Genomic DNA, 111,736 nt, shown 5'->3' with positions numbered 1-111,736 from the left:
AAGCGCCAGCAGGCGGTCGCGGTAATCATGAAAACCCTCGCAGAGACGGCCGGAGAAGAGGTGCGTACCCAACAGGAACGCCTGCGCCTGCGGATTGCTGAACGTCTGGCAACCGGCGACTACGCCGACGATGATGACCGAAAACAGCTTTTGGAATTGCTGAGTGCGATGAAGAGTTAGACGCCCAACTCGGCTCGAACCTTCTTGGTCAGCTTTGCCAAAACCATCTCATAAGACGTCACGATATGCTCGCGTAGTGAGGCATCGCTCATCCCGCGTTCGTCGTAGACCTGCAGCCATTTCATCCCGCGGGACGCCAGATAGGGCGCTGGGCGAATACCGGGCTCATCACTCAGCACCTCGAAAGCCAGATCGGTGGTCTTGAAGGTGAAGGCATCCTTGCCATCGTTCCAGCCACAGAGCGCAAAAACCTTACCGCCCACTTTCCACACATCCGCATTGCCCCATTGAACCACATGGCTGGTGGCTTTGAGATGGGCGCAAAAACTGTTGAATTCATCGCGTGTCATCGCCTGAATTTTGGCGATTGGCCGGGATTTGGCAAGCGCTGGGTGGGGTCCTACCCTTTGTCCCAGTGAACCACCACGTCGTACCCTGCTGGCGATGGCGGGCCTTCCAGAAACTCGGCAAAATGCCCCCAAAGCTTGGCCACTTTGGACGCGTTTGCGTTTGATGTTTCCTCGCTTTGGACAACTGCGACAACGAATCCGGTGCCGTCTTCGTTCATGACATTTGTAAAGCTGTGCATGCCTTCCATGCCCATAATCTGGTCTTTCAATTCATTCATCTTGGCCTCGGCCGCATCCCGCATGCCGGGCTTCATTTTGAATTGAGTAATACGTGCAAACATAACTTTCCTCCCTTTCAGGGCGAAATCCCCCAATGACGGCCAAAGCGACGCGTCACGCGCAGTATAGCACAGTCAGGGAGATTCTCTGATCAGGGCCGGACGAACTTGGCGGTACCCACCTGGCGTTGCTGCGGGGCTTCAACCGATTGAGGCGCCGCAGTTGATTGAGGCGCGGTATACTTAGGAACCGCCGCCCCACAGGCCACACCATCGCCATTCGCATCGTTGCGCGCATGATATCCCGGCTCACCATCACGGTACGGTCCCGGCACCAAAGCTTCGGCCCTTTCACAACCCGCCAACGCCACCAGGTGCAATAGGGCATCAGGACCTTCGAATTCGGATGTTCGCAAAAAGACACCAACCGCGATGGCCGCAGTGGTGGCTGGCAACATGAGGACCATAAGAATGATGCGAAAAGGCGAAAGCGCGCGTCTGCGCGTCGCATCTGCGCGCCGATGTCGCGCTGCTGCTCTTGGGCTTTTCTTGTTCGAGCTCTGCTCGGATTCATTGAGCGTCATACCCGAGACCTAAACCGAATTTGTGGCAAAACCGAGACCTGAAAGCCGCGCTCGCGCGCAGGTCGAGATGCGGATATTGTTGTGCCGTTATTCACTCTCAAGGCCGAAAATACCGATGACCAACGCCAACCCGTACCGCCCGGTTGATGAAAACGCCTGTCAAATGGCCCGTGACCTGATCGAACACGCAAATTTCGGCGCGCTGGCCGTGTTGCGCCCCGATACGGCGCTGCCTTCGGTTTCGCGCGTGGCCCTTGCAACGGATGATCTGGGGCGACCGGTCACGTTGATCTCAACCCTGGCCGACCACACACGGGCGCTGGTTGCCAATTCCGCTTGCGCCCTATTGGTCGGAGAACCCGGGGATTTGGGCGATCCGCTGACGCATCCAAGATTGACGCTGCATGCCGCGGCGAATTTCATCGCCAGAGGGACAGAAGAACACGACGCGTTGCGCGCACGGTATCTGGGCCTACGACCCAAGGCCAAGCTGTATGTGGACTTTACCGATTTCGGGTTCGTAACGTTCACCGTTTCTGACGCCGTTCTAAACGGCGGATTTGGCAAAGCATGGCGCGTTGCCCCAACTGACATCTGGCCCGATCAGCGCACTACGTGAACGGCACAGGCCGCATGGCGTACCACATGATTGGCCGTAGAACCCAGCAATAGATCCTGCATCCCCGGGCGATGAGACGCCATGATAATGAGGTCCGGTTTATGCTCATCCGCCCAGTCAAGGATCGTCCGGCCGGAATGCCCCTCGACCAGAACGCCTTTGGCGTTGGGCAGTTTCTCTGCGAGTGTGTCCAGTTCCATCTGCAACGCCTTACGTGCCTCGGTCAGATACTCAGGCGGCATGTAGGATATGGCATAGTTCGGAATATGCTCAACCACGTGCAGCAGCGTGACCTGCGCATCCGGCGTCGCCAGTATTTCGGCCAGTTTCAATGGCCCTGAGATATCCCGTTCGGCATCAAAGGAAATGGGGACAAGAATGTTGTGATACATGACGCGCACCTCCGTTTTCACGCTTGAATCCTGCACCATCTCAGGCAGTTAGGCATTGATTCAGATCACGCTCCACCAAATGTCTCGGCCACGTCGTACATCACGGGCTCAAAACTTTTGCACAGCTCGTTAATCTGCCGATTGCGGTTTCGCATTTCTGTTGTGCGCAGCATTGCCAGAAAATCCTCGCGGCGTTCCCATTGTGAATAGTTGGCGATCCGCGTCTGTGCGTCATTCACATGCAATCCCGCGGCAACAAATCCGGGCTGCTTCGAGATAAATTCCGAGTAGGCTTCCGTCAAAGCTTCCAGCAGGTCCTGGCAAGTGCCGGGGGTCATTTCAAAGGTCGTGATAACTGTCTGGACGCTGGTGTCTTTGGCAATCTTCGGCATCTGGATTCTCCTTTGTCTTTTTCAAACTTAGCATAGTTTTGAAAAGGTCTTGTGTTTCCTTTGCTTTTCAGCGGCATAGAGTTCCTGCGAAAATCAGACGAAATCCTAACGATCCGTTAACCATGCTGGCGGATGCTACGCCGATGCGGCGGGTTTCAATCTTTTTCATCTTGTTGTTGGCAGCCTCACCAGCCTGGTCGGGTGCTTGGTTGCGGGACAAGGGTACGGCTTTTGTTTCTACCGCTGTAACGGCGTTTAAGGAACCGGATTACGGATACGATTACAAAGGGTCGTTTTACGCCGAGTACGGATTGCGCGAAAAGCTAACGCTTGGTCTGGACGTCGAAGAACACCGTGATTTATTTGGACACGCTCTGGTATTTGCGCGTCTGCCCGTCGCCAATTTCGACAACGCAGGGCGTCTTGCAGCTGAAATTGCAATCGGCGCCCACCATCGCCAGATGCGCACTTGGGCGGTGTACAAAGCCACATTGTCGTATGGGCAAGGATTTCAAACAGGCTGGGGCAATGGCTGGTTTGCCATTGATGCCGCATTGGAATTTCGAACGCATGATGCGGTCTATCGCAAGCTGGACCTGACTGCAGGCATGTCGTCCCCACGTTTAGTGAGCCCCCTACTACAGATCGAAACCGCGTATCAAAGCGACCGCCCCCTACACTGGCGGATCAGGCCTTCGGTCATGATACGTACACCGAACAGCCCCACCACATGGGTTCTGGGCCTGGAGCGTAACGATGCCCGCAAAAATACGGGCATCAGGCTGGCTATCTGGAATACATTCTAAAACGCCCGTGATGGGTGCCGATTAGTATTCCACACGCATGATGGCCGACACCGATCCGCTTACGGGCAATGGCCAGCGCAACTGGATAGTGTCCTGATTTGCGCCCTGTTCCAACTCGACATAAGGCGTGGCGTGAACGATCTGCCCGCCCGCATTTCTGAGCGGCCCCAACACCGTGACCGCATCGCACCCACGCGCTTTGCCACCAAAGGGCAACCGGCTGTCCGAAGGAATAGTCCAAACCGACGACGCCGATTGCTCAGAGCTTCGGACACGTAGCGGGTTTTCCACCTTAGCATTGATGCCGTTGAACGTGTTGTCTTCGAAAATCACGTTCAGGTGCGCGGAATGGTTAAGATCGGCAAAACTGGTGTCGACACGGTCGGACCGGTCAATGCGGCCGCTGCTTGAACGGAACTTGTTTCCGGTCACGACCACTCCGTTCAGGTAATGCCCGGCCCCATGCGGGCGGATGACGATCTGACTGAACCATGGCGCAACTTCGCTTGCATAAAAGATGTTGTCCGAGATGGTCATCGAACTGAAAGAGTACCCGCTGGTGTAAACAGGGTTCGAATCCCTCTCATTGGTCCACTCGACAAAGCAGTTGTCGACGTAGTTCTCGGAAATGGTCGAACTGTTATAAGTTCCGATCATGATCAGCCCGGCACTGCGAATACCTTGTGGGATACTGTCGCCCTGGAAAAAATGGTTGCCCAGAACCAAGTTGTTGGTTCCAGCCAACACCGCAAAATGCAGGAACCGCACAGCGCGATTGTGGCGCAGCTTGATATCGTTTGCGTTAGCATTCAACGCGATGGATTTGCGGTCGGACACGTTGAAGGATTCTTCGGTCGACAGGAACTGGCAATTGTCGATCAGCATCCCCTGACACCCGGTCCCGTGCGAAGTGATGCCGCGGTCTTTAGGCCGGCTTATAAAGCAATTCGTAACCGCGAAGGTACTGCCGGACGGCGCAAGTCGGATCGCACTGCTGCGACCGTTGCACTGGAATTCGATCTCTTCCATGCCAAATTTTCGCAACGTACTGAAGCCACTGAAATCAAGAAGGTATTTGAACGATTGGAACGTGAATACCTGCGTGCCCGCTGCATCATAGATTGGGTCGTTCAGTGTAATCTCTCCGGCACCGACATCCTTTGAGCGCACATAGATTTCCCGGCCGACGCCACTGCCCTGTACCAATGCGCCAACCGGAATGTTGGCGATGTTTTCAACATTGGTCAGTTTGGTCGAATCCGCCGGGTTGTACGTTGCAACCGACGTGAATGTCTCGGTATCCCAGGCCGAACTGCTCTTGACGTCGAACTGCCCATTGCGGATGACGCGACGGGTCGAAAAACCGCCCTGACGGTTCGGAACCGCGGCCGCCATGTTGATCGGCGCCGTCACCGAAATTTTACGCCCGCCCATATCAAGCGACTCATGGTCAGAATTGTTCAGTAGCGCCTGAAACGCCTTTTTGAACGCCAGCTCTTCGTCCCCGAATGCTGCGATATAAGCCGGAAGGTCGAAATTCTTGGTCAGCAGCAACATCTTGTCGTCAGGCATGATAATGGTGCCTTCAAAATCCATCTCGGACGACATCGAAGTATTCTGCGCCAGCAAATACGTCCCTTTCGGAACATAAATTCGGCGGCCACCAGCGGCCTGATCCGCTGCTTCGAACGCCACGGAATCGTCAGTGACACCGTCGCCGATTGCACCATAGTCGCGCACATCGACAGTGCTGATCATCTCGCGCAGAAAAATACTGGTGACATCGGTGATCTCGATATCATCAACCCGAATGACCGAACCGTTTGCTCCGTCAATGTTCAAACCAAAGTGCCCATAAAGTGCCGCGACGCCCCAAGGCATATCAACACCAGAGCGTTTGCCATTGCCAACGATGGCCGAAATTTCATGCACGGTGCCATAACCGGAAAGCTGCGTAACCGGCCCCTGATCAACCACACCGGTTACCTGCTGGTCTCCGGCCCCGCCCGCCCAAGCCGCAATTCGAACCTGCGGCAAGGGGCCACTGATCGCTTTGACCCGCGCCTTGATTTGCAAATAGCATCCCGGGATCAGGGGCGTCTGTCCCATATAGCGAAGCTGTTGCGTTGCCTGCACTTTCAGGATTTCCAAACAGCCGCCGAAATCCGGGTCTGCCGGAACGAATGCCCCATTAGGTGCCCCGTTATAGGTTGGCGAACCCGGTGTCCCGTCGCCTCTGGACCAGACGCTCAGACCATTCGCGAAAGCAGGCGGCATGAAGACGATACCGTCGGTGATTGCCTTATTCATAGAAATCCCTTTCCCAATCGCCCGCAGCAGGTCGCCGCGCGCACAAACCCAGTGTCCGGGGCTGCCCGAACGCAAAAGTCTGAGTACCGAATAGGGATTAACCGCCGCTCATATCACCGTGACGGTGGTATTGCATCAAGCGGCCGGATCTGAGTTTCCCAGAAGTTGCACGCCGTTGATCTTCCAGCCGTTTTCCTGCTGGACCATCTGATAATCCAAAACGTGCACTTGTCCATTGCCATCCGTGATCATGACCTTCTGCCACAATGCGCCAGCAACCTCTCGCAACTCGAGAAACCGGACCTCCGCAGGTCTCCAAACCATGGGATAACCATTGCGAACCATGGCTCCGAAGTTCTCGGGCGTTCCGAAAAAGTTCTGGATATTGGGACTTGCAAAGGTAAAGGCCGTGACAAAGTCATCTGCCTTGAAGGCCTGTATCTGCGCCGCAATATTTGCTTCAATCTCGGCGTTTTGGGCAAACGCGCCCGAGGCCAGTCCGGCGCTGAGCGAAACAGCAAGTAATAAGCGACGCATGGGGCCACCTCCTGATGAAAGAGTAGCCCCACGCGGTATCAGGTCAAATCAGACCAGCTCTCCGGCCAGTGCTTTTTCGATCAGCGCGATGGTTTCGGGCACGCCGTAAAGCGCGATGAACCCCCCAAAACGTGGACCTTGCGAGGCACCCAGCAGCACCTCATAAAGTGCTGTAAACCACCCGCGCATCGGGTCGAACCGTTCGCGTCCGATGGAATAAACCACGGATTGCAGCGCCTCGTCCTCGACCGGACCATCATAAGCCTCAAGCGCGGCTTTCAGCGCCTCCAGGGCTTCGCGTTCCTGATCGGTCGGCGCACGATGTTTGCGGGTCGGTTTGACGAAATCGTTGAAGTAACGCACAGCAAAACCAGCCGCCTGATCCAGATCGGGATGGCTTTCCGCAGTCGCCTCAGGCGCATAACGGCGGATAAAACCCCACAGGGCTTCTTTGTCCTCGGCTCCGGAAACCGAGGCGAGGTTCAGCAGCATCGCAAAGGGCACCATCAGAGTGGACGCGGGAACGTTGCCGCCGTGGATGTGCCAAACCGGGTTGTTCAACTGAGCCTTCAGGTCCTGCCCCGGATAGGCGCGCAGCTGCTGGTGATACTCATCGTAGGCCTTGGGGATCACATCGAAATGCATCCGCTTGGCCGTCTTGGGCTTTTGATACATGAAGTATGCCAGCGACTCGGTCGGCGCATAGGTCAGCCATTCGTCGATCGACACACCATTGCCCGACGATTTGGAAATCTTCTGACCGTTTTCGTCCAGGAACAGCTCATACGAGAAATGTTCGGGCGCACGCCCGCCCAACGCACGGCAAATCGCGTCATAGATCTTTTCGTTCGTGGCATGTTCCTTGCCGTACATCTCAAAATCGACACCCAAGGCAGCCCAGCGCGCGCCGAAATCCGGCTTCCACTGCAGCTTGACGTGGCCGCCTGTGACCGGAACGGTCCATTCCTTGCCAGTCTCATCGTCAAAGGTCACGGTGTAGGTTTCTGCACAGACCTTTTTCATCGGAACATACATCACCCGCCCACTTTCAGGATGCAGTGGCAGGAATATAGAATAGGTCTGCTTACGCTCATCGCGCAGGCTTTTGAGCATGATCGCCATGATCTCGTCGTAACGCTCAACCGCGCGTTTCAGTATCTCGTCAAACTGACCGGATTCGTAGAATTCCTTGGCCGAATAGAACTCATACTCGAATCCAAAGGTATCAAGGAACCTCCGCAGCATCGCGTTATTATGTTCACCAAAGCTGTCATGCGTACCAAACGGATCCGGCACAGAAGTCAACGGACGCTGCAAGTGCTGTTCCAGAATCTCGGGGTTTGGCACATTGGTTGGCACCTTGCGCATGCCGTCCAAATCATCCGAGAAACAGATCAGTTTCGTCGGGATGTCCGACAGCGCCTCGAATGCACGTTTGACCATCGTGGTCCGCGCAACCTCGCCAAACGTACCGATATGCGGCAGACCCGAAGGGCCATAACCCGTTTCAAACAGCACGTATCCCTTTTCCGGAGCACCTTTCTGATAGCGTTTGAGCAACCGGCGCGCCTCTTCGAAAGGCCAGGCCTTGGACGACATTGCGGTTTCACGCAGTTCAGACATCAGATTTGCTCCATCGGGAAAAACAGTGCCGGTCGCCCCATGCAACCGACCGACCCCTCCTATTGTGCCGGTGCAGCATGAGTCAATAAAGCGCGCTGTTTTTCCTGATGGAAAGGCCGATTTAAGCGGTCAACTGATCCAGTTTCGCAGCCCAGATAAAATCGTTCTCACTCAGACCATCTATTTCGTGGGTCGTTAGTTTGACTTCCACGTAACCCCACCCGAAGCTGACGTCAGGATGATGTCCTTGCTGATCAGCCAGCCACGCGCAGAGATTTGCTAGATAGGTTGCTTTGGCAAAACCCTTGAACTTGAAATGCCTGCTCAGCATCTTTGCACCTGCATCCAACTGCCAATTATCGGAAAGCTCGGCCATGTGGTTGTTAGCCTCATCGCGCGTTAAAGCCGGGATGCCGCCGGAACAAGGAACACAGGTACGGTCCGAAAGGCTGCAGGTTTCTCCTGTTAATGACATGATCCGTTCACTCCGCTGCGGTTACTTTTTCCGGAAACTTGTTCGGCAGCAACCCTAGGGTCTGTGCCCTGCGCACATCCGCCAACAGGTCACGTTCGGCGGCTGCGAACAACTCCTCGGGCGAGTCTAGCACAAAATAGCCCATCTGGTGCATGTCGATCCGATAGGGGGTACGCAGAATCGTCATGACATCGAACCGGTCCCGGTCGGGGATGTCACTCTCGACAGCATAGACAAGCTCGGTCGGCGAAGACGCAAGTCCGGATCCAAGCGCCTTGATGCTGCCATCCTGAAGGCGCAACCCGAACTCGATCGAGAACCAATATAGTCGGATGAGCCAAGAGTAATCTTTCTCACCAGCCTGAACCCCGGCTTTTCCTATGGCGTGGCTAAAGGCTGCAAAGCGGGGATCGCTCAGCAGAGGTGTATGGCCGAAAATCTCATGAAAAATGTCAGGTTCTTCGATATAGTCGAAATCCTCGCGCGACCGGATAAAGGATGCCGCGGGAAAAACCCGGTCCGCCAACATGCCAAAAAAAGTCTTAAACCCGATCAGCGCTGGAACCGGCTGAACGCGCCACCCTGTCATATCCAAAAGCCGTTCAGAGATATCGGCACAGGACGGCACAGTGGTTTTTGGTAAGTCCAGTCTTTTTAACCCGTCGAGATAGTCCCGCGCCATATATCGCTTAACATTTTCCTCTTGGGCTGCATAAAGGTCGGCCCAAACCGCATCCTCTTCTGGCGTGTACGCGATATGGCCGCGCGCATCGGCGATCTTGGCGACATATTTGGTCGATTTGGGCATCACTCTTCCTCCATGTGAAAAGTTTACCCCCGTGAGTTGAGGAATTTGGTTTAAAATAGCAGGTAAATGTGAAAAATTTGGCAAATACGCATCATAGAGTGACAATTCATGAAACAAACGCTTCAACCCGCCGACATCGCCATTTTGCAAGAGCTTCAAATGGACGGCCGCCAGTCCATGCAGGACCTTGCGGATCGCACAGGGCTATCCGCGTCGCAATGTTGGCGGCGTGTGCGTGACCTTGAGGCCACTGATATAATCTCTGGCTACACAGCGCAGGTGCGCGCCAAATCCGTTGGGCTGAACGCCATCGCCTACGTCCACGTGGCTCTGCGCGAACATCAAGAGGACAGCATAAACGCGTTCCTGCGCCTGATCGAAACCGAACCTCAGATTGTTGAGTGTGCGTCGATCACCGGAGATCATGATTTCATTCTGAAAGTCTACGCCAAAACCCCAGAGGAACTTGAGCACTTTATTATGCAGCGGCTTTTGAAATCTGGGCTTGTGCGTGACACGCGCAGCAACTTCGTGCTGCGACAGAACAAAACCCGCGGTCCTTTGCCCATTCTCTAGCTTAGGCGATACGAAACCCGTTGAACCTGCACGGTTGCCCACCTATCGTGCTGATGCAGAAAGCCTAATCAGGACGACACCATGACTGAACAAGTACCCCACCCGATGTCCCCTCAGGATTGCCTTGTTGCGATCATGGTTGCGATCTCTGCGTCTGATGAAACCATCCGTACAGCTGAGCTGGTCAAGATCGAAGGCGCGGTCAACATGCTGCCGGTTTTTGCGGAGTATGATATCGACCGCACCCGCCGTGTTTCGCAAACCGTGTTTGACCTGTTTGAACAAGAAGACGGGCTGGATGCGCTGTTCGGCCTGATCCGCGACAACCTGCCCGAACGGCTAAACGAAACCGCCTATGCACTGGCCTGTGACGTGGCCGCTGCTGACGGGTCTTTGGCGGAATCCGAACTTCGGCTGCTTGAAGAAATCCGCTATGAGTTGAACATTGATCGCCTGCATGCCGCCGCGATCGAACGCGGCGCGCGGGCTCGTCACACCACCTGATCTCAACTTCCGGCCAGTGAGCCCCAGCGCTCGATCAACGCACGTTGCAATTTGCGCGAGCGATTGTTCCAGCTACGCGCGCCTTGCGGTCGTTCACGTTGCGCGCGCGGAATCGTGGCGCGATGGTCGACATCTGCAGTGAAAATGGCAAAGGCCAGCTCGGACCCGCCCGGCGTTGTGATGAAACCGCCAAGGCCGGAAACAAAGTTCAACGTACCGGTTTTGGCATCAACCTTGATCGGGTGGTCTTTGACGGGCCGTCCCTGACTGTCCGCGAGAGTGAATTTTTTCAGCAAAGGTTGCAATGCGCCCGCCTGTTTCGCAGCAACCAGAGCTTTCACCAAATCTCCCGGTGCCATTCGGGACGCATCGCCCAGGCCCGAGTGATCCACCATGGCGATCCCAGTCACACCGTATGTCTCGGTCGCCCAACGGTTCATTTCGGCCGCCGAATCCGCAAGTGTTTGCAATTTTGCTCCGCGCGCTTGCGAGGCCGCCATACCGACCATCTCAGCCGTCAGGTTGGTAGAATACTTCAACATGCCGCGCAGAATACTATCCAGCGGGTCGCTTTGATGCACTACAAGTAGCGTTCCCTTTGGCACCTCTCGCGTGATCTGTACGCGCCCCAACTGGATACCATTCGCGCGTGCCAACGTCTTAAACACATCCCCCGCATAAAGTGCGGGCTTGCGCACAGGCAGCCAACGTGCCCCACCTGCGCCAAGCGCACCTTTTGCCACGGTCCATCGGTCCTGCCTTGCACTGGATTCGTAGGTGTAAATCGGTACTTTTCGGCTTTCAATCCTCATAGAAGCCATATCGACCGAAGGGTTGTATCGCGCACTTCGCGCATCCATAGACACGTCATAACGCGCGCCGTCGCGCTTCCATTCAAAATGGACCCGGTTGAAGTTCAGCGATATGCCGCTGATGGATGGACTATACCCCAGATGATCCGGCTGCCCCGGGTCGATGCTGAACACATAGGGCAACGCACCCTCATAAACCTTGAATGCGCCCCGAACCTCGGAAATTCCAGCCTCACGCAGGTTAGCCGCCATAGTGGCCAGTGCATCCGTATCCAGCAACGGATCGCCGCCGCCCACCAGGATCAGGTCACCTTTCAGGATACCGTTTTCAATCGGCCCGTCCGCCATCAGGGCGGTCTCGAACCGATAGTCCGATCCCAGAACATCTAACGCATAAAGAGCCGTCAACGCCTTGGCTACACTTGCTGGCGGCAACCCCTGATCACCACTGAACTCCTCCAGCTGGGTACCAGTTGTTGCGTCCGCCACCGCGAACACCACCTCTCCACGCAGGCCCGCAGCCTGGACAAGCCTCTCGACTCCAGTCGGCACGTCGCCGCGCAATTGCGGCCGCAACGAGGCCACAGGCGCTTCGGCCAACACCGCAGAGGGGATCAAAGCCGCTCCCAGCCCTGCCAAAAATCCTCTTCGAGAAAATCGATCAGTCATAAGTCGAATAAAATCTCACAGATTAAATACGCACAACCACTGATATGGATTATGCGTGCATGTGGCTATTCCGGCAACACCTCAGCGCCCCAGCCACCCCGCTCCCGGATTTGGCTCGAGCTGACTTCGACCATCGGAACGTTCACGAAACACCATGCAGGCGCTTCAACGCGCCCTAACAGGCGCCGCGCCTGCCCATCTATTCGGTATCTGGCATAGAGACGTGCCGCAGGGGACATCCGCGCGGAAATCCGGTCGCCCGGCCGCGCGATCACGCCCACCGGCACGCTGTCCATGATCCGCCGCCAGTCTTTCCACTTATGGAACTGCGCCAGATTGTCCGCGCCCATGATCCAGACAAACTTTACTTTGGGATACAAGCGCCGCAGTTCGGCCAGCGTATCCGCTGTCGCCCGCGTTCCGGTCAGCGCCTCGATATCCGTCACCTCGACCCGCGGGTGCTGCATCAACGCCCGCGAAGCAGCCATCCGCCGCGTCAGAGGCGCAGGCCCCTGTACCTTCAAAGGGTTGCCCGGAGACACCAGCCACCACACCCGATCCAGCCCAAAAGCCTTCATCGCCTCAAGCGTCACATGCACGTGACCCTGATGCGGAGGATCAAAGGACCCTCCGAAAAGCCCAATGACCTGTCCGGGCCGTGCATAAGGTATCTGGCTGCGCAACATTCTTAGCTGATGTTCAGAACTGAAGCAGCTTGTCAATCAATCGGTTGCACCGTATCGCCCACCCGAACGCGTCCAGGGCGCACCACTTCCGCACACCAGCCGCCATGCCCACGCACGGCAGAATAGCCCCCTTTGCCAAGCGCTTCCTCCATCCGACTGCAGGGCGCACAGATCACCGCAACGCGCAGGACCGCCTCACCTACCTGCACCTCACGACTCTTTAGTGCGGCCAGATTGATCCCAGAGACCACCAGATTGCGCCTAAGCACGTCCGGTGCGATCGGCCCTTGCCCAAGGTACGAACCAATCGCTGCCAAATGCTCCTGCTGGATCAGCGTCACCGCCCTCTTGCCCGCTCGACTGCGATCTCCGCCCAATCCATCGGCTGAAATCATAGCGTCGCCCAAAGTGACGATCTCCGTCCGCCGGGCTGGACGCACTCCGATCCAATCGACCCGACCGGGCTTTGCCCACCCAGCAATCAATTCCGCAAGTTCTGACATCTCATCCGCCTCTCAAACCGAAGCCACTCTAGCCCGCACGTGGTCTAAGCAAAATCACGAAACCACCAGCTTGCCCCGCCCGCCCCGCTTGGATATCAAGCGTTTCAACCCAATTTCCCCGACCCAGAGGACGCGACATGGCCGCCTATCAATATGTCTACCACATGCAGGGTGTCTCCAAGACCTACCCCGGTGGCAAGAAGTGCTTTGAAAACATCCACCTGAGCTTTCTCCCCGGCGTAAAAATCGGTGTTGTCGGCGTCAACGGCGCGGGTAAGTCGACGCTGATGAAAATCATGGCGGGCCTGGATACAGATTTCTCGGGTGAGGCTTGGGCCGCCGAAGGCGCCAAGGTCGGCTACCTGCCGCAGGAACCGCAGCTGGATGAAACGCTCACCGTCCGCGAGAACGTCATGCTGGGCGTCGCCGCGAAAAAGGCCAAGGTCGACCGGTTCAACGAGATTGCCATGGAGATCGCCGAGAACTACTCGGACGAACTGATGGAGGAAATGACCACCCTGCAGGACGCGATCGACGCCGAGAACCTCTGGGACCTCGACAGCCAGATCGACGTCTCGATGGAGGCGCTGCGCTGCCCGCCGGATGATGCCAACATCGCCAACCTCTCGGGTGGTGAGAAACGCCGCGTGGCGCTGTGCAAGCTGCTGCTGGAAGCGCCCGATATGCTGCTGCTCGACGAACCGACCAACCATCTGGACGCCGAGACCATCGCCTGGCTGCAACAACACCTGATCGACTACAAGGGCACCATCCTGATAGTCACCCACGACCGGTATTTCCTGGACGACATTACCGGCTGGATCCTCGAACTTGACCGCGGCCGCGGCATTCCTTACGAGGGCAACTACTCCGCATGGCTGGAACAAAAAGCCAAACGGCTGGAGCAGGAAGCCCGCGAGGACAAGTCCAAGCAGAAGACCCTGCAGCGTGAATTGGAATGGATGCGTCAGGGCCAGAAGGCCCGTCAGGCCAAATCCAAGGCCCGGATCAACGCCTATAACGAGCTGGCCGAACAGTCCGAGCGCGAAAAGCTGACCCGCGCCCAGATCGTCATCCCCAACGGCCAGCGCCTTGGCGGCAAGGTGATCGAGGTCGAGGGTCTGTCCAAGCACATGGGCGACAAGCAACTGATCGAAGGGCTAGATTTCGCCCTGCCCCCCGGCGGCATTGTCGGTGTCATCGGCCCCAACGGCGCGGGTAAATCGACCCTGTTCAAGATGCTCACCGGTCAGGAACAGCCCGACGCTGGCACCATTACACTGGGCGACACGGTTGAACTGTCCTATGTCGACCAGTCCCGCGACGACCTGAAAGACAACGACACCGTGTGGGAGGCGATCACCGGCGGCGCCGAGATCATCCAACTGGGCGACGCGCAGGTCAATTCCCGCGCCTATTGCTCGTCCTTCAACTTCAAGGGCGGAGATCAGCAGAAAAAGGTGTCGCTGCTATCCGGCGGTGAGCGCAACCGCGTCCACATGGCCCGTCTGCTAAAAGAGGGTGGCAACGTGCTGCTGCTCGACGAACCGACCAACGACCTCGACGTCGAGACCCTGCGCGCGCTGGAAGACGCCCTCGTCGATTTCGCCGGCTGCGCCGTCGTAATCTCGCACGACCGCTTCTTCCTTGACCGGATTTGCACGCATATTCTGGCGTTTGAGGGAGATGCGCACGTGGAATGGTTTGAGGGCAACTTCGAGGATTACGAAGAGGACAAAAAGCGCCGCCTGGGCCCAGATGCACTGGAGCCCAAACGATTGAAGCACAAGAAGTTTGCGCGGTAGAAACTCTGCTTCAGGCCCGCAACCAATGGATATGGTTGCGGGCCTGAAATAGACTGTTTGGAGCGAATGGTTTCGGTGATATTGGGAATACGCTTTGATCGGTATGAGCAGCTACCTTTCTTTGTTTATACAGACCGTTTTTGAGCTTCAAAAACCCGATCAAAATTTAGCGTCGCACAAACCAAAGCACCTTGTCTGTGCATAACCGAGCTGTACTTACAATAGCTTGCGGATATCAGTTACTTTTGCGACAGACCGTCCGTCCTTTGGTTTTCTCCACTCTGAGCATGTTCCTCACTTAGAACGTCCCCAAAAAGCACAGTCAGTTCTTCTTTGTTTACTGATCGAGAAAATGCTGTTTGCGTTTTCTCAGCGTGCTCGTTTGGCACCGAATTTGCCAACTCGCCTGATTTGAAAATACTGTTAAAGATCGACTTAAAAAGCATGTCTTTCACCTTGCGTATCGGATTTCTCTTTTTGTTAGAAACTGAGTATTCGTTTTAATGTTCCGCTGCGGGCCGATCCGAGCGTGCGGTGGAGGTCGGCTCAAGGACCGTATTTCCGTGAGTGGCCACCCGCAGCGGTGCGGCGTACATATGAAGGAAAGATCGCGCGCCAACGGGGAAGAAAACCGCGTTTCGCGTCATTTTTGAAAAGCCCGTCAAAAAGTCATTTCGTGATGCAGCCTTGCGATCTAAAGCTCACGCTGCTGCCTCGAATATGACGTTACGACACTTCTTTGCTGCTGATCGGTTTGGGGCTTCTTTTGGGCATTGCCCAGATCCAGGGCCGAGACTTTTGGCAAGCGGCGATACCATCAGTTTTCTAAGCAGTTAGTAGCCACTGTCGTAATCCACCCTTGCCACAGGCCCTCCCCAATGCCATATCAATGGCGCTTACGTTTTTCTATTTCGACCCACTGTCTCCGATTCCGGCGCTCAGTCTATCGATACAGACGACGACGCCGGGCTGCCGCAACTCCGTGGGCAGCACCAATTAGGAGACAACGGATATGCCCGCAGGCACCGTGAAATGGTTCAACACCACCAAAGGCTACGGCTTTATCGCACCTGAAGATGGCGGCAAAGACATCTTCGTACACATCTCGGCTGTCGAGCGTTCCGGCCTGACCGGTCTGGCCGACAACCAGAAAGTCACGTACGAGCTGCGCTCGGGTCGTGACGGCCGCGAAAGCGCCGACGACATCGCACTGGCCTAAGGCCGCAGAAGGGCAGAGGTTAACTCTGCCCTTTTCGCATCACGCGGGGCAAAACTGCAACATAAGTGTGTCCCTGCGATTACATCACAATACGGTTACTCTTGGCAGATGATTGACCAGATCGGTTATCATTCCGACACTGGTTTACAATTTTTCCTGTTGTCCTGAAGAGAACCAATATGTTCACACGTCGCACTTTCCTTGCAGCATCTGCAGCCGCTGGCCTGACGCCCGGCCTTGCTTCGGCCAAGAAAAAAGCCGTTGAATACGATCCCACGCCGCAGTTCGTTCGGGTCAAGAAGCAGTTTCTTCCGGGGCAGCTTCTGGTCGCTCCGCGATCGTTTTACCTGTACCTGATCACCGAACCGCGCAAGGCGATCCGCTATGGGTGCGGCGTCGGCAAAGCGGGACTGGAATTCACCGGTACGGCCACCATCGATGTCAAGAAAGAATGGCCGACATGGCGCCCCACCGACGAAATGATCGAACGCGAACCGACCACCTATGCTAGATTCAAGGACAATGATTATGTCCAGCCGGGTGGTGGGGATAATCCGCTGGGCGCGCGCGCGCTCTATCTGTTTCAAAATGGTGTCGATACGTATTTCCGCATCCACGGAACGACCCAGCCGCAAACTATCGGGCGTGCGGCCTCGAACGGGTGTATCCGCATGCTAAACTCGCATGTCATCGATTTATATGAGCGTGTACCGGTTGGAACTGTGGTTACCGTGGTCTGAGAATGTTACGGCGCGGACCAATCGACGTCCGTCGCTTCTTCAATCCGCAATAACCCGTCCGGCCAAGGTCGCGCCAAAGCCTTAGCGTCACTTTCTGAGCCATTAAGCCATGTCTGAATATCGGCAGGATCCAGCAGGACACCCATTCGGTGGTGTACCGGCTCCAGATCAGCATTGGGTACGCAAGTCACTGCCGCAAACTGATCAACACGCAGGCCACCTGGGGCCTGCCAACTGTCGGTAATAGCCGCAAAGAACAAAGTTGCGCCATCTGCCGAAGCAATACGCCACGCAGTTTTGTGACGTTTTTTGCCGGTCCACTCGTACCACCCGTCCACCGGCACAACGGCCCGGCCAACGCCTTCGTATGCGGCCTTGTCAAAGACGGTTTCAGATCTTGCGTTGACTATGGTTTCCATCACGGGTCGACCGCGAGCGTTGACACGCCCGACCGGGATCATCCCCCAACGCATGGGCGTCAGGCCGTCCGCACTCAGGACTATCACCTCCTGTCCCGGTTGAATGTTCCTTCGGGGTGGTTGTAGGTCCTCATCATAAGGGACGTTCAATGCCTGGGCTATTTCGGACATCGACCGTGTCAGGAAAAATCGCCCGGGCATCTTCTCAGTCCTGATTGGTCGAGGCTTCGACCAGCTCCAACACATAAGGTCCAAGTGCCGCGACGATCCGTGCCACACCCTCTTTGTTGGGGTGAATTCCGTCCGACTGCATGAATTGCCTTACTGCGTTCGGGTCACCGTTTGGCTGCAATCCTTCAAAAAAGCTCTCTGCAAATACAAGTTGGTATGCCTTGGCCAAATCCGGGTACATCGCATCAAAAGCTTGCTTGTATTCGGCTCCGTAGTTCCCGGGCGCCTGCATTCCGATCAACAACACCTCGACCTCGGCCGCCTGAGCGGACGCCACGATTGTCTCAAGGTTCTCGCGCGACACAGCCGGGTCGATCCCCCGCAAAAGATCATTGCCGCCCAGCGCCACAATCATCGCGTCTACGTCGGGCGTCAGGGTCCAATCAACACGCGCCGCACCGCCTGCGGTCGTATCACCGGACACTCCGGCATTAATCAAGCGCGCCTCAGTGCCCTGGTCCTTTAGCCATTGGTCCAACTGTGGTACGAACCCGTCCTGTTCCGGCAATCCGTATCCTTGCGTCAGCGAGTCCCCCAGCGCGGCGATGACCACCGGCTCCGCTGTGGCGGTAAAGCCGCAACATGCAAACAGTACGGGCATCAAGGCCTTGCGCATTTTTTGAACCGCTCCATATCCCAATTTGACTGCCCCCGTGTGGAAGTATCTATGACGACACCTGTTCTTTCGCTTCAAAATGCCGCTTTGTCGCTGGATGGCAATGCCGGTCGCGTCGATATCCTGCATGAGATTAACCTGACTGTCGAAAAAGGCGAAACGCTGGGGCTTGTAGGGCCGTCCGGGTCTGGCAAATCCTCGCTGCTGATGTTGATGGGCGGGCTGGAGCAGGCAACTGCAGGCAAAATCACGGCCCTGGGTCAGGACCTGACTGGCATGGATGAGGACTCGCTGGCCCGTTTCCGGCGCAATGCGATGGGAGTGGTCTTTCAGAACTTCCACCTGATCCCTACCATGACCGCCTTGGAAAACGTCGCCACCCCACTGGAATTGGCCGGCCATAAGGATGCGTTTCAACGCGCAAAGGCGGAGCTGGACGCAGTTGGGCTGGCGCATCGCCTTTATCACTATCCGGCACAATTGTCAGGTGGCGAACAACAACGCGTCGCACTAGCCCGTGCCGCGGCTCCACGTCCGCAAATTTTGTTGGCGGATGAGCCGACTGGAAATCTGGATGAAACCAACGGCGCGGCCATCGTTGATTTACTGTTTAGCCTGCGCGACAAACACGGGGCCACTCTCGTGCTTGTAACGCATAGCCATAGTCTTGCGCGCAAGTGCGATCGCGTTGTCCGGCTTCGTGATGGGCGGATTTCGGAAGATAGCCAGCAAGAGGCCGCAGAATGAGCCTTAAGCTGGCCGGTCGGCTGGCACGCCGTGAGCTGCGGGGCGGTCTGCATGGGTTTCGTGTTTTTTTGGCGTGTTTGGCACTGGGTGTTGCGGCAATCGCAGCAGTTGGGTCGGTGCGCCATGCGATACAGGCAGGTTTGACCGAGGAAGGCGCCTCACTTTTGGGTGGGGATGCACAACTGGAATTCACCTATCGGTTCGCAACAGATGAAGAACGCGCCTGGATGGACCAGACCGGGACAGACGTGTCAGCAGTGGTCGATTTTCGGTCGATGGCTGTTGCTGATCAGGGTTTAGAAACGCAGCGCGCCCTGACGCAGGTTAAATCGGTCGATGACACTTACCCTTTGTTGGGGGCTCCGGTTCTGGAACCTGCGATGCCCTTGTCCAAGGCTTTGGGCACGCATCAAGGTCTTCCCGGCGCGGTGATGGCCCCATCCCTTATTGATCGGCTGGGCCTTTCCGTCGGAGATCGGTTTGCACTGGGAACTCAAGAGTTCTTTCTGGCCGCTGCGTTGATCCACGAACCTGACGGGGCCGCGGATGGCTTTGGCCTGGGTCCCCGAACGCTTGTACGAACCCAAGACTTGCAAGAATCCGGCCTGTTGGAACCGGGAACCCTGTTTTCAACCAAGTACCGCCTGACCCTGCCACAAGGAACCGATCTGCAAGACTTGTCGGTAGAAGCACGCCAGAATTTTGAGGGCACTGGCATGCGATGGACCGACGCGCGCAACGGCGCGCCGGGAATTGCGGAATTCGTCGGACGACTCAGCGCATTTCTGGTGCTGGTCGGGTTGTCGGGCCTTGCGGTCGGCGGCATCGGGGTATCAGCGGCTGTGCGCGCCTATCTGTCCCAAAAGACCGAGACCATCGCGACACTTCGCACACTGGGCGCTGATAAGGCGACGATATTCCAAACCTATATGATCCAGATCGGAGTTCTGTCGGGGATCGGCATCTTGCTGGGCGTCGCGCTGGGTGGCTTACTGCCCCTGTTGCTGGCCCCCTTGATCGAAGCCCGCCTGCCGGTGCCTGCGGTGTTTTCGTTCTACCCGGCCCCGCTTGCCGAAGCAGCTTTGTACGGCATACTGACAGCATTTCTGTTTACGCTCTGGCCCCTTGCCCGTACCGAAGACGTCCGCGCAGCAACTCTGTTTCGGGATGCCCTGACCTCGGCTCGTGCGATTCCACGGGGTGCATACCTTATTGCAACTGGCGCGGGCCTCACGTTGCTGATCGGATGCGCAGCCTGGTTCAGCGGCTCTGCGCGCCTGACAATTTGGACCGCCGGAGGATTGGCGGGCGCTTTACTGCTGCTTTCCCTGGCTGCCTATGCGGTGCGAAGACTTGCCCGTCTCAGCACTTCTTCAGCGCGCGGACGCCCCGCCCTAAGGTGGGCCTTATCTGCCATCTCAGACCCGCGCGAGGGTGCCGCATCCGTGGTTCTGTCTCTGGGTCTTGGGCTTTCGGTTCTGGCGGCAGTTGGGCAGATCGACGGCACCTTGCGCAATGCAATTTCCGGGAACCTGCCGGATGTCGCCCCCTCGTATTTCTTCGTCGACATTCAGAAAGAGCAGATGCCCGGCTTTACCGAGCGCCTGACCTCGGACCCCGCCGTCAGCCGGATAGAAAGTGCGCCGATGTTGCGCGGGATCATCACGCAGATCAACGGCACGCCCGCCCGCGAGGTGGCAGGTGATCATTGGGTTCTGGATGGCGACCGGGGCGTAACCTACTCGGTCCAGCCCCCCGAAAACGCGCGTATCACTTCGGGTGAGTGGTGGGCTGAAGACTATGCTGGTACACCGCAAGTCAGTTTCGCCGCCGAAGAAGCTGAAGAAATGGGCCTGAAACTGGGCGACCAGCTGACCGTGAATATTCTGGGCCGTGACGTTACCGCTGAACTCACTTCAATGCGCGAAGTTGATTTCTCGAACGCCGGTATGGGATTTATCATGTCGATGAATCCATCGGCCCTGGCCGGTGCCCCGCACAGCTTCATTGCCACGGTCTATGCCGAAGAACAGGCAGAAACGGCAATTCTGCGCGATCTCGCCGGGAAATTCCCCAACATAACGGCGATCCGCGTTCGCGATGCGATTGACCGGGTCTCGGGCTTGCTGGCAGGCATCGCCGCAGCGACGTCTTATGGCGCAGGAATTTCCCTTCTGACCGGTTTTTTGGTGCTCATCGGTGCTGCCGCAGCCGGAGAACCTGCCCGCCGATACGAGGCCGCGATCCTCAAGACACTCGGTGCGGGCCGACGGCGCATCTTGGTCAGTTTTGCTTTACGCGCAGCACTGTTGGGCACAGCCGCAGGTGGCGTTGCCCTGCTAACTGGCATTCTGGGGGGCTGGGCCGTTGCCACCTATATCTTCGACACGAATTTCTCGGTTATCTGGCCATCCGCCATCGGCATTGTTCTGGCGGGTATCTTCGTGACGCTCGGCGCAGGGCTGATCTTTGCCTTGCGCCCCCTGGCCGTCCGCCCTGCCCGCATCCTGCGCGCCAGCGATTAACCGACGCGTGCGCAGGCAACCGGTTGCAGCATCTGCAGCAAAGGATCGTTGTCGCAAACAAGCGCGTCCAGAGTAATCTCGTCCAGTGAGGCGTAGAAGACCTCAGCCGCGTCTTGCAGCGCCAAACGCAGGCGGCAGGCATCGGTCAACGGGCATGTGTTGTCTGCATCCGCAAAACACTCTGCCAGCGGCAGGTTGCCTTCGACATCACGAAACACCGATCCGATCCGAATTTGTTCGGCCGAACGCGCCAGAACCATACCGCCGTTGCGACCGCGTTGGGTGCTAAGATAGTCCAACTGGCTAAGCTGGTTGATTACCTGCGCCAGATGGTTCTCCGAGATATTGCACACTTCGGCAATCTCGGACTTGGTGACCAGCCTGTCCTGATGCGCTGCACAATACATCAGCAGCCGCACCGCAATGTTCGTCCGTTTGGTTATCCGCATCGTGACCTCCCAGATTTCAAGATGCAGACTTATTGCATGTCTGATCAAAAAGCGGTTTGACATACATCAATCGTCAAGAAAGGACATGTGGGCACATGGCAGATCCCTATTTCTTTGGCTACGGCAGCCTCGTGAACCTGTCGACCCACGACTTTCCCGATCCGCGCCCTGCGCGTCTCAAAGGCTGGCGGCGTGCATGGAAGCACACTGACCTACGACCTGTCGCGTTCCTGACGGCGGTTCCAGACCCCGAGTCCGAAATCGAAGGTATGATTGCGCATGTGCCAAAAAACGATTGGGTTGCACTGGACGACCGTGAATGGGCCTATGACCGGATATCCGCCACCCAAGCCGTTACCCACCCCCTGAAGCATGAGGTCGAGATTGCCGTCTACGCTGTGCCTCATGACCGGCACAACGCGCCAAGCAACCACCATCCCTTGCTTCTGAGTTACATTGACGTGGTCGTACAAGGATACCTGCGCGCATTTGGTGAAGACGGCGCAGATCGTTTCTTTGCCACCACCGATGGATGGGATGCGCCGATCCTGAACGACCGGTCCACGCCACGGTACCCGCGCCATCAGCAATTGAAATCGGTTGAGACAAAATTCGTGGATGACCGTCTCAGCCGTCTTTCAGCCCGAATTGTGCAGAACGCATAGAAAAAGGCGGGATCGAATGATCCCGCCTCTCTTCATTCTATTACAAAACGCTCAGGCTTTTGCGCGAATAACCTGCAGTAGCGGCAGCAGCGTGGCCATCTCAGGCCCACGCTCCATGCCGGTCAGCGCTTTTCGCAACGGCATGAACAGGCCTTTGCCCTTACGCCCGGTCGCCTCTTTTACTGTGCTGGTCCATTTGCTCCAGGTTTCGCCATCGAATGGGCCTTCGGGCAGCAAGGTCATAGCTTCAGCGATGAAGTCACGATCCTCATCCGCGATCAATGGCTCTGCCCCATCGCGGCACAATTCCCACCAGCCCTTGAGGTCAGCCAAGGTTGTGATGTTCTCGCGTGCCATCGCCCAAAACGGTTCGGCCAGTTCGGCGGGAACGCCAGCTTCTGCAACGGCATCGGCCACATCGGACAAAGGCAGGGATTGCAGGTGCTTTGCGGTCAGAGGGAACAGATCCTGCACATCGAACTTTGTCGGGGCCGCGCCAAAGCGGTTGATATCGAACCCTTCGACCAATTCGGCCATATCGGACCGAAGCTCAACCGGATCAGACGAACCCAAACGCGCCATCAGGCTCAGCAAAGCCAACGGCTTAACACCCTGCTCACGCAAATCGCGCAAAGCCAATGTTCCCAGACGTTTCGACAGCGCCTCACCCTGAGGACCGGTCAGCAGCGAATGGTGGGCAAAGCGCGGGCAAGTGCCACCCAGCGCCTCGATGATCTGAATCTGCGTTGCAGTGTTGGTGACATGGTCCGAGCCACGCACCACATCGGTTACGCCCATCTCGGTGTCGTCCACAACAGACGCAATCGTATAGAGCACCTGACCATCGCCGCGGATAAGAACCGGATCAGACACCGATGCTGCATCAATCGAGATGTCGCCCAAAATACCGTCATTCCACTCGATCCGCTCGTGATCCAGTTTAAAGCGCCAGACGCCATTGCCGCGTTCAGCCCGAAGAGCTTCTTTCTCAGCATCACTTAGGTTCAGCGCCGCGCGGTCATAGACCGGCGGCTTGCCCATGTTCAGTTGTTTTTTACGCTTGAGGTCCAGCTCGGTAGGCGTCTCGAATGCCTCATAGAAGCGGCCCATTTCGCGCAACTTGTCAGCAGCCTCTGCGTAACGGTCCAAACGCTCAGACTGTCGCTCGACCTTGTCCCAATGCAGGCCCAACCACTCCAGATCTTGCTTAATGGCGTCGACATATTCTTCTTTCGACCGTTCTGGATCGGTGTCATCAATCCGCAAGATGAACGTGCCGCCAGCTTTACGGGCGATCAGGTAGTTCATCAGGGCGGTGCGCAGGTTGCCCACGTGGATGTAACCGGTGGGCGACGGGGCAAAACGGGTGGTTGTCATAGGTGTCTCCTGTTGGCGCGGCTCATGTCACAGGATTGACCAATTGTCCAGCAAAGGCGTTCAGGTTGGCTTAACGGGCCAGTGCCCATTCAGGTCCTTTAACCCCGCGCGGATCAGTTCAGACAGCACGTCCATATCGATATCCGCCAGCTTGTTCATATAGAGGCAGGATTTGCCCAGCTTGTGCTTGCCCAACCGCGACAGGATATCCTCAAAATCCGCGTAACCGGGCATGATGTAGATCGACAGTGCAGTCTTGCGTGGCGAAAATCCGGTTGCCAGAAATTCGCCCTCACGCCCTGACTTGTAGCGATAGTGATAACGTCCATAACCCACGATAGATGGCCCCCACATGACGGGTTCGAAACCGGTTGTTTGCCGAAAAAGAGTATTCAGCGCACGCGCATCATCCGCCTTCTTCGCCGGTTGAACGGTCAATAAAAAGCTCTCGACGCTTTGCCCTGTGGGAACGGTTTTGTTTTCGGATCGCGCCATAAACAAAAATTAACACGTAATGTTCATCAACGCAGCCCATTTGAAAAGGGTATACACTGGCAAGAGACTCGCGCCGACCTAAACTCACTGAATGCTGTTCTGACAGGGAGAACCAAAATGACCATCAAATTCACACGCCGCGCAGCGCTGGGAACCGCGGCAGCATTACCCTTTGCCGCGGCTGCGGCACCGGTTCTGGCGGCTGGGGCCAAGACCAAGGCAAATTCTACCATCGCCAAGTCCTTTGCGTTGGGCGATTTCACAGTAACGACACTGCTGGATGGCAGCCTGCCGCGCGACGGCGCCCAGGAAATCTTTGGCGGCGGCGCGTCGGATGAAGACTTTGCAAAAGTTTCGGCAGACAATTTCATCTCGCCCGATGTCGCACAATTCTTCTTTACCCCGACGCTCGTGAACACCGGGTCGGAACTGGTTCTGTTCGACACAGGTTTGGGACAGGGCGGCATACAGGCCGCGTTGGCAGACGCTGGAGTGACGCCGGATCAGATCGACGTCGTTGTGATCACCCATATGCACCCCGACCATATCGGCGGCATGACAACAAATGACGCGCCCACCTTTCCAAATGCGCGCTATGTGACATCATCCCCGGAGTACGACTTTTGGGCAGCGCAGGACGCGGGCAACCGAGTTGGTGATCTGGTTGCCGCCAAGGTAACGCCGTTGGCCGAAAAGATGACCTTCTTGCAAGATGGTGGCGAGGTTGCATCGGGTATCACAGCAGTGGCTGCCTATGGGCATACCCCCGGTCACACCGTGTATCACCTGGAAAGCAATGGGCAGCGTCTCGTTCTGACCGCCGATCTGGCCAATCACTATGTCTGGTCCTTTGCGCACCCCGAATGGGAGGTCCGTTTTGATATGGACAAGGCTGCAGCAACAGCCTCACGTCGCAATGTGCTGGGGATGCTGGCCGCGGACAAAGTTCCGATGATTGGTTATCACATGCCATTCCCGGCGGCCGGTTTCGTGGAAAGCCGGGGGGAAGGCTTCCGCTTTGTTCCGGTCAGCTATCAGATGATGGGCTGACGCATCAGTAACCGGCATCCGGCCGTACTTTCGAACCATCCGAAAAACGGGACAGGCGAAAGGCGGCCGGATCAACACATGGCGTGGTTTCACAAACCAAATCGGCCATCAAACGACCCGCTCCGGGGCCAATCCCAAAGCCGTGGCCCGAGAACCCTGTGGCGATAAACATTCCCGGCAGCGTATCAACCGCAGAGATCACCGGAATGGCGTCGGGCGTGACATCGATCAACCCGGCCCAACTTTGAACGATCTCTGCCTGTTCCAATACCGGGAACCCTTTGCGCGCTCGCGCCCATGTCCTCTTCAGGACTTTGCCAGAGGGCTCGGGGTCCAGCACGCGGCAAAGTTCAAATGGCGTGACGTCGGTTGGCAACCATGATCGGTCCTCTCCGGCCTCTGCAGCCCAGCGTTTGGACAGCCTGAACCGCAAGGATCGCCATTCTTGCCGGAACGCCGGTACAAACTGCATCGCAAGCCGAAAACTGTCCGGTACGATATCCACAGTATTTTCGTGCCCGGACGCAATAGTGTAGCCGCCATCAGCCCTTTTTCGCATCGCGAAATCATCTGACCACATTGCGGTTTCTGGCCCATTCACCGGTGACGTGCGCAATACCGTATTGAGAACCTTAAGCTGCGGCAGTTCAATCCCTGCGTTTCCAGCAAACAGACGCGACCACGCGCCTCCGGCAAGAACCACCCGTGCACAAGCCACCCGGCCACGTTCGGTAAACACACCTGAGATATGGCCGTTCTCAACGTCAACGCTGCGAACCGCGCAGTTGGTCATCAGACACGCGCCCTTGTCGCGCGCGGCCTCCGCAATCGCAGGGGCGGCCCATTGCGGTTCAGCTCGCCCGTCTCGCGGCATGTGCAAGGCAACTTTCAACCCCGATTGATTGTTGGGCAACAGAGCATCCAGTTCAGCCCCTGAAACCATCTGTGCGCCGGTCTGTAAACCTTCAACATTGCACATCCAACGTTCAAGGTTTGCGTGATCTCGCTTTCCTGAGGCACCAAAAAGGATGCCAGACCGCGAAAAACCAGTTTGGCGTCCGGTACGTTGATCAAGATGCTGCCAGATATGCTGCGCTTCCAACATAAGCGGGATTTCACGCGGGTCCCGCAGACCCAAACGTACCCACCCCCAGTTTCGCGAACTTTGCTCGCCCGCGATCTGGCCCTTTTCGCACAGCAAAACCGAGGCGCCCCGTTCTGACAGCTCCAAAGCCGTCGAAGCGCCGATGATTCCCCCACCTATGACCACAACGTCAACGGACTTGGGAAGATGCAAATCGGGTTCTACAGGATTTGGTTTAGGACCGGGCATTCGCCGCTCTTACTTCATTGCTTGGACCGCAATGAATGCGCGGTATCAGTTATTAGGCAACATGCCGCCTAACGCGCGGATCACAATTTTTGCAAGCTGTGGTTATAGTGCCAGTTTGATCCCTGGCACTATTTCTTTTATCAGGCCCTGGCCCTTAAGCAGCGCCGCAGAGTTCAGCCCACTTCTGACGCAATGTGGCTGTCAGGCCAGCATCATTGCCGGAAGTTTCTTCGGCCAGACTTTCCTGTGACGGCAGTTCGGGAAGAATCAAAGAAGCAGCTGGTTCTACCTGCACAGCACCGTTTTCTGGCGGCGTCTCAGCCCCCAAAAGGTCGGCAATGGCAGAATCTATCTGCTCTTCATCTAGATCATGGCCCTTAGATTCCATCGAACGCCACGGAAGTGGCGAGTGGAGTGGCCTATCATATTGCTCACGCATTTTCACACCAAATCGTTAACACAGACACCCAATTAATGATGCGCAACAAACCAAACCCGATCTAAAACACCGAGCCATTCAAGAATGCGCCGCATCTGCCCCACTTGAGGCGGCAATTAAGCTAAAATGTGTCAGAAAAATGTCCTGATTTCAAGCGTGTTAAACGGATGAAGCAGAATCTAGGTTCACACTGTTCCCAAGGCGGAGACAATATGCAAAATATCACCAAAAGGCGCTACAATTCGGAAACCACCGAAATCTAAGAATCCGCGCGGTTTCGATTTAAGACCGATCCCGCCAACGGTTTACGATCGGGTATCTCCGGTCCAGCCAGAAGGCCCTGTTAGTCAGTCGCGTGCCCGGAGCGGACTGAAAACGCTTGTACTCACTGATATAAATCAGGTGCTCGACACGGCGGGCGACATCGGCATCGAAGCCTGCCGTTTCGCAGTCGGCGATCGAACCATCGCGGTCGACTAGGATTTCCAGAATGGCGTCCAGTTCCGGGTAGTCCGGCAGGCTGTCGCTGTCTTTCTGGTCTTCACGCAACTCGGCGCTGGGGGGTTTGTCGATCACCGACGGGCGGATCACCTCGCCATCAGGTCCCATCATCCAGTCACGATGGTTGCCATTTCGCCAGCGGCATGTTTCGAACACACGCGTTTTATACAGATCCTTGATCGGGTTATAGCCACCATTCATGTCGCCATAAATGGTCGCATAACCCACGGCTACCTCGGACTTGTTGCCTGTGGTCAGCAGCATTTCGCCAAACTTGTTTGAGATCGCCATCAACAGCAATCCGCGCAAGCGTGACTGAATGTTTTCCTCGGTCAAATCCGCCTCGAGCCCGGCAAACAAAGGTGCCAGAGTGTCTGTCACCGCCGCCCGGCTGTCCGAGATAGGAACATAATCGAAATGCACGCCAAGCGCCTTGGCGACGGCTTCGGCGTCATCCAGCGAAGCCTGGCTGGTGTATTCCGACGGCAGCATCACGCAACGGACGTTTTCCGCCCCGATTGCATCAACTGCTATCGCCGCAACCAACGACGAGTCCACGCCGCCCGAAAGGCCCAACAGCGCCTTCTTGAAACCGGTCTTACCCATGTAATCACGAAGAGATTGGACCATGGCACGATAGTCCTGCTCCCACTCATCCGGTTGCGGCACGATCTCGCGTGGCACAATACGCCACCCTTCATCGCCGCGCTCCAAATCAACATGCGTTACAGCCTCGTCAAAGACCGGCATCCGAAACGCAATCTCTCCGCCCGGGTTAAGGCCGAAGGTTGCGCCATCAAAGACCTGATCGTCCTGTCCGCCCACCATGTTCAGGTAGATCAGCGGCAGGCCGGTTTCGACCACACGAGCAACCATGTGGTTCAGGCGCACATCATACTTGTTGCGGAAATAAGGCGAGCCATTGGGGATCAGCAAAAACTCGGCGCCGGTTTCTTCCAGAGTTTCCGAGACGTCCGGATGCCAGCTGTCTTCGCAGATCGGGCTACCGATCCGCGAGTTCCCAACCGAGTACGGGCCGCCCAACGGGCCAGCGTCGTACAAGCGCACCTCGTCGAACACTGTTTCATTCGGCAGGTGGTGCTTCAACACCTTGCTACCAATACGACCGGCCTTGAGGATCAGGTAAGCATTGAAAAGCTTGCCGTCTTCGGTCCACGGACCACCGATTGCAATGGCCGGCCCATCGGCACATTGGGCCGCCAACTCCTGAACCGCAGCCATTGCAGCCTGGTGAAAGACCGGCTTCATCACCAGATCCTGCGTGTTGTAACCTGTGATGAACATTTCAGGGAAAGCCACAAGGTCGGCACCTTCCTCGCGCCCCTGTTCCCACGCCGCAAGCGCCTTGTCCAAGTTGCCTTGGATGTCCCCAACAACAGGGTTGAGTTGTGCCAGAGTAATGCGGAAACGGTTGGCCATGCTGCCCTCTTGCCCTCGTCAGTCCTAATGCCATTTAGCAGATCGCACCGCGAGTGAAAGTCAAATGCGGCAAAACACGTTGCTCTGTCCGCACGGGTATCTTAGTTTTGCAATAACAAGTGACAATCGGGCAAGGCAGGAAAAACCATGAACGCTATCCGCACTTCTTTTGCCGCCACGGCGATGGCTTTGCTGGCCGCATCCGCCTCTGCGCAGGACGGGCAGGTTATCGTTGCGGATGATGACGTCGGCGGCGTGTATGAGGGTACATTCCTAAACGGCCTGCGCCACGGCGAAGGCACCTATCGCCTGCCAAACGGGTTCGAATATGTCGGCGAATGGGTCGAAGGCGAAATCCAGGGCAAAGGCATTGCACGCTATGTCAACGGCTCAGTCTATGAGGGGATGTTCTCAAAGGGACAACCCGAAGGACAAGGCAAGATCATCTATCCCGACGGCGGCAGCTATGAAGGGGAATGGGCTGAAGGGTCGATAAATGGAACCGGAGTCGCAAAATACACGAATGGCGTCCGGTACGAGGGCAGCTTCAAGGACGCCCGCTATCACGGCAAAGGCGTCCTGACTGACCCCAGCGGTTACGTTTACGATGGCAACTGGGCCGATGGTGTAAAGCATGGCGAGGGCAAAATCACCTCGACGCAAGGCAGCATCTATGAAGGGGAAATCAAGAACGGTCTGCGCGATGGCCAGGGCACACTGACCATCCCGGATGGCATGACATATACTGGCGAATGGTCTCAGGACCGCATGACCGGCAAGGGCCGCCTGTTGCAGGCCAATGGTGACCTCTACGAAGGCGATCTTGTGGACGGCCGCCGCGAGGGCAATGGCAAAGCGACCTATGCCAACGGCGCGACCTATGAAGGCGAATATGCCGATGACCGCCGCCATGGCAAAGGACGCTTTCTTGGGACCGACGGCTTTGACTACACCGGCGAATGGGTGGACGGTCAGATCGAAGGGCTGGGTGAGGTCACTTACCCCGACGGCGCTACCTATACAGGTGATTTCAGCGCAGATCTGCCACACGGCAAAGGGGTTCAAACCTATCCGGATGGCACCGTCTATGACGGCGAATGGACAGCCGGCATTTTCGAAGGCAATGGCAAGGCCACTTACCCCAACGGTGTTGTCTATCAGGGCCAGTTCAAGAACGGCCTCAGCCATGGCACCGGCGTTTTGACATTCGCCAACGGGTATCGATACGAAGGCGAATGGGTGGACGGCGCGCGCCAGGGCAAAGGCAAAGCGACATTTCCTGACGGAACCGCTTATGAAGGCGATTTCAAGGACGGTCAGCGTCACGGTGACGGGACCATAAAAACCCCGCGCGGGTTTAGCTATACCGGCGGTTGGGCCGAAGGCAAAATCAGCGGTCAGGGTGTCGCGACCTATGCGACCGGTGACGTGTACGAAGGCACATTCCTCGACAACAAGCGGCACGGCAATGGCACCATGCGCTATGCCAATGGTCAGGAAGAAACAGGCGTTTGGGAAAACGGTGTTCTGCCCCCGGAGAACGTAAGCGCGCCAGATGCGACGGATACCGAAACCGAGCCTGACAACTCTTCTTCTGACGGGTGATCAAACTACCAGGGCACCGGCTTCCCCGCCCAGTCAAAGAACCCACCTGTATCAGCTGAGTTCAAGGCGGCTGCTACGGATAGCAGGTTTTGGGCGGCCTCATCAGGTTCAACCGCGGGGTGCTTTCCGACATATTTCCGGGTGAAGGCCGTATTGACCGTACCAGGATGCAGGGCGACACAGATTGCGTGTTTGTGGGTCCGGGCCAATTCGATCGCAGATGTGCGGACAATCTGGTTCACCGCCGCCTTGGACGCTCGATAACTGATCCATCCGCCCAGCCGGTTGTCACCAATAGACCCCACCCGCGCAGACAAAACCGCAAAGACGGCGCGCTGGTCGCGCGGCAGCAAGCGCGCAGCATGAGCAAGAACCAACGCAGGTCCCACCGCATTCAGCGCAAATTGATCCATCATCGCCTGCGCCGATAGCATCCTGATGGTTTTTTCGGGGGTCGCACCGTTTATCTCAAGCGCGCCAGCCGCGACCAAGATCAGGTCAAACGGTCCAGTAACACCTGCCATTGTCCGATCCACGATCTCGGGGTCAGTCAGATCAAACCCGTCCTGCGACCTAGACAAGGTTGTGACGTTGACCGATTGCTGCCTAAGCCTGTTGGCGATTGCGCCTCCGATCCCGCCTGAGGCACCAATAATGAGTGCTGTGTCCATGCAGGACGAACTAGCCGTAGGTAATTCCAGATCAACACGCGCGGAAAAAAAGAAATCTAACCATGTGATCGAGGAAAATTCGTTCTTTTCATTCCCGCCGCGCGATGTATAACCTCAACCCCATGATCAACCGCGCAGATATCCTGATTGCCGACACCGCCCTTCGCGGTGCGTCTCTGCGTGGCCTACTGATCCTAATCCGCCTCTGAGCGTGCCATCCGGCGCGCCCGCTCAGAGGAGGACGCCCGCGCGCCAAATGGCTTTAGGACAGACAAGAAAGAGATTCCCATGACCAATGTGACCGACCAAGACCGCGTCTTGATCTTTGACACAACCCTGCGCGACGGCGAGCAAAGCCCCGGCGCGACCATGACCCATTCCGAAAAGCTTGAGATTGCTGAGCTGCTGGACGAAATGGGCGTCGACATCATCGAAGCCGGGTTCCCAATCGCTTCCGAGGGCGACTTCAAGGCCGTCTCTGAAATTGCCGAACGATCCAAAAACAGCCGCATCTGTGGTTTGGCCCGTGCCAATTTCGCGGATATCGACCGCTGTTGGGAAGCTGTGAAACACGCAGGCAAGAGCCGAATTCACACCTTCATCGGCACCTCACCGCTGCACCGTGCGATCCCGAACCTGACGCAGGACGAGATGGCCGACAAAATCCACGAAACCGTGAGCCATGCGCGCAATCTGTGTGAGAACGTGCAGTGGTCACCGATGGATGCCACGCGGACCGAATGGGATTACCTCTGCCGCGTGATCGAGATCGCCATCAAAGCTGGTGCAACGACAATCAACATCCCCGACACGGTCGGCTACACCGCACCGATGGAATCCGCCGACCTGATCAAACGCCTGATCGAAACGGTTCCCGGCGCGGATGAGGTGGTCTTCGCTACCCACTGCCACAACGACCTTGGCCTGGCGACCGCGAACTCCCTCGCTGCGGTTGCGGGTGGTGCACGTCAGATCGAATGCACCATCAACGGTCTGGGCGAACGCGCAGGAAATACCGCGTTGGAAGAGGTGGTAATGGCGCTGCGCACCCGCAATGACATCATGCCTTGGTCCACCGGTATCGACACGACCAAGATCATGCATATCTCGCGCCGCGTCGCGACCGTGTCCGGCTTCAACGTGCAGTTCAACAAGGCCATTGTCGGTAAGAACGCGTTCGCGCATGAAAGCGGCATCCACCAGGACGGCATGCTTAAGAACCGCGAAAACTTTGAGATCATGCGCCCCGAGGATATTGGACTGTCGGGTACGTCTTTGCCGCTGGGCAAACACTCGGGCCGCGCGGCGCTTCGCGACAAGCTTAACACGCTGGGCTATGAGGTGGGTGACAACCAGCTCAAGGATATCTTCTTTCGGTTCAAAGAGTTGGCCGACCGCAAAAAAGAAGTGTTCGACGACGACTTGATCGCGCTGATGACATTGGATGACGACGACGGCAGCGATCACCTGCAGCTGGTTTCAATGAAAGTCACCTGCGGAACTGTCGGCAAGGCCGAAGCCACAATCGAAATGGAAGTGGGCGGCAAGGAAATCATCGCCACCGAACAAGGCGACGGCCCAGTCGACGCTGCATTTCGTGCCATTCGCGTTGTGCATCCGAATACGGCGCATCTGCAGCTTTACCAAGTGCATGCCGTGACCGAAGGCACAGATGCGCAGGCCACGGTATCGGTGCGTCTGGAAGAGGACGGCATGATCGCGACGGGTCAATCCGCCAATACCGATACAGTCGTGGCCTCGGCCAAGGCGTATATTCACGCGCTGAACCGCCTGATCGTGCGGCGTCAAAAGGCCGGTCCGGGCGCTGACACCCGCGAGATCTCGTACAAAGATCTTACGTAAACAAGAAAGGGGCGGTCGATTGTCGACCGCCCTCTCTCATTCATCTCCAGCCAGATTACGGCCAATAGAACAAGGTCAGATCGACTGGCTTTTCCGTCCCGATCAGCGAATATTCATACACCGGCGTATCGTAGAGGTCGTTCAGCCCGGACACTGCATATCCCTCGGTCGGCAAATAATTCGCATCGTAGTTCAGATCGTAATCGCCATTCTCGTCGTGAAAGGCGATAACAGCGAAGTACCCGCTTTCCAGATCGGGGAAATCGAACCGGGCCGGTTCATCAGAGGCAAGCGCTTCAAGATACCCGGCTGCTTTGGTGTAATCCATGTTGTCGAACGCTGCCGCCTGATCAAACGCCATGACGATAACGTTGCCCTTGTTGCTGCGCGCACCGTGCAGATTGACCGTCAGGCCCGTGTTTTGCGCAGCCTCCGCGGTCGAAGCCGCTGCTTGGTCAATATCCGTGGTGAACCCCGAGGCGACCCAAGCACCACCGACAAACAAACCTGCTGTTACAATGGCCGCCACGATGCGTTGAGTGTTGCTTGGCATATTTTACACTCCCTCGAGTTACTTGGCGGGTTTGTTCAGTTTCCGACCGTTCTTTGGCTGCCAGCCCGGCGGTCCGAAGAAAACACCCAGCTTGTTGCTGAACCCCGGCATATTCCAGACATCCTTGAACAGACGGGCAAAACCGTGAAGGAAAGCGACGAAAGGGTTGATCGAGTCGATCGGTTTGACAAGGCCATAAACCACCTCTTCCTTTTCCTCCTCGAACGTACCGAACATGCGATCCCAGATGATCAGAATCCCGGCATAGTTCTTGTCCAGGTATTTCGGGTTGGACCCGTGGTGAACGCGGTGGTGCGACGGCGTGTTGAAGATATACTCGATCGGCCGCCACAGCTTTTTGATAACTTCGGTATGCAGGATCGTCTGATACAGCTGCACCAGCAGTTCTGCGATCAACACCATGAACGGGTTAAAGCCCAAAAGAACCAGCGGAATGTGAAAGAACAGCGGCCAGAAGCCATCCAGCGGGCCATGGCGATAGGCGACCGAGATATTGAAGAAGGGCGAGCTGTGGTGAACCGAATGTGTAGCCCAAAGGAAGTTGATCCGGTGCAGGATTCGATGCTCCCAGTAGTAAGCAAGGTCTGCAAGTATCAGCACAATGATGAACGAGGCCCATGTCGTCGGAATGTCGAACACGGCAAATTGCGAAGCCCAGACATATGCACCGATGTAAAACCCGGCCAATGATACAAAGCTGATTCCGATGAAGAAAACCAGCGTGATAAAGTTGGTGACGGTATCCCCCATCATCTGCCAGTTCAGTTTTTTGACGACTGCATAGCGGACCAATTCGAAGGCCAGGAAGCCCATTGCGAAGACAAAGAACCAGTCGTTGATCAAAGTTTCCCAGTAACTCAGGTGAAAGTCACTGATATGGCGGGTTAGAAAGTCCATCGAAGTAATCCGATTCCGTTCGCTGTCATATGTGACAACTTATTTACGGAGCCAATATTAAAAATCAAGATCCTGGCATCAGAAAAGCGGGACCTTCCAGCAAAGACATTGCTGTGGCATCAGAATTTGCTCCTGAGAAGTTCACTCTCAGGCAAAATCCCGTGTAATTACCGGTTTTTCTTCAACGAAGTTTGCCGAACAAGCCGTCCAGCGTTTTAGCGGACTCCTTCAGACCATAAGGCGCGTTCACGACAAACATGCTCGAACCAACCATACCGTGCCCTTCACGTGCGGCCGGAAAGCGCACCTCGTGATGCAAAACTTTGGGGAAATCCCGTTTCTCCAAAGCGTCGCGCATGCCCTGATGCCGCCCATTGGCCAGTATCGGATACCACAACGCAATGACACCGACGTTCCATTTCCGGTTCAACGAGGCGATTATACCGGGCATTCGGTCATAATCAGATTTGATCTCATAGCTTGGATCAATCAGCAATACGCCACGGCGCGGTGTCGGGGGCAGCAAAGATTGGGCCAGCTCAAAGCCGTCCTGCCGATAGGTTCGGGCGTCAGACGTGATCAATGCGTCGGACAGTGCTCGGTATTCTTGCGGATGCAATTCGGCAAAGTGCATCTTGTCGTATGGGCGCAAAAGGTTCGCCGCAATCAAAGGCGACCCTGGATATGCGGATGTGCCGTATCGGTCATGTACAGCGGCAATGGCTCGGCTCAGGGGATGATCGGCGTCAAACCAGCCTTCGGTCAACGCACGTTCGATTCCTGCTGCCGCTTCACCCGTCTGAACGGCCTGATCCGAGTCCAGCTTGTACAGCCCCCGCCCCGAATGGGTTTCGATGTAGCTTAGCGGTTTGTCCTTTTGAGTAAGATAGGCCAGCGTTTCTGCCAAAATTGCGTGCTTATGGACGTCCGCAAGGTTACCGGCGTGGTAAATATGTTGATATGAGAGCATGATGCCTTCTAAAGTCCCTGCAATTAAGGCGGAAAGGTGCTGATTGCCGCGGAATCAGCCCTTTTACCGGGCGAGTTGGCACCCTATAAGTCATCCGTCCCGGAACCGTCGAGTCGCGGGCAGTAGAAAAACCGACATACAGGATCAGGGGAAACATGGGGATCTTTGGCAATCTGGGCGGCCTGTTCACAGCGGACATGGCTATCGACCTTGGAACGGCAAATACGCTGGTTTATGTCAAGGGGCGCGGTGTTATCCTGTCTGAACCCTCTGTCGTTGCTTATCACGTCAAAGACGGCGTTAAAAAGGTTCTGGCCGTTGGTGAAGACGCCAAACTGATGCTGGGCCGAACCCCCGGCTCGATCGAGGCGATCCGCCCGATGCGCGAAGGCGTCATTGCCGACTTTGATACTGCTGAAGAAATGATCAAGCATTTCATCCGCAAAGTGCACAAACGCTCGACGTTTTCGAAACCGAAAATTATCGTTTGCGTACCTCATGGCGCGACACCTGTTGAAAAGCGCGCGATCCGTCAGTCGGTTCTGTCCGCTGGCGCGCGCCGCGCCGGTCTTATTGCCGAACCTATTGCAGCCGCGATTGGTGCAGGAATGCCCATCACCGACCCGACCGGCAACATGGTCGTCGATATCGGTGGTGGTACAACCGAGGTGGCCGTTTTATCGCTGGGTGACATCGTTTACGCGCGCTCGGTCCGCGTTGGCGGCGACCGGATGGACGAGGCCATCATCTCATACCTGCGCCGTCAGCAGAACCTGCTGGTCGGCGAATCCACCGCCGAACGTATCAAGACTACTATCGGCACTGCGCGCATGCCCGACGACGGCCGCGGCCAGTCGATGCACATCCGGGGTCGCGACCTGCTGAACGGCGTCCCGAAGGAAATTGAGATCAGCCAGGCTCAGGTGGCCGAGGCGCTGTCTGAGCCTGTCCAGCAGATTTGCGAGGCGGTGATGACCGCGCTGGAAACCACTCCGCCCGATCTGGCGGCGGATATCGTGGACCGGGGCGTGATGCTGACCGGCGGCGGTGCGCTGTTGGGTGATCTGGACCTTGCCCTGCGCGAACAGACCGGCCTGGCCGTGTCAATTGCCGACGAAAGCCTGAATTGTGTGGCTTTGGGCACCGGCAAGGCGCTGGAATACGAAAAACAACTGCGCCACGCGATTGACTACGAAAGCTAAGGCGCGCACCCTTAACCACATAGGGTAAATTCGGCACGAGCAGCACGGGAAGGAGTCCTGTGGCAAAAGACCGATCACAGCGCGATGAATACACAACCCCCTTGCGCCGCCTGCTGCTGGGGATTGTTGTGTTGTTCCTGTTGGGAATCTTCCTGATCTGGCGGATCGACAGCCCCCGCGTAGAACGGTTTCGCGCACAGGTCGTAGACAGGGTCGTGCCGTCTATGGAATGGGCTATGGTTCCAGTCACCGCCACCGTAAACCTGGTCCGCGACTTCCAAAGCTATCAACGGCTGAGCGACCAGAACCAGGAATTGCGCAGCGAGTTGCGCATCATGCGCGCCTGGAAAGAGGCCGCGTTGCAGCTGGAGCAGGAAAATGCCCGGCTTCTGGACCTGAACAATGTCCGGCTGGATCCTCGCCTGACCTATATCACCGGTGTGGTCATGGCCGACAGCGGCTCACCTTTCCGTCAGTCGGTTCTGCTAAATGTCGGCGAGAGAGATGGGATCAGGGACGGCTGGGCAACAATGGATGGGATCGGCGTGGTCGGCCGCATCTCGGGCGTTGGCCTGGACACAGCGCGCGTTATCCTGATGACGGATGCATCCAGCGCTATACCGGCCACGATCCAACCGTCTGGCCAAACCGCCCTGATCACCGGCGACAACACCCAATCCCCTTCGGTGGAGTTCCTCGAGAACCGCGAACTGGTACGTCCGGGCGATCGCGTTGTGACCTCCGGCGATGGGGGTGTGTTCCCAGGCGGGCTGCTGATCGGACAAATCACCGAAGACCCCGGCGGACGTTTGCGGGTGCGTTTGTCGGCAGATTTCGAACGGCTTGAGTTCCTTCGGGTTTTGAGATTCCATTCGGCCCCTGTGATCTCGGATCCCGGCGGTATCGTGGGTCCACGGCAACCAGAGGCTGCCTTGACCCCGCCGGAGGTCGGCGATGGATAAGCAAACCACGCATCTTTGGATCAAACGCAGTTTGTTTGTATTCTTGGCGGTAGTAATCATGTTTTTGCATCTTCTGCCGTTGAACACGCAGCCGGATCGCTGGCCGTTTCCGGATCTGTTGATCGCGCTTACGTTCGCTTGGGTTCTCCGCAGACCGGAGTACGTTCCCATATTTCTGGTTGCGGCGGTAATGTTGATGGCGGATTTGCTTCTGCAGCGGCCACCGGGCCTTTTGGCCGCGCTTGTGGTCCTGGGAGCCGCTTATCTGCGCTCGGCTGCGTTCGTACTGCGTGATTCCGGGTTTATGGCTGAATGGACAACAGCTGCCGTAGTGATCACTGGAGTTTTTGTTTTGAACCGTGTCATTCTTGCTATTGTATCTGTACAGCAAGCGGCATTGGGTCCTGTGGTGATACAAGTTGTTCTGACAATTGCGGTCTATCCTTTAATCGTTTTTCTCAGCCAAAACATGCTGGGTGTACGGCGGGTATCTGTGTCTGATCCCGGCACAAGAGGGGCCCGGGCATGAAGCAACGCAACCCCAAAGCTCAAGGCTTGGCCTACAAACGCCTACCCCGCCGCGCGTTGATCGTTGGCGGGTTGCAAGCTGCGTTTATCGGCGGGCTGGCCGCTCGAATGCGCTTTATGCAAGTCGATCAGGCCGACGAATACCGCCTGCTGGCCGAAGAAAACCGTATCAACATCCGTTTGATCCCCCCAACGCGCGGACGCATCTATGATCGGAACGGTCAAATCATCGGCCAGAACACGCAGTCCTATCGTATCGTGATGGTCCGCGAGGATGCCGGCGATGTCGACAAAGTTATCGCCAAGCTTTCAGACCTTATCCCGCTAACTCAGGAAGAGATTGATCGCGCCAAGACTGAAATGCGCCGGTCTGCTCCGTTCCTGCCTGTCACCCTGGCCGATCAGGTCACGTGGGAAGACATATCCAAAGTCGCAGTCAACGCGCCCGCCCTTCCCGGCGTTACGCCCGAAGTCGGAATGGCTCGTCAGTATCCCCGATACGAGGATTTCGCCCATGTTGTCGGCTATGTAGGGCCGGTCAGTGACTATGACCTCAGCCAGATCACAGACCCCGAGCCAGTATTGCGAATTCCGCGTTTCCAGATCGGCAAGGTCGGACTGGAATCCAAGCAGGAAATCACATTGCGCGGCAAAGCGGGCGCAAAGCGTGTCGAGGTCAACGCCACAGGTCGTGTCATGCGCGAACTTGACCGGCAAGAAGGCGAGGCCGGGGCTGATCTGCAGCTGTCCGTAGATGCGGACCTGCAGCAATACGCCCAAGCGCGCCTAGCCGGTGAAAGCGCCGCCGCGGTCGTCATCGACTGTGAAACCGGCGATATCCGGGCCATAAGTTCTGCACCCAGTTTCGATCCGAACCTTTTTGTGCGCGGGATTTCGGTTGGGGATTACCGGACACTCACTGAAGACAAATACCGCCCGCTGGCAAACAAAACGGTTCAGGGCACTTATCCGCCCGGTTCAACCTTCAAGATGATCACCGCGCTAGCCGCGCTTGAAGCTGGAGTTGTTGGCCCCGGCAACACCGTCTATTGCCCTGGCCACCTGAAGGTCGGAAGCCGCCGTTTCCACTGCTGGAAACGTGGCGGACATGGGACAGTGGATCTTAATTTGTCACTGAAACGCAGCTGCGATGTCTATTACTACGATGTCGCGGTGCGCACCGGCATCGACAAAATCTCGGACATGGCGCGCAAGTTCGGGCTGGGCGTAAAACACGACATCCCGATGTCAGCAGTTGCAGCTGGTTTAGCCCCCAATCAGGCATGGAAAGAGCGGGTCCACGGTGAGGGTTGGCTGGTGGGCGACACCGCGAATGCCTCGATCGGGCAAGGGTTCATGCTGGCCTCCCCCCTGCAGCTTGCAGTTATGACGGCAAGGATCGCCACTGGCCGGGCCGTGAAGCCGCGTTTGGTGCGATCCGTCAACGGCATCGAAGAACCATCTGGCGCGGGTGAGCCGCTAGACGTAAATCCGTTCAATCTGGAACAGGTGCGCAAAGCGATGTTCTCGGTGTCAAACGACAGGGGTGGCACCGCCTATCGCAGCCGGATAATCGAAGACGAATTCCGCATGGCCGGCAAAACCGGAACCAGTCAGGTACGCAACATTACCAAGGCGGAACGCGCAGCTGGCGTGATCCGCAACGAAGACCTGCCATGGGAACGGCGCGACCACGCGTTGTTCGTCAGCTTTGCGCCCTATGACAACCCGAAATACGCGGTTGCAGTGGTGGTGGAACATGGCGGCGGCGGATCCAAAGCAGCGGCTCCTGTCGCACGGGACATCATGTTGCAGGCGTTGTACAACGGTACCCCGCCGCTGGAAGCGTACCCGGTAGCAGATCGTGAGCGCATCAAGGAACAACAAAAACGGCTGGAGGGCGACCGCCGCCCCAAAGCGCGACCCGATGAAAAGGACCGCGCATGAGCTATCTCGAGTACGCCGTCAAATCCACACCAACGGGGTTTCGCAAGTTCCTCTACATGAACTGGCCGCTGACGCTGTTGCTGATCAGTGTAGCCAGCGCCGGGTTTCTGATGCTGTACTCGGTTGCGGGCGGATCCTGGATGCCTTGGGCCGAGCCGCAGATTGAACGGTTCGGACTGGGACTGACAGTTATGTTCATCATCGCGCTGGTACCAATCTGGTTCTGGCGCAACATGTCGGTTGTGGCCTATCTTGGCGCGATCGTTCTTCTGGTATTCGTGGAACTTTTTGGCACCATCGGCATGGGTGCGCAACGTTGGATCGACCTTGGATTCATGCGGCTGCAACCTTCCGAAGTCATGAAAGTGGCGCTGGTTATGGTGCTGGCGGCATATTACGACTGGCTACCCTCTCACAAAACATCGCGCCCGCTCTGGGTTTTGATTCCGGTCGTCCTGATCCTGATCCCCACGGCAATGGTCCTGAAGCAACCCGATCTGGGCACTTCGATCCTTTTGCTGGCAGCGGGCGGTGGCCTGATGTTTCTGGCAGGTGTTCACTGGGCCTATTTCGCCGCCGTTATCGCAGCGGTAGTCGGCCTGATTGCCACCGTGTTCAACAGCAGGGGCACCGAATGGCAGCTTCTCAAGGACTACCAGTTCCGTCGAATAGACACCTTTCTTGATCCGTCAACCGATCCACTTGGGGCTGGTTATCACATCACGCAGTCCAAAATCGCGCTGGGGTCGGGTGGCTGGAACGGCCGCGGATTCATGCAAGGAACGCAATCGCGCCTGAACTTTCTGCCCGAAAAACACACCGACTTCATCTTTACCACGCTGGCCGAGGAATTCGGCTTTGTCGGCGGCATTACTCTGCTGACCCTTTATGCCCTGATCATCATTTTTTGCATGGTCACTGCTTTGGCGACCAAAGACCGGTTCTCATCGCTGGTCACCTTGGGCGTCGCTCTGAACTTTTTCCTGTTCTTCGCGGTCAACATGTCAATGGTCATGGGCCTTGCCCCGGTTGTGGGTGTGCCACTACCGATGGTCAGCTACGGAGGGTCCGCCATGCTGGTTCTAATGGCCGCCTTCGGCATTGTTCAAAGCGCGCATATTCACCGCCCCCGCTAAATTGAAAGGCCCCTCATGCCCGTAAACGTCCTGTTTTCCGCGCGCCCAGAACAATGGCCGGTGTATGAACCTCTACTTACAAAAGGGCTGTCGCAGGCCGATCTGGACTTCCGTCTGACAACTGAGTTTGAGCCTGATCAGGTCGACTACGTCGTTTATGCACCAACAAGCGGGCTGCTGGATTTTTCACCCTACACACGATTGAAGGCGGTTCTGAGCCTTTGGGCAGGAGTTGAGAAAATTGCGGGCAATGAAACGCTGACCGTTCCGCTGGCGCGAATGGTTGACCACGGGCTAAAGCACGGCATGACGGAATGGGTCGTCGGTCAGGTGCTGCGCTATCATCTGGGCATGGACCGCTATATCACGGTGCAGGACGGTGTCTGGACACCTGACGCCCCGCCGCTCGCCAGCGAGCGGAATGTGTGTGTGCTGGGCCTTGGTGCATTAGGAGAAGCCGCCGCAACGGCGCTGGCCGCGCTGAATTTCAAAGTCACGGGTTGGAGCAGAACCGCAAAGGACATCCCCGGCGTGACCTGCCTGCACGGCACTGACGGCTTGCGTACCGCCTTATCTAGTGCCGAGATCGTGGTTCTATTGTTGCCCGATACCCCGGCGACGGTGAATGCATTGAATGCGGACACTCTGGCCTTGCTGCCCATGGGCGCGCGGATCATCAACCCCGGGCGCGGACCATTGATCGACGACGATGCGCTGCTGGCCGCGTTGGATTCGGGGCACATTAGCCACGCCACGCTAGACGTGTTTCGCGTGGAACCCCTGCCGTCAGAACACCCCTACTGGGCGCATCCCAACGTGACGGTCACGCCGCATATCGCGTCGGAAACCCGCCCGGCGACCGCAGCTCAGGTGATCTGTGAGAACATTATCCGAGGCGAGGAAGGAAAGCCCTTCCTGCATCTCGTTGACCGCCACCTGGGCTACTGATCCGGTCAGGCCGCGACTAGCCCGCGGCCTTTCAACAGCGCTTCAACCCCTGGTAAACGTCCGCGGAACGCAAGATACAGGTCTTCGGCTTCGCGGGACCCGCCTGTGGATAAAATATTGTCCTCTAGGGCTTTTGCCCGTTCCGCATCAAAGGCTCCGCCGGCTTCTTCGAATGCAGCAAATGCGTCTGCATCCATGACCTCGGACCACATGTAGCTGTAGTAGCCAGAACTATAGCCGTCGCCCGCGAAGACATGCGCAAAATGCGGTGTCGCATGGCGCATACCAATGGCTTTTGGCATTCCGATACCGGCCAGTACCTCGGCCTGTTTTGCCATCGGGTCAGATGGTGCTGCGCCCTCATGGAACGCGAGATCAACCAGTGCCGAGGCCACGTATTCCACGGTCTGGAACCCTTGATCGAAATTCGCCGCCTTTAATACCTTGTCCAGCATGTCTTGAGGCATCGGCTCACCGGTTTCAGCATGGGTCGCAAATTCCGCCAGGACCTCGGGTACCTCCAGCCAGTGTTCATAGAGCTGACTGGGAAGTTCTACGAAATCACGTGCAACGCTGGTACCTGAGATGCTTTCGTAGGTCACGTTGGACAACATCTGATGTAAGGCATGGCCAAACTCGTGGAATAGCGTGCGCGCATCGTCATACGACAGCAGCGCGGGGTCACCTTTGGCGAAATTGCAGACGTTGATCACGATTGGGGCCTGTTCCTTGGGGAACTTTGCCTGACCCCGCATGGCGCTGCACCATGCGCCCGATCGCTTGGACCCACGCGCAAAGTAATCGCCAATGAAAACCGCAATATGCTGCCCGTCGCGCGTCACGTCCCAAGCCCTGCAATCAAGGTGATAAAGCGGCACGTCCAGCGTGGTGAACTCTAACCCGAATAGCCTGTTAGCACAGGCAAAGGCAGCCTCGATCATGCGATCAAGTTGCAGGTAAGGTTTAAGCGCTGCCTCATCCAAATCATGTTCGGCCTTGCGGCGTTTTTCGGCGTAGTAGCGCCAGTCCCAAGCCTCGAGCGGACCATTCACGCCATCCTCCTGCATCATGGTGGTCAGGATTTCTGCATCCGCGTCCGCCCGCTTTTTTGCCGGTTCCCAAACCTGCATCAACAGATCGCGAACACGGTCTGGCGTTCGGGCCATTTCGGTTTCCAGCTTGTAGTCCGCGAAACTGGAATAGCCCAAAAGCTTGGCCCGCTCTTCGCGTAAGCTCAGGATCTCGGCCGCAATCTCGCGGTTGTCCGTGTCGCCGCCTTTGGCCCCTCGTGCTGTCCAAGCGCGGTACGCTTTCTCTCGCAGATCGCGGCGGGGTGAGAATTGCAGAAACGGAACGATCAGCGACCGGGACAGAGTGACGACAGGTCCATCAGCCCCCTTCTCATTCCCGGCAGCCCGTGCCGTATCCACAACGAATTCCGGCAACCCTTCCAAATCATCTTCGGACAAGTCCATTGACCATTCCCGTTCGTCCGCCAGAAGGTTTTGTGTGAACGAAGTCCCCAGCGAGGCAAGGCGCGACTTGATCTCTTGCATGCGGGTGTCATCGTCGCCATCCAATGCGGCACCTGCACGCACGAAACCACGATGCGTCAACATCAGAACGCGGGCTTGTTCATCGGTCAGCTTCAACTGATCCTTGCGCGCCCACAGGTCCGCAACCCGCTGAAACAGTGCTTTGTTCGAAGAAATCCCTGAAAAATGCGCCGACAGTTTGGGCGAAAATGCACGCTGCAGCTCTTCCCGCGCCGGGTTGCTGTCAGCCCCTGCAACCGTGAAAAAGACAGACAATACCTTGTCCATCTGCTCTCCGGCCGCTTCAAGTGCCTCGATTGTATTGGCAAAACTGGCTGGTTCGGGGTTGTTTGCAATCGCGTCGATCTGCGCGTTATGGGCTGCCATCGCCGGTTCCAAAGCAGGCGCGAAATCGTCATCCGAAATCCGGGCGAATGGCGCGATTTCAAATGGGGTGGTCCAGTCGGACAGGATCGGATTGGTCATGCGGATCTCCTTTGCTGGTCAAGCTAGGGAGGCGGGGTGGAATGGTCCAGAGGCGGTGCCTGCAATACATCGAAATTCTACTGCAATACTGGCGCGACGATTGCCCTACGCGTCTTCTTCTCCGCAAATGGGGCAATCCGAACGTGGCATCAGGGTAATCTTGCGGCTTTCGCCATAAAGTGCGTCATAAATCAGCATTTCTGCGCGCAGCGCCTGCCCGGCGCCCGTGATTACCTTGATCGCCTCAACCGCCATCATCGAGCCCAAAACGCCGGGCAGCGGGCCAATGACACCAGCCTCGGCACAAGATGGGGCCAAGCCAGGGGCCGGGGCCTCGGGGAAGATACACTGATAACACGGGGCACCGTTGGCCGGGTCAAAGACGCTTAGCTGACCTTCCCATTGTGACAGAGCACCCGAAATCAGCGGCTTACCCAGCGCCACCGCAGTACGATTGGCCAAATAGCGCGTTTCGAAATTGTCGGTCCCGTCGAGGATCAGGTCAAAATCGTCGAACAGGTCCGCTGCGATTTCATCGGTCAGGCGGCGATGGTAAGGCAGTACAACGACGTTTGGGTTCTGAGCCTGCATGGCCTGCTGGGCAGAGAAAACTTTAGGCATCCCGATATCAGCGTCGCGATGGATCACCTGCCGCTGCAGATTGGCGTTTTCAACAATATCGTCGTCGATCACACCGATCGTACCCACACCGGCCGCGGCAAGGTATTGCAAAGCAGGTGCGCCAAGCCCACCCGCACCGACAACCAGAATGCGGGCCTGTTTCATCTTTTTTTGCCCCGGCCCACCAAGTTCACGCAGGACGATATGGCGTGCATAGCGTTCCAGTTCGGTCTCAGAGAACTTGTCTGATGGCATCGCGGTTTCCTCGGCTGACTGTGGCGCAGCGCGATTGCGCAGCGCATTAAGCACCCTGCCGTAAATCAGAACCAGAACCACCGTACCAGCCAGGATCAACCACAAGGCCGCGGACCCGCCGGTTGCCTCACGCAGCGGGTGCCCGTCCGGTAAGGTCAACTGAATGACCAGTACCCCTATCAACAAAACACCGACCGATACGGATCGGGCAGTTCGGGACACGCCGGCCATATACCCAATGCCCCACAGACCGGCAGCAAGGATAAGAACCAGAAACATCAGCCGCGTCCGGTCGAGCCGAAACCGCCGGCACCGCGATCTGTATCGCTGAGCGCTTCAACAGCTTCAAACGTCGCCTGCATGACAGGAGCAACAACCAATTGCGCGATGCGTTCGCCATGCGCAATCTCAAAGCTTTCCTGGCCCGCATTTAGCAATATTACACCTAACGGACCACGATAGTCGCTGTCGATCGTGCCGGGCGTGTTGGGCAAGGTGATCCCGTGTTTCAATGCAAGGCCGGATCGGGGTCGAACCTGCACTTCGTACCCGTTCGGAATTTCGATCCGCAACCCGGTGGGAACCAAGGCACGCTGCCCCGGCTTCAGCGTGATCGGCGCACCATCGGGCAGGTTCGCCCGGACGTCCGCCCCCGCCGCTCCGGTCGTTTCATAAGAGGGCAAAGCGATGGCCGGATCAGCCCCGTCTTCGCGGATCACACGAATTGCTACCATCACTGCACCTCTTGTTTAGCTTGTCAAAGCGTCGGCGATCTTTTGCGCCAAACGTTGCGCCACGGCATCCTTGTCCATACGCGGCCATTCTTCTGCCCCATCGTCCGAGATCAGGGTAACCGCGTTTTCCGAGCCCCCCATGATGCCGGTCGCCGGGCTGACATCATTGGCGACGATCCAATCACAGCCTTTTCGCTCACGTTTTGCGGTGGCGTGTTCCAGCACGTTGTCGGTTTCTGCGGCAAAACCAACCACCAGAGACGGCCGACCTGCATCCAGCCGCGACACGCGTTTGAGGATATCCGGGTTCTCGGCAAACTCCAGCACCGGCAGACCATCGCGGCTTTTCTTCAATTTCTTGTCCGAGGCCGTCGCCATGCGCCAGTCCGCAACTGCAGCTGCAAAGACACCCGCGTCCACTGGCATTGCAGCATCCACTGCATCAGACATCTGCTGAGCGGTTTCCACGCGGATCACTTGCACACCATCGGGCGGCGGAACATCGGCAGGGCCGCTGACAAAAACCACGTCTGCGCCCAGCGCAGATAACGCCCGTGCCACCGCAGTACCTTGCGCGCCGGACGATCGATTTGCGATGTAGCGCACCGGGTCAATTGGTTCATGGGTCGGGCCCGAAGTGACCAGAACACGCTTGCCCTTAAGAGGGCCGTCACCAAGCTGTGCCTCGACTGCGGACACAATTTCCAGCGGTTCAGACATGCGGCCTGGACCGTATTCGCCACAGGCCATGTCACCCTCATTGGGGCCGACAAAGCGTATGCCATCTGCCTGCAATTGCTTGAGGTTGCGTTGTGTCGAGGGATGGTCCCACATCCGGACATTCATCGCCGGCGCACACAAAACCGGAGTATCCGTCGCCATCAGCAAGGTCGAAGCCAGATCGTTGGCCAAACCTGCAGCCATCTTTCCCATCATATCCGCCGTGGCCGGTGCGACTACGATCAGATCAGCGGACCGCGACAGTTGGATATGGCCCATCTCGGCCTCATCGGTCAGGTCAAACAGGTCGCGGTATACCTTCTCTCCGGCGAGTGCCGAGACCGACAGCGGGGTTACAAACTCTTCTGCCGCGCCAGTCAGAACCGGTGTCACTGAGGCACCGCGCTCTTTCAGTCGCCGGATCAGATCCAGCGACTTGTAGGCCGCGATCCCTGCGCCGATGATCAAAAGAATGCGTTTCGATGCCAGCATGTTGTGCCCTTCCCGTACCGGTCGGCCCGACATTAGGGAAGGCCAACGGACAGTTCCAGCGGTTAATTCTGTGTCTGAAAAGCCAGACAGGGGTCTTCACGCTCAATGCCGGGGCTGTCGATAACTGCGTCAAACACACCGTCAACAACACCATCCTCGGACTGGCCCAACACGAAAACCTTCAAGCCGGGGCGCAGACGTGACAAAAAAGTTGGGATGCCCCTGTCCTTGCGAGCGTGACCATTGCCAGTGATCACGGCAACGGGACCGCCGGTATCATCCACCGCTTGCAGTATGGCTCTGGTCAGAACCGCGTCCCGCAGCCTCTGAATTGCAACCAATTGCGGCAAAGCGTTCTCGGGTATCGCATTGCAATGAGCCACCAATTGATCGGCTTCGCGCGCCGCCTGTTCATCCCTTGGCAGTGGGACAGTCAGACCGTAGCGCGCGGCATCTGCGCCCAACGCTGTGGCCGCGCCGCGTTCCATGGCTGCTCGCGCCGCCGCGCGGGGAACCATCGCACCATACACCGGCGCGTCCGACGCCTGAAATACCGGATAATACATGCTAAGGGGCGGCCAGCCGGATTCGAGCCACTTCAAAATCCTGGCAAGCTCCTCTGGATCAGAGACGGCCTTATCCGCCAATCTCTGAGCACCTTCTTCAGTCACCATTTCCCAGACAACCGCCGAGGGATTGATTGCCTTCAACGCCTCGGCCTGAACAATGTGGTGCTGCGGGTTGTCGTGAATTTCACCCAATATGACGACGTCCGCTGAAGTCATCGCGGACACAACGTCGTCAGGTATCAGGTCATCGGCATGGCCAGGGTTGGCCATAACCACCAGTGCACAAAGCAGAATCGCAAGATGTTTCATGCGATGAAGTGTTGCACCTCACGCGATTGAGCTTCAAGGTTCTTGCGCATTTTCACAAAAGCGGCAGCCTCAAGCTGACGCACGCGCTCCTTTGACAAACTCAGTTCCTGCCCAAGGCTTTCCAGCGTGCGGGCAGGTTCGCGCAGCTTGCGTTCGCGGACAATGAACCTTTCGCGATCGTTCAATGCCTGCATTGCCGTCACCAGCCATTCACGCAATTGCTCAGTATCGTGACTGTTTTCGACCGCCTCTGCAGCTTGTTCGCGCTCATCTTCCAGCGCATCTATCCATTCCCGGCCGTCTTCATCAGCCGATTGAACGGCATTCAACGAAAAATCGGAACCGGACAAACGGCCTTCCATCATTTCCACGTCTCGCAACGGAACGCCTATCTCTGCGGCAATCATCTGATGCAATTGATGACGGTCCAGATCCATACCCTCGGTCGCGGCCTCCCGCTCCAGCCGGGCTTGCACACGTCGCATGTTGAAGAACAGTGATTTTTGCGAAGATGTGGATCCGGTGCGAACCATGGACCAATTGCGCATCACGTAGTCCTGAATGCTCGCCTTGATCCACCAGACCGCGTAGGTCGAAAACCGCACGCCCCGATCGGGATCAAACTTGTCGGCGGCCTTCATCAAGCCCAGACCCGCCTCTTGGATGAGGTCATTCATCGGCGCGCCATAGCGTTTGAACTTGGCCGCCATTGAAATAGCCAGACGCATATAGGCTGTGATCAACCGGTGAAGGGCCTGTTCATCACGGTTATCCCGCCACGCATATGCCAACTTCAGTTCTGTTTCCGCATCCAGAAGTTCAGCTTTCATTGCCCTCCGGGACATCGAGAAGTCGTTCGCATTGTCCAGTGCCATTGAAATCTCCCCTTTTCACAGGCGCGGGCCGGGGTTGCTTTGCCGACCTATGAACGATACGCAAAACAAAACCGGGTGGATCACATGGAAGGTAATTATCGTGAGTCCGGATTTAACCTTTGTGTTGGGCGGCGCGGCCTCGGGCAAGTCGGCTTTTGCCGAACATCTTGTTGTTTCATCAGGAAAAAAGAGAGTTTACCTTGCGACATCACAAGTGTTTGATGATGAGATGCGAGGTAAGGTTCAGCGCCATATTTCTCAACGGGGCGAAGGCTGGAAGACGATCGAGGCACCGTTTGACCTTGGCCCGACATTGGCGGATTTGTCCCCAAACTCTGTTTGTCTGATCGACTGCGCCACCATGTGGCTGACTAATCACTTGCTTGCGGAAAACGATCTGGAACAGGCGCAAAGCGCGCTCTTGCAGTCCCTACGGTTATGTTCCTCACAGGTCGTAATCGTCTCGAACGAGGTTGGACACGGGATCGTCCCGGACAATGCGCTATCCCGCCGATTCCGCGAGGCGCAGGGGCGGTTGAACATCGCGTTGGCCGCCGAGGCCGACCTGGTGGTGCAGGTCACGGCCGGCTTGCCAATGGTTTTGAAGGGACAACTGGATTGACACGTCTGCATCTCGTGCGTCACGGCCCAACTCATGCCAAAACGATGGTCGGTTGGTCCGACCTTCCCGCCGATCTAAGCGATCGGGCAGCCGTTGCCCGCTTGCATGACCACCTACCCGCCACGGCACTTGTTGTTTCTTCTGATCTGAGCCGGGCCGCAGATACCGCCTCAGCCATACAGGGCAACCGCCAGCGCCTACCGCATCGACCCGCGCTGCGCGAAATCAATTTCGGCACGTGGGAGCTGCGTGCTTTCAAAGAGATCGAGGCCGAAGACCCCGAGCTTGCATTCGCATATTGGGACAACCCCGGCGACGTACGTCCCCCAAACGGGGAAAGCTGGAACGAGGTTCGCGGACGCGTCAACGCAGCCGTTGACGAACTGATCGCGCGCCACAGCGGGTGCGATATCGTGGTCGTGGCGCATTTTGGCGTGATCCTGACACAGGTCCAAAGGGCGCTGGACGTCGACGCGCAAGAAGCCTTTAGCCATCGCATCGACAACCTTTCGGTTACCGACATCACGCACAACGGAAAACACTGGTCCGTTGGGCGGATCAATCATCTTCCGTGATGCAACCGCGCACAAATCACTGATTTACTGAACGGGTCTGCCACGCCATCCTTGCCGCATGACTTATGATTTGTTTATCGGAGACCGCTTGTTTTCCAGCTGGTCTATGCGTGGTTGGCTGATGCTGGAAAAGTTCGGTCTGCCCTATCGTTCCCATATGATCGGCCTTTATTCGGACACCATGGCCGAGGATATGAAACCTCTCGCCCCTGCCCGCCTTGTCCCTGCCCTGCGATTGCCTGACGGCACCGTGGTTGGGGAAAGTCTGGCGATGGCGGAAACGCTGGCCGAGTTGCATCCGGAAGCCGGGTTGTGGCCCGAAGATCCTGCCGCGCGCGCCACCGCGCGATGGCTTTGCGCGGAAATGGTAGCTGGATTTGGCGCATTGCGCGGGCAGTGTCCGATGCAACTCAAACAGTGTTGGCAAGGGTTCGTTCCCTCGTCTGAGACGCGCACCGATCTGGCAAGGATCGAGACCTTGTGGGCTCATGCCCGTGATGTGTCAGGCGCGGATGCCGGTCCTTTGTTCGGTCGCTATTCGCTGGCTGATGTGTTCTACACACCAGTCGCGGCGCGGATCATCGGCTACGGCTTGCCCGTGTCTGATGCCAGTCGCGAATACTGTCTTGAGTTGCTGTCAGATGGACCTGTCCGCCAATGGCGTGCGATGGGACTGACGGTCGAATACGACCCATTTCCCTACCCAATGGATTTGCAATCAGAACCTTGGCCAATCGGCGGCACGTCGCAGGCAAAGGCGGTGGATGGCACGACGTCAATCAATGAAACCTGCCCCTATTCCGGCAAAGCCATTACTGCAGTTCTTGAACTCGACGGCCAACGCTGGGGGTTCTGTAATTCGTTCTGCCGGGACAAAACTGTCGCTGATCCCGGAGCCTGGCCAAAATTCACCGAAATGACCCGCACCGTTAACGATTCTTAAACCGCCACTGTGGCAGCAACGACCTGTTAACCAAAAAGGTCATTCATGGTTGCCCGCGCCTATACCGTTGCTTTTCAAGGGGTTGATGCCCGCCCGGTCGAGGTGCAATGCGCCGTCTCGCCGGGATTGCCCGCCTTTTCCATCGTAGGATTGCCCGACAAAGCTGTGTCCGAAGCGCGGGACCGCGTCCGCAGCGCGTTAAGTTCCATGGCCATCGCATTGCCGTCGAAACGGATCACGATCAACCTGTCACCCGCCGACCTGCCCAAGGAAGGCAGCCATTTCGACCTGCCCATCGCGGTCGCGCTGCTATCCGCGTTAGAGATCATTCCTCGGGACGCCGCCGAAGGATCGGTGTCGCTGGGCGAATTGTCTCTGGACGGCTCTCTGGTACCTGTTGTCGGCGCCCTGCCTGCCGCTATGACCGCAGCAGCAGAGGATCGCGCATTGCTTTGCCCGCGCGCGTCCAGCGCCGAGGCCGCGTGGGTCGACGCAACTCAGGTGATCGGGGCGGGATCGCTGGGTGATGTCGTTCGACATTTTTCCGGCCAGTCGCCTTTGCCCGCCGCCCAGCCCGGCGAAGTCAAGCTTGAACCCAGCGTGCGGGATTTGCGTGACGTAAAAGGGCAAGAACGCGCAAAGCGTGCCTTAGAGATTGCCGCAGCGGGCCGGCACCACCTGATCATGACCGGCACACCGGGCTCAGGCAAATCCATGCTGGCCGCGCGGTTGCCCGGAATATTGCCCCCGCTCACACCGGCCGAAACGTTGGAGACGTCGATGATTCAATCGCTTTGCGGGCTTTTGGACGAAGGTGGGATCAGCCGCAGCCGCCCGTTCCGCGAACCGCATCACACGGCGTCGATGGCCGCAATCGTTGGTGGCGGCAGAGGAGCCAAACCCGGCGAGATATCACTGGCCCATAACGGGGTTCTGTTCATGGACGAGTTCCCCGAGTTTCCTCGCACTGTTCTTGAGACCTTGCGCCAGCCGATCGAAACCGGAGAAGTCATGGTCGCACGGGCAAACGCGCACGTGAAATACCCCTGCCGTTTCATGCTCGTGGCCGCGGCCAACCCCTGTAAATGCGGATACCTGACCGACCCCGGTCGCGCCTGTTCGCGAGCGCCGGTTTGCGGTGAGGATTATCTGAGCCGAATCTCCGGACCACTGATGGATCGGTTCGATTTAAGAATCGAAGTGCCTCCGGTTGGGTTCACCGATCTAGATTTGCCGCCCTCGGGCGACGGTTCGGCCACCGTAGCTGCGCGGGTTGAACAGGCCCGCTCTATTCAGGCAGAGCGGTTTCGCGATATGCCGTCCACCCGTCAGAACGCAGACGTCGAGGGCAAGTTGCTGGACGAAATAGCGGCGCCGGATGCCGAAGGGAAAGAACTGCTGCTAAAGGCCGCCGAACGGCTTGGCCTTTCCGCCCGCGCCTTTCACCGCATCCTGCGCGTGGCACGCACCATCGCTGATCTGGACGGCGCACCGGATGTCCGACGCCCCCATATTGCCGAAGCGCTGAGCTTCCGCATCAGCGCCAAGGCCACGCTTTAGAGTTTGGCCTCGATCGCCTGCCAAATTTTCTCGGCGATGTTCACGCCGTTGAATCGTTCCAGTTCCTGAATGCCGGTTGGCGAGGTCACGTTGATTTCCGTCAGGTAGTCGCCGATCACGTCGATCCCGACGAATATTTGACCCTTTTCTTTCAGCAACGGACCAATCGCGGCGCAGATTTCCAGATCGCGCTCAGACAGGCCGATTTTTTCAGGCCGTCCGCCCACATGCATGTTCGAACGTGTTTCGCCTGCAGCGGGTACCCGGTTGATCGCGCCTACGGCTTCACCGTCGACCAGAATAACGCGTTTGTCGCCATTGCTGACATCGGGCAGGAACTTCTGCACGATTAGTGGCTCGCGCGAAAATCCGGTAAACAGCTCGTGCAATGATGTCAGGTTGCGGTCATTTGCGTCCAGCCGGAACACACCGGCACCACCATTGCCGTAGAGCGGTTTCAGGATGACGTCGCCGTGCTTTTCTTTGAACGCCTTGATGGTCGTTAGGTCACGCGCAATCGTTGTTGGTGGCGTCAGGTCAGGGAAATCCAGAACCAGCAGCTTTTCAGGATAGTTCCGCACCCAGAACGGATCATTCACAACCAACACCTGGCCCTTAAGACGGTCCAGCAAGTGGGTCGATGTGATGTAATGCATGTCAAACGGCGGGTCCTGACGCAGCCAGATCACGTCAAACTCGGCCAGGTCCACTTCACGTTCCGGGCCGAGTTCCGCCGGATTATCTTCCACGCGCTGAACTTTCATGTCCTGACCGCGCGCGGTGATCCGCCCCTCTTGATAGGCCAGCTGATCCGGGCTGTAGAAAAACAGAGTATGTCCGCGCGCCTGCGCTTCTTCCGCCAGACGGAATGAGCTGTCGGCATTGATGTCCACGGCCCCGATCGGGTCCATCTGAAAGGCGATTTTCATGGCGTGTCCCTCAGTTTCACGCCAGATACATGGCCCAGCCACGCCGGGGGTTCAATGGTGATCACGCCAAACCAAAAGCGTTTTCGATAATTTGAACGGCGCCCGACGCATCAACCAAAGCCGCGTCAAACCGAACATTCGTCAGTTGTCCGCTGGGCTCAGTTTCCAGATATTGGGCCGCAGATGCGCAGATACGATCCATCTGACGCCGATTGATCCGGGCTGCAGCCGCATCGAAACTGGTGCTTTTCTTAACCTCGACAAAAACAATCCCGTCCGAGTTGCGCGCAATCAGATCAATTTCCCCGCCGGCGCCACGCCAGCGGCGGTGGGCAACAGAAAATCCATGCCGTTCGTATTCTGCTGCAACCTGCTGTTCCGCCGCTTGCCCGGCATGATATGACACAGAACTTCGAACGGATCGTGCAGCCATTTCATCCCTTTCCCAGCTTCAGAGCCTTCTGATAGATCGGGCGCCGCGGCAGTTTGTACATTTCTGATACCAAATCAGCCGCGTCCCGAACCGAGTGGATTTCCAAGGCTCGTTTCAATGCCTCTTCTATGTCGGATTCGTTAACAGTTTCCGAATGGCCGCGATCCACGAGCAGCACGATTTCACCTTTGACCGTCTGACCTTGCAGGTCTGTCGCCAGTTCTTCCAGCGACCCGCGACGAACTTCTTCGAATTTCTTAGTGAGTTCCCGGCACATAGCAGCCTGACGATTTCCGCCCAGAACATCAGCAAGGTCAGACAGACACGCCGCCACGCGCTTTGGCGACTCGTAAAAAACCAAAGTACCCGGTACGTCCCGCAACGCCTCGATCCGTGAGCGGCGCGCGCCTTTTGCATTGGGCAGGAACCCCGCAAAGAAAAACGCGTCCGTCGGCAATCCCGCAAGGGTCAATGCCATTAGCGCAGCAGACGGTCCGGGCGCGCAGGTCACCGTGTGGCCGGCTTCTGCTGCTTGTCGCCCCAGGTCGTAACCGGGATCAGCGATCAGTGGCATACCAGCTTCGGACGCATAAGCCACAGACTTCCCGTCTTGCAGAGAATCAAGGATTTTCCCCCGCGCACCTGCGCCGCTGTGATCGTGATAGGCTAGGATCCGACGTCCTTCCAGCGGGACTCCGTGAATTTCCATTAACCGGCGCAAGCTGCGCGTGTCTTCGGCGGCGATGACATCCGCCGAAGCGAGCACATCCAGCGCTCTAAGCGTGATATCGCGCGCCGCCCCGATCGGAGTGGCAACAAAATACAGGCCAGCGCCCAATCTTACTTTTTGGAAATTCAAAGCTGGACCCTCACAGCGTGACGTTTATTATCGCGGCATAACAGATTGGTGGTACCCCAAGCCGCCGGGACAGGGAGTTTTCATTTAGATGTTTACCGTTTGCAAGCCCGTTCGCAAGCTGGCGAAATCCGCCGCGATCCTGGCAACCGCCGCATTCCTCGCCGCGTGTGAGCCCGGAGGTCTTGGCGGAGGCCCGTCGATCAATACATCCAAACCCGTACCGGTCGCGCTGTTGGTTCCGGCAGGATCGGGGAATTCCGGTGACGCGCAACTGGCGCGAAGCCTTGAAAACGCTGCGCGCCTTGCAATGGCAGACTTGCAAAACGTGCAGATTGATCTGCGTGTTTACGACACGCGGGGCAGCTCGAACACGGCAGCGACGGTGGCGCAACAGGCCGTCGCAGACGGGGCAAAGATAATCATTGGCCCGGTTTACGCACAGGCAGCAAACTCGGCCGGATTGGCGGTGCTGAACAATCAGGTCAACGTCCTGTCCTTCTCAAACAATACCAGTATCGCGGGTGGCAATGTCTTTGTTCTAGGTCCGACCTTTCAGAACACGGCAAACCGTTTGGTTAACTTCGCCGGATCCCAAGGCAAGAACAGCATGGTCATTGTCCACAGCAACGACTCAGCCGGGCAGCTGGGACAGTCGGCTATCGCAACGGCGCTTGCCAGCAGCCGCGTAGCGAACGCAGGTACGGTTGGTTATGACCGGTCTCAGCAAGGCGTCATCAATTCAGTTCCCACAATCAAGGCGACGGTAGATGCAGCAGGTGCAGATTCCGTGTTTCTGACAGCGACGACGGCTGGCGCATTGCCGCTGTATTCCCAATTGCTGCCCGAAGCAGGTGTATCGCCATCCACCACCCAGTTCATTGGCTTGACGCGCTGGGATATTCCGGCTCAGACGCTGGAACTGCCCGGCGTACAAGGCGGTTGGTTCGCTCTGCCCGATCCGGCAAAGGCGCAGGCCTATCGCCAGCGGTATAACAACACCTATGGCGAGGCCCCCCATCCGATCAGCGGCTTGGCCTATGATGGGATCGCGGCAATTGCAGCACTGGTTAGTCAGGGTAAATCAGATGCGCTGACCGCCTCGGCCCTGACTCAGAACGCAGGGTTCCAAGGTGTTGGCGGCATCTTCCGCTTGCGGCCCAACGGTACGAACGAACGCGGTCTGGCCGTTGCCACGATCCAGAACAAACAGGTAGTAGTGATTGACTCCGCCCCTCAAAGCTTCTCAGGCGCCGGTTTCTGATCAGCCAGAGCTGACGCTCACCCCTCAAGGTGAGCTGATTTGCCCGGCCGATGAAATTTTCGACAGTACCGCCGTCATGGCCCAACTGTCCGAAGCCTTTAATAGTATTCAGGACAATGCCGCACGGCGCAATGAAACCGTGCGCATCCTGCGTGATGCCCAAAAGGCTGGGCGCAAGACCATTGCAGAGGCCTTCGCCGAACGCCCCTTCGACGCCAGACCTTTGACCCGGTCCTATACCTATCTGACCGACGGCCTTGTCTGTACCGCCATGCAGGTGGCCAGCGTGCACTTGCATCCTTTGGCAACGCCAACGCAGGGCGAAAGGATCGCGGTTCTGGCCGTAGGCGGATACGGGCGGGGTGAAATGGCTCCGGCCTCAGACGTCGATCTGCTGTTCCTGACCCCGTACAAGATCACCGCCTGGGCCGAGAGTGTCATCGAGTCCATGCTCTACATGCTTTGGGATCTACGCCTGAAGGTTGGCCATTCATCCCGAACGATCAAGGATTGCCTGCGTCTGGGCACAGAAGATTTCACAATCCGCACCGCCATGCTGGAGCAGCGTTACCTGGCTGGCGACGCGGCCCTTGCCCAAGAGCTTGATAATCGTCTGAAAACCGAACTCTTCAAAGGCAGCGAACGTCAGTTCATCGAGGCCAAGCTGCAGGAACGGGATGAGCGTCACCACAAACAGGGTGAACGCTATATGGTCGAGCCCAATGTCAAAGAAGGCAAGGGCGGGCTGCGCGACCTGCAGTCTCTCTACTGGATCGCCAAGTACATCTATGGCGTTCAGGACGTGGCCGAACTGGTTCCCCTGGGTCTTTTTACACCCGAAGAGTTCAACACCTTTGTTGAGGCTGAACAGTTTCTTTGGGCCGTCCGATCGCATCTGCATCTGGTGACAGGGCGCGCCACAGAGCAACTGACCTTCGACCTGCAGGTCGAGGTGGCCGACCGCATGGGCTATGAGGATCGTGCAGGGCGTCGGGCGGTTGAAGTTTTCATGCAGCGTTACTTCCGAGAGGCAACGCGTGTCGGTGAGTTGACCCGGATTTTCCTGACCAAGCTCGAAGCCTCGCACGTGAAAGGCGCGGCCTTACTGGAGCGCATCTTTCGGCGCAGGCCGCGTGTAAAATCGGGATACAAGGTGGTTCACGGACGCCTGGATGTGGCGGACTCCAAGAAATTTCTTGCAGACAAACTAAACCTGCTGCGTTTGTTCGACGAAGGTTTGCGTACGGGTATGCTAATCCACCCGGATGCAATGCGGCTTGTGACTGCCAATCTGCAACTTATCGATGACGACATGCGCCAAAACAAAGAGGCGCAACGCATTTTTCTGGACCTGATGCTGAAGCACGGCAACCCGGAACGCGCCCTGCGCCGCATGAACGAATTGGGCGTATTGTCGGCCTTTCTGCCAGAGTTTGAGCACATCGTGGCGATGATGCAGTTCAACATGTATCACAGCTATACCGTGGACGAACATACGATCCAGACCATCGTCAATCTGGCCCAGATTGAACGCGGTGAATTGGTCGAGTCTCTGCCGTTGGCCTCGTCGATTCTGAAACGCGGAGTTAATCGCAAGGTTCTATTCGTCGCGTTGCTGCTGCATGACATCGCCAAGGGGCGGCCCGAAGATCACTCGATCCTTGGCGCTCAGATCGCGCGCAAGGTGGCGCCGCGTTTAGGCCTGAGCAAATCCGACTCGGAGACCGTAGAATGGCTGGTACGGTATCACTTGCTGATGTCGGATATGGCACAGAAACGCGACATCTCGGATCCACGTACAGTCCGTGACTTTGCCAAAGCGGTGAAGACGGTCAAACGGTTGGATCTACTCACGGTTCTTACCGTTTGTGACATTCGCGGCGTTGGGCCCAACACCTGGAACAACTGGAAGGCAACTCTGCTGCGCGCTTTGCACACAGAAACCAAACGGGCGCTGGAAACCGGCATGGAGGACCTGAACCGGGCCAACCGCGGGGCCGAGGCCAAAAAGGCGTTGCGCGCGGCACTCAGCGACTGGTCCAAGGCCGACCTGAAGGGGGAAACCGGACGGCACTATGCGCCGTATTGGCAGGGTTTGAACCTGTCCACGCATGTTGAGTTTGCGAAAATGCTGCGCGCGCTGGAACACAGTGGCGACCCCGGTGCGATGGAAATTCACCTGCACCCGGATGACGACCGCGACGCCACTCGCGCCTGTTTTGCAATGGCAGACCACCCGGGGATTTTCGCCCGCATCGCCGGTGCGCTTGCTTTGGTAGGGGCTAACGTGGTCGACGCCCGGAGCTATACGACAAAGGACGGATTCGTCACCGATGCCTTCTGGATACAGGATGCCGAAGGTCATCCTTTTGAAGCAAGCCGCCTGCCGCGATTGACGCAAATGATCCACAAGACGCTCAAGGGTGAAGTGATCGCGCGGGACGCATTGAAATCGCGCGACAAGATCAAGAAACGCGAACGCGCCTTCAACGTGCCGACCCATATAATCTTCGACAACGACGGGTCCGAGATCTACACGATCATCGAGGTTGATACCCGTGACCGTCCTGGCCTGCTGTATGACCTGACAAGGACGCTGGCCGCCGCCAACGTTTATATCGCCAATGCGGTCATTGCGACCTACGGCGAACAGGTTGTCGATACCTTCTATGTCAAGGACATGTTCGGCCTGAAATACCACTCGGAAAGCAAACAACGCGGCCTTGAAACCAAGCTGCGCACAGCCATCACCGAAGGTGCGGAGCGCGCAATTTCATGAAACAAATCCGATTGTTTTCAGGACTGTTCACAGTCGGATTCTGGACACTCGCCAGCCGGATCTTGGGATTTCTACGAGAGATTCTGCTAACAGCTTTCATTGGGCCGGGTCCAGTGATGGACGCCTTTGTTGCCGCCTTTCGCCTGCCCAACATGTTCCGACGGTTTTTTGCCGAAGGTGCCTTCAACGCCGCCTTTGTACCGATGTTTTCGAAACGCCTGGAGGGCGAGGAAAACGCCCAAAGCTTTGCGCAGGATGCCTTCAACCTGTTGGCCGTAGCCGTACTGGCGCTGGTTGGGCTGGCGATGGTTTTCATGCCCGGGCTTGTCTGGCTCACTGCTGAAGGGTTCTACGGCGACGAACGGTTCGATCTGGCCGTTGACTATGGCTATGTCGTTTTTCCCTACATCCTGTTTATGTCTCTGGCGGCGCTGTTTTCCGGCGTTTTGAATGCCACCGGGCGGTTCGCTGCCGCTGCCGCAGCTCCGGTGTTGCTAAACATTTTTGCCTGTACCGCCCTGATCGCAGGCGCCCTGTCCGGGGGTGAGGTGATCCGATGGCTGATCGCAGTGATCCCGCTGGCCGGGGTCGCGCAACTCGCGCTCGTCTGGGTTGCGACGGAACGCGCAGGCATTCGAATTCGCCCCGGTAAACCCAAACTCAGCCCGGAAATGCGGCACATGGTGCGCATTGCCGTTCCCGCCGCTTTGGCGATGGGTGTTACGCAGGTCAATCTGGTGGTTGGTCAGCTTGTTGCCTCTAAAACTGAAAAGGCCGTCAGCTGGCTGTTCGCAGCCGACCGGTTGTATCAGCTGCCTTTGGGAGTGGTCGGCATCGCGGTTGGGATCGTGCTGCTGCCGGACTTGTCCCGTCGCCTGCGTGCAGGCGACAAGGACGGTGCCCGCAATGCATATTCCCGCGCCGGCGAGTTCACGTTGCTGCTGACCCTGCCGTCGACGGTGGCCTTTATGATCATCCCCATTCCTCTGGTGTCGGTCCTTTTCGAACGCGGTCAGTTCGGCCCTGAAGACACCGCGGCAACGGCACTGGCCGTGGCGATTTACGGGATCGGCCTGCCCGCCTTCATGCTACAGAAGCTTTTGCAACCACTGTTCTTCGCCCGCGAGGACACGAAATCCCCTTTCCGGTATGCGGTGGTTGCGATGGTTGTTAATGCCGGGCTGGCTTTCGGCCTGTTTCCATTTCTTGGGTGGATCGCACCAGCTATCGCAGCATCGGCGGCGGGCTGGGCAATGGTTGCGCTGCTGGCCATCGGCGCGCGCCGTTTCGGTGATGAGGCGCGGTTTGACGATCGGTTCAAACGGCGCGCCTGGCGCATCGTCGCGGCATCGCTGGGTATGGGCGTTGTGCTTTTCGCCGCCCTTTACCTCTTTGGCTGGGTATTCCAAATTCCGGGATGGCGCTATGCGGCGTTGCTTGCACTAATCGTCGTGGCCGCAACTGCGTACTTCTTCCTTGGGCACCTACTCAAAGCGTTCGAGGTGTCCGAATTCAGAAAAGCGCTACGCCGGTCCTGATTATTCTCGACGGATACGTCCCACGATCCGCGCCCATCCGCCGGGAGCCAAAAAAAACGACAAACCGAATCCGGTTGCAAATCCGCCTAGGTCTGCGACCCAATCCGACGTACCGCCAAACAAAAGCCCGAACACCAGCTGGATGCCCATCAAGACCGCGATAAGGCTGAATGCCCGGGACTGGTTCTCGCCGACCAGAGACAGCTTGCGCCACAGTAACCACGTGAACGCACCAATCAGCCCATAGACCGGAGGGAACCCTCCGACCAGTGGGTATTTTGGGTTCAGCAGTAGCGCATAGATCAACGCACCGCCAACCCCAGACACAACGAAAATGATCAGCATCTGCAGGCCACCGAACACTTCGGCCACCATTTTGCCCATAGCCAGAACGAAGACGCTGACAAAAACCGCCTGGGTAAAACTGCCCGAGACGAACGGATAGGTCACGAAACGGATCACGTGTTCAAACGGCCAGCGCCCGTTCTCGATCATCCAGTGAAAGATGTCCGGGGAAAATGAATAGCTCTGCAAGGCATCCAGGCGCCAACCCACTGCGCCAGGTCCTCCGACCAGGCCGCGCGAACCCAGCGTAAACGCCAATTCGATCCCCATGATAAACAACACCAACGCCACCACGACCGGCGGCAAGGGGTTCACGGCGGGTGTATAATGCTCACTGCTCATTGGGCTGGCCTTTCGCGGCTGTTGACGTCCCTTGACCTCATGGGTAAGCGACGGGGGCTGATTTTTCCAGACGGGAGTTCCCTTCGATGACCGAAACCAAGTTCACGCCGCGCGTGTTTTCCGGCATCCAGCCTTCGGGAAACCTGCACCTTGGCAACTACCTGGGTGCGCTCAAGCGTTTTGTGGATATGCAGGGCGAAGATTACGAGACCATTTACTGCATGGTCGACCTGCACGCGATCACCGTCTGGCAAGACCCTGCCCGTCTGCGCGAAAAGACCCGCGAAGTCTGCGCCGGCTTCATTGCTGCTGGTCTGGACCCGGAAAAGTCTATTCTGTTCAACCAGAGCCAAGTGGCAGAGCACACACAATTGGCATGGATCTTCAACTGTATCGCTCGCATGGGCTGGATGCAGCGTATGACACAGTTCAAGGACAAAGCGGGCAAGAACGCGCAGAATGCATCGTTGGGTTTGTTTGCCTATCCAGCGCTGATGGCAGCGGACATCCTGACCTATCACGCGACGCATGTGCCAGTGGGCGAGGACCAGAAACAGCATCTGGAACTGACCCGCGACATCGCGATCAAGTTCAACCATGATTACGGCGTCGATTTCTTCCCCGTGACCGAACCGGTCATCGGCGGCCCCGCGCCGCGTGTGATGAACCTGCGCGACGGCTCTCGTAAAATGTCATCTTCGGACCCGTCCGACATGACCCGGATCAATATGACTGACGATGCCGACGCGATCGCCAAGAAAATCCGCAAGGCCAAGACGGACCCGGATGCGCTGCCATCGGAAACCGATGGCCTGTCCGAACGTCCCGAGGCGCGCAATCTGGTCAACATCTATGCTGCGCTCAGCGATCAGACCGCGGAACAGGTTTTGGCTGAGGTTGGCGGCAAGCAGTTTGGCGAGTTCAAACCAATGCTGGCCGAATTGGCGGTAGCCAAACTGGCTCCGATCTCGACAGAAATGGGACGCCTGATGGGCGAAGAGGCCGAAATTGATCGGATTCTAGCCCTCGGTGCGGACAAGGCACGGGCAATTGCGGCCCCGATCCTGCAACAGACCTACGAAATCGTGGGCATGGTTGGCGCCAAACAAGGCTGATTGCGCTGGACCTTCCTGTGACGCCTTCCTAGGTTGCCCCAAGGGCAAAGGAGGGCGTCATGGCAGTCGGCAAGAATATCCGCACCTATTTTGATGGTCAGTGGCATAACGGGGACGCCCCGATTATGCGCGCGGCAGATCATGGCGCATGGCTAGGGTCTTCGGTCTTTGATGGTGCGCGCTACTTTGACGGGCTAGCCCCGGATCTGGCTGCTCATTGCGAACGAGTCAACCGTTCCGCAGAGGCGCTGCTGCTGACGCCGACCGTCACGACCGCACAGATGGTCGAGATCGTCCGGGAAGGGTTGGAAAGCTATGCCAAAGGGGCTGCGGTCTATATCCGGCCCATGTATTGGGGGATCGACGGCGACGCCACGGCCATCGTGCCTCAGCAGAACAGCACGGGCTTTGCCATTTGTCTGGAAGAAATACCGATGGCGGCGGAAACAGCCTCGGTCACCCTATCCACCACGCGGTTCCGACGTCCGGTTCTGGAATCAGCCGTCGTGAATGCCAAGGCCGGGTGCCTGTACCCCAATAACGCCCGCATGCTGCAGGAAGCCCGGTCCAAAGGATTCTCGAATGCATTGGTGGCGGACGCTTTGGGTCACGTGGCAGAGACCGCTACTGCAAACATCTTCATGGTCCGCGATGGCGAGGTTTTCACGCCCACCCCAAATGGAACTTTCCTGGCAGGAATCACCCGCGCGCGGCATATCAAAAACCTGCGCGCCGACGGCGTGACAGTCCACGAATCTGTCCTCAGCTTTGAAGATTTTCACAAGGCGGACGAAGTGTTTATGACCGGCAACATGAACAAATTAACGCCGGTCACCGCATTGGAAGATACACAATATCAGGTTGGACCAATTGCGCGCCGCGCGCGCGAGCTCTACTGGGACTGGGCAGCAAGCAAGCGGTAGGGACTCACCGTGTTGCCAGCCCGCATCTGGTCGGGCATGATCCCCCTAAATACACGAGGACAACCATGCGTAAGTTTCTAGTCATTCTGGATGACAGCCGCGAATGCCTGAACGCTATGCGTTTCGCGGCAATGCGTGCCGCCCATACCGGCGGCGGTGTCACGATCCTGTCCGTGATCCCACCGGATGAGTTCAACCACTGGATCGGTGTCGCCGAAACCATGCGCGAAGAGGCACGTGAACGGATTCACGCGCACTACGAAGTGTTCGCGAAATGGATGCGCGACAAACAAGGGATCGACCCCGAGTTGTCCATTCGCGAAGGCGATCCGGTCCCTCAGATTATCGAACATGTCCAGTCTGACCCGGAAATCGGGGTTCTGGTACTAGGTGCCGGCATTGAAAAGAAGGGGCCCGGGCCCCTGGTGACGCAGTTGACCAAAAATTCGGGCAGTTTGCCAATTCCGATCACAATCGTGCCCGGCGACCTGAGCAAGGAAAAGCTGGAAGCCATCACCTGAGGCCACCTAATGCAGAACCGCATCCAGTTCTGGTTCGAATTCGCATCGACCTATTCCTACCTTAGCGCAATGCGAATCGAGCAGGCTGCGGCACAGCAAGACGTCTTTGTTGAGTGGCACCCCTTTCTACTGGGCCCCATTTTCGCAGCACAGGGTTGGGACAATTCTCCATTCAACCTCTACGCAGCCAAGGGACGCTATATGTGGCGTGATATGGAACGGTTGACGGCGCAGCGCGGCCTGCCCTTCCGACAGCCGGACCCGTTTCCGCAAAACGGCCTGAAAGCTGCGCGTCTTACGCTGGCGATTGAGGATCAGTACCAGAAGGGGCGTTTTGTCCGGGCGGTCTATGCAGCCGAATTTGCGCAAGGTCGAAATGTATCGGATGATGCAGTTCTGGTTGATTGCCTGAAGTCTACCGATTTGCCAGAAAGCTTTTTGGACAGAACCCAAGACCCCGAAATCAAGTCTGCGCTGATCGAACAGACCAAATCAGCTCAGTCCAAGGGGTTGTTTGGCGCGCCCAGCTTTGTGGTCGGTGATGAACTATATTGGGGTGACGACCGGTTGGATGATGCGATCCGGTTTGCCGCCAAAATTTAGAATGGTTCCAAATCTTGACTTATCCGGCCCGGACCCGCATATCAGAACCAACTGAAACGGAGCCGTGACATGTTCATCCAGACCGAATCCACGCCGAACCCTGCAACCTTGAAGTTTCTGCCCGGTCAAACCGTGCTGGAAGCTGGAACTGCGGATTTCCCATCGGCTGAAGCTGGCGAGAAATCACCACTGGCCAAACGGATTTTTTCGGTCGGCGGTGTGACCGGCGTGTTCCTCGGCAATGACTTCGTGACCGTCACCAAATCTGATGACGTCCAATGGGATCACATCAAGCCCGCGATCCTGGGTGCGGTGATGGAACATTACCAGTCCGGTCAACCGGTCATCGGTGCTGACGCTTCGGCTGCGTCGGGCCATGCAGAGCACACCGGCGAGGACGCCGAAGTCGTTAACCAAATCAAAGACTTGCTGGATAGCCGCGTCCGCCCGGCGGTTGCTCAGGACGGTGGTGATATCACGTTCCACGGGTTTGACCGCGGCGTTGTCTACCTGCACATGCAAGGCGCTTGCGCGGGCTGCCCGTCTTCGACCTTGACGCTGAAGATGGGTATCGAAAACCTGCTGCGCCACTACATCCCCGAAGTGACCGAGGTGCGCCCTGTTGCCGTCTGACTCGATCATTCTGGCATTTGACACATCGGCCGCGCATTGCGCGGCCGCTTTGTTGTGCGGGGACCAAATCGTCACATCGCGCATAGAAACCATGTCACGGGGTCAGGCCGAACGTCTGATGCCGTTGCTGGAAGAGATTCTGGCCGAAACCGGTTATGACTGGAAAGACCTGTCCGCGCTTGGTGTCGGTGTCGGACCGGGAAACTTTACAGGTATTCGAATCTCGGTTTCTGCCGCGCGTGGTTTGGCCTTGGGACTCGGAGTGCCTGCTGTAGGCGTTACGGGGTTTGACGCTTTGGCCGAAATGTCCAAAGACGCCCTGCCCGCCATCCGCGCTCCGCGTGATCAGGTTTACGTTGCGTTGCCGGACAAGGGTCCCGTGCTTATGCCTCAGACCGAGGCAGAATCACTTGGCCCCCTGCTCCTGAATGACGACCCGGATGCGCAAATCCGCGCAATTGCCCGGATCGCCGGGCAAAGGTGTCAGACGCATACGTCAAAGCCGGCCCCGCTCTATGTTCGGCCCGCGGATGCGGCACCTTCAAAAGACTCCCCCCCGGTTTTGCTGGACTGATGACCCCAGAAATCCTTGCCAAAACACACGCGGCGGCATTTACCCAATCACGTGCGTGGGCTGCGGTCGAATTCGAAGACCTGTTAAGCAACCGGTTCATCCATGCCGTTGGAAATGCTAAATCTTTCGCGTTATTCCAGGTGATCGGTGATGAGGCCGAATTGCTGACGATCGCCACTCATCCAAACTTTCAGCGGCAGGGCCTGGCCCGAGCGTGCATGCAAGAGTGGCATTCCAAAGCAAAATTTTTGGGCGCAACACGCGCTTTCCTGGACGTTGCTGCGGATAACTTGCCAGCGATCACGTTGTATGAAAACAGCGGCTATCGTGCCTGTGGTTTGCGCAAGGCCTATTATCTGCGCGAAAACAATCAGAAAATCGACGCCATCGTGATGGAAATCGCGCTGGATTAACTGCCTTCGGTCAATTTTTTAGACCATTTGGTCAAAAATCTGTTGACCACGGCGGTTGCAAACGGCCTTAATTCCCGCCATCACAACAGTTATGCTCGCTCACAGTGGGTGAACGGGGCTATCTTTGCCTCGATCGATAATAACAAACGGGAGTAAGAAATGACCCTGATGAAATCCTTGATGGGTGCCACCGCCGCGGTCGCACTTACGGCTGGCGCCGCGCTTGCAGATCCTGCCCTGATCTTTGATCTTGGTGGCAAGTTCGACAAATCGTTCAACGAAGCCGCCCATAACGGCGCGTCGCGTTGGGCAGAAGAAACAGGCGGCAGCTACAACGAGATCGAGATCCAGTCCGAAGCACAGCGCGAGCAAGCTCTGCGCCGTTTCGCTGAATCCGGTTCGAACCCGATCATTACGATGGGTTTCGGTATGGCTGATCCGCTTTCGGCCGTCGCCGCCGACTATCCCGACACCAAATTTGTTGCGGTTGACGTCAACTGGCTGGACATCCCCAACATCCGTCAGATCGGTTTTGCCGAACATGAAGGGTCATATCTGGTTGGCATGATGGCCGCGATGGCATCGGAATCCGGTACCGTGGGCTTTATCGGCGGTATGGATATCCCGCTGATCCGCCACTTTGGCTGTGGTTACGCACAGGGTGCCAAGGCCGTGAACCCTGACATCAACGTTGTTGCCAATATGACCGGAACTACTCCGGCGGCGTGGAACGACCCGGTTAAAGGGTCCGAACTGACCAAAGCACAGATCAGCCAGGGCGCTGATGTGATCTATGCGGCCGCAGGCGGCACCGGTGTTGGTGTTCTGCAAACCGCAGCAGACGAAGGCATCCTGTCGATCGGCGTGGACAGCAACCAGAACCACCTGCACCCCGGTAAGGTTCTGACCTCGATGCTCAAGCGTGTTGATGTCGCCGTTTATGACGCGATGAAAGCAGGTGAAGGTCTGGAAACCGGCGTGTTCCAGATGGGTCTGGCCGAAGAAGGTGTTGGCGTCGCGATGGATGAAAACAACGCACCTCTGGTCTCGGACGAGATGAAGGGCGCCGTCGACAAGGCACGTCAGGACATTATCGACGGTAATGTCTCGGTCGTCAGCTACTATGAGAACGACAGCTGCCCCGCACTGCAGTTCTAATATCGCGCGAGGCGGGGGTACAACCTCCGCCTTGCCCCTAACTCTGCCGCGAATGACACCGCGGCCTTTCGGCAATTGAGGACAAGACATGACCGTCCCCGCCATTGAGCTCAAAGGGATATCCAAAGCCTTTGGGCCGGTTCAGGCCAACAAAGACATTTCCATCAGCGTCGCCCCCGGTACGATCCATGGGATCATCGGTGAAAACGGTGCGGGCAAATCCACGTTGATGAGCATTCTCTACGGCTTTTACAAAGCCGATAAAGGTGAAATTTGGATCAACGGAAACAAGACCGAAATCCCTGACAGCCAGGCGGCCATTGCTGCCGGGATCGGGATGGTTTTTCAGCATTTCAAACTGGTTGAAAATTTCACCGTTCTTGAAAATATCGTGCTTGGTGCCGAAGATGGCGGGCTTCTGGCCCCGTCCTTGTCCAAAGCCCGTAAGGAACTGAAAGCGCTGGAGGAAGAATACGAGCTGTTCGTTGATCCCGACAAGCGCATCGACGAGATTGGCGTCGGTATGCAGCAACGGGTCGAAATCCTGAAGGCGCTGTATCGCAAAGCCGAGATTTTGATTCTGGACGAACCGACCGGGGTATTGACTCCGGCCGAAGCTGACCAGCTGTTCCGCATTCTTGACCGGCTTCGGGCCGAAGGGAAAACGATCATCGTGATCACGCACAAGCTGCGCGAAATCATGGAAAACACCGATACGGTTTCGGTGATGCGGCGCGGCCAGATGACGGCTACGGTGAAAACAGCTGAAACCAGCCCCGAAGAACTGGCCGAGCTGATGGTAGGCCGCAAAGTTCTTTTGCAGGTCGACAAAGTGCCCGCAAAACCCGGCAAGCCTGTATTGGAAATTGAAAAACTGAGTGTTTTCGATTCGGCCGGAGTCGAACGGGTCAAAGGTATCGATCTAACTGTTCGGGCCGGGGAAATCGTCGGCATCGCCGGCGTGGCCGGCAACGGGCAATCGGAACTTCTGGAAGTTTTGGGCGGTATGCGCCCGGGCCAGGGTTCAATCAAACTGAATGGCAGCCCGCTCGCGCTCAGCGGTCCGGGATCGGACGGTCAGGCGCGTCGGGCCCAACATATCGCGCATGTGCCCGAAGACCGTCAGCGCGAAGGCCTTGTAATGGACTTTCACGCTTGGGAGAACGTCGCCTTCGGCTATCATCGTGATCCCGCCTATCAAAGCGGGATTTTCATGAACAATGCCGCCCTGCGCGCGGATACCGAGCGCAAGATCGAGAAATTCGACGTTCGGCCACCTGATGCGTGGCTTGCGGCCAAAAGCTTCTCGGGCGGGAACCAACAAAAGATTGTTGTCGCGCGCGAGATTGAACGAAACCCGGATCTACTATTGGTCGGACAACCCACCCGAGGCGTCGATATCGGCGCGATCGAGTTCATTCACAAACAGATCGTCGCGTTGCGCGATCAAGGCAAAGCGATCCTGCTGGTGTCGGTCGAGTTGGAAGAAATCTTCTCACTGTCGGACCGCATTGCAGTGATGTTTGACGGACATGTCATGGGCGAACGACTGCCCCATGAAACTGATGAAAAAGAACTTGGCCTATTGATGGCCGGTGTTGCGGGGGAGGCCGCGTAACATGGAAAAGATGCCCAAATGGGCCGATGTAGTACTGATCCCGCTGATCAGTCTGGTATTGGCCGCAATCCTGTCCGCTCTGGTCATTCTTGCGATTGGGGAAAACCCGATCGAAGCAGTTAAGCTAATGGTGACCGGCGCGCTCGGGTCGACCTATGGATGGGGCTATACGCTGTATTACGCCACCAACTTCATGTTCACCGGGTTGGCCGTGGCCGTCGCCTTCCATGCCCGGCTTTTCAACATTGGGGGCGAAGGGCAGGCCATGCTGGGTGGGCTTGGCGTCGCTCTGGTATGCCTCTACATCCCATGGCCGCATTGGAGCGTTGCTCTGTTGGCGGCTTGCGCAGGTTCGATGCTGTTTGGCGCAGCATGGGCCGCCATTCCGGCCTACCTTCAGGCCAAGCGTGGCAGCCACATCGTGATCACAACGATCATGTTCAACTTTATTGCGGCAGCATTCCTGAATTACGTGCTGGTCAATCTTATGCGGCCACCGGGCGCACAAGACCCGTCCTCGGCGCGTTTCCCCGAGGCTGTGCACCTGCCGACATTTCAGTCGATGTTCTCAAGCGCCGACAACGTGGTGTTCAAGGGGACACCGGTTAACATTACGTTCTTCATTGCGGTTTTGGCTTGTTTTGTTGTCTGGGCGCTGATCTGGCGGACAAGATTGGGCTATGAAATCCGATCATACGGCAAAACCGAAACCGGCGCTGTCTATGCAGGCATTTCACCGGTGCGGATCACGATCATTGCAATGCTGATTTCAGGCGCACTGGCGGGGCTGATGGCGATCAACAACGTGATGGGTGAGGCAGAGCGCTTGGTCTTGAATGCGACCGAAGGCGCGGGTTTCATCGGCATCGCCGTGGCCCTCATGGGCCGGTCGCACCCGTTCGGTGTGTTTCTTGCGGCGATCCTGTTCGGGTTCCTCTATCAGGGTGGTGCGGAGTTGGCCTTCTGGACGTCGATCCCTCGCGAACTGATCGTTGTCATTCAGGCACTGGTGATCCTGTTCACCGGGGCGCTGGACAACATGGTCCGGATGCCGCTTGAAAAGCTGTTCCTGAGCCTGCGGAAGGGAGCGCAGTGATGGAGTTCTTTATAACACTCATCCAGGTCCTGGACTCGAGCATCCGTTTGGCCACACCGCTATTGCTGGCCTGCCTGGCTGGCCTTTATTCTGAACGCGCGGGCATTTTCGACATCGGTCTGGAAGGCAAGATGCTGATGGCCGCCTTCTTTTCAGCGGCGGTCGCGGCCGTAACCGGATCGGTCTGGCTGGGTCTGCTGGCAGGGGTTGCCTCTTCTCTTGTTCTTTCAGGACTTCATGGATTGGCCTCGATCACCTTCCGGGGCAACCAGTTGATATCCGGGGTCGCGATCAACTTTCTTGCGGCAGGTATGACGGTCCTTGTTGCACAAAGCTGGTTCGAACAGGGTGGGCGCACGCCCTCACTGTTTGGCGGCGGTCGCTTCACACCGATCAACTTCCCTTTTGCCGAGTCGCTGAGCGGAGTGCCGATCATCGGACCGATCTATTCCGAGCTACTCTCGGGCCATTCGATCCTGGTCTATGTCGCGTTCCTGATGGTGCCGGCGACCTGGTGGGTTCTGTACCGCACCCGGTTCGGGTTGCGCCTGCGCGCCGTGGGTGAAAACCCGGCTGCCGTGGACACAGCTGGTGTCTCGGTCGTTGGCTTGCGCTACGCTGCTGTTGCCATCTGCGGTGTGCTGTGCGGCATTGCCGGGGCGTATCTGGCTACTGCCTTGCAGGCCGGGTTCGTCAAGGACATGACCGCGGGCCGTGGGTTCATCGCACTGGCTGCGCTGATCTTTGCAAAATGGCGGCCCTGGCATGCAATGGGCGCGTGCCTGTTGTTCGGGCTGCTGCAAGCCATTGCCTTGCGGTTCCAGAACATTGATCTGGGCGGTGTGGTTATCCCTGTGCAGGCGATGGATGCCCTGCCCTACGTCCTCACCGTGGTCATTCTGGCTGGCTTTGTCGGCAAGGCGGTCCCGCCCCGCGCCGGCGGCGAACCCTATGTGAAAGAGCGCTGATAAGTCCAGTTTCGGACTCAGTTCAGTCCTGTTCGCTGCAGAGCGGCATGCAGAGTTGATTTTGCATGCCGCAACCGTTCTAAAGGGGTATGCAGGTGTCTCCAAACATACCCCGCGACTCGGAAGCGGTCCGGATCGTGAATTTGGAAACGCTTGCAAACCTCAATACTGGGGAAAATCAGATCACCAGCCTTATCAGGCAGCTGGCATGACGCCCAGCGAACCGACATTCGCCATGTGGTCACGGGGCATTGCCGCCGCGCGCTGCATTAAACCTATACCACTTTGCCTTGAGGCGACCGCGGTCACCCTCTTCCAGTAGCTCGATATGCAAATTTACCTTCCTATCGCCGAAGTCTCTGTCAACGCCTTCCTTCTATTGGGACTTGGAGGGATGGTCGGCATTCTTTCGGGCATGTTCGGTGTTGGCGGTGGTTTCCTGATGACACCCCTTCTGTTCTTTATCGGCATTCCGCCAGCCGTTGCGGTTGCAACAGAAGCCAATCAGATTGTCGCGTCTTCATTCTCGGGCGTATTGGCACATTTTCGACGAAAGACGGTGGACCTGAAAATGGGGACCGTCCTTTTGATAGGAGGCTTAACTGGGGCTGCGGTCGGGGTGGTGATCTTCAACTATCTCAAAAGCCTCGGGCAAGTCGATCTGTTGGTCACACTTTGCTACGTCGTGTTTCTTGGCGTCGTGGGCGGCCTGATGTTTATCGAGAGCCTGAATGCGCTCCGTAAATCCAAGAAAGGCGTGTCCGCACCGCCCAAGCGCCGTCAGCGCGGCTGGGTGCATGCGATGCCGTTCAAAATGCGGTTTCGGACCTCGGGCCTTTATATCTCGGTCATTCCGCCTGCGCTTGTTGGCCTGTTCGTAGGAATCCTGTCTGCCATTATGGGCGTTGGCGGCGGGTTCATCATGGTTCCTGCGATGATCTACCTTTTGGGGATGCCAACAAAGGTCGTGGTCGGGACATCCCTGTTCCAGATCATTTTTGTCACCGCCTTTACGACCATGTTGCATGCAACGACCAACTTCACAGTGGATGTCGTACTGGCCGTTCTGCTTCTGGTCGGCGGCGTCATCGGCGCACAAATCGGAACGGTCATCGGCGCTCGTATGCCCGCGGAACAATTGCGGGTGTTGCTTGCAGCCCTTGTTCTTGCGGTCTGCGGGAAGCTGGCTTTGGATCTGCTGATTGAACCATCCGAGCTGTACTCGCTTGGCACCGGCGGAGGGCACTGATCATGCTGAAACGCCTGCTTTTTGCGCTTGCGCTGTGCGCCAGCCCCGCACTGGCCGTTGATGAACAAGTTGTTCTGGGCCTGAGCCAGGACCGTGTGGCAATCACCGCCAATTTCGATGGCTCTGAGATCCTTGTCTTTGGCGCAGTCAAACGTGAGGCCCCTATTCCACCGGGGCCACCGCTGGAAGTGATTGTCGCTGTGTCCGGCCCATCCGGCCCTGTCACCGTTCGCCGTAAAGCGCGCAAGCTTGGAATCTGGGTCAATACTGACAGTGTTCTGGTAGACGAAGCCCCCAGCTTCTATGCCGTTGCGACCAGTGCACCCTTGGATGAGATCCTGTCAGACACCGAAGACCTGAGATACAGCGTGTCAATCGAACGTGCCATTCGGTCCGTTGGTGCGGCAATGAACATTCGCGGCGCCCAGGAATTTGCAGACGCCGTTATTCGTATCCGCGAGGACGAAGGGCTGTACTCCATTCGCGAGGACACCGTCGCCGTTGATGAACAGACACTGTTCCGTACGTCAATCGAGATGCCTGCGGACCTGACCGAAGGCGACTACGTAGCGCGCATCTACCTGACCCGCGGCGGTGCGGTTGTTTCACAGTTTGAGACCACCATCGACGTGCGCAAGGTGGGGTTGGAGCGGTTCCTGTACAACATGTCCCGCCAACAACCGGTCTGGTACGGCTTGATGTCACTGGTCATTGCTATTGCTGCAGGTTGGGGAGCTTCAACCGCGTTCCGCCTGTTGCGCGAGTAACTGTCCGCTACCCACGTCCGATGTAGGGCATCGTCGTGGCCATCACAGTCATGAACTGAACGTTCGCCTCAAGCGGCAGGTTCGCCATGTGAAGAACGGACCGAGCCGCGTCTTCGACGGCCATTGTTGGGTCGGGCTGCTTCCCGTCTGCAATGGCCGCCTCGACCAGCCCCTGCACCATTTGTGTTCGCGCATTGCCGATATCGATCTGACCACAAGCGATATTGAATGCTCGCCCGTCAAGAGACAGGCTGCGCGTCAGGCCCGTAATGGCGTGTTTCGTCGCGGAGTAATGCACCGAGTTTGGGCGGGGCACGTGCGCTGCAATAGAGCCGTTATTGATAATACGCCCACCTTGCGGAGACTGGTGTCGCATGATCCGAAAGGCTTCGCGTGCGCATAGGAACATACCGTTCAGGTTGACGTTGACGCTTTGGTACCAGTCGTCCAAGGCAATTTCGTCAATCGTTCCCCCCGGCGCGAAAATTCCCGCGTTGTTGAACAGAACATCCAAATGGCCGGCCTTGTCCTTAAAGGTAACGAAAGCGGCCTCGACTGCTTGTGCATCGGTGACATCCGCAACCAACGGAACCGCATTGGCATAGTCCCCGGCCATTTGATTCAGGGTGCCCGCACTGCGCGCCAAAAGGCCAACTGTCCATCCTTGTGTCAGAAATAATTCAGCCGTGGCCCGCCCGATGCCCGAGCTTGCGCCGGTAACGATAATGGATGTCATGTCTCTTCCGCCTCCAACGTCAGCGATGCCGCAGGAACCGCGCGCAGGTCGTCCACTCGCAACGGATAAGTCGGCTTGGCCAGCCGATTACGTACGACCCAGATCAGCCTCTCCTGCGCGCGTGTGATGGCTACATAAGCCAATCGTTTCCACAGCGGCTGTCCCGCCTCAGTGCGACCCATACGGGCAGCGGCATAAATATCCGGAGCGAATACCTGAACGGTGTCCCACTGTGATCCTTGCGCCTTGTGAATGGTGACTGCTGCACCGTGCAAAAAGGTGGCGCCCATGCGCGCGGCAAAGGGAATGAACGGTTCTTCCTCGTCCGGTTTCTCGATCTTGACGATCGATGCGGCACTGACCTGCGGGTCTTCTGCCCCCATCACGTGCAACCTAGAAAACCCCGGTTTGCGCCCAGGCCCCAGATAGATGACTTGCGCGCCTTTGATCAGGCCACGCGCCTCAAGATCAAGGCGTTTCTTGCGATGTTTCAAAGGCAGTTCGATACCGTCGCAGATAAGCGGTTCGCCTTCCAAAAGCTCGGTGTCCGGCGCACCATGAACATTTCGGAAAGCCTGAATAAGCCGAATGCGCGTTGCGTTGCGCCAAACCAAAACAGGGCTGCGGGCCATCAAATCAACTTCGACCCGCTGGCCCCACACAACACGATCGTCGCGCTGCGCGGTTTGTTCAATCATGCGTTCAAAATCTTCAAACCCCATTTGCGGGTCAGCCAGCGCATGAGCGAGGTCAAGAATGGGATTGTCCGCCTCTTGCCTGTGAACCCGGTGAAGAACTTGTTTGCGCGGCTCTGGCAGCGCTTCAAACACCATGCTGCCCGACTGATTAACCGGAGCAAGCTGCGCCGGGTCACCGAACAACAACAAAGTCGGGAAGATCTCCTGCAAGTCTTCGAACTGACGGTCATCCAGCATCGAAGCTTCGTCCACAAACCCGATATCCAATGGTTCATCCCGGCGTTTCCAGCCAGTAATGAAATCCGAGCCCCGCAACCCTGCAGTAGCCAATGCTCCGGGAATGGACTTGTTGTTTTCATAAAATGCTGCCGCGCGATCCAGGGCTTCGTCTGTCAGACCTTCGATCTCGGGGCGTTCGTCATTGCCAGCCAACCATTCAGCAATGCGCTCGTATTCAGGGTCGTAAACAGGTGTATAAAGAATACGGTGGATCGTGGTGGCCGGCACCCCACGCAGACGCAACACACTGGCAGCCTTGTTCGTCGGGGCAAGAATGGCCAAGCTGCGTTTTTCGCGGGCTTTGCGGCTTTCAAAATCGCCGGACACAATCTGAACGCCCGTCTCGGCAAGAGCCTTGTAAAGCTCGGCCAAAAGGAGGGTTTTCCCAGATCCCGCCTTGCCGATCACGGCCATCACTCCGGATTTGCCCGCCCCCGGAAGTTTCAGCAGCGCGTCATCATCAAGGTCAACGCCTGCCGATTTCAACATCTCAGAGATGTTGTCATAAGCGGCGGCCTGGTCGTCAGAGAAAGTCACGGGGGGTAAAGACATGGCGCGACCCTACAAGGCCGCGCCTGCTATCACCAGATGCGGATTTATGTTTTCGCCCCGTCACGCCGACATGGCAAACCGGTGCTGCCTTCCGACGCCAAAGGCGGTCTTGAACCACAGCCGCGACAGTTCGCGCGGAATGCCCGCGCGCTCGGCCACGCGGTTGCAGTCGTCGGCCGAATAAGGCCACAGCCCGACCGAGATTTGATCGCGCCCCTTGCCTTCCTCACCCAGCACGATCGGAGACGATCCGATGAGGCGATATATCCGAATCATGCGCGCATCAAAAACACCCGCAATGTGGGTTAGACCAAACCCCTCCATCATCTCGCCACCGCTAAGCATGATAGCCCCGGCGGTGTGCGGGCTGGCCGTGCGCGACAGGCAAAAGCGCGTCACCTCCCAAATCATAGGGCTGGAGATTGGTTCGCCACCTGTCAGGTGCCCAAACACCTCGTTCACCATGACCGGGCCAGTGGTTGGCAAAACGCGCATGGATCCGCCGTGGCTGCCATCCGGTTCTTCCCAAATGACGTAAATCGGGTTCAGATCATCGTACTGATCCCGTTCTTCCCCCTTGGCATTAACATGAACATCCCAACCCAGCCGGGTTTTGAACTGGTCGGCACGGTCCCGAAACATTCCCTCAGCCAATTTTGGATATTTGTGCAATTCGTCAGCATAAACATAGCGCAACATGACTCTTTTCCCCTTGTCGTCCTGTGCAGGAACAAAGGGGGTACAGAGTCGTGATTAATTTCCGGTTTTGAGGGCGCGCGCGCCTTAAACGACTATTAACCCTCGGCTCAGCGCCGTTGCGATGGCATGGGTTGTATTCTGCGCGCCCAGCTTGGCGCGGGCGCTTTCGATGTAGACCCTCAGTGTGTGTTCCGAGATCGACAAGGAATGAGCCACTTGTGCCCGGCTGTAGCCCAGGGCGAGCAAGGTCATGGCGTCCACTTCACGCGGCGACAACCCACGCGCAGAGTCGGGCTGGCGGTCACTTTCAAACTCCAGCGCCTTTCGGTTGAAGTAATGAGCGATCAGGATCAACTCACGCCCATGCGTTTCGATGAATTTCTGCCAGGTTTCATCATCACAGGTGTGGTTGACCGTAAACAAGGCGAACTGCCCATTCGGCCCACGGATCGGAATGGAATAGCCTTGATTGCCAACACCGTGCTCTAACGCGTCCTTCAGGAACGTCTTGGCAACCTTGCCCGACCAATCCAGCGTCTTCCAGTCCACCGGGTGAAACCGTTGGAAACAACCCAGAATGACCGGATCTATCCTGTGATAATTGCGCTCGCGATACCGTTCGGCCCAGACATCGGGATAGGTAGTATAGCCATATTGATCACCTGCCCCATCGACCCAATGATAAATCAGATTTTCGATCCGTAGCCTGTCCCGCAGGCGAACAGCGACATCGCCCAGCTCGTCAAGCGTACTGGTGTTTTCCAAGTCCTCCAGAACTTGGCTCATATCGAGTTTTGTTGCCATCCGCGGGTGCCTGAACCTCATTCTTTCTGGACGAGATTTCGGCTGCGGCGATCAGCTTGGTATCATCCAGCTGCTCGGCAAGCGCGGTCAAACCGTTTTCAACAGCAAAGGCGCTGAGGTCCGAAAGAACGTCCAGTATCCACTCATTTTGCGCCATCAGGGTCTCTCCGAAACGGTTAACGAAGGGTTAACACAACCATAGCATGAACAAGTTTTTTTAGCCTATTCACTGGTTTCTACTCCCCAAAAACAGCGGGGGAATTACGGTTAAGTCACTGAAAATAAATACATCATCCCCCAATAGGAAACACCCGCGAACCGGAAAACCGATTCGCGGGTGTTTTGAATTCGTCCAGTCGGGGTTTAGTCGCGCGCGGCCAAAACCTCTTCCAGAGTACGCATTCCGGTCTGTGGCGCCTGGACCAGTACCGACATGTTGCCCGGCTTATGCTCGTTGCGCATCATTTTCATATGCGCCTCAGGCAGATCAGCCCAGGTGAATACCTCGGACATGCACGGATCCAGTCGACGCTCGACCATCAGCTGGTTTGCTGCGGCCGCCTGTTTCAGGTGAGCAAAGTGCGAACCCTGCAGACGCTTCTGGTGCATCCACATGTAGCGCACGTCGAAGGTCAGGTTGTAGCCGGTGGTACCAGCGCAGATCACAACCATGCCGCCCTTCTTCACAACAAAGGTCGAAACCGGGAAGGTGCTTTCGCCGGGGTGCTCGAACACCATGTCGACGTTGTTGCCTTTTCCAGTGATGTCCCAAATCGCTTTGCCGAATTTGCGGGCCTCTTTGAACCACTCGGCATATTCCGGTGTGTTGACTGTGGGAAGCTGACCCCAGCAGTTGAAGTCCTTGCGGTTCAGAACGCCCTTGGCACCCAGACCCATCACAAAGTCACGCTTGCTTTCGTCCGAGATCACACCGATCGCGTTTGCGCCTGCAGTGTTGATCAACTGGATCGCATAGGAACCCAGACCACCCGACGCGCCCCAAACCAGAACGTTCTGGCCCGGCTTCAGGTCGTGTGGCTCATGACCGAACAGCATCCGGTAGGCAGTCGCCAGCGTCAGCGTGTAGCAAGCGCTTTCTTCCCAAGTCAGGTGCTTGGGCCGCGGCATCAGCTGCTGGGCCTGAACATTGGTGAACTGCGCGAACGAACCATCGGGGGTTTCATAGCCCCAAATCCGCTGGCTGTCCGAATACATCGGATCACCGCCGTTACAATGCTCGTCGTCGCCATCATCCTGGTTGCAGTGGATGACGACTTCATCACCGACCTTCCAGCGAGTAACCTTCGAACCAACAGCCCAAACGATGCCCGAAGCGTCCGAACCAGCAATATGATAGGGTGCCTTGTGGCCATCGAAAGGCGAGATTGGCTTACCCAGCGATGCCCAGACACCATTGTAGTTCACGCCAGCCGCCATCACCAGAACCAGCACTTCGTGGCTGTCCAGTTCGGGGACGTCCACGACTTCTTGAATCATCGCGGTGTCCGGCTCGCCGTGGCGTTCCTTGCGGATCGCCCATGCATACATTTTTTTAGGCACAAAACCCATCGGAGGGATTTCACCCATCTCATAGAGGTCTTTTTCCGGTGCCTCGTACGACGCGATGCCGCTGTCGGTGTCCAGAGCCATGTTGGCCTCCTTTGTTCAAAACCTTTGCCGCGATGCAGAATCGCGTGCATTAACCGATGGAATATTGGCCCTGAAGAAACAATGCAACCAAATTCAGCGCTGTTTTGTAATTTTATGACCCTGCGGTCGCAGAAATTTATTTCGCGATCGCAGCATTTCCCTCATCCGGCCCCATCGGAACCGAAGCCGCATAGTAATCTAGCAGATCAACCCTTTGACCTGAGGAGCATATCTTACCGTTACTTCGCTTGAGAATCCGGCGTTCGACCAATTGATCGATAGCAGCCTCAACCGAGATCCGGTTTTTTTGGTCGGCTATCCCATTGCGACGCATAAGCTCGACTATGACCTGAACGGCATCGGCCTCAGGCATCTCTTTATGCTTCTGTATCAACCAACAGGCAGCCGGAACGGGCACCAGAGGGATAGCAGCGCGCAGACGCGTCATTAGCTCGCGCGCCAAATCGGTCATGAGATCAGGCTGATGATCGGCCCGAAATGCTTGTAGGGAAACCGGCTGACCATACCGGACCGAGGCCAGCCCAAATCGTTTGTAACGCCCGATCACGCGTCGCCAGAGCTGTTTGAGGATCCACCTGGCGATTACTCCGATTCGCGCACGAAACCGCCGTTCATTCCCCAACGCGGCCCGCGTCAGAACCGTATCTTCGAGCACACGATCATAGTTCAGCGCCACCGGAACAAACACGACATCGCGCCCGCCTTCCGTGGTCCCGTCTATGATATACTTGAGCAAACCCAGCTTTGGACGACCCAAGGCGCCTGTCAAGCTTAGCCCACCCTCAGGAAACATGGCCTGAGTTACACCAGCCTCAGTCGCGTGGCGCACGTAACAGGCCAGCACTTGACGATAGAGATCGTTGCCAGACTTTCGTCGGATAAAGTACGCCCCCATCGCGCGGATCAGACGGCTTAGTGGCCAGACCCGAGCCCATTCACCTACCGCATAGGACAAGGCAGAATGTTGCGCTGCAAGGTAGGTGACAAGCACATAATCCATATTGCTGCGATGGTTCATGACGAAAACGACCGTGGCGTCGGGGTCAATATTCTCGACAGCATCCTCGTCCTGATAACTGAGCTGCACATGATAAAACGCATTGCTCAGCAATCGGGCGACACGGATCGCAAAACTGAAATAGGCAACGGCTGAAAACGAGGGCACTATCTCGCGCGCGTATCGCCGCGCCTGCTCAAACGCCACAGCTTCAGGAACACCGGTTTCGCGTGCACGGTCCTGAATGGCCTGACCAACCTGTGGGTCGTAGATCAGGCGCTGAATCATATCGTGACGGTGTGCCAGCTTGAACGGTTGGATCGGCCGTTTCAGACGAGTGTTCAAACGTTTCACGGCACGTTCAAGGCGACGTCTGAAAAACCACCGCACCGATGGGAACAGAAAATGCGACGCTAAAGTGACCGCGGCAAACACCAGGATCAGCAAAAACAGCCAAAGCGGAAGTTCCACGGTCTGAGTCATGCGCGCACCCTGCCACCAAACGCTGCGTCCTACAATCTGAAGAACCTAATATGCCGCGACGCAGCGAATTGACATATCCCGAAAATTGCGCTTTAGAAGCCAGGAACGTAATTTTGTTGCCCACCCAACTCACGAGGCCCGCTATGACGCAGACGCAGAAAGATCGCCCCTGGCTCATCCGAACCTATGCCGGTCATTCCACCGCCAAAGCGTCGAACGCCTTGTATCGCGGGAACCTGGCAAAAGGCCAGACGGGCCTGTCGGTGGCTTTCGATCTGCCGACCCAGACAGGGTATGACAGCGACCACACTCTGGCACGCGGCGAAGTGGGCAAGGTTGGCGTACCTGTCTGCCACCTGGGCGACATGCGTGTTTTGTTCGACCAGATTCCACTGGAACAGATGAACACCTCGATGACGATCAATGCGACGGCGCCTTGGCTGCTTGCGCTCTATATCGCTGTGGCCGAGGAACAAGGTGCCGATGTCTCGAAATTGCAGGGCACGGTACAAAACGACCTGATCAAGGAATACCTGAGCCGCGGAACCTATGTCTGCCCGCCCAAACCGTCGCTCAAGATGATCGCGGACGTGGCCGAGTATTGTTATGCCAACGTGCCGAAATGGAACCCGATGAACGTGTGTTCCTATCACCTGCAAGAAGCCGGCGCGACACCGGAACAAGAGCTGGCATATGCATTGGCCACCGCCATCGCCGTGTTGGACGAACTGCGCCCCCGCGTCCCCGCCGAGGACTTCCCGGCGCTTTGCGGGCGGATTTCTTTCTTTGTGAACGCAGGTATCCGCTTTGTCACTGAAATGTGCAAAATGCGTGCTTTCGTCGATCTTTGGGATGAAATCCTGCACGAACGCTACGGGGTAGAAAATCCGAAGTTCCGCCGATTCCGCTATGGCGTTCAGGTAAACTCGCTGGGCCTGACCGAGCAGCAGCCTGAAAACAACGTCTACCGAATCCTGATCGAGATGCTGGCCGTGACGTTGTCGAAAAAGGCCCGCGCCCGTGCGGTGCAATTGCCTGCATGGAACGAAGCATTGGGCCTGCCTCGTCCTTGGGATCAGCAATGGTCAATGCGGATGCAACAGATTTTGGCGTATGAGACCGACCTTCTGGAATACGGTGACCTCTTCGACGGCAACCCTGCCGTGGATGCGAAGGTTGAAGAGTTGAAAGAGGGCGCGCGCGCCGAACTGGCCAATTTGGATTCAATGGGAGGCGCGGTGGCGTCAATCGAATACATGAAGTCGCGGCTTGTCGATTCAAACGCCGAACGCCTGAACCGGATCGAACGGAATGAAACTGTCGTTGTCGGTGTGAACAAATGGATCGAAGGTGAACCGTCGCCCCTGCAAACCGAAGACGGCGGCATCATGGTCGTTGACCCGGCTGTCGAACAGGAACAGATCAACCGACTGAACGAGTGGCGCGCAGATCGCGACGATACGGCTGTCGCCGCGGCCCTGACCGCGCTACGTGAAGCGGCGCAAAACGGCAGCAACGTCATGGTGCCGTCAATTGCGGCTGCCAAAGCCGGTGTGACCACAGGTGAATGGGCCGAAGAGATGCGCAAGGTCTACGGCACGTATCGGGGTCCCACCGGCGTTTCGGGCTCGGTCTCGAACAAGACCGAGGGCCTGGAAGATCTGCGAGCGGCAGTGGATGCGGTCAGCGATAAGCTGGGCCGCCGCCTGAAATTCCTGGTCGGAAAGCCGGGTTTGGACGGACATTCGAACGGAGCGGAGCAGATTGCATTCCGCGCGCGAGATTGCGGTATGGATATCAGTTACGAAGGTATTCGCCTGACACCCGAGGAAATCGTGGCCGCCGCAGGCGAAGACGACGCGCATGTGATCGGTCTGTCAATCCTGTCCGGCAGCCATATTCCGCTTGTTCAGGACGTTATGAACCGGCTGCGCGAAGCCGGACTGGATCGTATTCCAGTAATTGTCGGCGGCATTATTCCCGATGACGATGCCGCAAAGCTCACCGCAATGGGTGTCGCAAAGATCTATACGCCCAAGAATTTTGAGCTGAACGCAATTATGGGCGATATCGTGACTCTGGTTGATCCACAAAACCTCGCGGCTGAGTGATCCCTATCAATTTCATCGGCCCTTAATCTATCCCCTGAATGAAAGGGGATAGATAATTCTTTACTTTGGAATTACGGTGTGCCTTCGGGGACAACGGTAATGACTAATTCCAGGGAGAGGGAAAATGTCGGGGGCAAATCTTGAAAAAATGTCGCGTAAAGAACTACTTGAATTGCGCGACAAGGTCGAAAAAGCGTTAATTGGCGCCGAAAAACGCGAACGGAAAGAGGCGTTAAAGGCTGCGGAAAAAGCCGCCGCAGAATTCGGATTCTCGTTGTCTGAATTGGCAAAAGACCATCCGTCGACCGGAAAAACCTCGAAAGCAAAATACAAAAACCCTGCAGATCCAAAACAGACATGGTCAGGACGCGGCCGAAAACCGCAATGGATTCATGACGCGCTGAAATCCGGGGCGGACATTTCGGATCTGGAAATTTAATATCTAATTGGAACGGACCCCAAAATGACAATTCATATTGGAGCCAAAGAAGGCGACATCGCAGAAACTGTTCTTTTGCCCGGCGATCCCTATCGTGCAAAATGGGCAGCCGAAACGTTTTTGGACGACGTGAAGCAAGTCAATGATGTGCGTGGAATGCTAGGCTTCACCGGAAGCTGGAAAGGGAATCCAGTTACCATTCAGGGCAGCGGCATGGGCATGCCGTCCTTGTCGATCTACGTCAACGAACTGATCCGGGACTATGGGGCCAAAACGCTGATCCGCATCGGCTCTTGCGGGGGAATGCAAGACAGCGTGAATGTCCGCGATGTGATCCTTGCGATGACATCAACCACACTCAGCACACCGTCACGCGGCATAATGAAAGAGCTGAACTTTGCACCATGTGCGGATTGGGGACTGTTGCAAGCGGCGGCTAAGGCGGCAGCGACCAAAGGCACTCCTACCCATGTCGGCGGCATCTATTCGTCGGATGTATTCTATGATGAACGTCCTGATCTTAACGAACAGATGGTCCGACACGGCATTCTCGGGGTCGAGATGGAAGCGGCCGAACTATACATTCTTGCCGCCCGCCACAAGTGCCGCGCCTTGACCGTTCTAACCGTTTCCGACCACTTGCTGACTGGCGAAGCTCTGTCCTCGGCTGATCGCGAACGCAGCTTCGGCGATATGGTTGAAATTGCCTTGCAGGCGGCATTCCCGGCGACTTAAACGCAGGAATTCTGGATAGGTTGCCGTCCTGATTGCGGTGTTATTGGACCTTCAAACACTGAGTGGGCGCGTCGCTGCCTTGCTGCTGCGCGCCACAGAATGCACACACCCACATGCCTTCCTTGCGGTGCTGCCGCCATCGGCAGTCCCGAGTCAAAGAGGAAGTGCGCGAGCGCCACAGGAAATAGGCAAACACTCCGCCTGCCAAAACAAGAAGCAAAATGGGCATGCCAATGCATCGCCTATTTTACCCCTTGGTCGCAAGTCTACAGTTGTTGGTTCAGGCCGCGTTTGCGCATTCGAACATGTCTGGCGTGCGGTCACTTTCGGGCTTTACAGGTGCGGGCGTGTAATATGACCACGCTTGTTCCAGTGCTTTCAAAGCCTCTGATCTGGTGTTCAGCTTTTCCATCTGAGTGATCCTGTTGTGTCTCGATCACTCCTCCCTGATTGGAAAGTAGGCGGAGATACTGGCGGATTCACCACATCTTTTTGCAGTCTCGGTATGTTCAGGACGCAATTTGGGGCGGCAGTACACCTGCCAGCCTTGAACTTAGTGCCCTTTAAGCTGCCATACAGGCATTCGCTTTGGCGGCCTGAGCCTCGCTTACGCCATCACCAGGAACAAACACTTCAGTTTGCTTGCCGCCCTGCAGTTCGTATTGCGTCGTAAATGAACCAGTGATCCCTGCCTGCCCGGCACAATCCACCTGCTTAAATACAGTATCCGCCCGATTGCTGCCTGATCCGCCACAGGCCGAAAGAGTTGCGATCACTGCAACGGACAGCGCCTTGAAAAGTGTTTGATTCATTAGTGTTCTCCGATACTTCAATATTTGCAAGAAACGAAAAACCCGGGAAGTTTCCATCCCGGGTTTCAATAAAATCTTCAACTGTGTTCAAACCGCGCGGTCGACCATCATCTTCTTGATTTCGGCAATCGCCTTGGCCGGGTTCAGACCTTTCGGGCAGGTCTTGGCGCAGTTCATAATCGTGTGGCAGCGATACAGCTTGAACGGATCTTCCAGCTCATCCAGACGCTCACCGGTGGCTTCGTCACGACTGTCGATGATCCAGCGATACGCATGCAACAAAGCGGCGGGGCCAAGATAGCGATCCCCGTTCCACCAATAGCTGGGGCACGAGGTTGAGCAGCTGGCGCACATCACGCATTCGTACAATCCATCCAGTTTCTTGCGATCCTCAATGGATTGCTTCCACTCTTTCGCGGGACGGTTTGTCTTGGTTTCCAGCCACGGCATGATGCTGGCATGCTGCGCGTAGAAATGCGTCAGGTCGGGGATCAGGTCTTTGACCACCGGCATATGCGGCAGCGGATATATCTTCACGTCGCCCTTGATTTCATCCATGCCGTAGATACAGGCCAGCGTGTTGATCCCGTCGATGTTCATCGCACAGGATCCGCAGATGCCTTCGCGGCAGGACCGGCGGAACGTCAACGTCGGGTCAATCTCGTTTTTGATCTTGATCAGCGCGTCCAGAACCATCGGGCCGCAGCTGTCCATGTCAACGAAATAAGTGTCAACGCGCGGGTTCTGTCCGTCATCCGGATTCCAGCGATAGATCTGAAACTTACGAACATTGGTCGCGCCTTCAGGCTTGGACCAAGTTTTGCCAGTGGTAATCCGAGAATTCTTGGGGAGGGTCAATTGTACCATCAGTCAAGTCCTTTGGCGTGCTGCTTAGACGACATTTGAAGCACCAACATGCTAGTGCAATGAACGCGCATATTCACTCCACTCCTTCTTTGGACCGGGACGCAAATACGGATATTTCTGCAAGTACGGCCGGAGGTGTTCGTCTAGTGAATGTTTTAAAGATAGTCTCGTGATCTCTTTCCGCTGGAATACGGCCCACAAAACCCCGTTGCCGGTCAATTGCCCAGCTTTCAACTCCATTTTCGTACAGCCAACGCGCATATCGCACATCCACGAATTTCTGGCTGTCTTTCATGAATTCATACGGGGCAACGTTCTTGCCCATCGCAACCATGCCACATGTTGCAAGCTGGTCAACGCGCTGCATCCGGCGCAGTGGTCGGCCAACCTTGACAACATCTCGTTGTCGATGGCTGGTCGGAGACTTTTCGGTGTAGGTCGAAGCGTGAGTTCCAAAAACTACCTTCTCCGGGCCCTTCTCCTCAAGCCGCTGCACCATGTGCTTTACGAAAATTTCGCTATAGATCAGATCATCATCGACGAAGAAAACGATGTCGTCCGGGTCGGGTGTCGTGAAGAACTTACCGACATCTTTCTGATCCTCTTCCGGCACAAAGGCGTGTATCTTAGGGTTTTCTTTGTATTCCGACGGAACCTCGCCCCATTCGTTCAGACACAGGTACAGCGCATCCACCTGATCGATGATCGACTGCACCGCAAGGGGTAACATTTTCTCCCGCAATGGGTACGAGGCCATATGTGCTCTAACCGCCATCACTCATCCTTTCGAAGACTTTGAACGAAGCGAAACTGTACCTGCTGGCATTACCATGGCCATCTCGATTGAACGGGTTTGTCTCGCCGCAATACATCTTCCAATTTGGGAACCGGTCCGCGACCCAGGTCGAATACGCCCTATGGCGCACATGAACGTTGTTTGTTTCAAGATCGAAATCGGACGAATAAATCACCACAAACCGTTTTGCCAAAGAAAACAGCCGGTTCATATAGGCCTCAAAAACGTCATCCTCGACCAGATGGTAAATAACGTCCAGAGACAGTGCGGCGTCGTGCGGCTCGACCTCTGCATCTGCCGAAAGAAACGTCCAACCTGAACGCCCACTGAATTGCGTGTTGCATTTGCGCACGCAATCTTCCGAGATATCCAGCCCTGTGAATTGAGGAATATCAAAAAAACTTGCCTGGTTGCCGTCGCCACTGCCCAGTTCGGCTACCGATTGTATGTCTTCAACTTCGACGAAGGTGTTGATGAAATTGGCCTTGTAAACCGCCAGCCTGCCGTATGACCCGGCGCCAGAGTTTCTGCCCCGCGCATATCGGTTGGTCCAGTATTCGTTTGAGGAAAAACTACTCATGTCGGCACATCAACACTGACAAGACCGCAGATTTTGGTTCCACGGTCTGTGAGTGCGTATAGTCCTTTTCCCTCAACGATACTATTCATTGCGCGGCCTTTCGGTTTCTGTCGCGTCTTTAGGCTAAGTGACGTCAGAACGTCCGCGCTTTGGGCGCGATTTTCTGCAGGCTTATGCCGCCTTCATCCTCGGTTGTCAGCGGATCGGCAATGACGGGGCGATAGCTAAGCTCGACCTGGTTGCCATCAACACGCGAGACCGTGTGCACGCGCCAGTTCTCATCATCACGCTCGGTGAAATCCTCATGCGCATGCGCGCCACGGGATTCCTTACGCGCCTCGGCGCCGACAATCGTGGCCAAGGCGCTTGGCATCAGGTTAGTCAACTCCAACGTTTCCATCAGATCGCTGTTCCAAACTAGCGAGCGATCGCTGACTTTCAGGTCGTCCATCTTGGCGGCAATCGCCGTCATCTTTTCGACGCCTTCGGCCATTGTCTTGGCGGTACGGAACACAGCGGCATCTTCTTGCATGGTCTTCTGCATTTCGAGACGCAGATCGGCTGTCGCAATCTCGCCGCTGGCATTACGCACCGCGTCGAAGCGGTCGAACGCCTTGTCGACGGACGCCTGATTTAGCACAGGGTTCGGCGCTTCAGCATCCACAACCTTACCTGCGCGGATAGCTGCCGCGCGGCCAAAGACCACAAGGTCAATCAGCGAGTTGGAGCCCAGACGGTTCGCTCCGTGCACCGAGGCACAGCCTGCCTCGCCAACGGCCATAAGGCCGGGGACCACAGCGGTCGGATTCTCGGCCGTCGGGTTCAGAACCTCACCCCAATAGTTCGTTGGGATACCGCCCATGTTGTAGTGCACGGTCGGCAGAACCGGGATCGGCTCTTTGGTGACGTCCACGCCAGCAAAAACGCGCGCCGATTCCGAAATGCCCGGCAGGCGCTCGGCCAGCGCCTCAGCGGGCAAGTGGCTAAGGTTCAGGTGAATGTGGTCGCCACCCTCGCCATGCCCACGACCTTCGCGGATCTCCATAGTCATTGAGCGCGAGACGTAATCGCGAGGTGCGAGATCCTTGTACTGGGGCGCGTAGCGCTCCATGAACCGCTCGCCTTCCGAGTTGGTCAGATAACCACCCTCGCCACGCGCACCCTCGGTGATCAGACAGCCAGAACCGTAAATGCCGGTCGGGTGGAACTGAACGAACTCCATGTCCTGCAGGGCCAGCCCTGCGCGGGCCACCATGCCACCACCGTCACCAGTGCAGGTATGGGCCGAGGTCGCACTGAAATAGGCGCGGCCATAGCCGCCGGTCGCCAGCACCACCATCTTGGCGTTGAAAACGTGCATCGTGCCGTCATCCAACTTCCAGCAGACGACACCCTGACACTGACCGTCCTCGGACATGATCAGGTCTATGGCAAAATATTCGATATAGAACTCGGCGTTGTTCTTAAGCGACTGACCGTACAGCGTGTGCAGGATCGCGTGACCGGTCCGGTCCGCAGCAGCACAGGTCCGCTGCACGGCAGGACCTTCGCCGAATTCGGTCGTGTGGCCGCCGAAGGGACGCTGATAGATCTTGCCTTCTTCGGTACGGCTGAAGGGCACGCCATAATGTTCCAGCTCGTAGACGGCCTTGGGCGCCTCACGCGCGAGGTATTCCATCGCGTCGGTGTCACCCAGCCAGTCCGACCCTTTGACGGTGTCGTACATGTGCCATTGCCAGTGGTCTGGGCCCATGTTGGACAGAGATGCGGCGATACCGCCCTGCGCAGCAACTGTGTGCGAACGCGTCGGGAACACTTTGGTCACGCACGCTGTACGCAGACCCTGTTCAGCCATGCCGAGCGTGGCGCGCAGACCAGCGCCGCCAGCGCCGACAACAACCACGTCATATTCGTGTGTTTCGTATTCGTATGCAGCTGTCATTTTATTAATTCCTTACCGCGCGTTTCACAGAGCTAGCTTGATCAGGGCAAACAGCCCGGCAGCTATCAATGTGTAGCCAAACGCCGCGACGGCCATGAGGCTCAGCTTTTCTGCGACACCATGGACATAGTCTTCGATCGCAACCTGCGTCTCTCGTACCAGATGGATGATTACGACGACCAAAGTCAGGCCGGTTACAATCGCCGGGAATGGGCGGCTGTAGTAGGTCAGAACCTCTTCGTATGATCTGCCCAAGCCGCTTGCGAAGACAAAAACGAAAAGTGGCACCAGAATGACCAGAGCGGCCGAGCTGACCATCATCTGCCAGTGATGATGTGTGCCTTCACCGCCAGCACCGGTTCCCTGCGCGCGTTTGCGGTCAGTGAGATAATTCATAGCCAGTCTCCTTAAACCGCGATTGCCGTGATGAATGCCAGGATGGTGGCAAGCACCAGCATGCCGATCCCCAGCTTCTCGGAAATCCGCACATCCACGCAGTATCCCAGATCCCAGATCACGTGACGCAGACGACCCAGCATGTGATAGAAGATCGCCCAGGTCGCAGCGAACATCACCAGATCACCCAGCCAGCTTCTCATCAGCCCGTCGATGAAATTGAATGCCGTCTCGGATGTTGCCGCCGCCAGGAACCACCAGACGACAAAAAATGCGATCATAAGCGATGCAATACCGGTGATCCGCACAAGGATCGACGTTATCGAAGTCAGTTGGGGGCGGTAGATCGTGAGGTGAGGTGAAAGAGGGCGATTGCCCCGATTTACATCGGCCATGTTGGCTCCTTTACGGTTGGCTCCCGAAGGTTTTACTGTTTTTTGCGGTTCTGTCACGTGCTGCAGATGCAAAAAAGCTGATAATTGACCCAAAATGACGGATATTTGCATTATGTGATCACACAAAATAAACTCGTGATCACAAAATGTTTTTCATCGTTCGTGATGTTAGCGCCTGCAGTCCCGAATCTGTTGAACGGCTATTTCAATTCAGCGGTTTGCTGGGTTACTTCCCGTAGAAGTTTCTTACGAATACGCTCGGGATAATCGGCAAACCCCGAGGCCGAAACGACAAACGCACCCTCTCCTACGATGACATTCTCAAAAAAATATGCGGTCAGATCCGGCTCGCTTTCTTCGATTGCAATGGCGTTCACCGTCACGCCACGTGTGCGCAGAATTCGGTGCACCTCAGACGGTTCAACCCCTTCGTTCGACACGCCATCGCCTGAGATATCAATAAGGTGGCGCTTGCAGTCCGACACCTCATCGAAATAGGACATTGTCGTTTCCAGCGCCTCGCCGATTGCGGTGGAGAAGTTGCGCCAAACCCTTGGATCGTTGGCCACCTTGACCGCAAACTGATCAATTGCTTCGAAGCTGTCTATTTGTGTCCACGGAACAGTGACCATTTGCCGAGAGGACCCCGTCCACTGCACCAACATCACACGAGCTTTCCCGCGCACCAGCGCCTCGGACACAATCGGGTCGCGCAAACCTGCTGCAAGACCATCCATCTGGATACGATACTCGGTCGTGTCTACGGAACCTGAGACATCCACGGCAAGCGCCAATGCCAGGTCACAAGCATAGGCAGGCGGCGTGAGGCATACGCAGGCAGCTATCGTGCGAAACAGGGTCATGACCACAGCCTAACACGATTGGTGCTGGCTGCGATCAAATGAATGTCAGGACCGCAGTTAGATCGGCATCAAGGCCCAGTAATCGAGATCCAGAAGAACGTTCGGCAAATACCGACCTTCTTCGTTCCTCAACTCAAAAGGCGCGCCGCCCTTGGTGGCGACCAACCGCAGACGCACAGCGCCGACGCCCGGCACAGAGGTTTCCGCCTTATCCAGAACCTCAGACCAAGCCTTGATCGTGTCGCCTGCAAAGCAGGGATTCGCATGTGCGCCACTGTTTAGGCCTACAATCATCTGTGCGTTGGCCAGACCGTTGAACGACAGGGTTCGCGCCATCGAAATTACGTGACCGCCATAGATCAGCCGCCCGTCTGGGCGGAAGGTCAGGTCAAAATGCACCTTGGCGGTGTTCTGCCAAAGGCGGGTGGCCAGCATATGTTCGGCCTCTTCGACGGTGACGCCATCGACGTGATCAATAGTCTCGCCGATCTCATAGTCACCCCAGCGATGTGCTTCACCGGATTGAGCAAAATCGTACTTTGAAAAACCAAGCCCCTCGGGCAGCACTAGATCTTTCGCGTCAAGCGCCTTTTTCAGTTCAGGCACCACGGTTTCGGGCGCGGGCGCATCCAAATCCGATTTGCGTACCATGACCCAACGCACGTATTCGATGACAACCTCATCGCGCTGGTTCAGACCGCGCGTACGCACCCAGACAACACCGGTCTTGCCGTTCGAGTTTTGCTTGAGGCCAATCACCTCGGATTCCGAACGCAGCGTGTCGCCCGGATAAACCGGTTTCAGCCAGCGCCCTTCTGCGTAACCCAGATTGGCAACCGCATTCAGCGAGACGTCGGGGACGGTCTTGCCAAAGACGACATGAAACGCCGCAAGATCATCAATCGGGCTTTGTGGCAGGCCACAGTTCCGGGCGAATTCGTCGGAAGAATACAGCGCATGCCGCGCCGGATAGAGCGCATGGTACAGCGCCCGCTCTCCAGTGGTCACCGTGCGCGGCACGGCATGGTGCAACACCTGACCAATGGAATAGTCCTCGAAAAAGCGGCCCGAATTGGTTTTTGCCATTATTGCTGTCCCAGTTTCATGTCAGGTGAATAGTCGACCTCGACCTCTTTAGTCACAGCCTGCGCACAGCGCATAACGCCATTCGTGGCGTCGTGGGCATAGGACGGGTCGCCATAAAGCACCCATCCTTTTGCCAGCGCGTCAGATACTTTGTGACAGAATGCGGATGTGTCCTCTTCAGTCAGCAGGCGATAGAGTTTTGCCATAGTGTCTGGTCCTTACGATGGGAATGGCGACGGACCGACAAGCCCGTGAATATATCCGATGATGCCCAGCAGCACGATCGAGGCCACAAAGAACATCGCGTCCTTGCCATAGGTTCCGGGTTCACCGGGGGTCCAGTCAGGCTGCGATTTGTTGATTACGATCACTTCGACAACGGCCCAAGCCAACAGACCGCCGAACAGGATGATTGAAGCCAGATCCCCATTCACCAGCAAATGCGCGAAAGCCCACAGTTTGAACCCGCCCAGCATCGGGTGGCGAAACTTATTCAGAATCCGCCCTTTGGTTCCGGCTGGGCTCATCATGTAGATCGCTATCAACACCAGCAGGTTGTTGATGTGGATCATGAAGGACGGTGGGGCCCAGACATAGATGAAATCGGTCATGCGATAGCCGAAGATCATCAACAGGATGGACGCGACCAGCGCCAGAGCAACAGCACCCTTGCCAGCATCGCCCATCGCTGCGCGCTGTTCTGGCATCACGCGTTTGAACAGATGTGCAGCCCACCAAAGTGCCACACCGAGAATCAGAAGAACAAAGCCCATGCTGGCTTACCCCGCTTGCAAAGCTGTAATTGCCTCCGCTTTTGCCAGAGTTTCGCGGGCAGTTACAACGTGCAGGTTTTCGACAATCTTCCCATCGACCACGGCGACGCCCTGGCCTAGCGCTTCAACCTCTTCAAAAGCAGCAATCTGGCGACGCGCCAGATCAATCTCGATCTCCGACGGCGCAAAGGCTGCGTTGGTAACGTCGACCTGCGCCGGATGGATCAGGGTCTTGCCGTCAAAACCCATATCACGGCCCTGCTCACATTCGGTAGCCAGACCTTCGGCGTCCTTGAATGCGTTATAGACGCCATCAACAATGATCAGACCCTCGGCCTTTGCGGCCAGAAGGCACAGGCCCAGCGAGGTCATTAGTGGCAGGCGATCCGGGCGGAAGCGGGTTTGCAGCTCTTTCGCCAGATCATTGGTACCCATGACAAAACCTGCCATCAGCGGATGAGCGGCGATCTCAGCGGCGTTCAGCATGCCGCGCGGGGTCTCCATCATCGCCCAGATCGGGATATCGCCGGTGATTGCGGCAAGCGCGTCCACATCCGCTGCAGAATTCACCTTGGGCAAAAGAACAACGTCGGCGTCCATCTCGCGCACAGCTTCGGCATCGGCGTGACCCCATTCGGTATCCAGGCCATTGATGCGGACAATCTTGACCCGATCACCATATCCGCCTGCAGCTAGTGCAGCCTTAAGCGTTTCGCGCGCATTGTTCTTTTCGTCGGCGGACACCGCGTCTTCGAGATCAAAAATGATCGCATCCACAGGCAGAGTACGCGCCTTGTCCAGCGCCCGGTCTTTTGAACCAGGGATGTAGAGAACAGAGCGATAGGGGCGCTGGCGCGGATCCATTGGCTTCTCCCGAAGAAATAAAGTTGCGCGGAATGGGGCATTTTTTGCCGGAAAGTTCAAGCGCAAAATCGCCGCATCGCAGCATTCGCGACGCAACGTGCGTTCTTTTAACGGAATTTCGGTTCGCGGTCGGCACCCTGGATCGCAAACGCAATCGAAAGGGGTGAAGATGCAAAAGACATTACTGAAGATGACGATGGGCCTTGGAATCATGGCTCTGGCTGCACAACAGGCCCATGCCCGCACCTGCGCGCCGCGTGAAGAGGTGATTAAACGGCTGACAGAGACCTATGGCGAAAGGCGGCAGGGAATCGGAATCGCACGACGGGGCGCTGTGATGGAGGTTTTTGCCTCAGATCATAGCGGCAGCTGGACGATCACGGTGACCCTGCCAGATGGCACGACCTGCCTTGTCGCCTCGGGTCAGGCATATGAAATGATCGCCGAAACATTGCCACCAAACGTCTGATCAGGTCAGCGCGTCCCAGATCAGTTTACTGCCCGTGAGCGTCAGCAGCACATAGGCGATGCCAAAGAACAGACGCTCAGAAAGCATGAAATGCGCCCGGACGCCCAACCAGGCACCAAGAATCGCAAATGGTGTCAAAAGCAGATCGGCCCACGCGGTGTGCCAAGTGAACATGCCGAGATACGCGTAAGGCACAAATTTCGTAATGTTTATGACCCAAAACGCCAGAACGGTGCTGGCCTGAAACTCGGTTTTCGTCAATCGTTGCGAAAGCAGATACACAGCGGCGGGCGGACCGCCTGCATGGCTGACAAAGCTTGTGAACCCGGCGACAAGCCCAGCGAATAACCCCGCTGCCGGCGGTAAGCGATTGGCAAACCCACGCACCCAGCCACGGGTCTGGGCGACGTGCCACACGACAAAGCCCACAGAAATCCCACCGATCAGCAGACGCAAAAGATCGTCATCCGTGGCGCGATAAAGCAATGCGCCCAGCGCTACGCCGGGTATAGCCCCAATGATCAACAGGCGCGAATCCGTCCAGCTCCAGCGTTTCCAATAGGGTCCAAGCGTTGCGACATCGATCACCATCAGGATCGGCAACATCAAGGCAAGCGCCTGACCCGGCTCCAATATCAGCGCCAGAATCGACGAAGATGCAAAGGCCACCCCTGAGCCAAAGCCGCCCTTTGAAATACCCGCAAAGATCACGGCCGGGATCGACACAGCAAAAAACATCAGGTTCAATTCGAACATGTAACGTCCCGGTTTAGGCTTGTATCACAGGCCGTTTAGCGCAATCAGACCGGACCGTGCAAACAGTATGCGGTTGCATGCCGCGCCGCTGAACACTTGCGCGAAAGCCATTTAGCGACTAGCACAGCCGCGATTTCAATTCCGACCGGAGATTTTCCAAATGGCCAGACCCAAGATTGCGCTGATCGGCGCAGGGAACATCGGCGGCACGCTTGCGCACCTCGCGGCTGTCAAAGAACTGGGTGACGTTGTCCTGTTCGACATCGCAGACGGGCTGCCGCAAGGCAAAGCGCTCGACATCGCTGAATCCGGCCCTTCGGAAGGGTTCGACGCAGCCATGTCCGGCACCAGCGATTATGCTGATATCGCAGGCGCGGACGTCTGCATCGTCACCGCTGGCGTTGCCCGAAAACCCGGCATGAGCCGCGATGACCTGCTAGGCATCAACCTGAAAGTCATGAAGTCGGTTGGCGAAGGCATCGCAGCCCACGCACCCAACGCATTCGTGATCTGCATCACCAACCCGCTGGATGCGATGGTCTGGGCTCTGCGCGAATTCTCGGGTCTGCCGCACAACAAAGTCTGCGGCATGGCTGGCGTTCTGGACTCGGCTCGTTTTGCACACTTCCTGTCGGAAGAGTTCAACGTTTCGATGCGCGACGTCACCGCATTCGTTCTGGGCGGCCACGGCGACACCATGGTACCTTCGGTTCGCTACTCGACCGTTGCCGGTATCCCTCTGCCCGATCTGGTCGAGATGGGCTGGACCACGCAGGACAAGCTGGACGCTATCGTTCAGCGTACCCGTGACGGCGGTGCCGAGATCGTTGGCCTGCTGAAAACCGGTTCGGCCTACTACGCGCCTGCCACTTCGGCGATTGAAATGGCCGAAGCCTATCTGAAAGACCAGAAGCGCGTACTGCCTTGCGCCGCATACTGCAGCGGTGAGCTGGGCGTTGACGGCCTCTATGTCGGCGTTCCAACCGTCATCGGCGCTGGTGGTGTCGAACGGATCGTGGACATCAAGCTGAACGAAGACGAGCAGGCTGGTTTCGACAACTCGGTCAACGCAGTCAAAGGCCTGATCGAAGCATGCAAGGGCATCGACAGCTCGCTGGCGTGATCCATACGTAGAGAAAATCAGAACCCGGTTCACCTTTGGTGAGCCGGGTTTTGTTTTGGGCTACTTCTGCGCTCTTCGATCGATCCGCTATCGAAGCTAGCGGCCTACAGTCTTGCGAATTTGCCGTCTCGACGGGTCGACTTGGTTTAGCGCTAGCTGAATTCTCTCTTTATTCTAAAGGCCGTCACCGGCAACGAATCAAACGGGCGGCCTTCCTTTCATTTTGTGATCACACCCAAAAAAACCGTGATCACAAATGATGAAAATCTTCGTGAAAAACTGCTTCACCATCAAAAAACCCTTTAAACTTGCCCCGTAGACACCCCTATAACGGAGTAATCGTAGTCAGACAGGACAGTTTCGATGAACATTCACGAATATCAGGCCAAGGCGCTTCTTCGCAGCTATGGCGCTCCGGTCTCCGAAGGTCGCGCGGTTCTGCGCGCTGAGGAAGCCAAAACCGCAGCCGGTGAACTGGATGGCCCGCTCTGGGTTGTCAAAGCACAGATCCACGCGGGTGGCCGCGGCAAAGGGTCCTTCAAAGAAGCTGATGCCGGCGAAAAAGGCGGGGTTCGTCTGACCAAGTCAGTGGAAGAAGCAGCCGAAGAAGCCAAAAAGATGCTGGGCCGCACGCTGGTGACACATCAGACCGGTCCCGCAGGCAAGCAGGTCAACCGCATTTACATCGAAGCTGGTTCCGGCATCGAGCGTGAACTGTACCTGGCTCTGCTGGTGGATCGGCAGACCAGCCGCATCTCGTTCGTCTGCTCGACCGAGGGCGGCATGGACATCGAAGAAGTGGCCGCAGCGACGCCCGAGAAAATCCTGTCCTTCTCGGTCGACCCGGCGACCGGCTATCAACCCTATCACGGCCGCCGCATCGCGTTTTCGCTGGGTTTGCAAGGCGCGCAGATCAAACAATGCGTGAAACTGATGAGCCAGCTCTATAACGCCTTCGTCGAGAAGGACATGGAGATGCTGGAGATCAACCCGCTGATCGTGTCGGACAGCGGCGACCTCAAGGTGCTGGACGCCAAGGTCGGCTTTGACGGCAACGCGGTTTACCGCCACCCCGACATCGCCGAACTGCGCGACACCACTGAGGAAGATCCCAAGGAACTGGAAGCCTCCAAGTATGACCTGAACTACATCGCGCTGGATGGTGAGATTGGTTGCATGGTCAACGGCGCTGGTCTGGCAATGGCGACGATGGACATCATCAAGCTCTATGGTGCTGAACCGGCCAACTTCCTCGACGTGGGCGGCGGTGCCACCAAAGAGAAAGTGACCGAAGCGTTCAAGATCATCACCTCGGACCCGCAGGTCAAAGGCATTCTGGTCAACATCTTCGGCGGCATCATGCGCTGTGACGTCATCGCCGAAGGCGTTGTTGCTGCCGTGAAAGAGGTCGGCCTCAAGGTTCCGCTGGTCGTACGTCTGGAAGGCACGAACGTCGAGAAAGGCAAAGAGATCATCAACACCTCTGGCCTGGACGTGATCGCGGCGGACAACCTGAAAGACGGTGCCGAGAAGATCGTGAAAGCGGTTAAGGGTTAATCTGACTGATTAGCTTGAGATTTTGCTACACATTGGGAAGCCGCAATGCGAGACAGTGTCAGATCAGTATTCGAAAGCAAGAGTTGGGCCGGCCGGCGTAATGGACCGCGTTCAGGACCCGGATCCACTCTTGCTGCTACTGCGGCCCTGCGCACTGCGCTTCCCCGCATCTTTGCCGACTACAAGATCGGCACCTTTCTTGACGCTCCGTGCGGGGATTGGACTTGGATGCAGGATGTGGACCTGAATGGTATCCAATATATCGGGGGCGATATCTCGACGGAAGTTTTGACTGAGGTCAAAGATCAGCATGCAGCACCCGGTCGCGAGTTTATCCATCTGGATATAACTTCGGACGCCTTGCCTAAAGCGGATCTCATGATGTGTAGGGACTGTCTTTTTCATCTAAAATGGTGGTTGAGATGGGCATTCTTCGAGAACTTTGTTGAAAGTGAGATTCCATATCTCATGACCACGATGGACTATGTTCCGCGCAATCCACGGCTTCAGAGAAATGGAGACTTCAAAAAGTTCAACCCATGCGCCGCTCCGTTCAACTTCCCGGATCCTATCGAAACGGTAAGTGAAACGGGTGAAATCAATCTCAACCCGGATTTTCTGGAAACGCCTGAGGGTCGGAAACAACGCTCTCTTGGAATTTGGTCCAGAGATCAGGTGATCGACGCTTTGGAACGGCGTGAAGGTTGATCAAGACGCAAAAACAACTCGCTGTGCCGCAGAAGTCAGAAAACGGCGCGCTAACAACAATCACTACGGAGGCCTAAAATGGCAGTCCTCATCGACGAAAATACCAAAGTGATCTGTCAGGGCTTTACCGGCTCGCAGGGCACATTCCACTCTGAACAGGCCATCGCATATGGCACCAAGATGGTCGGCGGCGTGACCCCCGGCAAAGGTGGGATGACCCATCTGGACCTGCCCGTGTTCAACTCGGTCCACGAAGCCAAGCATGTGACCGAAGCCAATGCCTCGGTGATCTATGTTCCGCCGCCGTTTGCAGCCGACTCGATCCTAGAAGCGATTGATGCCGAGATGGAAGTGATCGTCTGCATCACCGAAGGCATCCCGGTTTTGGACATGATGAAGGTGAAGCGCGCGCTGGAAGGTTCGAAATCTCGCCTGATCGGCCCGAACTGCCCCGGTGTCATCACACCCGACGCCTGCAAGATCGGCATCATGCCCGGCCACATCCACAAGCGCGGCTCGGTCGGCGTTGTGTCGCGCTCCGGCACCCTGACCTATGAGGCCGTCAAGCAGACCACCGATGTGGGTCTGGGCCAGTCCACCTGCGTGGGCATCGGCGGCGACCCGATCAAAGGTACCGAGCATATCGACGTGCTTGAATGGTTCCTGGCCGATGACGAAACCGAGTCGATCATCATGATCGGTGAGATCGGTGGCTCGGCCGAGGAAGAAGCCGCGCAGTTCCTGGCGGACGAGGCCAAGAAGGGCCGCAAGAAGCCAACCGCTGGTTTCATCGCAGGCCGCACAGCCCCTCCGGGCCGTCGCATGGGCCACGCGGGCGCAATTGTCGCCGGCGGCAAAGGCGGAGCCGAGGACAAGATCGAAGCCATGCGCTCAGCCGGTATCGTTGTGGCGGAAAGCCCGGCGCAGCTAGGTGAAGCTGTGCTGGAAGCGATTGGGTGATGACAGACCGACTCTCCATAGGCGCTGAGGGCAGCGCCCGACGCTGGGTGGGTGCTGCAAGCGCCCTCCCGGGGGGAGGGTCGGGCGCTGCCCGGTGTTGCCACTGGGCGGGTGGGTGTTAATGAGACCAAAGCAAGCCATATCGACCGGCTTCCGTAAGGCTTTTGTCTTTTCAGGTAGAGCTTCGCGCACCGAGTTTTGGTGGTTCGCACCTGTTGCTTCTATTCTACCTATTTCTGTAGCACTGAATCTTGATTGGCGCGTTTCCCTAAGTTGGGGAATTGGACAGCTGTGTGTTGTGATGATAGCCTCACTGCCGTTGCTTTCGGCGATGAGCCGACGACTTCAGGATACTGGTGAAGACGGTTATCAGGCCATTTTTCCTTTCATGCCAATCATTCTGTTCTGGCTCGGATATCAGTTGTTTCTTGGATTCAGCTTGCTAATCGGCGGACCAATTCTCTGGTTCATACTGGCTTTTCTAACCCTTTTGCCAGCGTTTGTGGCATCGCTAGTAGTGAGTGTGATGGTCACATCAAGTATCATCGGCATGATGCTCGTCGCATCCGATTCAGAGGAAAATCGATTTGGAGCGCCGGGTGGAGCTTTGCCCTCATGACCTTCTCTGACGCCATACACACCTGTTTCTCTAAGTTTTTCACCTTCTCAGGTCGTGCCTCGCGGCCCGAGTACTGGTTCTTTTTCCTGTTCATCGTGATCTGGAACATCATCGCCGGGATCATCGACTGGCAGTTCTTCACTCAGGTCTCGGTCAGCCAGACTGACGAGGTCAAAGCCGTAACTGCGACGTCCTCTGCGCCAGTACAGAGCATCGTCGGCCTGATCGTATTTTTCCCGCATCTGGCCGTCGCGTGGCGGCGGATGCATGATACCGGGCGCAGCGGGCTATATGCTCTGTTGCCGATCCTGCTGATCCTCGGGGCCTTTGCGGTTCTGATCTTTGGCATCGGCCTTGCCTCCAGTTTCCAGCATGGCGGCAATCTGGACATCCTGTTCACCCGCGCCACTTTGCTGGTCGTTATCCCGACACTGCTTGTCCTGTTTGTGTCACCCCTCCTGGTTCTGTGGTGGCTGACCCGCCCCAGCCAGCCAGGCACCAATCAATACGGTCCCAACCCACATGAGGTAGCCCAATGACCGAACATACGCCCAACTCTGCCTTTCATGCCTCAAGCTTTATGCAGGGGCATAATGCTGAATATCTGGAGCAGCTTTATGCCCAGTACACCAAGGATCCGAATGCGGTGGATGCTGCCTGGGTCGAGTTCTTCCGGCAGATGGGCGACGCCACGCCGGACGTCCAGCGCGAGGCCGAGGGGCCATCCTGGGCTCGGACCGATTGGCCTCCGATGCCGGCGGACGATTTAACTGGCGCACTGACAGGTGAGTGGGCTGAAATCGACGCAAAGGCAGCGGGCGACAAGATCAAAGACAAGGCCGAGGCCAAGGGCGTTCAGGTCAGCGAAGATCAGATCAAACGTGCGGTTCTGGACAGTCTACGCGCCCTGATGCTGATCCGGGCGTATCGCATCCGGGGCCATCTGGCCGCTGATCTGGACCCGTTGGGCATGCGTGCCGCCAGCACTCATCCCGAGCTGGACCCCAAGACCTATGGTTTCACCGAAGCCGACATGGATCGACCGATCTTTATCGACAACGTGCTAGGGCTGCAGATGGCCAGCATGCGTCAGATCGTCGAGATCGTGAAACGGACCTATTGCGGCACTTTCGCGCTGCAATACATGCACATTTCCGACCCTGAACAGGCCGCTTGGCTGAAGGAACGGATCGAAGGATATGGCAAGGAAATCCAGTTCACGAAAGAAGGCCGCAAGGCGATCCTGAACAAGATGGTCGAGGCTGAAGGCTTCGAAAAGTTCCTGCACGTGAAATACATGGGAACCAAGCGGTTCGGTCTGGACGGTGGCGAAGCGCTGATCCCTGCGATGGAGCAGATCATCAAGCGTGGTGGAGCGCTGGGTGTCAGCGACATTGTGATCGGCATGCCCCACCGTGGCCGCCTGAACATTTTGGCCAACGTGATGCGCAAACCTTATCGCGCCATCTTCAACGAGTTTCAGGGCGGCAGCTTCAAACCCGAAGATGTAGATGGTTCTGGAGATGTGAAATACCACCTCGGGGCTTCAAGCGACCGCGAGTTTGATGGCAATTCCGTCCACTTGTCGCTGACAGCAAACCCCTCTCACCTCGAGGCGGTAAACCCGGTCGTACTGGGCAAGGTCCGCGCCAAGCAGGATCAGTTGGGCGACGAAGATCGCACCAGGGTCATGGGCATCCTGCTACACGGTGATGCGGCTTTTGCTGGTCAGGGTGTTGTAGCCGAAGGCTTCGGCCTGTCCGGCCTAAAGGGCCACAAAACCGGCGGCACAATGCATATCGTGGTGAACAACCAGATCGGCTTTACCACCGCACCACATTTCAGCCGTTCCAGCCCCTACCCCACAGATATCGCCCTTATGGTTGAGGCGCCAATTTTCCATGTAAACGGTGACGACCCCGAGGCTGTGACACACGCTGCCAAAGTGGCCACCGAGTTCCGCCAGAAGTTCCACAAAGACGTTGTCATCGATATCTTCTGCTATCGCCGGTTCGGGCATAACGAGGGCGATGAGCCCATGTTCACCAACCCGATCATGTACAAGAAGATCAAGACCCATAAGACCACGCTGTCGCTGTACACCGAGCGGTTGGTCAAAGATGGCCTGATCCCCGAGGGTGAGATCGAGGATTTGAAAGCCGCCTTTCAGGCCCATCTGAATGATGAGTTCGAGGCGGGCAAGGACTATAAACCCAACAAGGCCGACTGGCTGGACGGGCGTTGGTCGCACCTGGACAAAAACAAAGAAGAATATGTCCGCGGCGACACCGCAATTAAACCTGAAACGCTTGCTCAGATTGGCAACGCGCTGAGCCATGCGCCCGAAGATATCGCAGTGCACCGGACCGTCGCGCGTCTTCTGGATCACAAGAAACAGATGTTCGAAAGCGGCAAAGGATTTGATTGGGCCACTGGAGAAGCACTGGCCTTCGGCTCGCTGCTGACAGAAGGCTATCCTGTCCGCCTGTCAGGGCAGGATGCGACACGCGGGACGTTCAGCCAGCGTCATTCGGGTTTTGTGCATCAGGAAACCGAAGAGCGGTACTATCCACTGAACAACATTCGCGAAGGCCAGTCGAAATACGAAGTGATCGACTCGATGCTCAGCGAATATGCGGTTCTGGGTTTTGAATACGGGTTTTCCCTGGCCGAACCGAATGCGCTGACCCTATGGGAGGCACAGTTTGGCGATTTTGCCAACGGCGCGCAAATCATGTTCGACCAGTTTATCAGCTCGGGCGAAAGCAAGTGGCTGCGGATGTCCGGCTTGGTTTGTCTGTTGCCTCATGGCTTTGAAGGGCAAGGACCGGAACACTCGTCCGCACGTCTTGAACGGTTCTTGCAGATGTGTGGTCAGGACAACTGGATCGTGGCCAACTGCACGACCCCGGCGAACTATTTCCACATCCTGCGCCGTCAGCTGCACCGGACCTTCCGCAAGCCGCTAATCCTGGTGACGCCGAAATCGCTGCTGCGCCACAAGATGGCGGTCAGCAAGGCAGAAGAGTTCACAACAGGCTCCAGCTTCCACCGCGTGTTGTGGGACGATGCGCAACAAGGAAACTCGGAAACCAAACTGTTGAAAGACGATAAGGTCAAGCGCGTGGTGATGTGTTCCGGCAAGGTCTACTATGACCTGCTGGAAGAACGTGATGCGCGCGGTATCGACGATGTCTACCTGATGCGGATCGAGCAGTTCTATCCCTTCCCTGCGCATTCGTTGATCAATGAGCTTGAACGCTTCAAGGGTGCCGAGATGATCTGGTGCCAGGAAGAACCCAAGAACCAGGGCGCCTGGACCTTTATCGAGCCAAATATCGAGTGGGTTCTGACCCGCATCGGAGCCAAGCACACCAGGCCGCGTTATGTCGGCCGCGCCACATCGGCCTCTCCCGCGACGGGTCTGGCCAGCCAACACAAAGCCCAACAAGAAGCGCTGGTCGACGAAGCGCTGAGCATTGAAGGAAAATAATCGATGTCCATTGAAGTTCGAGTTCCCACGCTTGGCGAGTCGGTGACCGAAGCCACGGTTGCGACATGGTTCAAAAAACCCGGCGACGCCGTAGCCGTTGATGAAATGTTGTGCGAGTTGGAGACCGACAAGGTCACAGTCGAAGTTCCTTCTCCCGCTGCTGGCGTGATGGGCGAAATCGTCGCCGCCGAAGGTGAAACCGTTGGCGTTGACGCGCTGCTGGCCACTATTGCCGCAGGCGAAGGCGCAGCCCCTGCCCCGGCAGTAGCTCCGGCCCCGACAGCGGCGGCAGCTCCGGCGGCGTCGGGCGGCAGTGTCGACGTGATGGTGCCAACCTTGGGTGAATCCGTGACCGAAGCGACTGTTTCGACATGGTTCAAACAGGTCGGTGACAGCGTCGCGCAGGATGAGATGCTGTGCGAGCTGGAAACAGACAAGGTCTCGGTCGAGGTTCCCGCCCCGGCTGCAGGCGTTCTGGCAGAAATCGTCGCCCCCGAAGGCGCGACAGTCGAAGCTTCGGCCAAATTGGCGGTGATTTCAGGCGCAGCGGCTGGGACAGCTGCCGCTCCGGCTCCTGCGACGGCGGCCCCGGCTGCAGCAGCAAGCACCGGCAAGGACATTGCCAACGCCCCGTCCGCCGAAAAGGCTATGGCAGAGGCTGGTTTGTCCGCCGATCAGGTCACCGGCACCGGTCGGGATGGCAGGATCATGAAAGAAGATGTGGCCCGAGCAGCGGCAACAGCAGCTGCCCCGGCCCCCGCTGCGGCAGCTCCGGCCCCGGCACAAGCGCCACGGGCGCCGGTTGCTGCGCAGGATGCGGCCCGTGAAGAGCGCGTACGGATGACCCGCCTGCGCCAGACCATCGCCAAGCGTTTGAAGGATGCGCAGAACACGGCTGCAATCCTGACCACCTTCAACGAGGTGGACATGACCGAGGTGATGGCCCTGCGTAACGAATACAAAGACCTGTTCCAAAAGAAACACGGTGTGAAGCTGGGCTTTATGTCCTTCTTCACCAAGGCGTGCTGCCACGCGCTGAAAGAGGTTCCCGAAGTCAACGCCGAGATTGACGGCACAGACATCGTCTACAAGAACTTCGTTCACATGGGCGTCGCCGCCGGTACGCCTCAGGGTCTGGTTGTTCCGGTCATCCGCGACGCCGACAGCATGTCCTTTGCCGATATCGAAAAGGCAATTGCCGAAAAGGGCAAGCGCGCCCGCGACGGCAAACTTAGCATGGCTGAAATGCAGGGCGGCACCTTCACCATCTCGAATGGTGGTGTCTATGGCTCGCTGATGTCTTCACCGATCCTGAACCCGCCGCAATCGGGTATTCTGGGCATGCACAAGATTCAGGACCGTCCGATGGTAATCAATGGTGAGATCAAGATCCGCCCGATGATGTATCTGGCGTTGTCCTATGACCACCGGATTGTTGACGGCAAGGGCGCCGTGACGTTCCTTGTACGTGTGAAAGAGGCGCTGGAAGATCCGCGCCGCCTGCTGATGGATCTGTAATCATGGCAACACATGTACTCTGGCAAGCTGACGTGGCCGACTTTGATGTCTGGTTGAAGGTTTTCGAAGAAGACAAACCAATGAGAGAGGCCGCAGGCATCCGCGACCTCCACGTTTGGAAGGACCCCGATCAAAAGGACCACGCAGTTGCGCTGTTCGAAATCACCGATCTCGACCGGGCCCAGAGCTTCATCGAATCCGAAGAGCTGGCCATGCACCACGAACGTGGCGGCGTGGCGCATATCCAGACAAAGGTTCTGACACCTGTCTGACGGCAAAAGGCAGCGCCCCTATCGGGGACGTGGCACGAACGGGTAACGCGATGACTTTCGACTGCTCAATGGGAAACGCTGGATGACCACGGAACTGACCGTCCTGACCCTCGCCGCACTGCTTTGGGTCGCGCAATTCGTGGCCTATTTGGCCGCCGGACACGGTAGGATTGACTTGCGACACGCGATAGGCCCCCGGGATGTCCCCTTTGACAAACCGGGGGTTTCGGGACGGTTGCACCGTGCGCTGAGCAACCACACTGAAGGTTTGGTTCTGTTCGCAATAGCGGCGCTTGTTGTGACGGTTTCTGGTGAAGCAAACGGTTTCACAGCCGCTTGTAGCTGGGTCTACTTGATCGCTCGTATCCTCTATGTCCCGGCCTACGCATTGGGCTGGACACCTTGGCGAACCGTGTTTTGGATCGTTGGCCTGTCGGCCAACACTGTAATGTTGCTGGCGGCAATCTTTTGATTCAGTCGCTGGCGTGGATAAAGTAATGGGGAAACGCCCTGGTGCACATATAAATGTCGCCATCCCCGTAAACGATAAGGACCTGACATATGGCAAATTATGACGTTATCGTAATCGGATCAGGCCCCGGCGGCTATGTTTGCGCCATCCGTTGCGCGCAGCTGGGTCTGAAGACTGCCTGCGTCGAAGGGCGTGAAACTCTGGGTGGAACCTGCCTGAACGTCGGCTGTATCCCCTCCAAGGCGCTGCTGCATGCCAGCCATCAACTGCATGAGGCCGAACATAACTTTGCGAAGATGGGCCTGAAGGGCAAAAGTCCCTCGGTCGATTGGAAACAGATGCAGGGCTACAAGCAGGAAACGATCGATGGCAACACCAAAGGCATCGAGTTTCTGTTCAAAAAGAACAAAATCGACTGGCTGAAAGGCTGGGGCTCGATCCCCGCAGCCGGTCAGGTCAAAGTGGGTGATGAAGTTCACACCGCCAAGAACATCATCATCGCGTCCGGGTCCGAGCCTTCTTCGCTTCCCGGTGTCGAAGTGGACGAAAAGGTTGTCGTGACTTCGACCGGAGCTTTGTCTCTGAACAAGATCCCGAAAAAGATGGTCGTAATCGGCGCCGGTGTGATCGGACTGGAATTGGGCTCGGTCTATCAACGGCTGGGGGCTGAGGTGACTGTGATCGAATTCCTGGATGCGATCACTCCGGGCATGGACCCCGAGGTTCAGAAAACATTCCAACGTATCTTGAAAAAACAGGGCCTGAAATTTGTCATGGGCGCGGCGGTACAAAAGACCGAAGCCACCAAGACCAAGGCCAAAGTGACCTACAAGCTGCGCAAGGATGACAGCGAGCATGTGATCGAGGCCGACACTGTGCTGGTTGCAACCGGGCGCAAACCCTATTCCGACGGTTTGGGTCTTGAGGCATTGGGCGTCGAAATGTCGCCGCGTGGTCAGATTAAGGTCGGTTCTGATTGGCAGACTAATGTTCCGGGCATTTACGCTATCGGCGACGTGACGGAAGGCCCCATGCTGGCCCATAAGGCCGAGGATGAAGGCATGGCTGCGGCCGAACAAGTCGCGGGCAAACACGGTCATGTGAATTATGGCGTCATTCCGGGTGTGATCTACACCTGGCCCGAGGTCGCAAATGTGGGCGAGACCGAAGAAACCCTGAAAGAACAGGGCCGCGCCTATAAGGTCGGCAAATTCATGTTCATGGGCAACGGTCGTGCAAAAGCCAACTTGATGACCGACGGGTTTGTAAAAATCCTGGCCGACAAGGAAACGGATCGCATTCTGGGCTGCCACATCATCGGCCCCGGCGCAGGTGATCTGATCCACGAGGTTTGTGTGGCAATGGAATTTGGTGCCTCGGCCGAGGATCTGGCGCTGACCTGCCACGCCCACCCGACCTATTCCGAGGCCGTCCGCGAGGCTGCCTTGGCTTGCGGCGACGGACCGATTCACAGTTAAAATGAAACCCCGGCTGCCGTCAGGTTGCCGGGGTTAACCACGCGTCCAGATAGATTTCCAACCTGTCTGAGAAACTCTCTGCTTCATGTAGAGCACAAAACTTTAACGACATCGACTGAATAGCAAAAGCCTGAACACCTTCGGCCAGCAGATCGGGGGAAATGTCGTGGCGCACTTTTGCGGTTTCCAACCAGCCAGAAACCAGTCGGACATAGCGTTCGAAACAGCGCGCAATTGGGCCAATTTCGGTAATCGCCGCCGCTCCGGAATACCGGATGATCAGATCAAATACATAGCGTTCAGACGTCATGAATGCGTGGATTGGCAACAACGCGTTGGCGATTTCGGGGGCTGTACGTGGGGTGGATCCCTGTTCGACCTGATCAAAACAGGCGATCAGCCTCTCACTGATTAGCATTTCCATTAACGCGTCTTTGTCCCGGAAATGGGCAAAAAAGGTTCCTTTGGCGACACCAGCCGCTTGAACCACGTCTTCCACGCGTAGGGCTTGATAGCCTCCTCTCTCGATAACTTCTTCTGCCGCCTCGATTAATCGCGCGCGGGTTTTGAGGGTTCTCTTTTGCATACGCTCTATTCGCATGTTTTTTGACCATGGTCAAATTTTATAATTGACCGCGGTCACTTTTTCACTCTATTAACTGACCACGGTCAATTTTGGAGAATCCTTATGCACCCTAAAAAAATCCTAATCCTCGACGGGCACCCCGGAAAAGCCAGCCTGTCTCGTACCTTTGCTGAGACCTATGCCGATGCAGCCCAGAACCAGGGGCACGACGTTCGCATGATTCATCTAAGCGATTTGCAATTCGACCACGACTTTGGTCAGGGGAATTACGAAGATTTCAAACCGCTTGAACCCGTTTTGGAACAAGTCCTGCAGGATTTCGAATGGAGCGAGCACCTTGTCCTGACGGCACCGATGTGGTGGGGCGGCCTACCGGCAAAACTAAAAGGGCTGATCGACCGGGCATTCATCCCCGGACGCACTTTCGACACGCGAAATACAACAAGGATTGGATTTCCAGCACCCATGCTGACAGGGCGCACGGCACGGGTCATCCTGACCTCTGACACGCCGGGTTGGTTTATGCGTCTGATCTACAGGCAAGCACTGATACGCCAGATCCGTGATCAGATACTGGGATTTGTCGGGTTCAAACCGACCCGGTTCACTTATTTTGCGGGTGCCAGCTATCCCAAACCAGGCAGCGTGGATCGCTGGATATCAAAGGTGGCCAGGATCGGCGCTGCTGGGGCTTGATTGAGTGCTTACCACATTGTCTTGGCGGCGCGCGCACCCCATTCCCGATCATATTGCGTGCCGCCTTCCTCACCTTCCGATGCCTCGGCTAGGATTTCGCCGACAGTCGGCAAGTCCGTAGTTTCGTCGGCGCCGACCCAAGTACGGGCCCGCATCAGGGCACGGGCGCATTGCGTATAAATCTCGGCGATTTCGATGATGGTAACTGTTGCTGGCGTTTTGCCGTTCTTTTCGAACCGAGCGCGCAAATCTTGATCATCCGTTACATGCGCCGTTCCATTCAGCCGTACGACGCTATTGGACCCCGGCACCATGAACATCAACGATACGCGCGGGTCGCGCACGATGTTGCGCAGACTGTCCAACCGGTTGTTCCCGCGCCAGTCGGGCATCGCCAGCGTGTTCCGGTCAAGCTCCAGCACAACCGGACCGTCGTCGCCACGCGGGCTGCCATCGACACCTTCAGGCCCGACGGTGCTAAGGATGCACAAGCGCGAGGCCATAATCCATTTTCGGTAAAGCGGCGTGAGGTGTCTGGCCACTTTGCGCAGTGAAGGCGCGGCCGGTGTGCCATAGAGCGCCTCGAGTGTTTCGATGTTCTTAATGAACTCCATCCGGATCAAACCCCACTTCTCGCATCAATGCATCAGATCGTGTCTCGATCACATCCTCCAGACGCTCGAGGAATTGGTTCCGACCAACACCCGGCTCGATCGGATCAAGAAAATCGACAATTGCCAGACCCGGTTTGCGCATGACCCCGGTGCGTGGCCAAAACACACCTGCGTTCGTCGCGACAGGCACGCAAGGAAAGCCCAGCCCTTCATACAGAACTGCTGTTCCGACCTTGTAGGGCTTCTTCACCCCCGGAGCGACACGCGTACCTTGCGGATAGATTACAAGTTGGCCGGGCTCTGAGAACTCCTTGGCCACGTCCTTGACCATCTTGGCGACCGCCGCACCCTTTTTTCCGCGATTGACAGGGATGCACCCAAGGCGGCGGGCATAAAGTCCGATAACCGGGGTATATAGCAGTTCCCTTTTCATGATGAATTTGCCGTGCGGAATGGCGTTGAAGATCATGATGATGTCCAGGAAGGACTGGTGTTTGGCACCGATCACGACTTCGTCCACGGGAACGTTTCCGCGAACCTCACAACGGATGCCTACCATCCACTTAGCCATCCAAATCGTCGAACGCGCGTAGGTTTTACAGGCCTGCAATGCCCCGCGTTTTGCAAACAACGCGTACGGGGCGAAGACGATACCAAGGATCAGCATCCACGCATAAATCACGATCATAAAGATCAAAGAGCGCACCCATTGGATTGCTGTAGCCATCAGGAAAGCTCCTTCAATTTTCGCGCGGCCGCTGTCCATGTGGCCAAGAATGCCACCGCAGCCCCCAGCAGAGGTATCAGCGCAGGCAACAGCCAGCCAACCCCCTGAAAACCCAATCCGGTCAGAAACCCGCCCTCAATCGAGGCTTCGGGCAAAAGCAAAACACCCGTCATACCGAACAGAACACCGACCAACGCGCCGAAGAAAGCGCGATATGTGAATCGCCTTACAAATGCGCTGGCAATGAACCGATCTCGGGCTCCAATCAGGCGGAGAACTTCAATGATCTGCGCGTTGGCCGCGAGTGAGGCATTGGCCGCCAGCGTAATCATCGCCGCCGTTGCACCGCCAATCAGTAGGATAGACACCCAGCCCAAGCGGCGCAGCGAATTTGCCGCCTCGACCAGCGGCTCGCGCCAGCGCGAGTGGTCGTCCAGCACGGCTCCGGGTACTTCGGCACCTAGCCGCAAGCGCAAACCCGCGGCATCCAGCCCCGGTTCGCCCTCGATGATTTCGATCAACTGTGGCACCGGCAAGGTGTCAAGTGGCAGGTCGGGACCGAACCATGGGGACAGAAGCGCGACCTGTTCCTCAGCTGTAAGGGCGCGGGCGGATGCAACACCAGGAGTCTGAGCAAGCACGGTCAGTGCAGCTTCGGTCTGGGCTGCCAACTGCTCGGCAGGTGCGTTGATACGCAAAGTCGCGGCACCGGCCAGTTCTGATGCCCAACGGTCGGCCAGTCGGCCTGATGCCAACGACAAAGCAAGCGCAAAAACGGCCAGAAATGCCATCGCGCCGGAAACAAAAAGGGTCAGTTGCGCTGTGTAGCCCGACGGTGGAACAACCCGATCCGCGCGTTTGTCGCGCACCAGCATGCTGCGGATGGTTCCCTTTATCATAGATCCGCCCCCGCAAGTTGAATCTGGCGCTGCGAGATTCGCAAAACCCGGGCCTGCACCTGACTTTTGGCCGCGCGGATCAGGCTAAGATCATGGGTCGCGATCAGCACGGTCTTGCCCATCTTGTTCAACTCGATCAGCAGGCGCAGCAATCGCTGGGACATTTCCCAATCCACGTTTCCGGTCGGTTCATCGGCCAGCACAACGTCCGGTGACAGGATGACAGCCCGGGCCAGTGCGGCGCGCTGGCGTTCACCCCCTGAAAGCTCAGGTGGCAGCGCATCAAGCCGTGCACCCAGCCCGACCCAATTTAGCAATTCCAGCAGGTCTTCTTTCTGGGCGTTCTCGCCCTTGCCCGACACCATCAACGGCAAAGCAACGTTTTCAGCCAGCGTCATATGGTCCAGAAACCGGCAGTCCTGATGCACCACCCCAATCCGGCGACGCAGCAACGCCATTTGATCCCGGTCCAGGCGGGCTATGTCCTGCTCAAAAGCGCTCAGTCGCCCTGATGTGGGCAGCAACGCGCCGTAGCAAAGCTTGAGCAAGGTGGTCTTGCCCGCACCTGATGGACCGGTCAGAAAGTGGAACGAACCCGGTTGCAACTGAAGCGACACGTCGCTCAGCAACTCACCATCACCATAGGTGTAGCTGACGTTTTCCAGCTCGATCACAAGGGCCCCCGTTTATTGTTGCCGCTCTTCTTGCCCGAGCGTGGTTGTGGTTTCAATGCCTGCACCGGGTCGAATTGGTGACACTTGTCGCATGAAACCGAAAACACCCTTTGCGGTCAGGTCTTAACGGAATATCATTCCTGAAAAAACTATTATCAGGTCGGGGCCCCGACCGGGAGGCAGCATGCGTCTTACTTGTCCGAATTGTGGTGCTCAGTACGAAGTGCCAGACGAGGTCATTCCGGAGGAAGGCCGCGATGTGCAGTGTTCCAACTGCGAAAAGACGTGGTTTCAGGCTAAGCACCCTGAAACTGCGGCTGAACCGGTAAAGCCGGAACCCGCTACGCCCGTGGTGGAACCTGCGGCAAAGGCAGCAACCCCAGAGATTGTCGCGAAGCCTGTCGAAGAGCACAAATCAGCGCCAGAGCCCGCCGAGGCATCCTCAACCGGTAATGTCGACCCGGCTGTTGCCAATATCCTCAAGGAAGAGGCAGAGCGGGAAGCGGACCTACGCGCCCAAGAAGGCGGCAGTCTCGAAACACAGACCGATTTGGCACTAGACGCTCCGCCCGAAGCGGAAAAGGCCGCAAAGGACCTGATCGCGACGGAAACGGCGAAGGATTCTGGTCAGAAAGACGCACTGCCGGATGTTGAGGCAATCAATTCCAGCCTACGTAGTGAAGATCCCCTGCCAAAGCTGGACGAGGATGTGCCCCCGCCGAAAAAGTCAGGCGGATTCCGGCGCGGGTTTCTGCTGATTTTGATCATCGGTGTTATCCTGCTGCTGATCTACAGCAACTCGCAGAAGATTTCCGAAGCGGTCCCGCAGGCTGATCCGGTTCTCAGCAGCTATGTCTCGCTGGTCGATCAGGCACGTTTGTGGATTGAGACGCAAGCCGGCTCAGGTACGTCTCAGAACTGACCTAACATCAGAATCTCTCTAGCAGACGTTTGAGGTATTCCAGTTCGATCTGGGGGCGATCCGTTTCCCCAGTCCGGCGGCGGATTTCGTCCAGCAACTCGCGCGCACGGCGGTAGACATCCTCACCCTGCAGCAGGTTTTCGTCGGTTGAGATCGTGCCATTGGCCCCCGGGCTGCGACCCAATGGGTCACGGTTGTTGGCTTGCATATCGCCTTCTTGCGAACCCTGTCCCGGTTGGTTCTGCTGATTTTGCGCCAAAGCTTCGCCTAAAGAGCGCATACCTTCGCGAAGGGCCTCCATCGCCTCAGACTGCTGGTCGATGGCTTCGGCCAGATCATCACCGCGCAATGCATCTTCAGCCCCTTCCATCGCTCGTCCGGCGCGGTCCAGCGCATCGCGTGCGGCACCACCTTCAGAGGTCCCGGCCCCGGGCAAGCTTTGCTGCTGGCGGTTCAGTTCATCGCGCAGGGCCTGTTGGCGGTCTGCGAGTGATCCCTGCCCTTGCTGGCCACCGCCGCCCTGCTGGTCGGTTTCCTGACCTTCCCCGCCTTGCCCTTCGTGGCTCTGGCCTCGACCCTGCCCGCCGGAGCGGCCCTCATTGCCTTGGCTTTCGCCAGATTGTGCACCGGGGTTGAATTGTTCCTGCAGATCACGAAACGCCTGATCGCTTAAGCCCTGCTGTTCACGCAGTGTTTCTGCCAGTCCTTCCATCGCCTGCTGGCCCTCGGACTGTTGC

Annotated in this window: 119 protein-coding genes (2 of these 119 cut by a window edge); 57 read left to right on the top strand and 62 right to left on the bottom strand. The window is 57.0% G+C overall.

Annotated features, from left to right (window positions below; genetic code table 11):
• Positions 1-180, top strand: the 3' portion of a protein-coding gene (locus ACR0AK_RS22385; RefSeq protein WP_480795042.1) for an ORF6N domain-containing protein. It extends 528 nt beyond the left edge of the window; 180 of the gene's 708 nt are visible here — the last part of the coding sequence; its start codon lies beyond the left edge, outside the window; it ends in the stop codon at positions 178-180.
• On the opposite strand, the gene ACR0AK_RS22380 is transcribed toward ACR0AK_RS22385, so the two are convergent.
• The 3 genes from ACR0AK_RS22380 to ACR0AK_RS22370 form a co-directional block, all read right to left on the bottom strand.
• On the bottom strand, positions 177-530 hold the full coding sequence (locus ACR0AK_RS22380) for an MmcQ/YjbR family DNA-binding protein (RefSeq protein ID WP_480795041.1): 354 nt from the start codon (positions 528-530) through the stop codon (positions 177-179). The two genes, ACR0AK_RS22385 and ACR0AK_RS22380, sit on opposite strands and share 4 nt — an antisense overlap.
• A 50-nt stretch (positions 531-580) precedes the next feature.
• Positions 581-871: an antibiotic biosynthesis monooxygenase family protein gene (locus ACR0AK_RS22375; protein WP_170414756.1), complete on the bottom strand. Its 291-nt coding sequence runs from the start codon at positions 869-871 to the stop codon at positions 581-583.
• Positions 872-960: 89 nt separating this feature from the next.
• Complete coding sequence (locus tag ACR0AK_RS22370) at positions 961-1,392, bottom strand: excalibur calcium-binding domain-containing protein (RefSeq protein ID WP_480795040.1); 432 nt, start codon at positions 1,390-1,392, stop codon at positions 961-963.
• Between the two features lie 115 nt (positions 1,393-1,507).
• Here ACR0AK_RS22370 and ACR0AK_RS22365 point away from each other — a divergent pair, with 115 nt between their 5' ends.
• Complete coding sequence (locus ACR0AK_RS22365) at positions 1,508-2,011, top strand: HugZ family pyridoxamine 5'-phosphate oxidase (RefSeq protein ID WP_480795039.1); 504 nt, start codon at positions 1,508-1,510, stop codon at positions 2,009-2,011.
• Here ACR0AK_RS22365 and ACR0AK_RS22360 read toward each other — a convergent pair.
• Together ACR0AK_RS22360 and ACR0AK_RS22355 are read right to left on the bottom strand one after the other, a co-directional pair.
• Complete coding sequence (locus ACR0AK_RS22360; RefSeq protein WP_170563005.1) at positions 1,996-2,403, bottom strand: universal stress protein; 408 nt, start codon at positions 2,401-2,403, stop codon at positions 1,996-1,998. The genes ACR0AK_RS22365 and ACR0AK_RS22360 overlap by 16 nt on opposite strands.
• 65 nt (positions 2,404-2,468) lie before the next feature.
• On the bottom strand, positions 2,469-2,795 hold the full coding sequence (locus tag ACR0AK_RS22355; protein WP_170563002.1) for an antibiotic biosynthesis monooxygenase family protein: 327 nt from the start codon (positions 2,793-2,795) through the stop codon (positions 2,469-2,471).
• Positions 2,796-2,917: 122 nt separating this feature from the next.
• Between ACR0AK_RS22355 and ACR0AK_RS22350 the strand changes: the two genes are divergently transcribed.
• Entirely contained in the window at positions 2,918-3,601 is a 684-nt protein-coding gene (locus ACR0AK_RS22350; protein WP_480795038.1) for a hypothetical protein, read from the top strand.
• 21 nt (positions 3,602-3,622) lie between these two features.
• Here ACR0AK_RS22350 and ACR0AK_RS22345 read toward each other — a convergent pair whose 3' ends face one another.
• The 5 genes from ACR0AK_RS22345 to ACR0AK_RS22325 all read right to left on the bottom strand — a co-directional run bounded on the left by ACR0AK_RS22345 (position 3,623) and on the right by ACR0AK_RS22325 (position 9,354).
• The gene (locus ACR0AK_RS22345) at positions 3,623-5,911 is read right to left on the bottom strand and encodes a glycosyl hydrolase family 28-related protein (RefSeq protein WP_480795037.1); all 2,289 of its coding nucleotides are present in this window, start codon (positions 5,909-5,911) and stop codon (positions 3,623-3,625) included.
• 135 nt (positions 5,912-6,046) lie between these two features.
• On the bottom strand, positions 6,047-6,448 hold the full coding sequence (locus ACR0AK_RS22340) for a DUF4864 domain-containing protein (protein WP_170562996.1): 402 nt from the start codon (positions 6,446-6,448) through the stop codon (positions 6,047-6,049).
• A 48-nt stretch (positions 6,449-6,496) separates the two neighbouring features.
• A complete protein-coding gene (locus ACR0AK_RS22335; protein WP_480795036.1) occupies positions 6,497-8,071 on the bottom strand; it encodes a lysine--tRNA ligase in 1,575 nt (524 codons plus the stop codon).
• Positions 8,072-8,192: 121 nt separating this feature from the next.
• A complete protein-coding gene (locus ACR0AK_RS22330; RefSeq protein WP_170562990.1) occupies positions 8,193-8,546 on the bottom strand; it encodes a 4a-hydroxytetrahydrobiopterin dehydratase in 354 nt (117 codons plus the stop codon).
• Between the two features lie 7 nt (positions 8,547-8,553).
• Positions 8,554-9,354, bottom strand: a complete 801-nt coding sequence (locus ACR0AK_RS22325) for a phenylalanine 4-monooxygenase (RefSeq protein WP_480795035.1) — start codon at positions 9,352-9,354, stop codon at positions 8,554-8,556.
• 108 nt (positions 9,355-9,462) lie between these two features.
• Here ACR0AK_RS22325 and ACR0AK_RS22320 point away from each other — a divergent pair, with 108 nt between their 5' ends.
• The gene (locus tag ACR0AK_RS22320) at positions 9,463-9,930 is read left to right on the top strand and encodes an Lrp/AsnC family transcriptional regulator (RefSeq protein ID WP_480795034.1); all 468 of its coding nucleotides are present in this window, start codon (positions 9,463-9,465) and stop codon (positions 9,928-9,930) included.
• 81 nt (positions 9,931-10,011) lie between these two features.
• A complete protein-coding gene (locus tag ACR0AK_RS22315; RefSeq protein WP_170414789.1) occupies positions 10,012-10,434 on the top strand; it encodes a tellurite resistance TerB family protein in 423 nt (140 codons plus the stop codon).
• Positions 10,435-10,436: 2 nt separating this feature from the next.
• Here ACR0AK_RS22315 and dacB read toward each other — a convergent pair whose 3' ends face one another.
• From dacB to ACR0AK_RS22300, 3 genes are all read right to left on the bottom strand, one after another.
• Positions 10,437-11,915: a D-alanyl-D-alanine carboxypeptidase/D-alanyl-D-alanine endopeptidase gene (dacB, locus tag ACR0AK_RS22310; RefSeq protein WP_480795033.1), complete on the bottom strand. Its 1,479-nt coding sequence runs from the start codon at positions 11,913-11,915 to the stop codon at positions 10,437-10,439.
• 65 nt (positions 11,916-11,980) lie between these two features.
• Positions 11,981-12,601: a nicotinate-nucleotide adenylyltransferase gene (locus ACR0AK_RS22305; RefSeq protein WP_480795032.1), complete on the bottom strand. Its 621-nt coding sequence runs from the start codon at positions 12,599-12,601 to the stop codon at positions 11,981-11,983.
• Positions 12,602-12,633: 32 nt separating this feature from the next.
• Positions 12,634-13,104 carry an MOSC domain-containing protein gene (locus ACR0AK_RS22300; RefSeq protein ID WP_480795031.1) on the bottom strand — a complete coding sequence of 157 codons (471 nt, stop codon included), beginning with the start codon at positions 13,102-13,104 and terminating at the stop codon, positions 12,634-12,636.
• Between the two features lie 137 nt (positions 13,105-13,241).
• Here ACR0AK_RS22300 and ettA point away from each other — a divergent pair, with 137 nt between their 5' ends.
• From ettA to ACR0AK_RS22285, 3 genes are all read left to right on the top strand, one after another.
• Complete coding sequence (ettA, locus tag ACR0AK_RS22295) at positions 13,242-14,909, top strand: energy-dependent translational throttle protein EttA (RefSeq protein ID WP_480795030.1); 1,668 nt, start codon at positions 13,242-13,244, stop codon at positions 14,907-14,909.
• A gap of 1,012 nt (positions 14,910-15,921) precedes the next feature.
• A complete protein-coding gene (locus ACR0AK_RS22290; protein WP_039523244.1) occupies positions 15,922-16,128 on the top strand; it encodes a cold-shock protein in 207 nt (68 codons plus the stop codon).
• Positions 16,129-16,307: 179 nt separating this feature from the next.
• A complete protein-coding gene (locus tag ACR0AK_RS22285) occupies positions 16,308-16,868 on the top strand; it encodes a L,D-transpeptidase family protein (protein WP_170562975.1) in 561 nt (186 codons plus the stop codon).
• A gap of 5 nt (positions 16,869-16,873) precedes the next feature.
• On the opposite strand, the gene ACR0AK_RS22280 is transcribed toward ACR0AK_RS22285, so the two are convergent.
• Positions 16,874-17,488, bottom strand: coding sequence for an SOS response-associated peptidase (locus tag ACR0AK_RS22280; RefSeq protein WP_480795029.1), 615 nt, complete (start codon positions 17,486-17,488; stop codon positions 16,874-16,876).
• 4 nt (positions 17,489-17,492) lie between these two features.
• On the bottom strand, positions 17,493-18,119 hold the full coding sequence (locus ACR0AK_RS22275; RefSeq protein ID WP_254453079.1) for an arylesterase: 627 nt from the start codon (positions 18,117-18,119) through the stop codon (positions 17,493-17,495).
• 66 nt (positions 18,120-18,185) lie between these two features.
• Between ACR0AK_RS22275 and ACR0AK_RS22270 the strand changes: the two genes are divergently transcribed.
• Positions 18,186-18,881 (top strand): ABC transporter ATP-binding protein, encoded by a 696-nt coding sequence (locus ACR0AK_RS22270; protein ID WP_480795028.1) that lies wholly within the window; start codon positions 18,186-18,188, stop codon positions 18,879-18,881.
• Positions 18,878-21,406 carry an ABC transporter permease gene (locus ACR0AK_RS22265; RefSeq protein WP_480795027.1) on the top strand — a complete coding sequence of 843 codons (2,529 nt, stop codon included), beginning with the start codon at positions 18,878-18,880 and terminating at the stop codon, positions 21,404-21,406. The genes ACR0AK_RS22270 and ACR0AK_RS22265 overlap by 4 nt, the downstream gene beginning before the upstream one ends.
• Here ACR0AK_RS22265 and ACR0AK_RS22260 read toward each other — a convergent pair.
• Entirely contained in the window at positions 21,403-21,855 is a 453-nt protein-coding gene (locus ACR0AK_RS22260; RefSeq protein WP_480795026.1) for an RrF2 family transcriptional regulator, read from the bottom strand. The genes ACR0AK_RS22265 and ACR0AK_RS22260 overlap by 4 nt on opposite strands.
• 95 nt (positions 21,856-21,950) lie before the next feature.
• On the opposite strand from ACR0AK_RS22260, the gene ACR0AK_RS22255 reads away from it, so the two are divergent.
• Entirely contained in the window at positions 21,951-22,520 is a 570-nt protein-coding gene (locus ACR0AK_RS22255; protein WP_480795025.1) for a gamma-glutamylcyclotransferase family protein, read from the top strand.
• A 51-nt stretch (positions 22,521-22,571) separates the two neighbouring features.
• Here ACR0AK_RS22255 and gltX read toward each other — a convergent pair whose 3' ends face one another.
• Positions 22,572-23,897: a glutamate--tRNA ligase gene (gene gltX / locus ACR0AK_RS22250; protein ID WP_170562961.1), complete on the bottom strand. Its 1,326-nt coding sequence runs from the start codon at positions 23,895-23,897 to the stop codon at positions 22,572-22,574.
• A 60-nt stretch (positions 23,898-23,957) separates the two neighbouring features.
• A complete protein-coding gene (locus tag ACR0AK_RS22245) occupies positions 23,958-24,392 on the bottom strand; it encodes a DUF1801 domain-containing protein (protein ID WP_480795024.1) in 435 nt (144 codons plus the stop codon).
• A 117-nt stretch (positions 24,393-24,509) separates the two neighbouring features.
• Between ACR0AK_RS22245 and ACR0AK_RS22240 the strand changes: the two genes are divergently transcribed.
• Positions 24,510-25,442 (top strand): MBL fold metallo-hydrolase, encoded by a 933-nt coding sequence (locus ACR0AK_RS22240; protein ID WP_480795023.1) that lies wholly within the window; start codon positions 24,510-24,512, stop codon positions 25,440-25,442.
• A gap of 4 nt (positions 25,443-25,446) precedes the next feature.
• On the opposite strand, the gene ACR0AK_RS22235 is transcribed toward ACR0AK_RS22240, so the two are convergent.
• The 3 genes from ACR0AK_RS22235 to ACR0AK_RS22225 form a co-directional block, all read right to left on the bottom strand.
• Entirely contained in the window at positions 25,447-26,775 is a 1,329-nt protein-coding gene (locus tag ACR0AK_RS22235; protein ID WP_480795022.1) for an NAD(P)/FAD-dependent oxidoreductase, read from the bottom strand.
• A 154-nt stretch (positions 26,776-26,929) separates the two neighbouring features.
• Positions 26,930-27,163, bottom strand: coding sequence for a hypothetical protein (locus ACR0AK_RS22230; RefSeq protein WP_170562947.1), 234 nt, complete (start codon positions 27,161-27,163; stop codon positions 26,930-26,932).
• A 333-nt stretch (positions 27,164-27,496) separates the two neighbouring features.
• Entirely contained in the window at positions 27,497-29,155 is a 1,659-nt protein-coding gene (locus ACR0AK_RS22225; RefSeq protein ID WP_480795021.1) for an NAD+ synthase, read from the bottom strand.
• Positions 29,156-29,302: 147 nt separating this feature from the next.
• Between ACR0AK_RS22225 and ACR0AK_RS22220 the strand changes: the two genes are divergently transcribed.
• Positions 29,303-30,760: an MORN repeat-containing protein gene (locus ACR0AK_RS22220; protein ID WP_480795020.1), complete on the top strand. Its 1,458-nt coding sequence runs from the start codon at positions 29,303-29,305 to the stop codon at positions 30,758-30,760.
• 5 nt (positions 30,761-30,765) lie between these two features.
• On the opposite strand, the gene ACR0AK_RS22215 is transcribed toward ACR0AK_RS22220, so the two are convergent.
• Complete coding sequence (locus ACR0AK_RS22215; protein WP_170563243.1) at positions 30,766-31,431, bottom strand: SDR family NAD(P)-dependent oxidoreductase; 666 nt, start codon at positions 31,429-31,431, stop codon at positions 30,766-30,768.
• Positions 31,432-31,719: 288 nt separating this feature from the next.
• On the opposite strand from ACR0AK_RS22215, the gene ACR0AK_RS22210 reads away from it, so the two are divergent.
• Positions 31,720-33,294: a 2-isopropylmalate synthase gene (locus tag ACR0AK_RS22210; protein ID WP_480795019.1), complete on the top strand. Its 1,575-nt coding sequence runs from the start codon at positions 31,720-31,722 to the stop codon at positions 33,292-33,294.
• A 55-nt stretch (positions 33,295-33,349) separates the two neighbouring features.
• Here the strand turns inward: ACR0AK_RS22210 and ACR0AK_RS22205 are convergent, their stop codons facing one another.
• From ACR0AK_RS22205 to ACR0AK_RS22195, 3 genes are all read right to left on the bottom strand, one after another.
• Complete coding sequence (locus ACR0AK_RS22205) at positions 33,350-33,847, bottom strand: DUF2141 domain-containing protein (RefSeq protein ID WP_480795018.1); 498 nt, start codon at positions 33,845-33,847, stop codon at positions 33,350-33,352.
• Between the two features lie 18 nt (positions 33,848-33,865).
• Positions 33,866-34,765 (bottom strand): sterol desaturase family protein, encoded by a 900-nt coding sequence (locus ACR0AK_RS22200; protein ID WP_480795017.1) that lies wholly within the window; start codon positions 34,763-34,765, stop codon positions 33,866-33,868.
• A gap of 181 nt (positions 34,766-34,946) precedes the next feature.
• Complete coding sequence (locus ACR0AK_RS22195) at positions 34,947-35,735, bottom strand: 23S rRNA (adenine(2030)-N(6))-methyltransferase RlmJ (protein ID WP_480795016.1); 789 nt, start codon at positions 35,733-35,735, stop codon at positions 34,947-34,949.
• Between the two features lie 155 nt (positions 35,736-35,890).
• On the opposite strand from ACR0AK_RS22195, the gene ACR0AK_RS22190 reads away from it, so the two are divergent.
• From ACR0AK_RS22190 to ACR0AK_RS22165, 6 genes are read left to right on the top strand one after another with little or no spacing between them, the layout of a single operon-like run.
• Positions 35,891-36,937 (top strand): rod shape-determining protein, encoded by a 1,047-nt coding sequence (locus ACR0AK_RS22190; RefSeq protein WP_039523195.1) that lies wholly within the window; start codon positions 35,891-35,893, stop codon positions 36,935-36,937.
• A gap of 59 nt (positions 36,938-36,996) precedes the next feature.
• Positions 36,997-37,899, top strand: coding sequence for a rod shape-determining protein MreC (gene mreC, locus ACR0AK_RS22185; RefSeq protein ID WP_480795015.1), 903 nt, complete (start codon positions 36,997-36,999; stop codon positions 37,897-37,899).
• Positions 37,892-38,428: a rod shape-determining protein MreD gene (locus ACR0AK_RS22180; protein WP_170562921.1), complete on the top strand. Its 537-nt coding sequence runs from the start codon at positions 37,892-37,894 to the stop codon at positions 38,426-38,428. The genes mreC and ACR0AK_RS22180 overlap by 8 nt, the downstream gene beginning before the upstream one ends.
• Entirely contained in the window at positions 38,425-40,374 is a 1,950-nt protein-coding gene (mrdA, locus tag ACR0AK_RS22175; protein ID WP_170562918.1) for a penicillin-binding protein 2, read from the top strand. The genes ACR0AK_RS22180 and mrdA overlap by 4 nt, the downstream gene beginning before the upstream one ends.
• Positions 40,371-41,510: a rod shape-determining protein RodA gene (rodA, locus tag ACR0AK_RS22170; protein WP_170562915.1), complete on the top strand. Its 1,140-nt coding sequence runs from the start codon at positions 40,371-40,373 to the stop codon at positions 41,508-41,510. Before mrdA ends, rodA begins: the two co-directional genes overlap by 4 nt.
• Positions 41,511-41,525: 15 nt before the next feature.
• Entirely contained in the window at positions 41,526-42,458 is a 933-nt protein-coding gene (locus ACR0AK_RS22165) for a 2-hydroxyacid dehydrogenase (RefSeq protein ID WP_480795014.1), read from the top strand.
• A 5-nt stretch (positions 42,459-42,463) separates the two neighbouring features.
• Here the strand turns inward: ACR0AK_RS22165 and ACR0AK_RS22160 are convergent, their stop codons facing one another.
• The 6 genes from ACR0AK_RS22160 to ACR0AK_RS22135 all read right to left on the bottom strand — a co-directional run bounded on the left by ACR0AK_RS22160 (position 42,464) and on the right by ACR0AK_RS22135 (position 49,054).
• Positions 42,464-44,479 (bottom strand): M3 family metallopeptidase, encoded by a 2,016-nt coding sequence (locus ACR0AK_RS22160; protein WP_480795013.1) that lies wholly within the window; start codon positions 44,477-44,479, stop codon positions 42,464-42,466.
• Between the two features lie 105 nt (positions 44,480-44,584).
• Positions 44,585-45,634 carry a HesA/MoeB/ThiF family protein gene (locus tag ACR0AK_RS22155; RefSeq protein ID WP_480795012.1) on the bottom strand — a complete coding sequence of 350 codons (1,050 nt, stop codon included), beginning with the start codon at positions 45,632-45,634 and terminating at the stop codon, positions 44,585-44,587.
• Positions 45,634-46,089, bottom strand: a complete 456-nt coding sequence (gene dut, locus ACR0AK_RS22150) for a dUTP diphosphatase (RefSeq protein WP_480795011.1) — start codon at positions 46,087-46,089, stop codon at positions 45,634-45,636. The genes ACR0AK_RS22155 and dut overlap by 1 nt, the downstream gene beginning before the upstream one ends.
• A gap of 15 nt (positions 46,090-46,104) precedes the next feature.
• Complete coding sequence (gene coaBC / locus ACR0AK_RS22145; protein ID WP_480795010.1) at positions 46,105-47,301, bottom strand: bifunctional phosphopantothenoylcysteine decarboxylase/phosphopantothenate--cysteine ligase CoaBC; 1,197 nt, start codon at positions 47,299-47,301, stop codon at positions 46,105-46,107.
• A 62-nt stretch (positions 47,302-47,363) separates the two neighbouring features.
• Positions 47,364-48,179 carry a ChaN family lipoprotein gene (locus ACR0AK_RS22140; RefSeq protein ID WP_480795009.1) on the bottom strand — a complete coding sequence of 272 codons (816 nt, stop codon included), beginning with the start codon at positions 48,177-48,179 and terminating at the stop codon, positions 47,364-47,366.
• Positions 48,176-49,054: an RNA polymerase factor sigma-32 gene (locus ACR0AK_RS22135; protein WP_480795008.1), complete on the bottom strand. Its 879-nt coding sequence runs from the start codon at positions 49,052-49,054 to the stop codon at positions 48,176-48,178. The genes ACR0AK_RS22140 and ACR0AK_RS22135 overlap by 4 nt, the downstream gene beginning before the upstream one ends.
• A gap of 100 nt (positions 49,055-49,154) precedes the next feature.
• Between ACR0AK_RS22135 and cobU the strand changes: the two genes are divergently transcribed.
• From cobU to ACR0AK_RS22115, 4 genes are read left to right on the top strand one after another with little or no spacing between them, the layout of a single operon-like run.
• Positions 49,155-49,676, top strand: a complete 522-nt coding sequence (gene cobU / locus ACR0AK_RS22130) for a bifunctional adenosylcobinamide kinase/adenosylcobinamide-phosphate guanylyltransferase (protein ID WP_170562888.1) — start codon at positions 49,155-49,157, stop codon at positions 49,674-49,676.
• Positions 49,673-50,251: a histidine phosphatase family protein gene (locus ACR0AK_RS22125; RefSeq protein WP_480795007.1), complete on the top strand. Its 579-nt coding sequence runs from the start codon at positions 49,673-49,675 to the stop codon at positions 50,249-50,251. Before cobU ends, ACR0AK_RS22125 begins: the two co-directional genes overlap by 4 nt.
• 58 nt (positions 50,252-50,309) lie before the next feature.
• The gene (locus ACR0AK_RS22120; RefSeq protein ID WP_480795006.1) at positions 50,310-51,194 is read left to right on the top strand and encodes a glutathione S-transferase; all 885 of its coding nucleotides are present in this window, start codon (positions 50,310-50,312) and stop codon (positions 51,192-51,194) included.
• Positions 51,195-51,239: 45 nt separating this feature from the next.
• Positions 51,240-52,754, top strand: coding sequence for a YifB family Mg chelatase-like AAA ATPase (locus ACR0AK_RS22115; protein WP_480795005.1), 1,515 nt, complete (start codon positions 51,240-51,242; stop codon positions 52,752-52,754).
• On the opposite strand, the gene gshB is transcribed toward ACR0AK_RS22115, so the two are convergent.
• The 3 genes from gshB to rsmI form a co-directional block, all read right to left on the bottom strand.
• The gene (gshB, locus tag ACR0AK_RS22110) at positions 52,751-53,683 is read right to left on the bottom strand and encodes a glutathione synthase (RefSeq protein ID WP_480795004.1); all 933 of its coding nucleotides are present in this window, start codon (positions 53,681-53,683) and stop codon (positions 52,751-52,753) included. The two genes, ACR0AK_RS22115 and gshB, sit on opposite strands and share 4 nt — an antisense overlap.
• A 61-nt stretch (positions 53,684-53,744) precedes the next feature.
• Complete coding sequence (locus ACR0AK_RS22105) at positions 53,745-54,116, bottom strand: YraN family protein (RefSeq protein WP_480795003.1); 372 nt, start codon at positions 54,114-54,116, stop codon at positions 53,745-53,747.
• A gap of 1 nt (position 54,117) precedes the next feature.
• A complete protein-coding gene (gene rsmI, locus ACR0AK_RS22100; RefSeq protein ID WP_480795002.1) occupies positions 54,118-54,975 on the bottom strand; it encodes a 16S rRNA (cytidine(1402)-2'-O)-methyltransferase in 858 nt (285 codons plus the stop codon).
• 88 nt (positions 54,976-55,063) lie between these two features.
• On the opposite strand from rsmI, the gene ACR0AK_RS22095 reads away from it, so the two are divergent.
• Genes ACR0AK_RS22095 through murJ form a run of 3 tightly spaced genes read left to right on the top strand, consistent with a single transcriptional unit; the run spans position 55,064 to position 60,553 of the window.
• Positions 55,064-56,236 carry a penicillin-binding protein activator gene (locus ACR0AK_RS22095; protein WP_170562865.1) on the top strand — a complete coding sequence of 391 codons (1,173 nt, stop codon included), beginning with the start codon at positions 55,064-55,066 and terminating at the stop codon, positions 56,234-56,236.
• Positions 56,196-59,015, top strand: coding sequence for a [protein-PII] uridylyltransferase (locus tag ACR0AK_RS22090; RefSeq protein WP_480795001.1), 2,820 nt, complete (start codon positions 56,196-56,198; stop codon positions 59,013-59,015). Before ACR0AK_RS22095 ends, ACR0AK_RS22090 begins: the two co-directional genes overlap by 41 nt.
• Positions 59,012-60,553, top strand: coding sequence for a murein biosynthesis integral membrane protein MurJ (gene murJ, locus ACR0AK_RS22085; protein WP_480795000.1), 1,542 nt, complete (start codon positions 59,012-59,014; stop codon positions 60,551-60,553). The genes ACR0AK_RS22090 and murJ overlap by 4 nt, the downstream gene beginning before the upstream one ends.
• Here the strand turns inward: murJ and ACR0AK_RS22080 are convergent, their stop codons facing one another.
• Complete coding sequence (locus ACR0AK_RS22080) at positions 60,554-61,240, bottom strand: rhomboid family intramembrane serine protease (protein WP_480794999.1); 687 nt, start codon at positions 61,238-61,240, stop codon at positions 60,554-60,556.
• 86 nt (positions 61,241-61,326) lie between these two features.
• Here ACR0AK_RS22080 and trpS point away from each other — a divergent pair, with 86 nt between their 5' ends.
• The 13 genes from trpS to ACR0AK_RS22015 all read left to right on the top strand — a co-directional run bounded on the left by trpS (position 61,327) and on the right by ACR0AK_RS22015 (position 72,878).
• Complete coding sequence (trpS, locus tag ACR0AK_RS22075; RefSeq protein WP_480794998.1) at positions 61,327-62,355, top strand: tryptophan--tRNA ligase; 1,029 nt, start codon at positions 61,327-61,329, stop codon at positions 62,353-62,355.
• Between the two features lie 59 nt (positions 62,356-62,414).
• On the top strand, positions 62,415-63,278 hold the full coding sequence (locus ACR0AK_RS22070) for a branched-chain amino acid aminotransferase (RefSeq protein WP_170562856.1): 864 nt from the start codon (positions 62,415-62,417) through the stop codon (positions 63,276-63,278).
• A gap of 65 nt (positions 63,279-63,343) precedes the next feature.
• Positions 63,344-63,799, top strand: a complete 456-nt coding sequence (locus ACR0AK_RS22065; protein WP_480794997.1) for a universal stress protein — start codon at positions 63,344-63,346, stop codon at positions 63,797-63,799.
• A gap of 9 nt (positions 63,800-63,808) precedes the next feature.
• Positions 63,809-64,402, top strand: a complete 594-nt coding sequence (locus ACR0AK_RS22060) for a DsbA family protein (protein WP_480794996.1) — start codon at positions 63,809-63,811, stop codon at positions 64,400-64,402.
• 69 nt (positions 64,403-64,471) lie between these two features.
• Positions 64,472-65,035 (top strand): NifU family protein, encoded by a 564-nt coding sequence (locus ACR0AK_RS22055; protein WP_480794995.1) that lies wholly within the window; start codon positions 64,472-64,474, stop codon positions 65,033-65,035.
• Positions 65,025-65,609 (top strand): tRNA (adenosine(37)-N6)-threonylcarbamoyltransferase complex dimerization subunit type 1 TsaB, encoded by a 585-nt coding sequence (tsaB, locus tag ACR0AK_RS22050; RefSeq protein WP_480794994.1) that lies wholly within the window; start codon positions 65,025-65,027, stop codon positions 65,607-65,609. Before ACR0AK_RS22055 ends, tsaB begins: the two co-directional genes overlap by 11 nt.
• Positions 65,609-66,022, top strand: a complete 414-nt coding sequence (locus ACR0AK_RS22045) for a GNAT family N-acetyltransferase (RefSeq protein ID WP_480794993.1) — start codon at positions 65,609-65,611, stop codon at positions 66,020-66,022. The genes tsaB and ACR0AK_RS22045 overlap by 1 nt, the downstream gene beginning before the upstream one ends.
• Before the next feature lie 159 nt (positions 66,023-66,181).
• Positions 66,182-67,180 carry a BMP family lipoprotein gene (locus ACR0AK_RS22040; protein WP_170562837.1) on the top strand — a complete coding sequence of 333 codons (999 nt, stop codon included), beginning with the start codon at positions 66,182-66,184 and terminating at the stop codon, positions 67,178-67,180.
• An 88-nt stretch (positions 67,181-67,268) separates the two neighbouring features.
• The gene (locus ACR0AK_RS22035) at positions 67,269-68,798 is read left to right on the top strand and encodes an ABC transporter ATP-binding protein (RefSeq protein ID WP_480794992.1); all 1,530 of its coding nucleotides are present in this window, start codon (positions 67,269-67,271) and stop codon (positions 68,796-68,798) included.
• Position 68,799: 1 nt separating this feature from the next.
• Complete coding sequence (locus tag ACR0AK_RS22030) at positions 68,800-69,894, top strand: ABC transporter permease (protein WP_480794991.1); 1,095 nt, start codon at positions 68,800-68,802, stop codon at positions 69,892-69,894.
• Positions 69,894-70,862 carry an ABC transporter permease gene (locus ACR0AK_RS22025; RefSeq protein ID WP_170562827.1) on the top strand — a complete coding sequence of 323 codons (969 nt, stop codon included), beginning with the start codon at positions 69,894-69,896 and terminating at the stop codon, positions 70,860-70,862. Before ACR0AK_RS22030 ends, ACR0AK_RS22025 begins: the two co-directional genes overlap by 1 nt.
• A gap of 328 nt (positions 70,863-71,190) precedes the next feature.
• Positions 71,191-72,111: a sulfite exporter TauE/SafE family protein gene (locus tag ACR0AK_RS22020; RefSeq protein WP_170562824.1), complete on the top strand. Its 921-nt coding sequence runs from the start codon at positions 71,191-71,193 to the stop codon at positions 72,109-72,111.
• Positions 72,112-72,113: 2 nt separating this feature from the next.
• Positions 72,114-72,878: a TIGR02186 family protein gene (locus ACR0AK_RS22015; protein WP_480794990.1), complete on the top strand. Its 765-nt coding sequence runs from the start codon at positions 72,114-72,116 to the stop codon at positions 72,876-72,878.
• 7 nt (positions 72,879-72,885) lie between these two features.
• On the opposite strand, the gene ACR0AK_RS22010 is transcribed toward ACR0AK_RS22015, so the two are convergent.
• The 7 genes from ACR0AK_RS22010 to ACR0AK_RS21980 all read right to left on the bottom strand — a co-directional run bounded on the left by ACR0AK_RS22010 (position 72,886) and on the right by ACR0AK_RS21980 (position 79,797).
• Positions 72,886-73,614 (bottom strand): SDR family oxidoreductase, encoded by a 729-nt coding sequence (locus ACR0AK_RS22010; protein ID WP_480794989.1) that lies wholly within the window; start codon positions 73,612-73,614, stop codon positions 72,886-72,888.
• A complete protein-coding gene (locus ACR0AK_RS22005) occupies positions 73,611-75,143 on the bottom strand; it encodes an ATP-dependent DNA helicase (RefSeq protein ID WP_480794988.1) in 1,533 nt (510 codons plus the stop codon). Before ACR0AK_RS22005 ends, ACR0AK_RS22010 begins: the two co-directional genes overlap by 4 nt.
• A 60-nt stretch (positions 75,144-75,203) precedes the next feature.
• Positions 75,204-75,842, bottom strand: a complete 639-nt coding sequence (locus ACR0AK_RS22000) for an acyl-homoserine-lactone synthase (protein WP_480794987.1) — start codon at positions 75,840-75,842, stop codon at positions 75,204-75,206.
• Positions 75,843-75,926: 84 nt separating this feature from the next.
• Positions 75,927-76,646, bottom strand: a complete 720-nt coding sequence (locus ACR0AK_RS21995) for a helix-turn-helix transcriptional regulator (protein WP_480794986.1) — start codon at positions 76,644-76,646, stop codon at positions 75,927-75,929.
• Positions 76,585-76,803 (bottom strand): hypothetical protein, encoded by a 219-nt coding sequence (locus tag ACR0AK_RS21990; protein ID WP_480794985.1) that lies wholly within the window; start codon positions 76,801-76,803, stop codon positions 76,585-76,587. The genes ACR0AK_RS21995 and ACR0AK_RS21990 overlap by 62 nt, the downstream gene beginning before the upstream one ends.
• Before the next feature lie 206 nt (positions 76,804-77,009).
• Positions 77,010-78,296, bottom strand: a complete 1,287-nt coding sequence (gene ccrA / locus ACR0AK_RS21985) for a crotonyl-CoA carboxylase/reductase (protein WP_170562807.1) — start codon at positions 78,294-78,296, stop codon at positions 77,010-77,012.
• A gap of 136 nt (positions 78,297-78,432) precedes the next feature.
• Positions 78,433-79,797 carry a 1-acyl-sn-glycerol-3-phosphate acyltransferase gene (locus tag ACR0AK_RS21980; protein ID WP_480794984.1) on the bottom strand — a complete coding sequence of 455 codons (1,365 nt, stop codon included), beginning with the start codon at positions 79,795-79,797 and terminating at the stop codon, positions 78,433-78,435.
• Positions 79,798-79,940: 143 nt separating this feature from the next.
• On the opposite strand from ACR0AK_RS21980, the gene ACR0AK_RS21975 reads away from it, so the two are divergent.
• The 3 genes from ACR0AK_RS21975 to deoD all read left to right on the top strand — a co-directional run bounded on the left by ACR0AK_RS21975 (position 79,941) and on the right by deoD (position 83,082).
• Positions 79,941-81,908 carry a methylmalonyl-CoA mutase family protein gene (locus ACR0AK_RS21975; RefSeq protein ID WP_480794983.1) on the top strand — a complete coding sequence of 656 codons (1,968 nt, stop codon included), beginning with the start codon at positions 79,941-79,943 and terminating at the stop codon, positions 81,906-81,908.
• A 148-nt stretch (positions 81,909-82,056) separates the two neighbouring features.
• A complete protein-coding gene (locus tag ACR0AK_RS21970) occupies positions 82,057-82,347 on the top strand; it encodes an H-NS histone family protein (protein ID WP_254453078.1) in 291 nt (96 codons plus the stop codon).
• Positions 82,348-82,371: 24 nt separating this feature from the next.
• Positions 82,372-83,082, top strand: a complete 711-nt coding sequence (gene deoD, locus ACR0AK_RS21965; RefSeq protein WP_480794982.1) for a purine-nucleoside phosphorylase — start codon at positions 82,372-82,374, stop codon at positions 83,080-83,082.
• Positions 83,083-83,362: 280 nt separating this feature from the next.
• Here deoD and ACR0AK_RS21960 read toward each other — a convergent pair whose 3' ends face one another.
• The 13 genes from ACR0AK_RS21960 to ACR0AK_RS21900 all read right to left on the bottom strand — a co-directional run bounded on the left by ACR0AK_RS21960 (position 83,363) and on the right by ACR0AK_RS21900 (position 92,456).
• The gene (locus ACR0AK_RS21960; RefSeq protein WP_480794981.1) at positions 83,363-83,494 is read right to left on the bottom strand and encodes a hypothetical protein; all 132 of its coding nucleotides are present in this window, start codon (positions 83,492-83,494) and stop codon (positions 83,363-83,365) included.
• Positions 83,495-83,645: 151 nt separating this feature from the next.
• Complete coding sequence (locus tag ACR0AK_RS21955; protein WP_480794980.1) at positions 83,646-83,894, bottom strand: hypothetical protein; 249 nt, start codon at positions 83,892-83,894, stop codon at positions 83,646-83,648.
• 87 nt (positions 83,895-83,981) lie between these two features.
• A complete protein-coding gene (locus tag ACR0AK_RS21950; protein ID WP_480794979.1) occupies positions 83,982-84,761 on the bottom strand; it encodes a succinate dehydrogenase iron-sulfur subunit in 780 nt (259 codons plus the stop codon).
• A 73-nt stretch (positions 84,762-84,834) separates the two neighbouring features.
• Positions 84,835-85,536: a hypothetical protein gene (locus ACR0AK_RS21945; protein WP_480794978.1), complete on the bottom strand. Its 702-nt coding sequence runs from the start codon at positions 85,534-85,536 to the stop codon at positions 84,835-84,837.
• Positions 85,526-86,137, bottom strand: coding sequence for a class I SAM-dependent methyltransferase (locus ACR0AK_RS21940; RefSeq protein WP_170562783.1), 612 nt, complete (start codon positions 86,135-86,137; stop codon positions 85,526-85,528). The genes ACR0AK_RS21945 and ACR0AK_RS21940 overlap by 11 nt, the downstream gene beginning before the upstream one ends.
• 133 nt (positions 86,138-86,270) lie before the next feature.
• Entirely contained in the window at positions 86,271-88,079 is a 1,809-nt protein-coding gene (gene sdhA / locus ACR0AK_RS21935; protein WP_170562780.1) for a succinate dehydrogenase flavoprotein subunit, read from the bottom strand.
• Between the two features lie 24 nt (positions 88,080-88,103).
• Positions 88,104-88,475 carry a succinate dehydrogenase, hydrophobic membrane anchor protein gene (gene sdhD / locus ACR0AK_RS21930; RefSeq protein ID WP_480794977.1) on the bottom strand — a complete coding sequence of 124 codons (372 nt, stop codon included), beginning with the start codon at positions 88,473-88,475 and terminating at the stop codon, positions 88,104-88,106.
• 11 nt (positions 88,476-88,486) lie between these two features.
• A complete protein-coding gene (gene sdhC / locus ACR0AK_RS21925; protein ID WP_170562774.1) occupies positions 88,487-88,870 on the bottom strand; it encodes a succinate dehydrogenase, cytochrome b556 subunit in 384 nt (127 codons plus the stop codon).
• A gap of 200 nt (positions 88,871-89,070) precedes the next feature.
• The gene (locus ACR0AK_RS21920) at positions 89,071-89,733 is read right to left on the bottom strand and encodes a DUF1194 domain-containing protein (protein WP_480794976.1); all 663 of its coding nucleotides are present in this window, start codon (positions 89,731-89,733) and stop codon (positions 89,071-89,073) included.
• A 57-nt stretch (positions 89,734-89,790) separates the two neighbouring features.
• A complete protein-coding gene (locus ACR0AK_RS21915) occupies positions 89,791-90,819 on the bottom strand; it encodes a MaoC family dehydratase (RefSeq protein WP_480794975.1) in 1,029 nt (342 codons plus the stop codon).
• On the bottom strand, positions 90,819-91,025 hold the full coding sequence (locus tag ACR0AK_RS21910; RefSeq protein WP_480794974.1) for a DUF1737 domain-containing protein: 207 nt from the start codon (positions 91,023-91,025) through the stop codon (positions 90,819-90,821). Before ACR0AK_RS21910 ends, ACR0AK_RS21915 begins: the two co-directional genes overlap by 1 nt.
• Before the next feature lie 12 nt (positions 91,026-91,037).
• Positions 91,038-91,592 carry an NnrU family protein gene (locus tag ACR0AK_RS21905; RefSeq protein WP_480794973.1) on the bottom strand — a complete coding sequence of 185 codons (555 nt, stop codon included), beginning with the start codon at positions 91,590-91,592 and terminating at the stop codon, positions 91,038-91,040.
• A 6-nt stretch (positions 91,593-91,598) separates the two neighbouring features.
• On the bottom strand, positions 91,599-92,456 hold the full coding sequence (locus ACR0AK_RS21900) for an HpcH/HpaI aldolase/citrate lyase family protein (protein WP_480794972.1): 858 nt from the start codon (positions 92,454-92,456) through the stop codon (positions 91,599-91,601).
• 169 nt (positions 92,457-92,625) lie between these two features.
• Between ACR0AK_RS21900 and ACR0AK_RS21895 the strand changes: the two genes are divergently transcribed.
• Complete coding sequence (locus ACR0AK_RS21895; protein ID WP_170562756.1) at positions 92,626-92,925, top strand: hypothetical protein; 300 nt, start codon at positions 92,626-92,628, stop codon at positions 92,923-92,925.
• Here the strand turns inward: ACR0AK_RS21895 and ACR0AK_RS21890 are convergent, their stop codons facing one another.
• On the bottom strand, positions 92,926-93,681 hold the full coding sequence (locus tag ACR0AK_RS21890; RefSeq protein ID WP_480794971.1) for a sulfite exporter TauE/SafE family protein: 756 nt from the start codon (positions 93,679-93,681) through the stop codon (positions 92,926-92,928).
• Between the two features lie 160 nt (positions 93,682-93,841).
• On the opposite strand from ACR0AK_RS21890, the gene mdh reads away from it, so the two are divergent.
• The 11 genes from mdh (at position 93,842) to lpdA (ending at position 105,881) form a co-directional block, all read left to right on the top strand.
• The gene (mdh, locus tag ACR0AK_RS21885; protein ID WP_239338982.1) at positions 93,842-94,804 is read left to right on the top strand and encodes a malate dehydrogenase; all 963 of its coding nucleotides are present in this window, start codon (positions 93,842-93,844) and stop codon (positions 94,802-94,804) included.
• A gap of 363 nt (positions 94,805-95,167) precedes the next feature.
• A complete protein-coding gene (sucC, locus tag ACR0AK_RS21880) occupies positions 95,168-96,361 on the top strand; it encodes an ADP-forming succinate--CoA ligase subunit beta (RefSeq protein WP_170562750.1) in 1,194 nt (397 codons plus the stop codon).
• 45 nt (positions 96,362-96,406) lie between these two features.
• Positions 96,407-97,069, top strand: coding sequence for a hypothetical protein (locus ACR0AK_RS21875; RefSeq protein ID WP_480794970.1), 663 nt, complete (start codon positions 96,407-96,409; stop codon positions 97,067-97,069).
• Positions 97,070-97,147: 78 nt separating this feature from the next.
• On the top strand, positions 97,148-98,029 hold the full coding sequence (gene sucD, locus ACR0AK_RS21870) for a succinate--CoA ligase subunit alpha (protein WP_058278790.1): 882 nt from the start codon (positions 97,148-97,150) through the stop codon (positions 98,027-98,029).
• Positions 98,030-98,150: 121 nt separating this feature from the next.
• On the top strand, positions 98,151-98,648 hold the full coding sequence (locus ACR0AK_RS21865; RefSeq protein ID WP_480794969.1) for a DUF805 domain-containing protein: 498 nt from the start codon (positions 98,151-98,153) through the stop codon (positions 98,646-98,648).
• Positions 98,645-99,187, top strand: a complete 543-nt coding sequence (locus ACR0AK_RS21860) for a DUF805 domain-containing protein (RefSeq protein ID WP_480794968.1) — start codon at positions 98,645-98,647, stop codon at positions 99,185-99,187. Before ACR0AK_RS21865 ends, ACR0AK_RS21860 begins: the two co-directional genes overlap by 4 nt.
• On the top strand, positions 99,184-102,141 hold the full coding sequence (locus ACR0AK_RS21855; RefSeq protein ID WP_480794967.1) for a 2-oxoglutarate dehydrogenase E1 component: 2,958 nt from the start codon (positions 99,184-99,186) through the stop codon (positions 102,139-102,141). Before ACR0AK_RS21860 ends, ACR0AK_RS21855 begins: the two co-directional genes overlap by 4 nt.
• Positions 102,142-102,144: 3 nt before the next feature.
• Positions 102,145-103,659, top strand: a complete 1,515-nt coding sequence (gene odhB / locus ACR0AK_RS21850) for a 2-oxoglutarate dehydrogenase complex dihydrolipoyllysine-residue succinyltransferase (RefSeq protein ID WP_170562736.1) — start codon at positions 102,145-102,147, stop codon at positions 103,657-103,659.
• 2 nt (positions 103,660-103,661) lie between these two features.
• The gene (locus ACR0AK_RS21845; protein WP_170562733.1) at positions 103,662-103,931 is read left to right on the top strand and encodes a hypothetical protein; all 270 of its coding nucleotides are present in this window, start codon (positions 103,662-103,664) and stop codon (positions 103,929-103,931) included.
• An 82-nt stretch (positions 103,932-104,013) separates the two neighbouring features.
• On the top strand, positions 104,014-104,403 hold the full coding sequence (locus ACR0AK_RS21840) for an MAPEG family protein (protein ID WP_480794966.1): 390 nt from the start codon (positions 104,014-104,016) through the stop codon (positions 104,401-104,403).
• Between the two features lie 89 nt (positions 104,404-104,492).
• Entirely contained in the window at positions 104,493-105,881 is a 1,389-nt protein-coding gene (gene lpdA / locus ACR0AK_RS21835; RefSeq protein WP_480794965.1) for a dihydrolipoyl dehydrogenase, read from the top strand.
• Positions 105,882-105,900: 19 nt separating this feature from the next.
• Here lpdA and ACR0AK_RS21830 read toward each other — a convergent pair whose 3' ends face one another.
• Positions 105,901-106,467, bottom strand: a complete 567-nt coding sequence (locus tag ACR0AK_RS21830) for a TetR/AcrR family transcriptional regulator (protein WP_480794964.1) — start codon at positions 106,465-106,467, stop codon at positions 105,901-105,903.
• Between the two features lie 102 nt (positions 106,468-106,569).
• Between ACR0AK_RS21830 and ACR0AK_RS21825 the strand changes: the two genes are divergently transcribed.
• Positions 106,570-107,163 carry an NAD(P)H-dependent oxidoreductase gene (locus ACR0AK_RS21825; protein WP_480794963.1) on the top strand — a complete coding sequence of 198 codons (594 nt, stop codon included), beginning with the start codon at positions 106,570-106,572 and terminating at the stop codon, positions 107,161-107,163.
• Positions 107,164-107,171: 8 nt separating this feature from the next.
• Here ACR0AK_RS21825 and ACR0AK_RS21820 read toward each other — a convergent pair whose 3' ends face one another.
• Genes ACR0AK_RS21820 through ACR0AK_RS21805 form a run of 4 tightly spaced genes read right to left on the bottom strand, consistent with a single transcriptional unit; the run spans position 107,172 to position 110,077 of the window.
• Positions 107,172-107,777 (bottom strand): pyridoxamine 5'-phosphate oxidase family protein, encoded by a 606-nt coding sequence (locus ACR0AK_RS21820; RefSeq protein WP_480794962.1) that lies wholly within the window; start codon positions 107,775-107,777, stop codon positions 107,172-107,174.
• Entirely contained in the window at positions 107,764-108,504 is a 741-nt protein-coding gene (locus ACR0AK_RS21815; RefSeq protein ID WP_480794961.1) for a lysophospholipid acyltransferase family protein, read from the bottom strand. Before ACR0AK_RS21815 ends, ACR0AK_RS21820 begins: the two co-directional genes overlap by 14 nt.
• Positions 108,504-109,403, bottom strand: a complete 900-nt coding sequence (locus ACR0AK_RS21810) for a cell division protein FtsX (protein WP_480794960.1) — start codon at positions 109,401-109,403, stop codon at positions 108,504-108,506. The genes ACR0AK_RS21815 and ACR0AK_RS21810 overlap by 1 nt, the downstream gene beginning before the upstream one ends.
• A complete protein-coding gene (locus ACR0AK_RS21805) occupies positions 109,400-110,077 on the bottom strand; it encodes a cell division ATP-binding protein FtsE (protein WP_480794959.1) in 678 nt (225 codons plus the stop codon). The genes ACR0AK_RS21810 and ACR0AK_RS21805 overlap by 4 nt, the downstream gene beginning before the upstream one ends.
• A 184-nt stretch (positions 110,078-110,261) precedes the next feature.
• Between ACR0AK_RS21805 and ACR0AK_RS21800 the strand changes: the two genes are divergently transcribed.
• Positions 110,262-110,999, top strand: a complete 738-nt coding sequence (locus ACR0AK_RS21800; protein WP_480794958.1) for a zinc-ribbon domain-containing protein — start codon at positions 110,262-110,264, stop codon at positions 110,997-110,999.
• A 7-nt stretch (positions 111,000-111,006) separates the two neighbouring features.
• Here the strand turns inward: ACR0AK_RS21800 and ACR0AK_RS21795 are convergent, their stop codons facing one another.
• A protein-coding gene (locus ACR0AK_RS21795) for a TIGR02302 family protein (RefSeq protein WP_480794957.1) crosses the window boundary here: on the bottom strand, positions 111,007-111,736 show its end. The gene runs 1,817 nt beyond the window's last position; 730 of the gene's 2,547 nt are visible here — the last part of the coding sequence; its start codon lies off the right edge, out of view — the gene reads right to left on this strand; the stop codon is at positions 111,007-111,009.

This window comes from Ruegeria sp. BI12 (assembly GCF_056537985.1).
Note: the sequence above shows the minus strand (reverse complement) of the source record. Positions and strands in the feature narration are given on the sequence as shown.

Coding starts and splice junctions, on each gene's coding strand:
- ACR0AK_RS22350 (WP_480795038.1), top strand. CDS start 2,918: ATGCTGGCGGATGCTACGCCGATGCGGCGGGTTTCAATCTTTTTCATC.
- ACR0AK_RS22240 (WP_480795023.1), top strand. CDS start 24,510: ATGACCATCAAATTCACACGCCGCGCAGCGCTGGGAACCGCGGCAGCA.
- ACR0AK_RS22365 (WP_480795039.1), top strand. CDS start 1,508: ATGACCAACGCCAACCCGTACCGCCCGGTTGATGAAAACGCCTGTCAA.
- dut (WP_480795011.1), bottom strand. CDS start 46,089: ATGGTAGCAATTCGTGTGATCCGCGAAGACGGGGCTGATCCGGCCATC.
- ACR0AK_RS22080 (WP_480794999.1), bottom strand. CDS start 61,240: ATGAGCAGTGAGCATTATACACCCGCCGTGAACCCCTTGCCGCCGGTC.
- ACR0AK_RS22300 (WP_480795031.1), bottom strand. CDS start 13,104: ATGTCAGAACTTGCGGAATTGATTGCTGGGTGGGCAAAGCCCGGTCGG.
- ACR0AK_RS22280 (WP_480795029.1), bottom strand. CDS start 17,488: ATGCCCGGGCGATTTTTCCTGACACGGTCGATGTCCGAAATAGCCCAG.
- ACR0AK_RS22325 (WP_480795035.1), bottom strand. CDS start 9,354: ATGCCCAAATCGACCAAATATGTCGCCAAGATCGCCGATGCGCGCGGC.
- ACR0AK_RS22180 (WP_170562921.1), top strand. CDS start 37,892: ATGGATAAGCAAACCACGCATCTTTGGATCAAACGCAGTTTGTTTGTA.
- ACR0AK_RS21845 (WP_170562733.1), top strand. CDS start 103,662: ATGGCAACACATGTACTCTGGCAAGCTGACGTGGCCGACTTTGATGTC.
- ACR0AK_RS21960 (WP_480794981.1), bottom strand. CDS start 83,494: ATGGAAAAGCTGAACACCAGATCAGAGGCTTTGAAAGCACTGGAACAA.
- ACR0AK_RS21825 (WP_480794963.1), top strand. CDS start 106,570: ATGCACCCTAAAAAAATCCTAATCCTCGACGGGCACCCCGGAAAAGCC.
- ACR0AK_RS22380 (WP_480795041.1), bottom strand. CDS start 530: ATGACACGCGATGAATTCAACAGTTTTTGCGCCCATCTCAAAGCCACC.
- ACR0AK_RS22055 (WP_480794995.1), top strand. CDS start 64,472: ATGTTCATCCAGACCGAATCCACGCCGAACCCTGCAACCTTGAAGTTT.
- ACR0AK_RS22210 (WP_480795019.1), top strand. CDS start 31,720: ATGACCAATGTGACCGACCAAGACCGCGTCTTGATCTTTGACACAACC.
- ettA (WP_480795030.1), top strand. CDS start 13,242: ATGGCCGCCTATCAATATGTCTACCACATGCAGGGTGTCTCCAAGACC.
- ACR0AK_RS21915 (WP_480794975.1), bottom strand. CDS start 90,819: ATGGCAAAAACCAATTCGGGCCGCTTTTTCGAGGACTATTCCATTGGT.
- ACR0AK_RS21975 (WP_480794983.1), top strand. CDS start 79,941: ATGACGCAGACGCAGAAAGATCGCCCCTGGCTCATCCGAACCTATGCC.
- ACR0AK_RS22220 (WP_480795020.1), top strand. CDS start 29,303: ATGAACGCTATCCGCACTTCTTTTGCCGCCACGGCGATGGCTTTGCTG.
- ACR0AK_RS21900 (WP_480794972.1), bottom strand. CDS start 92,456: ATGGATCCGCGCCAGCGCCCCTATCGCTCTGTTCTCTACATCCCTGGT.
- ACR0AK_RS22115 (WP_480795005.1), top strand. CDS start 51,240: ATGGTTGCCCGCGCCTATACCGTTGCTTTTCAAGGGGTTGATGCCCGC.
- gltX (WP_170562961.1), bottom strand. CDS start 23,897: ATGACAACCACCCGTTTTGCCCCGTCGCCCACCGGTTACATCCACGTG.
- murJ (WP_480795000.1), top strand. CDS start 59,012: ATGAAACAAATCCGATTGTTTTCAGGACTGTTCACAGTCGGATTCTGG.
- ACR0AK_RS22330 (WP_170562990.1), bottom strand. CDS start 8,546: ATGTCATTAACAGGAGAAACCTGCAGCCTTTCGGACCGTACCTGTGTT.
- ACR0AK_RS22160 (WP_480795013.1), bottom strand. CDS start 44,479: ATGACCAATCCGATCCTGTCCGACTGGACCACCCCATTTGAAATCGCG.
- ACR0AK_RS22255 (WP_480795025.1), top strand. CDS start 21,951: ATGGCAGATCCCTATTTCTTTGGCTACGGCAGCCTCGTGAACCTGTCG.
- ACR0AK_RS22045 (WP_480794993.1), top strand. CDS start 65,609: ATGACCCCAGAAATCCTTGCCAAAACACACGCGGCGGCATTTACCCAA.
- ACR0AK_RS22265 (WP_480795027.1), top strand. CDS start 18,878: ATGAGCCTTAAGCTGGCCGGTCGGCTGGCACGCCGTGAGCTGCGGGGC.
- ACR0AK_RS21970 (WP_254453078.1), top strand. CDS start 82,057: ATGTCGCGTAAAGAACTACTTGAATTGCGCGACAAGGTCGAAAAAGCG.
- ACR0AK_RS21955 (WP_480794980.1), bottom strand. CDS start 83,894: ATGAATCAAACACTTTTCAAGGCGCTGTCCGTTGCAGTGATCGCAACT.
- ACR0AK_RS22065 (WP_480794997.1), top strand. CDS start 63,344: ATGCGTAAGTTTCTAGTCATTCTGGATGACAGCCGCGAATGCCTGAAC.
- ACR0AK_RS21875 (WP_480794970.1), top strand. CDS start 96,407: ATGCGAGACAGTGTCAGATCAGTATTCGAAAGCAAGAGTTGGGCCGGC.
- ACR0AK_RS21940 (WP_170562783.1), bottom strand. CDS start 86,137: ATGAGTAGTTTTTCCTCAAACGAATACTGGACCAACCGATATGCGCGG.
- ACR0AK_RS21980 (WP_480794984.1), bottom strand. CDS start 79,797: ATGACTCAGACCGTGGAACTTCCGCTTTGGCTGTTTTTGCTGATCCTG.
- ccrA (WP_170562807.1), bottom strand. CDS start 78,296: ATGGCTCTGGACACCGACAGCGGCATCGCGTCGTACGAGGCACCGGAA.
- ACR0AK_RS22120 (WP_480795006.1), top strand. CDS start 50,310: ATGACTTATGATTTGTTTATCGGAGACCGCTTGTTTTCCAGCTGGTCT.
- ACR0AK_RS22070 (WP_170562856.1), top strand. CDS start 62,415: ATGGCAGTCGGCAAGAATATCCGCACCTATTTTGATGGTCAGTGGCAT.
- ACR0AK_RS21800 (WP_480794958.1), top strand. CDS start 110,262: ATGCGTCTTACTTGTCCGAATTGTGGTGCTCAGTACGAAGTGCCAGAC.
- ACR0AK_RS21830 (WP_480794964.1), bottom strand. CDS start 106,467: ATGCAAAAGAGAACCCTCAAAACCCGCGCGCGATTAATCGAGGCGGCA.
- ACR0AK_RS22035 (WP_480794992.1), top strand. CDS start 67,269: ATGACCGTCCCCGCCATTGAGCTCAAAGGGATATCCAAAGCCTTTGGG.
- ACR0AK_RS22095 (WP_170562865.1), top strand. CDS start 55,064: ATGTTTACCGTTTGCAAGCCCGTTCGCAAGCTGGCGAAATCCGCCGCG.
- coaBC (WP_480795010.1), bottom strand. CDS start 47,301: ATGCTGGCATCGAAACGCATTCTTTTGATCATCGGCGCAGGGATCGCG.
- ACR0AK_RS22030 (WP_480794991.1), top strand. CDS start 68,800: ATGGAAAAGATGCCCAAATGGGCCGATGTAGTACTGATCCCGCTGATC.
- odhB (WP_170562736.1), top strand. CDS start 102,145: ATGTCCATTGAAGTTCGAGTTCCCACGCTTGGCGAGTCGGTGACCGAA.
- ACR0AK_RS22040 (WP_170562837.1), top strand. CDS start 66,182: ATGACCCTGATGAAATCCTTGATGGGTGCCACCGCCGCGGTCGCACTT.
- ACR0AK_RS22105 (WP_480795003.1), bottom strand. CDS start 54,116: ATGGCTGCACGATCCGTTCGAAGTTCTGTGTCATATCATGCCGGGCAA.
- ACR0AK_RS22190 (WP_039523195.1), top strand. CDS start 35,891: ATGGGGATCTTTGGCAATCTGGGCGGCCTGTTCACAGCGGACATGGCT.
- ACR0AK_RS21820 (WP_480794962.1), bottom strand. CDS start 107,777: ATGGAGTTCATTAAGAACATCGAAACACTCGAGGCGCTCTATGGCACA.
- ACR0AK_RS22195 (WP_480795016.1), bottom strand. CDS start 35,735: ATGCTCTCATATCAACATATTTACCACGCCGGTAACCTTGCGGACGTC.
- sdhC (WP_170562774.1), bottom strand. CDS start 88,870: ATGGCCGATGTAAATCGGGGCAATCGCCCTCTTTCACCTCACCTCACG.
- sdhA (WP_170562780.1), bottom strand. CDS start 88,079: ATGACAGCTGCATACGAATACGAAACACACGAATATGACGTGGTTGTT.
- ACR0AK_RS22360 (WP_170563005.1), bottom strand. CDS start 2,403: ATGTATCACAACATTCTTGTCCCCATTTCCTTTGATGCCGAACGGGAT.
- ACR0AK_RS22370 (WP_480795040.1), bottom strand. CDS start 1,392: ATGACGCTCAATGAATCCGAGCAGAGCTCGAACAAGAAAAGCCCAAGA.
- ACR0AK_RS22135 (WP_480795008.1), bottom strand. CDS start 49,054: ATGGCACTGGACAATGCGAACGACTTCTCGATGTCCCGGAGGGCAATG.
- ACR0AK_RS22375 (WP_170414756.1), bottom strand. CDS start 871: ATGTTTGCACGTATTACTCAATTCAAAATGAAGCCCGGCATGCGGGAT.
- ACR0AK_RS22345 (WP_480795037.1), bottom strand. CDS start 5,911: ATGAATAAGGCAATCACCGACGGTATCGTCTTCATGCCGCCTGCTTTC.
- ACR0AK_RS21945 (WP_480794978.1), bottom strand. CDS start 85,536: ATGGCGGTTAGAGCACATATGGCCTCGTACCCATTGCGGGAGAAAATG.
- ACR0AK_RS21815 (WP_480794961.1), bottom strand. CDS start 108,504: ATGGCTACAGCAATCCAATGGGTGCGCTCTTTGATCTTTATGATCGTG.
- trpS (WP_480794998.1), top strand. CDS start 61,327: ATGACCGAAACCAAGTTCACGCCGCGCGTGTTTTCCGGCATCCAGCCT.
- ACR0AK_RS22025 (WP_170562827.1), top strand. CDS start 69,894: ATGGAGTTCTTTATAACACTCATCCAGGTCCTGGACTCGAGCATCCGT.
- ACR0AK_RS22000 (WP_480794987.1), bottom strand. CDS start 75,842: ATGTTGCGCTATGTTTATGCTGACGAATTGCACAAATATCCAAAATTG.
- ACR0AK_RS22165 (WP_480795014.1), top strand. CDS start 41,526: ATGCCCGTAAACGTCCTGTTTTCCGCGCGCCCAGAACAATGGCCGGTG.
- ACR0AK_RS21810 (WP_480794960.1), bottom strand. CDS start 109,403: ATGATAAAGGGAACCATCCGCAGCATGCTGGTGCGCGACAAACGCGCG.
- ACR0AK_RS22215 (WP_170563243.1), bottom strand. CDS start 31,431: ATGGACACAGCACTCATTATTGGTGCCTCAGGCGGGATCGGAGGCGCA.
- ACR0AK_RS21920 (WP_480794976.1), bottom strand. CDS start 89,733: ATGACCCTGTTTCGCACGATAGCTGCCTGCGTATGCCTCACGCCGCCT.
- deoD (WP_480794982.1), top strand. CDS start 82,372: ATGACAATTCATATTGGAGCCAAAGAAGGCGACATCGCAGAAACTGTT.
- ACR0AK_RS21990 (WP_480794985.1), bottom strand. CDS start 76,803: ATGGCGCAAAATGAGTGGATACTGGACGTTCTTTCGGACCTCAGCGCC.
- rodA (WP_170562915.1), top strand. CDS start 40,371: ATGAGCTATCTCGAGTACGCCGTCAAATCCACACCAACGGGGTTTCGC.
- ACR0AK_RS21995 (WP_480794986.1), bottom strand. CDS start 76,646: ATGGCAACAAAACTCGATATGAGCCAAGTTCTGGAGGACTTGGAAAAC.
- sdhD (WP_480794977.1), bottom strand. CDS start 88,475: ATGAATTATCTCACTGACCGCAAACGCGCGCAGGGAACCGGTGCTGGC.
- ACR0AK_RS22140 (WP_480795009.1), bottom strand. CDS start 48,179: ATGAAACATCTTGCGATTCTGCTTTGTGCACTGGTGGTTATGGCCAAC.
- ACR0AK_RS22260 (WP_480795026.1), bottom strand. CDS start 21,855: ATGCGGATAACCAAACGGACGAACATTGCGGTGCGGCTGCTGATGTAT.
- ACR0AK_RS21895 (WP_170562756.1), top strand. CDS start 92,626: ATGCAAAAGACATTACTGAAGATGACGATGGGCCTTGGAATCATGGCT.
- ACR0AK_RS21950 (WP_480794979.1), bottom strand. CDS start 84,761: ATGGTACAATTGACCCTCCCCAAGAATTCTCGGATTACCACTGGCAAA.
- ACR0AK_RS22205 (WP_480795018.1), bottom strand. CDS start 33,847: ATGCCAAGCAACACTCAACGCATCGTGGCGGCCATTGTAACAGCAGGT.
- sucC (WP_170562750.1), top strand. CDS start 95,168: ATGAACATTCACGAATATCAGGCCAAGGCGCTTCTTCGCAGCTATGGC.
- ACR0AK_RS22225 (WP_480795021.1), bottom strand. CDS start 29,155: ATGGCCAACCGTTTCCGCATTACTCTGGCACAACTCAACCCTGTTGTT.
- sucD (WP_058278790.1), top strand. CDS start 97,148: ATGGCAGTCCTCATCGACGAAAATACCAAAGTGATCTGTCAGGGCTTT.
- ACR0AK_RS21905 (WP_480794973.1), bottom strand. CDS start 91,592: ATGGGCTTTGTTCTTCTGATTCTCGGTGTGGCACTTTGGTGGGCTGCA.
- lpdA (WP_480794965.1), top strand. CDS start 104,493: ATGGCAAATTATGACGTTATCGTAATCGGATCAGGCCCCGGCGGCTAT.
- ACR0AK_RS22290 (WP_039523244.1), top strand. CDS start 15,922: ATGCCCGCAGGCACCGTGAAATGGTTCAACACCACCAAAGGCTACGGC.
- ACR0AK_RS22340 (WP_170562996.1), bottom strand. CDS start 6,448: ATGCGTCGCTTATTACTTGCTGTTTCGCTCAGCGCCGGACTGGCCTCG.
- mrdA (WP_170562918.1), top strand. CDS start 38,425: ATGAAGCAACGCAACCCCAAAGCTCAAGGCTTGGCCTACAAACGCCTA.
- ACR0AK_RS22270 (WP_480795028.1), top strand. CDS start 18,186: ATGACGACACCTGTTCTTTCGCTTCAAAATGCCGCTTTGTCGCTGGAT.
- ACR0AK_RS21855 (WP_480794967.1), top strand. CDS start 99,184: ATGACCGAACATACGCCCAACTCTGCCTTTCATGCCTCAAGCTTTATG.
- ACR0AK_RS21890 (WP_480794971.1), bottom strand. CDS start 93,681: ATGTTCGAATTGAACCTGATGTTTTTTGCTGTGTCGATCCCGGCCGTG.
- ACR0AK_RS22320 (WP_480795034.1), top strand. CDS start 9,463: ATGAAACAAACGCTTCAACCCGCCGACATCGCCATTTTGCAAGAGCTT.
- ACR0AK_RS22060 (WP_480794996.1), top strand. CDS start 63,809: ATGCAGAACCGCATCCAGTTCTGGTTCGAATTCGCATCGACCTATTCC.
- ACR0AK_RS22275 (WP_254453079.1), bottom strand. CDS start 18,119: ATGCCCGTACTGTTTGCATGTTGCGGCTTTACCGCCACAGCGGAGCCG.
- ACR0AK_RS22235 (WP_480795022.1), bottom strand. CDS start 26,775: ATGCCCGGTCCTAAACCAAATCCTGTAGAACCCGATTTGCATCTTCCC.
- ACR0AK_RS22155 (WP_480795012.1), bottom strand. CDS start 45,634: ATGTTTCTGGTTCTTATCCTTGCTGCCGGTCTGTGGGGCATTGGGTAT.
- ACR0AK_RS21860 (WP_480794968.1), top strand. CDS start 98,645: ATGACCTTCTCTGACGCCATACACACCTGTTTCTCTAAGTTTTTCACC.
- mdh (WP_239338982.1), top strand. CDS start 93,842: ATGGCCAGACCCAAGATTGCGCTGATCGGCGCAGGGAACATCGGCGGC.
- ACR0AK_RS22200 (WP_480795017.1), bottom strand. CDS start 34,765: ATGGACTTTCTAACCCGCCATATCAGTGACTTTCACCTGAGTTACTGG.
- ACR0AK_RS22245 (WP_480795024.1), bottom strand. CDS start 24,392: ATGGCGCGATCCGAAAACAAAACCGTTCCCACAGGGCAAAGCGTCGAG.
- gshB (WP_480795004.1), bottom strand. CDS start 53,683: ATGAAAATCGCCTTTCAGATGGACCCGATCGGGGCCGTGGACATCAAT.
- ACR0AK_RS22015 (WP_480794990.1), top strand. CDS start 72,114: ATGCTGAAACGCCTGCTTTTTGCGCTTGCGCTGTGCGCCAGCCCCGCA.
- ACR0AK_RS22010 (WP_480794989.1), bottom strand. CDS start 73,614: ATGACATCCATTATCGTTACCGGCGCAAGCTCGGGCATCGGGCGGGCC.
- ACR0AK_RS21910 (WP_480794974.1), bottom strand. CDS start 91,025: ATGGCAAAACTCTATCGCCTGCTGACTGAAGAGGACACATCCGCATTC.
- ACR0AK_RS22335 (WP_480795036.1), bottom strand. CDS start 8,071: ATGTCTGAACTGCGTGAAACCGCAATGTCGTCCAAGGCCTGGCCTTTC.
- ACR0AK_RS22315 (WP_170414789.1), top strand. CDS start 10,012: ATGACTGAACAAGTACCCCACCCGATGTCCCCTCAGGATTGCCTTGTT.
- ACR0AK_RS21840 (WP_480794966.1), top strand. CDS start 104,014: ATGACCACGGAACTGACCGTCCTGACCCTCGCCGCACTGCTTTGGGTC.
- ACR0AK_RS22020 (WP_170562824.1), top strand. CDS start 71,191: ATGCAAATTTACCTTCCTATCGCCGAAGTCTCTGTCAACGCCTTCCTT.
- ACR0AK_RS22285 (WP_170562975.1), top strand. CDS start 16,308: ATGTTCACACGTCGCACTTTCCTTGCAGCATCTGCAGCCGCTGGCCTG.
- ACR0AK_RS22230 (WP_170562947.1), bottom strand. CDS start 27,163: ATGGAATCTAAGGGCCATGATCTAGATGAAGAGCAGATAGATTCTGCC.
- ACR0AK_RS22305 (WP_480795032.1), bottom strand. CDS start 12,601: ATGTTGCGCAGCCAGATACCTTATGCACGGCCCGGACAGGTCATTGGG.
- ACR0AK_RS22355 (WP_170563002.1), bottom strand. CDS start 2,795: ATGCCGAAGATTGCCAAAGACACCAGCGTCCAGACAGTTATCACGACC.
- dacB (WP_480795033.1), bottom strand. CDS start 11,915: ATGACTGATCGATTTTCTCGAAGAGGATTTTTGGCAGGGCTGGGAGCG.
- ACR0AK_RS22005 (WP_480794988.1), bottom strand. CDS start 75,143: ATGTCTTTACCCCCCGTGACTTTCTCTGACGACCAGGCCGCCGCTTAT.
- ACR0AK_RS21865 (WP_480794969.1), top strand. CDS start 98,151: ATGAGACCAAAGCAAGCCATATCGACCGGCTTCCGTAAGGCTTTTGTC.